Origin of the sequence: Acinetobacter sp. YH01004 (assembly GCF_013420455.1) — a bacterium.
Classification (GTDB): domain Bacteria; phylum Pseudomonadota; class Gammaproteobacteria; order Pseudomonadales; family Moraxellaceae; genus Acinetobacter; species Acinetobacter towneri.
The window spans coordinates 57,672-173,014 of the sequence record NZ_VOXZ01000004.1; the positions used below are offsets into that span (position 1 = coordinate 57,672).

Here is a 115,343-nt window from a genome sequence, read left to right on the forward strand (position 1 = left end):
TAAACGCCACGGCTTACGTCCTGCAAGTTGCAAACCTTCAAAGGCTTGTGGAGAAGTCACTTCATGCAATAAATGACGGTCGATATACAATAAAGCCGAGCCATCATCACGTTGAGTGACCAAGTGATCATCCCACAATTTGTCGTACAAAGTTTTTGCAGCTGGATTTTGTGCTTGTTGGTTTTCGCCTGCCATGTCAGATCTACTCCACTGGACTGGGTAATTTTTTCATTAATTTGATTATAACCGCGAATTTGTATAAATCTAATTTATCATTTTTATTAATTTAAAAACTTTTAGGAATTTCTAGCAAAATAATTTTTATTGATTCATCACGACCTGCCTATAAGCAAAAACAAATAGATGCTTAAAATTTTGACCTTATAATCTTTCTATTAAAATCTAATTTTCCAATCAAAATTACAAAATTATTCGTTTTTACAAATTAAATAAGAATGATTATCCTTTAGCTATCCACACAGAAAATGATCAAAGCAGCATAAGGAGTATTCACATGAGCCATATTCAAAAATTTGTCGCCAACAATCAACGCATGTTCAAAAAAACTTTAAGCTACTACATCATGCACATCACCGTGGCGATGGTGGTCGGTTATATAGTCACAGGCAATATTTGGATGGCCATTACCTTAAGTTTGGTCGAACCGACAGTACAAGCTGTTGCGTATTTCATTCACGAGCGGATTTGGGAAAAGAAAGCACAAACGCAAGATTCTAAAATTATCGCTTAATGGTTTTATAGATTCTGCTTGTGAATATTCCATTTCAGTTTGAGATCATCTTGGTTGCAGCCCACGATGATCTTTTTTTATCTCTGCTGTATCTCTACAAGATCATCCCGAATGCATAGTTTAAAAATAAGTAGAATTTGTTTTGATTAATTCTAATTTTTTCTAAATAATAAGCACAGTAATAAAAAATCTTTATGGATGGTGCAAATGAATCTTGCAGCCTTTGAAGCCTTTGTAAAAGTCATGGAAACAGGTTCTATTTCTTTGGCAGCAGATCAGTTATTTATTACCCAACCTGCGGTGACCAAACGTATTCACAGCCTAGAAGACTATTTTGGCGTGAAACTGTTTGAATCGGCAGGTCGTGGGGTGCAAGCCACGCATGCAGCACACTCACTATTGCCCAAAGTCAAAAATTGGCTGAATGAACTGGGCGATATTCACCACACTCTCAGCCATGAGCAGGGACAGGTTCAAGGCAAACTGAAAATTGGTACCAGTCATCATATTGGTTTGCACCATTTACCCAATCATTTGCGTGAATATGTGCAAGAATTTCCCAACGTCACGCTAGATGTGCATTTTGTCGATTCTGAACAGGCACATGAACAAGTTTTGGCAGGCGATTTAGAACTGGCTTTTCTGACCTTACCGCCCAAATTAGATGAACGTCTGTCTTATGTCACCATTTGGAATGATCCATTGGTGTTTGTGGTCGCATCTTTTCATCCGCTTGCACATCAGAAAAACCTGCAATTGACCGATTTACTCGCCTACCCTAGTTTGTTGCCTGCCGCGCAAACCTATACCAGTCAAATCACTTTGGCAGAGTTTGAAAAGCAAGGTGTTAAACCTAAAGTCACCATGAGCAACAATCCGTTAGAATCAATTCGGATGTTGGTGTCAATTGGTTTGGGATGGTCTGTTTTACCTAAAACGTTGGTCAATCAGGACTTACAACAGTTAGATATTGACTTAGAAATGAACCGTCAATTGGGCATGGTATGGCATCCGGGACGGACGCAATCACGCGCTGTTTTAGAATTGATTGAGATGATGAAACACTAAAAGATTAATGGTTTCTTTTGAATGAAAAACACCCTCAGACACGATTGTACTGAGGGTGTTTTTTTATTGGCTCAACTTGGACACAAGTGAAGTCTTAACGACTCACCGAATCTTCATGCAAAGATTCATTCAATTGGTCTACCACAATTGCCCATGAACCATCCGATTTCATTTTTTCGACGATAAACTGACGCTGTGCTTCCGTCCAAAATTCTGCCTCGGCAATTGTTGTTTCTGCATTCAATTGATGCGTTTCAATAAATTGCTGAATCGCAGCTTCACTGGCATCCAAACCCAGTTGTTCAAATAAATGTGTCATTCTTGGGCGTACACCACTCATTTTTTCACTCCTGATCATTTTTAATTCTTGTCTTACCTTAGCATGCCTATTCTAAAAATGAATGACATAATCCAACATTGCAGCAAATAAAAACAAAACAGAAACAAGCGACTAGTTACACCTGATACAGCAACAATTGCACTAATCTAAGCTTTAAATTGACCAGTCCTGCACATCCCACCCTTGCTCTTCCGCCAAAGCCTGTAAACGTGCATCTGGGTTTACCGCAATGGCATGATCCGCATATTCCAGCAAGAAACGGTCGTTAATGGAATCTGAATACGCCCAAGACTCAGTCACATCGCGGCCTTCTAGCCATTGCTCCAAACGCACTAATTTGCCTTTTTGGTAACATGCGGTGTTAATCACTTTGCCTGTATATTTACCATCGACTACTTCCGCATTGGTGGCAATAATTTCAGTAATGCCAAATTCACGAAAAATAGGTGCTGTAATAAAGTCAGAAGTTGCGGTGATGCCCACCAATTCATGTCCTAAAGCCTGATGACGCTGAATTGCTTTAAAACCTTCAGGACGCATTTGCGGACGAATCACCTTTTGCATAAATAATTCATGCAATTCGGTCAGGTATTGATTGTTGTGCTGAGTTAAAAATTCAAATACAAATTCGTTATATGCAATTGGGTCGAGCTGCCCTGCCTTATAGTCTTCATAAAACTTGTCGTTCATGGCGCGATGACGGACTGGATCGACCAAACCTTCATTTACCAAAAACTCACCCCAAGAATGATCTGAATCAGTATTTAACAAGGTGTGATCGAGATCAAATAGCGCCAATTTCATGAAAATACTCGTAAAAACTGAAATTTAAGAAAAAAATTGTAAATCTATCTCCGCTAGTCGATAGAAATTCGTTAAGATCATAGCAATTTTAACATTATTTACACTTTGCGTTTTCGAGTTGGAGAAAAGAAATCATTATCCCCGAGTGCAAAGTCATAAATTAAACAATATTTAGGTAGCCAAATGATCGACTCAGAAGGTTTCCGACCCAATGTCGGGATCATTTTGGCAAACGAGTTTGGACAAGTTCTATGGGCAAAACGCATTGGTCACAATGCATGGCAATTTCCACAAGGAGGTATCCAATATGGAGAAACCCCTGAACAGGCACTTTATCGTGAGCTGAGAGAAGAAGTTGGCTTACTGCCCGAACACGTCCAAGTTATCGCGCAAACTAAGGGTTGGCTGCGTTATCGTTTGCCACATCGGTATATACGCACGGATTCGGATCCCGTATGTATTGGTCAAAAACAGAAGTGGTTTTTATTGCAACTGACAGCGTCAGCGCATCATATTCGGCTGAATTTGTCAGACCCACCCGAATTTGATCAATGGCAATGGGTCAGTTACTGGTATCCGCTTGGTCAGGTCGTCAATTTTAAACGTGACGTCTACCGTAAAGCGATGGTGGAATTGTGCAATCAATTGCCCCTGAAAAAACCTTAAAATTTGCATGAAGATGTAGATTTTTTAGCTTATTGTTATAGGGTCATCTGTGGTGTAAAACTGACCTCAAATCATTGATTGGAATATGGAGTAGCGCGTATGTCGAACATGCAACTGGATACCCTTAGACGCATTGTACAAGAAATCAATGCGTCCACCAGTTTGCATGAATCACTCGATATTATGGTCAATCAGGTCGCAGAAGCCATGCATGTGGATGTCTGCTCTATTTACCTGTTAGATGAACGCAATCAACGCTACTTGCTCATGGCATCAAAGGGTTTAAATCCTGAGTCCGTGGGGCATGTGTCATTACATACCAGTGAAGGTTTGGTCGGTTTAGTCGGACAACGTGAAGAAATTGTCAACCTAAACGATGCGCCCAAACACGAACGCTTCATGTATTTACCCGAAACAGGCGAAGAAATTTATAATTCCTTCCTTGGCGTGCCTGTCATGTATCGTCGTAAAGTGATGGGCGTTCTTGTGGTGCAAAACAAGGATAAACAAGACTTTTCTGAAGCGGCAGAATCCTTTTTAGTGACGCTCTGCGCCCAGCTTTCTGGTGTCATTGCGCATGCGCATGCCGTGGGCAATATTGATGTATTCCGCAAACCCAACAACCTGCCTGCCTACAAAACCTTTCAGGGCGTATCGGGTTCAGGTGGGATTGCACTGGGTCGTGCGGTAATTCTGTATCCCCCTGCAGATTTGGCGGCTGTGCCTGATCGTGAAGCTGAAGACATTAGTGAAGAGTTAGAATTACTAGACAACGCACTAGATGCAGTGCGTCAAGAAATTCAGGCACTAGATGACAAAATGCAGGATGCCTTAATGGCAGAAGAACGCGCTTTATTCAGTGTGTTCCTACGCATGCTAGATGAAAATGCCCTGCCTGCAGAAATTAAAGAACTGATTCGTGAAGGTAACTGGGCGCAAGGTGCGGTGCGTATTGTGATTGACAATCACATTGCCCTATTTTCACAAATGGAAGATGACTATTTACGCGAACGTGTTTCTGACCTGAAAGATTTAGGGCGTCGTATTCTCGCCTCTTTACAAGAAGCCGATGCCAGTCACCGTGAACTGACCGATGAAAGTATTTTAATTGGCGAAGAAATTTCCACAGCAGCTTTGGTAGAACTGCCTGTCGATAAAATTGCAGCAATTGTCACCACCGAAGGCGCAATGAATTCTCACATGGTCATTGTGGCACGTGCTTTGGGTATTCCAACCGTAGTTGGCGTAACTGAGTTGCCGATCAACAGCCTAGACGATGTGGAAATGATTGTAGATGCGCACCAAGGTCGGGTGTTTATCAACCCGCCACGTCGCATGCGGACACGCTATAAAGAAATTCAAAAAGAAGAAGAACAGATTGCCAAAGACCTCAAGCAATATGAAACCAAAGATGCCATTACCCCTGACGGCGTAGCGGTAAAATTGTATGTCAATACAGGCTTGATGATTGACGTGGTGCGTGGCGTACAACGCGGTGCTAAAGGTGTTGGTTTATATCGTTCTGAAATTCCATTTATGCTACGTGACCGTTTCCCGGGCGAAGAAGAACAGCGTGCTATTTACCGCCAACAGCTCAGTCACTTTGCCAACAAACCTGTGGTGATGCGTACGCTAGATATTGGCGCAGACAAGGACTTGCCGTACTTTTCGATTGAAGAAGAAAACTCAGCCTTAGGTTGGCGCGGGATTCGCTTCACGCTAGATCATCCTGAAATTTTTTCTTCGCAAATTCGTGCCATGCTCAAAGCCAGTATTGGTTTGAATAATCTGCATATTTTGCTGCCAATGATCACCAGTGTCAGCGAGGTTGAAGAAGCCTTGTATTTGCTAGATCGTGACTTGCAAGCAGTGCAGGAAGAAGAACAGGTTAAAATCACCAAACCGAAAATTGGCATTATGGTAGAAGTACCGAGTGTGCTGCTGCAAATTGATGAATTTGCCCCGTTGGTGGATTTTTTCTCGGTAGGATCAAACGATTTAACCCAGTATTTATTGGCAGTGGATCGTAACAATCCGCGTGTGGCCAACGTCTATTCACACTTTCATCCTGCAGTACTGCGCGCCTTAACCCGCTTGGTGAAAGAATGTCATAAATATGACAAGCCTGTGAGCGTTTGTGGCGAAATGGCAGGAGATCCGCTGTCTGCGGTAATTCTGATGGCAATGGGCTTTAATACCCTGTCGATGAGTTCAAGTAATATCTTGCGGGTGCGTAAAGCAATTTGTCATGTACCGATGACCGATGCGCAACATTTATTAGATCAGGCGTTAAAAATGAATAATCCGCTGATGGTGAAAAGTCTGATGGAATATTATTTTAAAACCCATGGCTTGGGCGATATGGTGAAACTAGCGACACGTATCGTATCTCCATAAAACTTAGTTTAAGCCTCAAGCAACACACCATTCACTCCAAAAACAACAAGGGCGATAATCATCGGAATATCGCCCTTGTTTGTGTTTGCTATAGCCTCGTTTGGCATTTTTCTTACGGTCTACAAAAACCTGACTTTTGTTGACCTCGTGCATGTGCTTGGCCACAAAGTTATGCTGAATAAGCTCAGGCTGTTTTTTCTTTGCCATTACGCTGTTCCTTTCGGTTGATCATGGAAATGAGCAGTGTCGCTACTCTTTTAGATGGAGATGTTGAGGGAAAATTCAAGCCAATTGCTTCTGCATAACGTGACTATTCTCTCACCAATGTTCCATATTAAATTGGGAAGCCGATCATACGCTTTTTTGTACATTTTACAAGCGATTTTCACTCAATAGTGCTAAGATAAAAAGAAGGGGAAATAAATTATTGCCGCCACTTTATCAGATTTTTCTGACGGTTATTTTTGAAGGCTATTTTAAAGAACACTCAGCGGCTTTACCCATACAATTATAGCATAAAATTCTAAAAAATTTTATTACTTTTCAAATACTTATTAGTTATAAAATCCACTAGAAAAACTGCAATGATTGGCTAATATGAATATAGAAGATCAGTTTAACAAGACCATTAAAAACAGGAGTCAAATTCATGATTTATGAAGTTTCTGGAGATATTTTACTGAGCGAAGCACGTGCGATTGCTCACGGTGTTGCCCCTAACGATAACTTTGCAACAGGTTTGGCTTTAAGTCTGCGTGAGCACTGGCCTGCGCTATATAAAGACTTCCGCAACTATTGTCATATTTACCATCCTAAAGCGGGTGAGCAATGGACTTGGGTCAATGCCGAAGGTCAACGCATCGTCAACCTGATGACTCAGGAAGCGGCTTATGACAACGGTTCAAAACCAGGTAAAGCATCGACAGAATACGTCAACCGCACTTTGAAAAACTTAAAACAGTTGATTGAAGAAGAGAAAATTGAAAGCTTGGCGTTACCGCGTCTTGCAACAGGTGTAGGCGGTTTAGATTGGGAAGATGTACGTCCACTCATCTACAAACACTTAGAAGATTTGGATATTCCAATTTACATCTACACTCTATATCAAAAAGGTGTAAAAGCTGAAGAGCCTGCGAAATAAGTTTCGCTGAAGCAATCAGCTTTGCTACAAGCGAGCGTGATTGATCACGACTCGACTGCAATATACGGTTCAATTCACCCGTTTGGTTTTACCAAGCGGGTGAATTTTTTGTGCAGAATCAAGTAGCAAGGGATGCTATGCTGAAAATGCACGCTGCAAGATGGATGCAACATCGACCTGTTTAGGTTTAAGCATACCCACCACTTGCCCATGCAATGCACTATAACGCGACTGAATAAAACCTTCTGCCACAAAACTTGGCGCATAACGCAACAACAAAACCGCTTGTGCCAAAATCACCAAACGGCTCACCAAAGCACGTGCCATAAATTGTAAATCGTTGCTGTTCGTGGTCTGCAATAACTGCTGCAAACCATCTAATTCACTGCCCAAAATAGGATGAGTAACGGCGGTGCGAGCAAAATCCTGCAATAACACCTGAATCAGCTCAGGTTCTCGCTGCATAGCGCGTAGTACATCCAGACACATGACATTGCCTGAACCTTCCCAAATGGTATTTACAGGTGCTTCTTTGAAAATACGTGCCATGATGCTGTTATCGACATAACCATTGCCACCAAAAACTTCCATCATCTCACCTGTAAGTTCCACCGCGCGTTTGCAAATCCAGAACTTTGCAGCAGGGGTCATTAAACGCTTCCATGCCAAAGACACAGCATCATCGCTTTCATAACAATGTGCCAAATGAAAACTGAGCTGTACCGCAGCTTCAGTTTCCAAAGCCAAATCTGCCAAGACTGCCTGCATTAATGGCTGATTCGCCAAAGTCTGTCCAAATGCTTGACGTTGTCGAGTATAGGCAAGGCATTGCACCAAGGCTTGACGCAGCATGGCACTACTGCCCACAGCACAGGTTAAACGAGTGTAGTTCGCCATTTCAATAATGGTGGGAATACCGCGCCCTGCTTCGCCAATCATGATGCCCCACGCCTGCTGAAATTCGACTTCAGAACTGGAGTTACTCCGATTTCCCACTTTGTCTTTTAAACGCTGTACCTGAATATTATTTTTTCTGCCATCTTCTAACCAACGCGGTACAAAGAAACAAGCCAAACCATCTTGTTCGGTATTGGCGACCACCAAATGTGCATCACACATTGGTGCAGAGAAAAACCATTTATGACCTGTGAGCAAATAGGCTTGCCCACGCCCTGTTGCTGCGACTGGAATGGCAAGCGTTTGGTTGGCACGTACATCTGAACCACCCTGCTTTTCGGTCATACCCATGCCCAGCCAAATAGATTTCTTTTGTGAAATCGGCACATCACGCGGGTCATATTCATGCGATAACAGTTTCTCACCCATGCTTGCCCACAACTCAGGTTCACGCTGAATGAGCGGAATGCTGCCTAAAGTCATAGAATTTGGGCATAAATTACCGCACTCAACCTGTCCTGCCAAATAAAAACGACTGGCCCAATCGACCCATTTTGCCGTAGATTGCGGTTGCTTAAATGGATGTGCATGCGTGTCAAACTTACGATTCAGCGCCATCCAGTGATGCCACGCAGGATGAAACTCCACTACATCTTTACGACGTCCACGTGCATCGAAGGCATGTAAAATAGGCGTATGCCGATTGGCTAAATCGGCATAATGATAATATTCTGCCGATGCTGCAATGTGTCCCAATTCACTCAGTCGGGTCTGATCTTGACTGCCATAACGGGTTAAAATTTCTTGTAAAACCGTATCGGTTTCAAATAAGTTATAGTCTTGTAATTCATCAAACTGATTTTGAATTTGATGGGTCATCCATGTCTGCATTGTGTCACTCCTAGATAAACGCGGTGCTATCATTGCATTCAGTATAGAGAAAAATATGCGCTCAGGTGTTCGGCTTTATTTATGAAAAATTCTGAGGTTCAAGTGCGCCGTAAGCCGCGCCAATCAAGGGCTAAACTGACTCAAGAGGCTTTACAAGAAAGTTTTGTTCGGCTTTTGCATGAACGCTCGGCAGCTGAAATTACCATTCGCGAAATTACCGATTTGGCAGGTGTCGGTTTAGGCACTTTTATGAATACTTTGCCAAGAAAGAAGATTTACTGGCATTGACGATTCACCTGCAAGTCAAACAGCATGCAGAACGCTTAAAAAGTTATGCCCAACAGCAACTTGAGTTATCCACAGTTGTTGAAATAAACCGCTATATTGCAACCATCATTCAGTTTCAGCTTCAGCAAATTCAGGCACAACAATGGCTTTGGGCGCAGACTTTTTTACTGGAACGGCAGGTATCACACATTGAAACTTACCAAAAAAGTTACAGCATGATGCTACAGATGTGGCAACAGATTTTCGCACCTGTCATACACAATGCCGAACAACAACTGCGCCTTGCTTTGAATCTGCATCGCATCAGTTATGGTTTTATTTCGCAAAGTTTATTAATCAATCCACATTATCAAGATTGGGATGCCTTGCACACCGATATTTCATTGGCGATTCAACCGTTTTTAGCAGCAGTTTCAGACATTTAGTGCAGCAAAACTGATTATTTAGTTTACAAAGATCTATCGAATACACCAATCATAAACAATAAATTTATCTATTTGTAAAATTATAAAAATCGTTTTACATTAAAATGGTGAGATTTGAAAAGCTTTCATCTACAAAGCCCGATCTGCATGGTATTGTGGTGTTGTAGTTGATTTTTTAAACAAACAAAACGGTTCATGGCCGCTTGTTTTAGAAGCTAAATTTCTAATACAGCCCACCACATGATGATCACAATATGGAGAACAACGATGAGCCAAGAGATAAAAAAATGCCCTGTAACGCATTTAACCACCGATGCAGGCGCACCTGTTGTAGATAACCAAAATAGTATGACTGCGGGCGCACGTGGCCCACTCCTTACTCAAGATTTATGGCTCAATGAAAAGTTGGCAAACTTTGTACGTGAAGTAATTCCTGAGCGTCGTATGCATGCCAAAGGTTCAGGTGCGTTTGGTACGTTTACGGTCACGCACGACATCAGCCAATATACCCGTGCCAAAATTTTCTCTGAAGTTGGCAAAAAAACTGAAATGTTTGCTCGTTTCTCTACCGTTGCAGGTGAGCGTGGCGCTGCCGATGCAGAACGTGACATTCGTGGTTTTGCCTTAAAATTCTATACTGAAGAAGGCAACTGGGATTTAGTCGGCAACAACACACCAGTGTTCTTTTTCCGTGACCCGCGTCAATTCCCAGACCTGAATAAAGCTGTAAAACGTGACCCACGCACCAACCTGCGTGATGCAACCAATAACTGGGATTTCTGGACTTTGCTGCCAGAAGCACTGCACCAAGTCACCATTGTGATGTCGGATCGTGGTATTCCTGTCGGTTATCGTCACATGCATGGTTTTGGTAGCCATACTTACAGCTTTATTAATGCCAATAATGAGCGTTTTTGGGTGAAATTCCACTTCCGCACTCAACAAGGCATTCAAAACCTAACCGACGCAGAAGCAGCAGAATTGATTGGTCGTGACCGTGAAAGCAGCCAGACCGACCTTTACAATGCCATTGAACGCGGTGATTTCCCGAAATGGACGCTGTTCGTGCAAATCATGCCTGAACTGGATGCAGAAAAAGTCCCTTATCACCCATTTGACCTCACCAAAGTTTGGCCGAAAGGTGATTATCCACTGATTGAAGTGGGTGAATTTGAACTGAACCGTAACCCTGAAAACTACTTCCAAGATGTTGAACAGGCTGCCTTTGCACCAAGCAACCTTGTACCAGGAATTAGCTACTCGCCAGATCGCATGTTACAAGCGCGTTTGGTCAACTATGCCGATGCTGCACGTTACCGTGTTGGTGTGAACCATTCACAAATTCCAGTGAATGCTGCACGCTGCCCTGTGCACTCAAACCGTCGTGATGGTCAGGGTCGTATGGATGGCAACTATGGCAGCTTGCCACACTATGAGCCAAACAGCTTCCATCAATGGCAAGAGCAACCACAATACCGCGAACCACCGCTAAAAATTCGTGGCGATGCAGATTTCTGGGATTATCGTGAAGATGATAGCAACTATTTTAGCCAGCCGCGTGCCTTGTTCAATTTAATGAACCCTGAGCAAAAACAAGCACTGTTTGATAACACGGCACGTGCAATGGGTGATGCTTTAGACTTTATTAAGTATCGTCATATTCGTAACTGTTATGCATGTGACCCTGCTTATGGCGAAGGCGTTGCAGCGGCTTTAGGCATGACCGTTGCCGATGCGCAAGCAGCACGTGCCAGTGACCCTGCACTTGGTCAGCCTGGCGTACTGTAATCTTTGTAGTTAAAGATCAAGTCAGTCTGAACAGCAAGACTTTAAACACCAAAACAAAGCCCCTATTTCGATAGGGGCTTTGTGTTCTATATCTATCATTGCCACTTTTCAGTAGCGTGAAAAGTAGCGTGTCACTTTTATTTAAGGTCAAGTTTTTAAAAGATTAAACAATTAATTTCTTACCCTCACGAATACAATAAAACGGATTCATCAGTTTAGAAGAACGCTTCATGGCTTGATGCAAATCTGCCTCAGGCTGATCACGTCCTTCATCAGTCAATTCAAAGGTTCGATAGTGAATTGCCAATGAACATTTGGAATGTAAGTCTTTATGTGCCTGAAAAGCATCTTCAGGATTCATGTGCATATAACGCATTAAATTGCGGGGTTCATAAGCACCAATCGGCAAAAGTGCCACGCGCGGTGCGCCAATGCGGGTTTGGATTTCTTTAAAGTGTGGCGAGTAACCTGTATCGCCCGCAAAGAAGCAATGATCTTGCCCATGCAAAATAGAAAAACCGCCCCATAACGCCATGTTCTGATCACGTGCGCCACGCCCTGAACCATGTTGTGCAGGGGTGTAGACAATTTTCACTTCTTTAAATAAAGCCGATTGCCACCAGTCCATTTCAATCACATGCAAATCAGGCGGCAAATACCAAGCATTGCCCAAACCTGTATAAATAGGCATGGCAAATTGATGATTCAGCCATTTTAAGGTGGCTAAATCCATGTGGTCATAATGGTTATGGCTCAAGAAGACGGCATGAATGGTCGGTAAATCTTCCAGTGCAATCCCTGCAGGACAGGCACGTTTAGGCCCTCGCCCCTGTTTCGGACTGGCATGCTCTGCCCAGACTGGATCGGTTAAAAAGTTATACGGTCCAATTTGAATCAGCACCGTTGCATGCCCCACAAACCAAACTTGCCAATCATCCAAACTGGCGTGTGGACGTAATTGTGGCAAAGCACTTGGCGCTGTAAAAAATTGCTGTGCTTCTTGTTGCGGATTGACATTCCAACTGTTCGATTTGCGTTTTAGCAACCATTTCAATAAATCAGTTTGGCTGCGCCCCTCAGGACACGCAATCGGATTAAAAAACTGCGCTCCATCATAATGATTTGAAGGCAAAAACTGCAGCTTGGGTTTACGCCAAGTATGCGACCAACAGGCTTCCGTTGGCAGTTGAAAATGCTTTTGTTCCACGTTGTTCATGTAAGCCCAATAATATATAGCGCATCTACCATGATGCTTTTTATCCTGATCTGTTCAGAAAAAAACACAGCTTTGGTTCATGTGTTGACTCTATCACGCATAGTAGCGAAATCAAGCAGGCAATTTCCTTTATGTTTTTGTTGTTTTGAGAAAAAAGTCGTATCGACAGCGGGTTAATGATCGGAAATTTATACCTCAGATAAACGAGGCTTTAGAAAAACCTAAACACGGGTATAGCAATGCGGGCTTAGCGTTTAGCAAAATATTGTTCGCGCCATTCTTTCCAGAAATACATCACAATCCCGAACATCACCACGGCAATGCCAATAAACGCATTCATGCTGATGTGTTCATTATTTAAGGTCGCACCTAAAATTAACGCGATGATGGGAGTCATCACATTACTTAAAGATACGGTTGAGGCATTTAAACGACGAATCAGCCAGAAATAACACAGCATGGCGACAATAGACGACATGATCATGGTAAATACAAAACCAATCATGGCTTGGCTGCTTGGCATTTGAGTCGGGAAATGCGACCAAATAAAGGGAATTAATAACAATGACCCTGCCGATGATACCAATAAAGAACCTGTGGCTTGTGACATCGGCTTTAAAGGAGCATTGATTTGTTTGACCCAAAAAATTGAGCTGATATAGGACAGCATACTGATAAACATCAACACCACGCCCCATGGATTCACTTTGCTGTCGGCAGAGTCTGCAAAGACAAAGCTGAGTCCTGCAATCGCAATTGCCATCCCTGTCCACTGTAAGGCAATCAATTTTTGCGTGCGTAAAATCACATGACCAATCAAGCCTGCGATTAAAGGAGAAAAACCAAAAATCAGTGCCATTAAGCCTGAAGTTAAATAATTGGCGGCCAAGTAAATAAATAGCTGTGCACCAATTAAATTCAGACTACCCGCCAAATAGCTTTTCATTGAGGTGTGATCAAAAGGCAGTGGATCGCGCATGAGTTTAAGCACGCACAGCGCAATCACGGAAGCCCCAAAGTAGCGGATAATCAAAACCCACATTGGATGAATTTCCTGCACACTCCAGACAATCGCCAATGGCGTGGTCGCCCAGATGAGTACCAATAAGGCATAAATACTGGCGGTTACCACAACAGGAGATGTATTCGTATTCATCGCTTGCTCAACATAAAATGGACACTTTTCTTCGGCAGATAAAAAACAGACCCAAGTTGCCTCAGGTCTGTTTTTCATCAGTTCAAGCTTACTTCACCAATTTGCGAAGGTCTTGGCTCACATCTAAATATTTGTCTGCTTCAAAAGCAGCTTGTTTAGCAATCAGCTTTTTCAAGTGACGCATATCTTTGGCTGAGTTGACGGTAATTCCGCCGACAATCACGCCATCGGTCACACCAAACAATACGAATGAAGACTCACTGCGTTTGGAAGCATCCATCTCACCACGCACATGCCATTCTGCTGCTGACATATCTCCTACAAATTGGTAGTTAATGTCGAGTTGATCAGTCCAGAACCAAGCGGGATTGGCTACAGGATGTTCCACGCCCATCACATGACGCGCGAATATGCCTGCTTGCAGGTTGGCATTTTCCCAAGTTTCTACACGACGATGATTGCCACATTCACGCAGTTGTGATGCGACATCGCCCGCAGCATAAATGTCTGGGTTTGAGGTTTGACAGTTTTCATTCACATGCACGGCAAAGTCTGCATCTAAGCCTGCTTCAACTGCCAGTTGTGCGTTTGGAATAATCCCAATACCGTAAATCACCGCATCGGCACGTAGTTCTTCGCCACCTTCTAGGGTCACGACAATTTCTTCACCATCTAGCTTGCAATCTGCAATTTGCGTAGACAGACGTACATCAACTCCTGCCAATAACTGCTGTTGCAGTAAAAACTCACTCAAGATGAGTGGTGATGAACGTCCCATCACCATTGGTCCCATTTCAATGACAGTTACCTGACAGTCTTTAAAACGTGCTGAAGATGCCAACTCTAAACCAATCACACCACCACCAATTAAGATGATGCGACGACCCGCTTGCAATACAGGGACTAAGGCTTGCGAGTCTTCAAGATTACGCAACGTGTAAACGTGTTTACCTAAGGCATCAAAATTTGGCAAGCGACGTGCAGCACCGCCTGTGGCAAGTAACAACTTGTCGTAGGCAATAACCTCACCATTTTGCAATTCAACCGTATGTGCTTCGGCATTGATTTTGCTCACGCCATTGCCACGAATAGTGGTCACACCTAGTTCTGCCAATTTTTCTTCCGACAGAATCTCGATTTTGGTTTCTTCAGGACGCAAAATCACATCTTTAGACAACGGTGGACGCTCATAAGGCAAATGTATTTCATCGCCAATTAAGATGATGTTGCCTGCATATTGATTGCCGCGCAGCTCAAGAATGGCGCTCGCCCCTGCCTGACCTGCACCCACAATCACAATTGTTTCTACACTCATGGGCTTAACCTTTTAACTCGGCAGATACGATGCCAAAGCCCGCAATCCACTCACTAATATCTTCATAGCAATGCGTGGTCATTTCATACGCACCCAGTTCATCTAACGCAGCAAAAGCAGCCATCCACGAACGGACTTCCTGACCACCACGACCACCATCACGACGAATTTCAGCTTCGGTCATGGCTTCCATAGCCACAAAGTCTGCCTGTTTGAATTTTTCAAGCAAGGCAATATCCCACTCAGGGCTGAGCGGCACAGCCACAGAGGTATCACCTGCTGCAAGTTTTTGACCGACTGCAATCACTTTAGCCTGACGTGCATGACGTGCTTCAGGGCTCGGATTACGACCTGCAATTAAAAACTCTTCAACTTCAGGCGGTACTGAACCCATTTGCGGTGTTGGTGGATCGTGCGACAAACCACCTGTACCTAAAACAAGAACACGTTCATTTTCAAGATTCAACGACTTGATAAATTGACCCACAGCACGCCCCAAAGCAATGGTACGCTTGGTGGTTGGCATCGGCGCTGCAGCGCCATTAATAAATACGGGAATGGTTGGATAACGATCTAGCTGCCCCTCACACAAAAAGTGTAATGGCTGAGTCACCCCATGGTCGGCCTGCATACGATACGAATATGCAACATCTACACCTTCATCCAACACACGGCGCACCATCGCCAAGGCTTTGTCTTCAGGCACATCAATACGGTTGTTGTCTTTGCCGTAGTCCCAGTCACCCGCAGCCGTAGCACGAATACCGACACAGAAACTTGGCATCAAATCGTAAAAGAAACCGTTGAAATGGTCTGGACCAAAGGTAATGATCAGGGTTGGATCGTATGCTTTGACTTCGGCAGAAAGTTGCTCAAAGGCAGCACGAACTTTTTGTTCTTTAGATTGATCTTGCGGTGTTGCAAATTCCATTAAAGGACTGTGCGATGCACAAATGAGTTTAACGGCCATGAAAGACTCCTAAATAAGGAAGGCAGCCCAGAGAAAGGCTGCCGATTCGTCTATTGAATTTAGACTCAATTTTATTCGTCAAAAAAACCTGCACGTGGTTGACGCAAACCACGAATACCCAAACCACATTCTGCATTGATCAGAACGCCAGTCAGCGCACGGTTATTTTGACGCGATGCCAAGAGCACATACGAACCAGTCATGTCTTCTGGCTCAGGCAAGAAATTCAGCGGCATACCGCGTGCAATTTTTTCAGGATCACGTGCATCGAGTAAGCCTAGGTTTTCCTGACCTAAAGATGCTGCGCCCTTAATATTGACATTCATCGCTGAAGGCGCAACAGCATTGACACGTACTTTAGGTGCCAATTCATAAGCCAACTCTTTCATGATGCCAACACCTGCATGTTTAGATGCAGTGTAAACAGGACCACCGCCTGAAGAATACAGCGCAGAATTGGATAAGGTTAAGATGATAGAACCTTCAGATTTCACCAACTCATCCAGTGCTGCTTTTGCCCCCAAGATTAACGCCTTGGTATTGATGCCCATGATTTCATCAAAGGCTTTTTCAAGCTGCTCACCAGAAGTATTGACGATATCTGCGTAGTGATCCCAAATCCCTGCATTGCCAATAAAGCAATCCAGCTTTCCAAAACGCTCCACAGTGGCCTGCACAGCACGGACATTGTCTGCATAGTTGGCAACATCACCAGCGACTGCCACGATTTGATCACCAAAACGTTCTTTTAAGGCATCGACTTTAGATTGTGAGCGCTGTAACACGCCCACATGCGCACCTTCTTCAAGAAAGCGCTCGACCAAAGCCCAACCTAAACCAGAACCGCCACCTGTAATCAGTGCCACTTCGCCTTTTAGCCAACCCATGCTTACTCTCCTGCCATTTCTACATATAACGCGCCGTCTTCAACCACCACAGGGAAAGTTTGAATCGGGTCGGTGGCTGGCAAGCATAATGCTTGACCAGTCTTTAAACAGAAACGTGCAGAATGCAGTGGGCATTCAACTGTGCCATCATCTTCAAGATAACCTTCAGACATTGAGGCATTGCCGTGTGAACAACGGTCATTCATGGCAAAGAACTCACCACCGTTGTTGAATACTGCCAGTGCTTCAATACCGTTCACACCGCAATCCACTTTTAACGCTTCGCCTTCGTCTAATTCGTCAACTTGGCAAACAAAGATTTTATTCATTAGAAGAATACACTCAGGTTGTGTGAGTTATAGGTTACTTGGTCAAGTACAATCTTACGGTTGAAGATCTGGAAGCCTAAGCCACCTTCAACACGACGGATTTTGTCATGGCGCTTACCACAGTAAATAGTCACGTCTTTCTCTTTTTGAGTACGGTACAACAAGTAAGTTACGTGTACGTCGTATTCACCTTCGGCCTCTGTCGCTTCAACAATCACGTTGCTGACCATATGCGTGGTACGTGACGGAGGTTCTTCAGCCCATGCCATACCTGTTTCCAGACGTGCAACACGGCGCTCAAGCAAGTGTTTGTTGTCGTTGAACACCCAAGTTGTAGGTGGTTCAACTGAACGACGACGGTCACGGGTTTGCGCATTTGGTGTGGTACGCAAGGTATAAGAAATGTCTTCTGCCATGAGGTCTAACCACTCACGGAATTTCCAGTCGTCCAGCAATTTTGCTTCGCGATACAAGAATTGGCTCACTTCATGTTGAAGTTCTAAACTGATTTGACTCATTTCATTAGCTCCTTCTCGTATTCGTCAGCTGCTTTTTCAACGTCTTCCCATTTTTCATGGATCAGCAAGTCTGCCCAACGGCGGTACATACCACGTGCTGCAGTTTCAGAGAAAATGTAGTTGGTGATTCCTGGAATACCATCTTCACGTACTTTTTCGTTGCCTTTACCCATTTCGACAATGAGCTTGTTTTGACGTGCTTTATAGCCGCGCAATACTTTTTGAATTTCAATCCAGTTTTCAGAGTCATCTTGCTCTAAGAAACCTGCAGGACCGAAGGCACGTGTCGCAGAACGCTCAAATGCTTCTTTCACGTCTTGAGGTGCTTCAGCATCGGCAATACAGAATGCCCATACTTCAGTTTTGTTTGGACCACGTGGATGCCATACGCGCAGTGTTGCAGTACCGTTCAACCAAGACAGTGTTGGGAACATGGTGTTGTGACCTGCAAGACGTAAAGCACGTACTTCGCCTAAACGCTCTTTCACTTCTTCGTAAGTTTCGCGGAAGTAATTGGCAACTTCACCATCAACCCATACGTTTGCATCTGGTTTTTCTGTAAAGAAGAAACCTGAACCGTGACCACGTGAACCATACTGAATTGCATCTTTGGCAGTTTCCCAAACAGGACGAGCTGTTTGCGCTGCACCTAATTGTTTGGTGCTGTCATCATCTGGTTTTGCACCAAGTACCTGAATGGCAGAGGCGTGTGAGAACAAAGCGTGATATTGGTCAGAAGCAAACTGTTCTGCAGCAAATTTCCAGTTACAGTCAATTTCCCACTTGTGTACGCCACCAATAATTTCAGTACCACCCGGACGACGGTCAATCACGCCATCTAAGTACCAAGCGATGTCGCCCATATATTCTTCTAGGTCTGGAGTGGTTTCATCCCAGCAACCAAAGATCAAGCCTTTGTAAGACTTCACGCGGTTCACTTCCACCAAGCCCCATTGCTCTTTACAAGCACCTTGTGGATACGCACGTTCTTCTAAAGGAATATCTTTGAGTGAACCATCAATACCGTAAGACCAACCGTGATATGGGCAAGTAAATGCACGGGTATTACCACAGTCTGCAAAGCTCACACGCATAGAACGGTGACGGCACTGGTTTAAAAATGCTTTGATTGAACCGTCTTTTTGACGTGCCACAATAATTGGATCTTCACCCATGTAGGTGTTGAAGAAGTCGCCAGCTTTAGGAATTTGGCTTTCATGACACAGGAACAACCACGTACGGCCGAACACACGTTCAAGTTCTAATTCGTAGATATCTGGATCTGTATAAATAGATGGAGTGATACGTCCATTTTGTGCATCGACCAAAGCGTCGATTTCGCGCACATCAATTTTTCCACTCATGAAAAGCTCTCCTGTGACCAACAACGGCACAAAGTAAATAGACTCAACTTTTGATGGATAATGGTTTTTTAGGGACGTTTAGTGAAATATTTTTTTTGTTTCAATTAATAGTTTTTATAGATTAATCCAGCATTATATTTTGCATTTAAATCGTTGCATAATGATGAAACCCTATTTACTTCGTGAATGACACAATAATTCTCACCGAATAGTTGTTTATAGATCATTCTTTTATTAATCTATAATTAGACATATTTTGAATTAATCTTTGGAATGGTTGTATGGAATTACGTCACCTTCGCTACTTCATTACCGTTGCTGAAGAACTCAACTTCAGTAAAGCCGCACTTAAACTTTATACGGCTCAACCTTCGCTGAGTCAGCAAATTAAAGATTTAGAAGAAGATGTCGGCGTTAAGCTACTCAACCGTACCAAACGTAAAGTCGAGCTAACCGAAGAAGGTGCTGTATTTTTAGAACAGGCGCGTCTGACTTTGGCGCAAGCCGACAAAGCGGTTGCCATGGCACGTCAGGTGTCACAAGCCAAACAGAAAATGCTGCGTATTGGCTTTGTTCCTGTGGCAGAAATGAAAATTTTCCCTTTTGTACTGCCTAATTTACGGGTACAAAACCCAGAATTAAAAATTGAATTGCTAAGTTTGAACAACACTGAGCAAATGAAAATGATTAAAAAAGGTGAACTCGATATCACCTTTACCCGCCACAATATCAACAGTGATGAAATTGAGAGCCAGTTTGTACTGCGTGAACCGTTAATTTTTATTTTGCCCAAAGATCATCCGTTAGCAAAATACGAACGCATTCCTGTCAAAGCATTGAATGGTATTGATTTTATTATTCCTTCGGCAGAAGCTTCATATAATCTGCATCACCTGATTGTCGATTTTGCCAAACAGCACAACATTGAACTAAACATTGTGCAAAAAGCTGACAACATTTTATTTAATATCAACTCGATTGGTATGGGCTTGGGTTGCACCATTTTACCGGGCTATGTTGCTCCGCTAACCATGGAAAATACCGTCATCCGTCCACTTGATGTAGAACTTCCACATTTAGATTTATACGTCAGCTATGGCAAAAACAGCCATTCCGCTGCGGTACAGAAATTTATGGAACTGCTCACACGTGTGTTCTATTTGGACATCAACCGCGAACAATAATTCTAAAACCACTCGCGTTTTTCAACCTTTCAAAAGTGCTTGCTGCTTGATGTAGTAAGCACTTTTTTGTGCATCCTAAATGCTAAAACAAAGCTTTAGACTTAAGTCTAAACTTATTTTTTTAATCTTTTTCTGAACTACTGCTCATTCTTACACTCAAACATTCGCATTTTTGCAGTCTGCTTTTTCCTCGCTTCGCTACCACATTTCCTGCAAATTACAACTTAAGTCTAATAAGTTAAAATAGGCACCCCATCGCTATTTTCTAAAATTAAGCCGATGATAACAGGCAGTAACACCTTTAGATTGCACATCCAGAAAGGATCAAGAATGATAAAAACACCCTTCAGCAGAATGAAAACAGGGATTCAATATCGTCCTTATTTTTTTATCAGTTTTGTGATTACCATTGTGCTGTATGCTATTTTTCAGACCCTCACTGCATGGTCATGGTCAAGCTGTTTATTGATTAGCTGGAATATCGCGATTTCCTGCTATTTGGTTTTAACCATGCGCAGTTTGTGGCACAGCGATCATGCACATATTTTACAACGTGCCCAACAACAAGATGCCAGCAAATGGCTGATTTTATTCTTGGTATTTCTAACCTTAGTGATGTGCTTTATTGCGATCATTGTCGAGGTGAATTTATTTGCACAAAGTGAGTTTGTGCGCATGGGACATTTTATTTTATCCATTACCACTATTTTATGTGCTTGGTTTTTTATGCACACCATTTTTGCGATTCACTATGCGCATGACTATTATTTGGCACTGCAACAGCAGCAAGAAGGTGGTTTGGATTTTCCCAAGACGTCGCATCCAACCTATCCTGACTTTTTATATTTCAGCTATGTGATTGGTACATCTGCACAAACCGCCGATGTCTCGATTAGCTCACAACCCATGCGGGTACTGAACACGCTACATATTATTTTGGCTTATAGCTTTAATACCACTATTTTGGCAATTTGCATTAACTTGGTCGCGAGCTTTATTCAGCACTAAATTGGGTACATAAAACATCCATAAAAAAGGATGGCAAATTGCCATCCTTTTTTACCTCACTGCGCTTAATTTACGCCACGTGCAGTTAAGTAGTTTTTAATCACAGTGTTAAATTCTTCCGCTTTTTCAACCTGTGACCAGTGACCACATTGGCTGAAAATGTGTGCATCGGCATGTGGCACAATATTTAAAATATCCCATGTACGCGATACTGGAATCACCACATCTTGCGTACCGTGAATCAGCAATACAGGCACAGTGATGTCTTTCATTTTGTCAAAGTCGAGTGGGAACTCGAAACGGTCACGGTCACGCGCGCCCACAACATCCATTAAACGGTCTGAAGCATAGTCATTTTTTGCAGAAGCAAAACGGACTTTGACCAACTCATCTGTAATCAAGTCTTTATTTACCACGAACATTGAAAGCGTCTTTTTAATGCCTTCTTCAGTCAATACAGGATTTGCATGCGCTTTGAGGGCTGCAGTCTGTTTTGCACCGCCTGTACCCATTGAGATAATACCAAGAACACGCTCTGGGTAATCCAATGCCAACTGGAATGCCAACCAGCCACCCAACGAGTTACCCACCAACCAAGTTTTTTCAATGCCCAATGCATCTAAAGTACGTACAGCATGATCTACCCATGCACGGATGCCATATTGTGTGCCCGGTGCAACCACAGTTTGACCATAGCCGATGGTATCAATGGCGATACAACGTGCTTGCTCACCAATTTGTGGCAAGTTTAACCACCAGTTTGCAGCAGCCGATACGCCTGTACCTGAACCGTGTAAAAATAGAATAGGTGTACCTTCACCCACTTCATGATAATGCGTTAATTCGCCTTCTGCTGTTTCAATCCATTTATCTTCTAAGCCAAAGAATGGATCTGTTGTATAGTCAGGGATTTGAACAGTGCTCATATATACTCCTCGTACAGTCTTTAGCTTGCGTTTGGCTCTAGGTATAGAATTTGACGTCAAGTGGACTCATTCAACATTACTTTTACAGGCTTATATTACCTGTTCACACGGCATCAACTGATACAAATTTACGATCACAACCTACAAAAAAACGATTAAACAACTCTTTGAATTTTATAAATTTAACAAAATAAAAGTCTTAATTTATATAAGGTATTTATTCAGTAAATATTAAAAAAAGAGCGACTATAAAAAGCCGCTCTAATTTTTATCTAGCTTTAGAATTTATAAGTGTAAGTCGTGGCGATACGGTGTTCTTCTAAGTCATTCGCAAAGTTAAAATTGGTATCGATGAACATATAATTAAAGCCTAAACCTTTAAGCTTACCTTCTGGCACAACATAGTTCACAATGACGTTATTTTCGTTTTCTTTACCTTCTGGCTTGCCTGCGCCCAGATCGATATTGTCACCGCGGAAATGACGTACTGTCGCTGTTAAACCAGGAACACCCACATCAGCAAAATTATAGGTATAACCCAAACTCCAAGAACGCTCATCTTTACGAATGAAGCTCGCCACAGACCAGTTGTCTAAGTAAGGCTGCGGCACCCACCCGCCCAAGGTCGGGAACATTGGGGCTTTTGTACCGTGCTCACCAAACATTTGTTGATAACCTAACTGTACAGTGTGCATCCCATTGTTGATTTTTGCACCCGCAGACACGGCCTGGCTGTCAATATTGCCATACAGCTTGTCACCCGATTCGCTGTTGTCAAAATAGCGTACATGGGTATCCAGCTTAGTTTTTTCAGCCAAAGTCGTTTTATAGTTTGCAGCGACATAATGTTGTTGATAGATGTTGGTTACATCCGCATACCAATAACTTCCACCTACTTTAGGGGTAAATTGATGATCTACTCCCACAAGATACATGCCATCGTCTGTGCTTAATTTATTCGCTTCAGCAGCAGAAAAATTATTTTGAGGGAACAACGTAAAATCTTGGTATTGGTTATCATAACGTGCATTAATACCGTCTAAATAAGCCAAAGTTAATTTAGTATCTTTTAAATCCTTTGATTCTAACCATGCACCGCTATAAGTCGTTAACAATTGACGCGATGGGTCAAAAAACACCACAGGTGACATTGGTAATAAGTCACCTACTTTTAATTCAGTTTCAGAAAATTTAACTTTTAGAGTTGCACCAACCTTACCAAAATGATCTTTTGACTCTTTACCATCATGCGGCAAAACCCAGTCTGCATTTTTATCACGACCATTGAGTTTTACTGCGTGTTGAACCAGAAGATCAGCACCCACCTGAATTACGCCTAAATCGTGATAACCCGATTTAGCATCCAAGGTGACTGCTTGTGACCATGAACCAAAGTTCCCCGCAGGGTTGTCTTTAATTTGACGATCTAAATAAAAATTCTTAAATTTAAGTTGAACATTGCTGTCGTCAATAAAATCTGCCTGAGTTGCAGTTGTCCCTAAAGTTGCTGTCGCAGCAAAAAGTGCTATCCATAAATTGTGACGATGCATGCGTTTTTCCTATTCATCCAATAAGCGAATCTGGGCATCATGCAAAACTCTTGTCATGAAAAAAATCCGACCACAGTATTAAGCTTTTCTACAAATTCAGCACTTTCTGTATCGAGCAGCTTTTTTCCAAGTTTTTTAATTCTTTTTAACGATAAAAAATTAAGCTCAAAATCCTCACTAAATGAATTTTTATTTGAATTCACTGCTTAATTTAGGTGAAAAACGCTGTTATTTTTTGCATCATGTGAAGGATTAATCTTTTTTAACTTTAAACCCATGTGTTAGCGTTATTTTCTATAAACCTAACTTATAAGAAAAACATTTTAATTAGCACAAAATTCAGCACGTTTTACATCTTTCACAGCATAAAAAAAGCACCCCAAACGCATTTGGAGTGCTTAATTCAAGCCTGCTTTATATTAAAAACTTAGGCTTGCATTTCACGTGCTTTAGACATAGTCAATGCCAAGTCTTCAATCATATCTTCCTGACCGCCCACCGTACCGCGACGACCAAGCTCAAGTAGAATTTCACGCGCAGATACTCCATATTTTGCTTCGGCACGTTTTGCGAACAATAGGAACGATGAGTAAACACCTGCATAACCTAAAGTTGCTGCATCACGGTCTGCACGAATTTGATGCGTCATCATTGGAATGATCAAGTCTTCAGCAATATCCTGCACTTTAAACAAGTCCACACCTGTTTCCATTTGCATACGGTTTGCGACCGCTACAAACAATTCAAGTGGTGTATTACCTGCGCCTGCACCTAAACCAGCCGAAGCCAAGTCAACACGGGTTGCACCTGCGGTCACAGCCGATACAGAGTTCGCAACGCCCATGCCCAAGTTATGGTGACCATGGAAACCAATTTCGATGTCTGAGGCGAGGTTGGCACGTAAAATACCTACGCGATCAGTCACATCTTGAGGCAACATATAGCCTGCAGAATCTGTTACATAGATACAGTTTGCACCGTAAGACACCATTTTTTGTGCTTCTTCGAGCAATTTTTCAGGAGAAGCCATGTGCGCCATCATCAAGAAGCCCACAGTGTCCATACCCAGTTTACGTGCTGCAGTAATGTGCTGTTCAGAAACGTCTGCTTCAGTCGAATGTGTCGCCACACGAATGGTTGCCACGCCTACATCATGCGCCATTTTCAGATGATCAACTGTTCCAATACCTGGCAGTAATAGTGCAGAAACTTTTGCCTGTTTCAGGTTTGGAATCACTGCTTTCAGATATTCTTCATCAGTAGCGGCTGCAAAACCATAGTTCACAGAGTTACCACCTAAGCCATCACCGTGTGTGACTTCAATTAAAGGCACACCTGCATCATCCAAAGCAGTGGCAATCGCAACCATTTGCTCTGGCGTGGTTTGATGGCGCATTGGGTGCATACCATCACGTAAAGTCATATCATTAATAATAATCTTAGACATTTTGGTATTCCTTAAGCTTCAGCAGTTTTGAAAACGTGTTCTGCAAACATTTCTGCAGTACGTGCAGCCGCTGCAGTCATAATGTCTAGGTTACCTGCATATTTAGGCAAGTAATCACCCAAACCTTCAACTTCCAAGAAAATTGAAACACGGTTGCCATCAAAAACAGGGCCGTTTACAAGTTTGTAACCCGGTACATATTTTTGCACTTCTTTGATCATGGCATGCACAGATGCTGTAATCGCTGCCTGATCTGGCTCACCTTCCACCAAGCAGTGAACGGTATCACGCATCATTAATGGTGGCTCAGCTGGGTTAATGATGATGATGGCTTTACCTTGTTTTGCACCGCCAACTTCTTCAATCGCGCCTGCAGTTGTACGGGTAAATTCATCAATGTTTTTACGTGTACCCGGCCCCACAGATTTAGTTGATACCGTTGCAATAATTTCACCGTATTCCACAGGTTGAACACGAGAAACTGCAGCCACCATAGGAATTGTTGCCTGACCACCACAAGTCACCATGTTGACGTTTGGCACTTCGCCCGCTTGTAGCAACGCTTCAAGGTTCACTGGTGGTACGCAGAATGGGCCAATTGCTGCAGGCGTTAAGTCAATCATCAACACGCCAAGTTCATTCAGTTTGCGACTGTTTTCTGCATGCACATAAGCGGAAGTTGCATCAAAAGCAATTTTAATGTCATCTTCAAGTACGTGAGGAAGAAGACCATCTACACCGTCACTTGTGGTTTTTAAACCCATTTTTGCCGCACGAGCTAGACCTTCAGATGTTGGGTCAATTCCCACCATCCACACAGGCTCTAACCATTCACTGCGTTGTAATTTATAAAGCAAATCTGTACCAATATTACCTGGACCAATCATTGCACATTTAATCTTTTTCATGCATGTACTCTCTTAGAATCTCGATTTATTCCGCAGCAAACGCAGCTGTCACTGAACCAAAGCCTTCAATTTCGACTTTAAATTCTTCACCTGGCTGTGCAACAACCATAGGACCTAAAGCACCAGTTAAGATGATGTCGCCTTTTAACAATGGACGACCACGGCGCACCATTTCATCGGCTAACCACACGGCAGCGTTTAATGGATTTGCTAAACAAGCTTTACCCACGCCTTGAGAAACTACTTCTTCACCACGGGTCATCACCATTTTGCAGTTCACCAAATCCAGATTTTCTAGCTTAACTGGTTTTGAACCTAGAACGAATGCAGCAGAAGATGCGTTATCGGCCACGGTATCAATCAAACTAATTTTCCAGTTTTCAATACGGCTATCGACCACTTCAATGGCAGGCAAGGCATATTCAGTCGCGCTGATAATATCCGCATACGTGTGTTTTTCTTTGGTTAGATCTTGGTTAATCACCAATGCAATTTCTGCTTCTACTTTTGGCTGAATCAGCAAACCTGCAGGAATCGCTTCACCATCACCATAAGCCATATCGGCAAACAACATGCCAAAGTCAGGCTGATCTACACCCAGTTGTGCTTGAACCACTTTAGAGGTCAAACCAATTTTACGCCCCACCAAACGACGACCTTCTTTTAAGGCACGTTCGGTATTCACTTCTTGAACGGCATAGGCAATATCTACGTCAGCACTTTCACCACCAAGTTCTGGGCGGATTGGCGCAATCGCAGTTTGAGAGAGTTCGGCAGTACGTAATGCTTGCGCAACTGATTCAACAACAGCAGAATTCGACATCAATGTTTCCTTAAACTGCAAAAATTGGGCATATACCCCGAGATGTTGGAAAGGTAATAATAGAAAATAGGGATGATGACCCCGATCTTGTCCATTCTCAGGACAAGCTATCCAGCTCAGAGGTATGTAAACTGATTAAGAATCGGAAAAATGGCGGGTTTATGCCAATACTTATTTTCTTTTTTTCAATAGCTATTAGCTATTAATCTATTTTTATAAAAAGCAAGCAAAACAGTTGTCTGTAGGCTATGACATTATTTTCCGAGTCATTGACTCGGCAATTCGCAGCAATCTTAAAATGTCTTAATCCTAACTTTAGACTAAAAGCTAAGCCTTTTTATGACGCTCCCAAAAGTACATAAAAAAAGAGCAACCTGAAATTTTTCAAGTTACTCTAATTTCAAATTCATCTAAATTGTTTTACTGGGTTTAACTCGCCTGACGTAAACGATATTGCTGCACTAAAAAATCATGCAAACTCGGCACATCATCTGCAATGGTTAAAGGCTGATAACGCTGCAACACCTCTACACTATGCACGCCATAACTCACGCCTACACGCGGCATAGCAATATTTTGTGCCATTTCTAAATCGTAAGAAGTGTCACCCACCATAATCGCTTGCCCGACCTGCACATCGGTACTGCTCAAAATTTCCTGCAGCATTAAAGGATCAGGTTTAGATTTGGTTTCACTTGCAGCACGTGTCGCCACAAACAAATCCTGACTTTGGGTTTGCGCCAACACTCGGTCTAAACCTTTACGGCTTTTGCCTGTTGCCACTGCCAATTTCAGTCCCAAACCTGACAACTCATCGAGCATATCTGCCACACCCTCAAACCAAGCATCGGTTTTTGAGTGTTCGACATAGTGTTCTGAATAGCACTGCAAAATCGCTTGATGCAGCTCTGGCACTTCAGGAAATAAACGCTGTGCCACTTCAGGCAAACCCAAACCAATAATACTTTTAGCCGCAGCATCGGTCAGGGGTTGCTGAAATTGTTGTGCTGCGAACTGCAAACTCGCCACAATTTGACCGACGGAATTAAATAAGGTGCCATCCCAATCAAAAATGATGAGTTCTACAGGTTTGTTCATATTAGATTCCTAGATTTGATTCGGCTTTTAAATTCCCTCGCTTTACCTTAACTCAAAAGGATAAACGACCAAGAATCAGCACATATATCACAACAAATATTCGATACGCGAAGGGCGACATGGATGTCGCCGTTTCGCTGTGGCACAGAGATGTTCCATCAGCGAAACAAAAGTTTTTTGTTACTTTTCATCTTTGAAAAGTAAGGCATAGCCTATACACCAAAAATTTAAATTAAAAACTTTAAAATGTGGCAGTGAATTACCCCTGAAAACCTCATCTCCTTTTTGCGAAACAATGTTCCTCATCTTTAAAAAGAAGCAAGCTGCTATCGCACAACAGAGAGTTACAAAAATTAAAACTCAGGTGGCGCCGTCGGCTTATCCGCCTTTTGCGCTCTCAACTGCGCCACCAAACTCTGCATATCTTCAGGTAAAGGCGCTTCAATCACAGGATAGCCTGGAATTTCCAAACGCATGGCATGTAAGCACAAACGACGTGGCGCAGGACCCCGATATTCAGTTTGATGACCATATTTATCATCACCCACCAACGGATGCCCAATGCTTAAACCATGCACACGAATTTGATGGGTACGTCCTGACAACGGCGAAGCATATACCAAGCTTGCATGCATAAAACGCTCAGCCACATTCCACTGGGTTTTAGACTCTTTACCTTCTTTAGATACACGTACACGACGTTCGCCATTCGCCAATTCATAACGATGCAACGGCGCATCAATCAATTGTTGATCCAAACTCACCTGCCCTTTGACAATCGCAGCATAAGTTTTTTGGATTTTATGTTCGCGCAATAAATCTTGCAGGGTTTTTAAGGTACTGCGTTTTTTGGAAATCATCACCAAGCCTGAAGTATCACGGTCAATACGGTGAATCAATTCCAAATATTTTTTACCTGTCGCAGCACGTAAGCCTTCAATCAACCCGTAGGCAACGCCACTGCCGCCATGGACTGCAATGCCCGAAGGTTTATTCACCACCATCAAGCCTTCATCTTCATAAACCACACGGCTCAATAAACCCTGTGCCACCTTGTCTGAAATTGGAGCAGCACTGTCGTCTTTTTGTTCATAGCGAATCGGCGCCACACGAATTTGATCGCCAATATTCAGTTTGGTTTCTGCTTTAATGCGCTTTTTATTGACCCGCACCTGCCCTTCACGAATCAAACGATAGATGCGACTTTTAGGCACCCCTTTTAAACGACTAAACAAAAAATTATCGATGCGTTGACCCGCTTGATGCTCATCCACTTCAAACCAAGTGACACTTTGCCATTGTTGGGTAGAATTCATACAGTTAAGAGACCTAATAAAATACTAAAATTGATTAAAAACTGATCATTTAGGCTATGCTTTACACAAGAAACATAAGCTTAGCCCATAGGCAGATGATGCAAGGTTTGATATAGTCAGCGCACGGAAACCATCGTCAGTGGGTTCACGTTGAATCTTTTCAGGTTTTTCTGAAATAGAGCAATCAACCAACATCCCACTACATACGAGCAGGTCCCAAAAGAATTATGCCGACGCCGAAGGCTTATTATATCGGCAAAAAAGCAAACTGTTGCGTTTAATTGTACCTCAGGTACATAAATCAGTTTGCCTGAAAAAATATGTCGCCAACTCTAGTTGGTTTTTAAACGTAAACTGATACACATCAGATTAGTCGCACCCTGAAAACCACTTCAGGCTAAAGCGTTTGATGTATTGGATCTGCACAATTTGTAAAGATACGACGATAATTCCGTATCAAGACACTCTATCTATGAAAGAAGAGATGATCTTCGAGCAATGTGACAGTGAAAGTTACACACATCCAATACACCGCTCGTCCGCCAGTGAAGCGATCAGGTGACTTTATCCGTTTAAAGGTTAAAGCCGTATTGCCATCATCAATACGTGAATCATACACCGCAGCCCCACACAAAAAGGCCGGTAAAAAAAACTCAGACCACAATTGGTTTTTTTGAGATCTGAGCAGTTGATCCGTGATGCTTGATGTTCGCTACGTGTCTAGCGATTTTTTGCTGTGTATCACTATTAGGTGTTACACCCATGAAACGTATGTTGATTAATGCAACACATGCCGAAGAAATTCGCGTTGCACTTGTCACTGGTCAGCGTCTTTACGATTTCGATTTAGAAAATCGTACCCGTGAACAAAAAAAATCGAATATCTACAAAGGTCATGTGACCCGTGTAGAACCTTCTTTAGAAGCCGTATTTGTTGAATACGGTGCAGGTCGCCAAGGCTTCCTGTCGATGCGTGAAATCGCAAACTCTTATTACAAAGCCGACCCTCGCCAAACTTCTAATATTCGTGAACTGATCACTGAAGGCACTGAGCTTTTGGTACAGGTAGAAAAAGAAGAACGTGGCAACAAAGGTGCTGCGCTCTCTACCTTCATTTCTTTGGCTGGTCGTTATTTAGTGCTTATGCCAAATAACCCGAAAGGTGGCGGTATCAGTCGTCAAATTTCAGGTTCTGTGCGTGAAGAACTCAAAGAAATGTTGGCATCTTTAAACGTGCCACGCGGCATGAGCGTGATTGTACGTACTGCGGGCATTGGTCGTTCACAAGAAGAATTACAGCTTGATTTACAACACTTGCTTGACCTTTGGGCGCAAATTCAAAACACCGCAAGCTCTGGCCCATCGCCAATGTTGGTACACCAAGAAGCAGGTGTGGTGACACGTGCGATTCGTGACTACTTACGTGATGATGTTGCCGAAATTTTAATTGACTCAGAACAAGCTTATAACGAAGCCTATAACTTCGTAAAAGCCGTGATGCCACGTCAGTTAGACAAGCTAAAAACCTATACTTTAAATGAGCCGCTATTCGCGCATTTTGGTATCGAAAGCCAAATTCAAACAGCTTATGAGCGTGAAGTGAAATTGCCTTCAGGCGGCTCAATTGTCATTGACCAAACTGAAGCATTAGTTTCAATTGACATCAACTCGGCTAAGTCTACCCGTGGTCAAGATGTTGAAGATACTGCGCTTAATACCAACCTTGAAGCTGCCGAAGAAATTGCGCGTCAATTGCGTTTACGCGACATCGGTGGTTTGGTGGTCATCGACTTTATCGACATGACCAAAGACCGCAACCAACGTATGGTTGAAGCCAAACTTCGTGAAGCAACACAAAGTGACCGCGCACGTATTCAATTTGGTCAATTATCACGTTTTGGTTTAATGGAAATGAGCCGTCAGCGCTTACGTCCATCACTTGAAGAAGCGACTGGTTACGTTTGCCCACGCTGTCACGGTACAGGCATGGTACGTGACCTACGCTCTCTTTCACTTTCAATTATGCGTAAAGTGGAAGAAATTGCCCTGCGTGAACGTCATGGTGAAGTTCAAGTCGAAGTACCTGTTGAAATTGCAGCATTCTTACTGAATGAAAAACGTCACAGTCTGGTTTACCTTGAGCAAACTTCAAATGTGCGTGTGACTGTATTACCTCACCCACACTTAGAAACCCCGCATTACGAAATTTCGTATAATCCTGAAGGCTTTGCACCAACCAGCTATGAACGTACTGAAGCAACTCGTTCAAGCGAAAAAGAGTTGGGTTATGAATCTTCTGAATGGCATTTAGAAGAAGCCGATCAATCGCACAGCCACGCTGCTGCACCTGCGGCAGAAAAAACTTCTGCAAGAAAACCACAAGCAGCACAGCAAAATAAAGCATCTGCACAACAGCAGCTTGCACCTGCGGCAGCCACAACAGCTGCAAGCCCATGTGCATGGTTAGAAAACCTGTTTGTTCAAAAGCAAGCCAGCACCATTGATCAAGCACGTAGTGCCAACAATGCGGCAGCAGCCATTGAGCAAATGGTAAATAGCGGTGCCGTGAGCCGTGGTCAGTTTGGTCAAATTGCAACTGCATCTGCTGCCCCTGCTGCAAGCAGTCAAAATGTATACCTTACACCATCGACAGTGGCACAAAAAACTGAACGTGACTCTGCAGAGAAATCTGCTGAACGTGAAGACAAACCGGCTCCTCGTCACAACAACAAAAAGCCGCGTCATAGCAACAACAATAACAAGCACAAAGAGCAACGTGAGCCACAAACTCAGCACGACAATCAACAACATCAAGTGCATGAAGAAGTGGTTCAGATGTCGCGTCAGGAGCAACGTCAGGAAGCGCGTGAAAACAAACGCAATTCTCGTCGTCAGCACAGCAATGACCAAGCACCGCAGCAGCAAGAAGCTCAAAATAACAATGAGCAGCAAAATGCCGTGCCACGTCGTGACCGTCGTAACCAGCCTCGTCCAGAACGCCCAAATCGTCACCGCGACCCAAGCGTATTGAATGAGCAAGCACCTACCGCAGTGGCTTCTAATCAGCCGAAAGTGGACTTAATTGATGCACCGCGTCAAGAGTTCAACACGACGGCTTTGGTGGTGAATGTCGATCAGGCTCAAACTGAAATTGTGGCATTGAATGCTGCGCCATTAGCGGCTGAACCAGTCACAGCAGTAGAAGCAACTGTGCCTGAAACGGTTGCTGAACCAACTCAAGCTGTTGCTGCGGTAGAAGCTGCTCCAGTTGTTGCAGAAGAAACAGCTGCACCTGCGGAAGTACAAGCACAACCGACTGCGCCTGCAAAACGTGCCAGCAACGATCCGCGTCAGCGTCGTCGTCAGCAACGTGAAGCTCAAGCACAGCAAGCAGCTGCACCAAAGTTAACGCCTTCACAGGTGCCAACTTTAGCGCAATACAGCATTGGTAGTCTGATTCGCCACGTCTATGGTGAAGATTGCTCAGTCCTGATTGAACAGTTTGGTTTAATTCCAACGTTCAATCGTGCTTTGCAAAAGTTCACCGATGAATATGCGGCAACGCTTGCAACAGCTGCGCCTGTGGCAGAGAAAAAACCTGTCACACGTGATGTGGAAGTTGCCAAAGCTGCTCCTGAAGCAGAACCTGCACCTGTGTTAGATCTGACTCCACCAAAACCTGTGTCAGATAAGCGTGTTGCCAACGATCCGCGTGAGCGTCGTCGTTTAGCCAAACAAGCTGCTGAGCAAGCCTTGGAACAAGCCAAGCAAGCACAGGCAGTAGAAAAAGCTGAAGCAGAAAGCACACCTGCAGCAGAGCCAACGACTGACGTTGTGGCAACTACCGACGCATCTGTAGAAGCAAACTCTACTGCAGAAACGTCTGTAGCGCTAAGCACAGAAGTCGAAGCAACTACAGAAGTAAACCCTGAAGTAGAGGCTACAACTGAAGCTACTCAGCCAGAGTTGAACGCGCAAGACGACCTTGCACAAACTGTCACTGAAACTGCAGCAGCGCAAGAAGAAACTGCCGTTGAAGTGGTCGCACCTGTACAAGTGGAATTAGCAGTAGATGACCCAGTCGAAACTGCTGAATCTGAACAGGACAAAGCAGAAAAAGAGAAAACTGCACGTCCGCGTCGCCCACGTGGTCGTCCACCTAAAAAAGTAACTCCGCCAACTGAGTCTTAATTCTCACTTTTGCAGCGGAATAAAAAAATCCAGTCATTTTAATGACTGGATTTTTTTTGCTACTTTAGAGCAAATGCAGTGGTGACTTAAATTTAAGCAAGTTAATTTGGTGTTAGGTGTTTTTGATTTTTAACAGCTTTTATAAAAACATCAGTCAAAGCTAAAAATTAGGTTGATTGCACTAGGACTAAGGGATTACAAAACAATAAGACGCGATGCTTTGCAGATGCAACGGATGATGACAAAAACAGGATTCTTATGTACCAGATGACAAAAAGCGATTTAATTGGCTTAACGGATGTTGCGGCAAAAATTCCGCAGTTTATGACTAAAGTGCCCCACCTGATCACAGGGTTAAAGCAAGCCTATTTACGCACACCCAATACGCCTGCAGGCTTAGGTCTTGCGTTTGAAAAAGCCGTGCATCGTAACCCGCATGGTTGTGCCTTGATGTTTGAAGATCAGCAGTACAGCTATTTGCAGCTCAACGCATGGGCTAACCAAATTGCACATTACTATTTAAGCATTGGCGCACGCAAAGGTGATGTCATTGCGGTGATGTTGGAAAATCGCCCTGAATTAATTGCCAGTGTCATTGGCTTGGCAAAAATTGGCGTTATCACGGCTTTGGTCAATACCGCACAAGTCGCCAAAGTTTTGGCGCACAGCATCAATTTAGTCAAACCAATTGCCGTGATTGTGGGGGAAGAATGTCGCCAAGCCATTGCCGATATTCGCCAAGAACTTGAGCTTGCAGAAAATCGTCTGTATTGGTTTGCAGATCAAAATACCCGTACCGATGCCGGCACTGCGCCTGAAGGTTTTCAAAATTTAGCGCAATGCATTGCATCATTCCCAAGCTTTAATCCTGCCACCACACAGTCGGTACAGGGCAAAGATGGGCTGTTTTATATCTATACCTCAGGTACAACAGGCTTGCCTAAAGCGGTGATTTTCACCAATAGCCGTTGGACGTTGGCTTATGGTACCTATGGTCATGTCTTGGGTTTAAATCAGGATGATGTGATGTACTGCACTCTGCCGCTGTACCATGCCACAGGTATTGTGGTGTGCTGGTGTGGCGTAATTGCAGGCAGTGCCACCTTTGCCATCCGTAGAAAATACTCCACTTCATGCTTCTGGCAAGATGTACACAAATTCAATGCCTCTGCGATTGGCTATGTGGGCGAATTGTGCCGTTATTTAATGGATGCGCCTGCTTCTGATTTAGAGCGTGGGCATCGTGTGACCAAAATGATTGGCAATGGCATGCGTCCTAATATTTGGAGCAAATTCAAAACACGCTTTGGCGTTCAGGAAATTCTGGAACTGTATGCGTCTAGCGAAGGCAACGTCGGCTTTAGCAATGTGTTTAACTTTGACAACACGGTTGGTTTTTCACCGACACCTTATGCGGTCATTCAGTTTGATAAAGAAAAAAATGAACCCGTACGCGATGCCAAAGGCAAATGCATGAAAGTCAAAAAAGGCGAAGTCGGCTTATTGATTGGAAAAATCACCCGTCGCTCACCGTTTGATGGCTACACCGACCCTGAAAAAAACAAGGCGGTGATGATGCAAAACGTGTTTAAACAAGGCGATGCCTATTTTAACACGGGCGATTTAGTCCGCGACATTGGCTTCCGTCACGCCCAGTTTGTTGATCGTTTAGGTGATACCTTCCGCTGGAAAGGTGAGAACGTATCCACCACAGAAGTAGAAAACATTGTCAGTGACTATGAAAAAATTGCTGAAGCTGTCGTGTATGGCGTTGAAATCCCACATACCAATGGTCGTGCAGGTATGGCTGCGATTACCTTAAACGAAGGCTGCCAGTTAGATGAACAAGACTTGCGTCAAATGCTGGTGGAGTTTAAAAAAGCAATGCCCGCTTATGCAGTACCCGTTTTTTTACGCATTCAAAAGCAAATGCAAACTACAGGTACATTTAAATATCAGAAGAACACCCTGAAAACTCAAGGTTTTGATTTAAAACAGTGTGATGAAAAAATTCTGGTGTTATTGCCAAACCAATCTGCTTATTGCGAACTGACCCAAGAAATTTACGACAATATTCAACAGTATCAATATCGCTTCTAAGCCACCAGGTTGCCTATTTTTTGATTAGATACGACAAATTTGTTGCATTTATAATCAAACATAGGCAACTTTTTTATTTTTTACTTGCGCTCGCTTCATATCTTGCTACAATACGCTCCATCAAACGAAGTGGTGCTTAAAACCCTCTGGTTTTTCTTGCACTTCACAATCAAGCCTGCTTGATTGCTGGTTCAGGGTCGTTAGCTCAGTCGGTAGAGCAGCGGACTTTTAATCCGTTGGTCCCGCGTTCGAATCGCGGACGACCCACCATTTCCTTGATCAACCTTAGATGGGTCGTTAGCTCAGTCGGTAGAGCAGCGGACTTTTAATCCGTTGGTCCCGCGTTCGAATCGCGGACGACCCACCATCTTCTTCAAGGTTGATATTCTAAAAATGATCATCATCATTTTTACTCCTCTGGGTCGTTAGCTCAGTCGGTAGAGCAGCGGACTTTTAATCCGTTGGTCCCGCGTTCGAATCGCGGACGACCCACCATTCCTTCTAAAAAATCCTTTAAATTACCAGTCATCACAGCACTGTTCTGTGGATCATACTGTTTCATAATTTACTATCAAATTCCCGTATTCTGCCCTGTTTGAATCACAGCCTTTTATCCACTACACCTTGCTCAATTCAGTTGTAGAAGATGTACCATCATTGGCAAATCATGCTTTACACATCCCAAATAAAAACTTGAGGCAAAACAAAAGCCCAAAAGTTTTTCACTCATAGGCTAAGGATTGAATGAGCGAATAATTAACTTGCTCTGATTAAATGATAATTTTGCGAAGGTAAGGGATTGGTTTTAAAGTATTCACGATTATTTTCTGTCGCAATCGCAATTTTGTTTTTATCCATAATTAAATTATGGTCTTGATCAATATTATAGTAAAAGTTCACCCCAGAGGCGCGTGCCACCACAATTTGATGTGCGTCTTCATCATAGAACCATAAGTCTTTGCGGTATTTTTTTTCATTGTCATAACTGATTTGCCCCGCATTGACAAAAATACGATGCGCTGTCCCATCAGGTAATAAGGTCAGAATATAATCGACTGTTCCGCGTTCGCACATAACAAACTTATCTTCACAGCTAATCTGAATAGTATAGCGTCCCACATAAGTCAGATGATTTTCGGGAATATGATGTTCTGTTGCAGCCGTTTGCATGGGTGCGGTTGCCTGCCCTGCTACTTCAGTCAGTCTTTTGGTTTCTACCTGTTCTGTATATTTTTGCACTGCAGCTTGCTCAAGTTGTGAATCATCGCATCCAAGCAATGCCACTGCACTCCATATAGAAACTGCGCAAATATTTAATTTAGCCGACACACTATCCCTCATATAGAGTGACCAGACCGAGTATTCAGTCCTATTCAAACCACCGAATAGACAGCTAATGTAAGGCATGCTTTTCCTCAATCCTTTGTGGTCAAGCGCTTACTCTGCCCATCGCTTCTCTCTGATATTTTAGGTGGATGCTGGTTTAAGCAACACCAAAAGTTACATAACTTTACTAATTGCCTTGCTCACCGCCCTTTAAAAACCCAAGTGCATCACCATTTTTATTCTATATACAGATGATGTGCTGTGAAGCTAAACATCGGCATGTATTTATTTTGAATTTTAGATCTCTTAAGGAGAATTAGATGGCCAATGTTGGTTTATATCGCTCTAACCGCTCAAATATGATTGCTGGGGTCATGGGTGGTATTGCTGAACGTTTTGGTTGGAACGCAAATTTACTGCGCTTAATTTTTGTGATTGTTTCCGTGATGAGCGCTGCCTTTCCTGGCATTTTGGTGTATTTGGTGTTGTGGTTGGTGATCCCTAAACAAAACCAGTCGAATACAACAAACTATACTCAGGGCTACACAAGACCTGTGCGCACGGTCAATCCTGATCAAGACCGATAAACGGTATTGAAATTTGAAAGACTGACCATATTTAAAGATTCATAGGCTTGAATCGTTTACCGATTCACTCGTAGACACCACCCTATTCACACAACTTTCTTCTTTTTCGCTACGATTGCTCCCCCAAGCATCGTAGCTTTTTTTTGCCTTTCAACCTGCAATATATTTTAAAAGTCACAGCATTTCAGGATTGAGTCGTGTTGAATACGCATCGACAATACAAGTCAATCAATTGGTCTTTACAGCAAGCTGTTGATTTAAGACGGCAATCATATCGGCACGGCTAATAATCCCCACCAAACGCTGCTGCTCTACCACAGGAATGTAGTTAAAAGAACGCTCGACAAAGTACGGTACAAGGTCTTGAATACTTTGTTGCGGTTGCACCGTGACCACTTGGCGCAACATGATATGTTTTACTTGATGTTTCCAGCTATAAGGTAAATCTGTTGCGTGTTTAAACCATTCCACCACTTCATACAGCGCCAAAGTTCCCACCAAATGTTGTTCAGTATCAATGACTGGTAAACTCATTAAATTCATGTGTTTGAATTTTTCTAAAGCACTGTGAATATCCTCATCTTGCTGCAAACTAACCACATCTTTACTCATAATATCGGCACAAGTCAGTGCTTGAGTTTGTCGTTCACTGGCTTTGTGTTGCGCTTCTAAAATGATTTTTTGTAAGTCGTATTCACTAATATCTAGCAACTGGGTTTGTGCATCTAAAACATCTTGAATATCTTGCGGCTGAATAGTGGCTTTTTGAGTAGGCGTTGGGTCTTGGGTACGTTGATTCAACTGTGGCGTTTGAGGATAAGGCTTGCCAATCATGCGGTTAAATACGATTGCAATCATCATCAGCAAAACTGAATTAAGCAGCACAGGATAAAAAATAAAGTGATAACCCAGCTCACGCACGGCATCTCCGCCAAGCACTGCGGTAATGGCCACTGCTCCACTCGGTGGATGCAGCGAATCGGTGGTCATCATCAAGAAAATAGATAAAGCCACAGCCACACTAAAGGCTTCGGTTAAATTTGGAATATATAAAGCACAGCTCACGCCCATAATTGCTGCAATACTGTTCCCAACTACAATATTCCACGGCTGCGCCAAAGGACTGGCAGGCACAGCAAACAACAATACCGAAGATGCACCCATTGGCGCGATATACCATGCGTTAATATCGCCCAACACCCACCAACTGATCAGGGAAGATAATGCCAAACCCAATAATGCGCCCAAACCACAAAGTAGGCGTTCTTTTAACGGCAATACTTTAAAATTGGGTTTCAGCGTATTCAGCCAATCAAGTTGTGAATGAAACACGGGCAGGCAATCCAGTGGTGACAATTGGACAAGATTATAAGGCAATCATTCAGTAAGATGTATTTGTTTTATATCTTTCATTTATCAGTGAATTTGTAAAACCCCAAACAACCAACCGCTAGTTGTGCTTTAACCTTTGCCAGCACCCCGCAAAATCCTTATAATTGAGCACAATTTTTCTCTAATTTTAAGTGGATGACCATGAGTCGCGCCATATCGCATATTGATACCTTTCAAGGCTTAATTCTTGCCTTACAAAACTACTGGGCGGAGCAGGGCTGCGTCGTTTTACAACCTTACGATATGGAAATGGGTGCAGGGACATTCCACACTGCCACTTTCCTACGTGCTTTAGGTCCAGAAACATGGAACGCGGCGTATGTACAACCATCTCGTCGTCCTAAAGATGGTCGTTATGGCGAAAACCCGAACCGCTTACAACACTACTATCAATTTCAGGTGGTGCTGAAACCAAACCCAGACAACATTCAACAGTTGTATTTAGATTCTTTAAAAGCAATTGGAATTGACCCATTGGTGCATGACATTCGCTTTGTAGAAGATAACTGGGAATCTCCAACTCTTGGCGCTTGGGGCTTGGGTTGGGAAGTATGGCTAAACGGCATGGAAGTGACTCAGTTTACTTACTTCCAGCAAGTCGGTGGTGTTGAGTGCTACCCTGTAACAGGCGAAATCACCTACGGTCTTGAACGTCTGGCAATGTACTTGCAAGGTGTAGACTCAGTTTACGACTTGGTTTGGACTAAAGGACAGTTTGGTACTGTAACGTATGGCGATGTGTTCCATCAAAACGAAGTTGAACAATCGACCTATAACTTTGAATACGCACCTGTAGAAAAAATGTTTGAACTGTTTGACTTCTATGAAGTAGAAGCGAGCCGTTTAATTGCAGCAGAATTACCGCTACCTGCTTATGAGCAAGTGATTAAAGCATCTCACTGCTTTAACCTCTTGGATGCGCGCGGTGCAATTTCTGTGACTGAGCGTCAGCGTTATATTTTACGTGTCCGTACTTTGGCACGTTCTATTGCACAAAGTTATGTGGCTGCACGTGCAAAATTAGGCTTCCCAATGGCTGAACCACATTTACGTGATGAAGTCTTGGCACAATTAAAAGCACAGGTTGAAGCGGAAGCCAAAGCGCAAAATACTGAGGAAAGCAAATAATGTCTAAACATACAGTTTTATTTGAACTCGGTTGCGAAGAACTCCCACCGAAAAGCTTAAAAACCTTACGTGATGCACTACTTGCAGAAACTGAAAAAGGTTTAAAAGATGCAGGCTTGGCTTTTGATGCAATTGAAGCCTATGCAGCACCACGTCGCTTGGCACTTAAAATTGCTAATGTTGATGCCGCACAAGCAGACACACAAAAACGCTTTGACGGCCCTGCTGTTCAAGCTGCTTACGATGCCGAAGGCAAACCAACCAAAGCCCTTGAAGGCTTTATGCGCGGTCAAGGCATTACTGTAGATCAAGTATCTACATTCCAAGCAGGTAAAGTTGAAAAAGTGTGCTACTTAAAAGACGTGAAAGGTCAAAGCCTTGATGCGTTATTGCCACACATTTTACAAACAGCATTGGACAACCTGCCAATTGCAAAACGTATGCGTTCTGCTGCAAGCCGTACTGAATTTGTGCGCCCAGTAAAATGGGGCGTTTTACTTAAAGATCATCAAGTAATTGAAGCAACGATTCAAGACCATCAGGCAGGTAATGTCACTTATGGACATCGTTTCCATGCACCTGAAGCAATCACCCTTGCACATGCAGATGAATACCTTGAGAAGTTAAAAGCAGCGCACGTTGTCGCTTCTTTTGAAGAGCGTCAAGCGATCATTGATCAGCAAGTAAAAGCATTAGCGGATGAAGTGAATGCGATTGCAATTGTTCCTGCGGATCTACGTGACGAAGTCACTGCACTGGTTGAATGGCCGGTAGCTTTACGTGCCAGCTTTGAAGAACGCTTCCTTGCCGTTCCTCAAGAAGCCCTGATCACTACCATGCAGGATAATCAGAAGTATTTCTGTCTGGTGAATGCTGAAAACAAATTACAGCCTTACTTCATTACCGTTTCAAACATTGAGTCTAAAGACCCGACTCAAATTATTGAAGGTAATGAAAAAGTGGTGCGCCCACGTTTGTCTGATGCTGAATTCTTCTTCTTGCAAGACCAAAAACAACCACTTGCATCACGCAAAGAAAAATTGGCCAACATGGTTTTCCAAGCGCAATTGGGCACACTTTGGAACAAGTCTGAACGCATTGCCAAACTGGCTGTTGCTTTGGCGCCAATTACGGGTGCAAATCCGCAAGATGCAGAAAAAGCTGCTTTACTTGCAAAATGCGACTTAACCTCTGAATTGGTGGGTGAATTCCCAGAACTTCAAGGGATTGCGGGAACTTACTACGCACGTCTTGAAGGTGAAAATGACGAAGTTGCAGAAGCACTGGGTGAACAATACTTACCTAAATTTGCGGGTGATGTGCTTCCTAAAACCAAAACAGGCACGACGATTGCCCTTGCAGACCGTTTAGACACGCTCACAGGTATTTTTGGTATTGGTCAAGCACCGACAGGTTCTAAAGACCCATTTGCATTGCGTCGTTCTGCGATTGGTATTTTGCGCCTTGTAACAGAAAACGGTTTAGATGTTTCAATTGAAGACTTAATTAAACTAGCCTTGGCTGCTTATGGTGATGTCTTGAAAGACCACGACAAGACTTTGGCAGATGCAGTCGCATTCCTTGAAGGTCGTTACCGTGCGAAATACGAAGATCAAGGTGTTGCGGTAGATGTGATTCAAGCCGTTCAAGCTTTATCACCAAAATCTCCACTAGATTTTGATAAGCGTGTGAATGCAGTAAATCACTTCCGTGCCTTGCCTGAAGCGGCTGCATTGGCTGCTGCAAACAAGCGTGTTGCCAACATTTTAGCCAAAGAAACCGCGCCTGAAGGTACTGTCGTTGAAGTAAACTTGGTAGAAGATGCAGAAAAAGCATTATTCGCTGAACTTGCAAAAATCACACCTGTGGTTGAGCCATTATTGGCAGCAAAAGACTACACCACTGCACTTTCTCAATTGGCTGCATTACGTGCGCCTATTGATGCCTTCTTTGACAGTGTCATGGTGATGGCAGATGATGCTGAGTTGAAAGCCAACCGCTTACGTTTACTCGCGCAGTTACGTGATTTATTTACACGTGTTGCAGATGTAAGTGTGTTGCAGCACTAAAGTCTTAATTACTTGTAAATTAAAAGAAACCCCGCTATTTTGATAGTGGGGTTTTTACATATTGATGAAAATGAAATTATCACAAGCTCAAAAAGCATTAGAATTTTTAAAATCTAATCCTAATCAAAAATTTACAGCTAGATTTATTGCTGATAAATTAATTGCTACATATCCTCAAGATTATATCGAGAAAAGAAATAATATTAAATTTGAAAACAATGAGGGTGCTTTTAAACAACAAGTTATTCGAGAGTTATATAGTATTTTCCCAGACTTAATTCAAAATAATCCTTGTGTAAAATATCAAGAAAGACCACGTCCACGCCAATATTGGTATGACCCCCCTTCAAATCTTTCACCAACAACAGGAATTGACTTCCATAATTCATTAATTATTGATGCAGAAGACAATAATCCACCACCAATTCAAGAAAAAATATTTTCAGAGTACGACTTATACCCTATTCTCATCGAATATTTGTCTAAAGAGCTAAACCTCTATAGCCTGAGAATTGATGAAAAAAAGTCTTCAAATAATCGTGGTCAAAACGGCAATCAATGGTTACACCCCGATATTGTTGCGATGCAACCCATTGATAAAAAATGGCATGAATTAATAAGAACTTGTGTTAAACATGGTTCTGGACAAAATGTGCGTTTATGGTCATTTGAAGTAAAAAAAGAATTAACAGGCTCAAATATCCGAAGTAGCTTTTTCCAAGCAGTCAGTAATTCCAGTTGGGCAAATGAGGGCTACCTAGTAGCAACCTCTATTTCAACAAATGAAGTTGAAGAAGAACTGCGTATGCTTTCAGCTTTACATGGTATAGGTGTAATTTTACTCAACCCAGAAAATCCAACAGAAAGTGAAATCCTTTTGCCAGCTCGACGACGTTCAGAGGTGGATTGGCAATCAATAAATCGAATTTTGACTGAAAACTTGGATTTTAAAAACTTTATAGAGTTGGTTTCTATCTACTATCAAACTGGACGTATTCGTTCACAAGATTGGAATCATTAATCTATAGGCATTTCACTTCAGATTCCCTATACTCAACCTAACAACACTCAACAAGAAAACGAGCTTATGAAACTTAAAACACTCATTTTATCGGGTTTAACTTGCCTTTCTCTTAGTGCGTGTACTTCTGCACCTGTTATTCCGCAGCTTACTGCAGGTGTTTTACAAGAAGTGAAAAATATTGAAGTTTACCCAGACACTGTCAATAACAGCGCCAAACTCACAAAATTTATTGATAAATGCGTGATCGAATTTACAGGCACACTGCAAGCAGGTCGTTCTATTGAACAATGGGCATTTAAAGGCAATGCATTAATTTCAGCTGGTTCTGCAACATTTGCACAAGATGGGACTAGCATAGCAACTCACTTTGACTTGCATGATGCAACTGTGCAAAAGAACTTCATCACCTTACGCAACCATTTTCATAAAGATGCGCTTGCACAATGCAACTAAGCTAAAAACAGCTTTGAATGTATCTTGATGTAGCAAGATTGTTGGACTTTCAATATAAATACAGCATCGCTTGATATTTCAAACTAAGATGATAAAAGCAGTGTAGCCATTGCTGCCCTGCTTTAACAACTCTCCAGAGTAACAAGACCCACAATTTTATGTGGGTCTTCTTCTTTAAGCCTGAAATGCTGCCATAATTTCAAATATTTTAAAGTTTCAAACAATGTAAATTTCACCTAAAAATACATCATACTTGCGAAAAATAAACACTGCAGATCATCTAGGCTTTATACAATGCAGTACATTCTATTCAAAACCTTTCAACGACCAGTATTCGGCATCCTAAGAGGCGCAGCACAATGAAAAAGATCAATGTCAGCATTTGTATTGGACTATTACTCAGTAGTGCTTCGGTGTGGGCACAAAATAGTGATGCGCAAATTCAAAGCAATAAACCAATTCAGCCTTATGCAGACAATCCAAACCTTTTGCATGTTTGGGCATATAAAACTCAGGAAGGCGTGATTCAAGCTGCACAAAAAGTCGGTGAAGTAACCGAAAAAGGTATTGAAAAAATTCGCCCATCGGCACATCAAGCTTTAGACAACGCCAAACAATTGGGCAGTCAGGGTGCGGCTCAAGCCAAACATACTGGGCAGCAACTTGCCAACAATGTAAATACTAAAATTCAGGAAACCAAAGAAGTGATTACAGGACAAAGTGATCATGCCGTGCCTATCTATCAAGCACCATTAAGCGCGCCTTCGCAGAATATCGCCCCTGCAGCCACCATTGCCGCACCTACTCAAGAAGCACAGACTCAGACTCCACCAAGTACAGATACTGAAGAAGAAATTAAAGTGATTAAGCTATAATTTTTTTGATTTATTGGTTTGCTCAAAATTATAAAAACAACTCAGTGCAAATAAAAAAGCCTGCATTTAATCTGCAGGCTTATTCATGTGATAGCGTATCGATTTTTGAATTTGTCGGAATACATAAGCGCCTAATCCCAACAATACCAACAAACCTAAAGCAAAAAATAGATAAGCCTTCGGCTCAGGCGCATCTGCAAACAAAGTCGCAGATAAAATGAAACTGGACAGCAAAACAAGCACAGCAGGCATCAACAACTTGGTCATACATACTACCCTTGGAATGATCAACAAAACCATGTTTTAAGATCATCTTAGCCCAATGGCAAAACAATACAAGTGTCTAAAATTTAAACCTTCTAAATAATGGATCAAACTTTGCAGCTTACTGTTCCAGTTCTAGGGTAAATTTGGCAGTATCTGGCAAATCTTCCACAAAGTCGTTGCCGCCAAACTCATCACTGCTCAGGTTCAAATCTTTATAGCTCAACACAAAATAGTCGCTATATTTTTTCAATATTAATGGGTGCATACCTGCAGCAAGTGCATCTTGTTCTTTGCATAGTTTCATGACATGACGATCATTCATACTAATTAAATAGCGTTCATCATTCAGATAAATTTGCACCAAACCACTGCCCTTTGCATAAATCGGAATCAGGAATTTATGGTTTAAGGCAATTGCATGTGCGGCATAGCTCTCAATTTTTTGGCTGATGATGTTAAACACCAAACCATGACCAAAATGGTCGAGCAAGACATTACGATTTTCATACGGTAACTGAATTTGTAAGCCAAGTTTGTTTAAATCGTGCTGATCGACCTGTTTATTGCTAAGCAAGGAGCGAATCAGGTTTTGTTTCAACTTGGCATCAAAAAAGTTACTGTCTAGCTGTAAGTTATTGTATTTTAAAATACGACCTAAAGACCAGCGATGGTTCGGCAAGACATTTTCAATCACTTTACGATAGTAAAACTTGCTGTTTTTTTTCACCTTGCGAATTTTTTGGTAAAAGAACGGCGCATCAAAAGGATGGGTTAAAAAGTCATTCAGTAATTCAGAGTTGGCTAAAATCGCAATTGCATCATGCCCTGTAAATGGCAAATGTAAGGTATGTAAATGCGGAATTAAAGGCTGAATTTTTAAATAATGCCCACGATCTTCAGCATAATATTGGTCATAGACCACAATATATTCACGCTGTGCCGATACATCTTGCGCTTGAATGCGCATATTGGCATTTAAGTCTGCATGATAAAACATGTTATAGCGTGGGTCATGAATATCTTCAGGGTCAATTGAATATTGCGGCACCAAAGCCACAATGCGGTTTAAATCCAGCAAATTGGAATATTTAATTGCCGCATAGCCACCCATTGAGCCGCCATAGCCCACGCGAATTTTAAACGGAGCAATCAGGTCTTGAATGGCTGCCAACATGGCACGCATAGAAGCTTCAGGAAACCATGATTTTTCCTTAGGCATGACCCCAATCACATTAAAATGAAACTTTTCCAGTGATTTTTCGGCATTAATAGACGTTCCTTTGGCCCGTGTAATTAAATCGCCAAAAGAAAAAATCAGCTCCTGAGATGAGCCTTTCATGAAAATAGCGCGGATATGTCCGTCTTCAAAAATTATGTGTTTGTCCATTCCCACACCGGCGCCAAGGCGCTGAATTAAACCGTTACTTTAAACTTGAATACCCTGTACGCAAGTCCAAAAGTGAATATGTTATTTTATAGATGCACAGCAGATTAAAAATCGCAAAATATGACACAATCTCTACATCCTGCCGCACAACAAGGTTTTGCTTTAGGGGCAAACCTATATCAACAAGTTCGTCCCAGTTACCCGCAAGAAGTCGATGTTTTCCTGCAAGATCAGCTCCAAGTTCCACTTAATAGCAATATTGTAGACTTGGGTTCTGGCACAGGAAAGTTCCTGCCACATTTGCTCAAACTGACAACTCAGCTTATAGCGGTAGATCCGATTGCCAGCATGTTAGCCGAATTAGAACAACTTTACCCACAAGTTAAGACAATTCAAGCACGAAGTGAGCAATTACCACTGCACGATCAATGTGCAGATTTGGTGAGCTGTGCGCAATCTTTTCATTGGTTTGCCAATCTGCAAAGTTTAAAGGAAATTCACCGAATCTTAAAACCGCAAGGTCATTTGCTGTTAATTTGGAATCAACGTGATATTTCAGTCAATTGGGTCAATGCACTGGCAAAGATGATTTTGCCTTTTGAGGGCGATACACCGCGTTTTCACAATCAGGACTGGCGTCAGGTATTTGCCGATACAGATTTATTCCAACTTACTCACGAGCAGAAATTTCATCACACGCATGTTGGTACAGTTGAACAAGTCGTGTCTAAGCGTTTGCTTTCGACCAGTTTCATTGCTGCAATGCCAACTGAACAGCAACAACAACTCAAAACACAATTTGAACAATTAGTATTAGAATATACGAATAAGCATGTGCAAGATGAAATTGAATTTCCCTATTGCACACATTTGTATGTCTATCAAAAAGTTGAATGAGAGGGAGCAAATAAATGCAAATAACCTTTAAACACGCGATTGCTCCCTTAACAATTTTTTTGGCGTTCTCCCTCAGCGCTTGCGAGCGCAGCAAAGTAGAACATGCAGACAAACTCAGCCCTGAAGATCAAATCATGCAAACTCAGGTCGAGCAAGCCGCGATTCAGCCCTTTGAAATGACTGCGGATGACCCGCATGATATTCAATTGCTGATGGATTATGAACAACGCCATGACCAAATGAGCAATGATTTGGAAGATGAGTTAGAACGCTTGCATGAAAGCCAACAACTCGATGCTGCATTTGCACAAAATCGCCTGCAGGACAACATTCAATCTGCCTTGAGTATGCTCAAAGAACTGGATTTAAAGACACCGCAAGGGCGTTATATTCAAGGCCTAATGAGTCATTATTGGGAACAGCAAGCGCAATATCTAGCAACTCAAAATACAACTTCTGCACCTTATCCTGTCAGCAAACAACAACGTCAGCAAGGCTTAGCAGACTTGCTACAGGCGCAGCAACAACTAGAACATTGGCGTGGGCAATATCCACAACTTGATGAATAACGTGTTTTACGGACGCTGCTGTAAATACTGATGCACTCCTTCAGCGGCAGCGCGTCCTGTAGCAAAACAGGCTGTCAGCAAATAGCCGCCCGTTGGCGCATCCCAATCCAGCATTTCACCACAGAGAAAAACGTGTGGATTGGAATTTAACTGCAATTGTGCAGATAAAACCTCACGTTTGACTCCGCCCGCACAGCTAATTGCTTCTTCAATAGGACGAAAACCCTTTAAAGGCACCGTTAAATTTTTAATCTGCTGCGCCAATTGCATAGGTTGCTGCCAAAGGGCTTTATCCACCAACTCACGCACGACTGCAGACTTCACGGCATCCAAACCTGCCTTACGCCAAATATTGCTTACAGACTGTTTTTTGGAAGGTTGCAACTTTTGGTAGAGTTGCTCAACGGTTAAATCGGGTAGCAAATCGAGTTGTAACTGCAGCGGTTGTTGAGCGTGCTGCAACTGTCGCAATGCTCGCCCTTGCTTATAAATTAAGCCACTTTCCAAACCATAATGGCTAATCACAATATCGCCCATGCTCGCTTCAGCGCCTTTCACCCATGCTTGCACACGTTTTAAAGGTTGTCCAAAAACTGGCTGCATATAGTTAGACCAGTGACATTCCACCCCTGCATTACTGGCTTGAAAAGGCTGAATTTCATTGGCAGATAACCAACGCTGCCATGCACCTTCACTACCTAATTTTGACCACGACACTGCTCCACATGCCATCACAATAGCGGCAAACTGCTGTTGTTCAACTTGCGCTGTACTTAGATTTTGAATACTGAGTTGATTGTTCTTTAAATCACATACCTGATGCCGATAATGAAACTGCACGCCTGCATCAACCAAGCGTTTTAACCATGCGCGTAGCAAAGGTGCGGCTTTCATTTCTTGTGGAAAAATTCGCCCCGATGAACCTACATAAGACTGAATACCTAAACCCTGCATCCAGTTTTGAATCCAAGCCGCATCCCATTGTTGAATCCACGGCGCCAACCATTCCGCCCGATCATAACGCTGAATAAATTGTGCAATCGGTTCGGCATGTGAAATATTCAGCCCCGTTTTACCTGCCATCAAAAACTTACGTGCCGCTGAAGGTTTCTGCTCATAGACATGCACATCATAGGCATACTGACTCAGCACTTCGGCAGCCATTAGCCCTGCTGGCCCTGCTCCTATAATTGCAATGCGCTGTTTCATGCCTGTTTACTCAGTTGTTGCACTTGAGTCTGCAGAAACTTTCGCCTCAACTGCAGCAGGTGTTAAAGTCAGCTGCTGTCCTTGCAAAGGCTGAAAATCATCAAAACGGGTTGTATAAGCTACTGGTTTGGTGATCAACAGTTCCTGACAACGCTCGCCACGTGCTAAATATTTGATTTCAAAGTGAGTGCGTGCTGAATCTACTGGAACATCCTGCTGAATAAATGGCAACTTCCACACTTCAATCAGCTGTTGCTGTGCTTCTGCAATATATTCAGGAATATTACTCACCAAAGTAATGCTGCCACCTGCTTTTAAGCGTGACAATAAAAACTCAAAAAACGGCATATTCAACCAACGCTGGGTGGCATTATGCGGTTCTGGATTCGGATATAAAATAAAGAATTGCTCGACTTGAGCAGGAAATAAAGCATGCACAATCCATGGAATCGCATCGGCATGAACAATCTGTAAGTTCTGCTGACCTTCAAGCTGATGCTGTTTTTGCATCGCCAAAAATTTTTCACGGGTGCGCTCAATTGCAATCAACTTGTGCTCAGGATGCTGCCCGCTAAACAATAGGGCGTGTTTACCTTTTCCGGCCCCAATTTCCACACAAACCGATTCATTGGCAATGGCTTGAAAATCACGAGGGGCATGCATACGCTGTGCTTGAAATTGACGAATTGGCATAATCAGATCAAACTTACAAAATTCGGCACAAGTCTATCAAGTCAGGTGCTATTTGCCTAATCCAATCCTGCATTTTTCATTTGGAGTTGATCATGCCACGTACTTTCCCTTGCCCACGTTGTGGCGAAGCTACACAATGGGAAGACAATCCTTTTCGTCCATTTTGTTCTGAGCGTTGCAAGCTCATTGATTTAGGCGCATGGGCAAATGACGAGTATCGTTTACCCACCCAAGATGCTCCGCAAGCAGAAAACTCTGAGGAATAAGCAATAAATTTCCACGCCAAATATTGCCTAAAACTACACACAGTTTCATGGAATTTTTCACATTTTTAGAAAAATTATTCAAAATTTAGTTGTTCTATAATTGCTTTCAGCAGAATTAGCACAGGTTATACTTTGCACTATTCGTGACTCCGTCACTGCACATAACAATAAAGAAAGCAAAAAATAACCTAGGAACATTTCACCATGGAAATCATGTTAAAAGGAATTGTAATGCTGTGTATTTTACTCTCTACCAGCAGTTTAGGCTTTGGACTGTACGCGCATGATTTACTCATGCTGTGCATAGGCATCTTACTGACAATTTTCACAATGCTGTTTGCAATTGAAAGCAAACAAATGCTGAATAATCCCTTTCGCAAATAAAAAAGTCAGCGACTGCTGACTTTTTCTTAAAGCATAAATACACACTGCTTTTAACCTGCTTGCCCCGCCACAAAAGGGTTGTTCTGTTTTTCAAATCCAATGGTACTGATGGGACCATGCCCCGAAATAAACTGAGTGTCATCGGGCAAACTAAAACACTCGCGCTGAATTGAATCTAATAATTGTTGATGATTCCCACGTGGAAAATCGGTGCGTCCAATCGAGCCTTTAAATAGCACATCGCCTGTCCACAAGACGCCATATTTTGCATTATAAAACATCACATGGCCTGGGGTATGCCCTGGTGCATAACGCACTTCAAAGCTTTCTTGACCCAATTGCAGCACTTCACCACCCTCTAACCACTGTGTAACCGTGACTTGTTCAGGGATAGGAAAACCATAACGTGCAGACACTTCTTGCAGTTGATCTAACCAAAAAGCATCTTCTTTCTGTGGACCAATCACAGGAACATTCCAGTAATGTTGCAACGCACCAACAGCCCCCGCATGGTCTAAATGTCCATGAGTGAGCCACAAAGCTTTCACCGTTAAACCCAACGCTTCAACTTCGGCTTTCAGCTTTTCAGGCTCACCGCCTGCATCAATCAAAATTGCTTCTTTGCTTTCTGCATCCCACACAATCGAGCAGTTTTGCTGAAAAGCGGTGACGGGAACAATTTTGACTTGCAACATGGTGGCGAACCTCAAAAATTAATGGCTTAGGTTAAGCTTTACAGCATCAAGATTAGCTTGAAGTAAATGTTTGAGCAAATCCAAATGATCGGCACGGGTATTCAGTGCAGGAATATAGGCATATTCTTTGCCACCTGCTTGTAAAAACAATTCTGCGTTTTGAATTGCCAATTCTTCTAGCGTTTCCAAACAATCTGCAGAAAAAGCAGGACTCATAATTTGCACCGACTTCACGCCCTGCTGTCCCCATTCTTCAAGTAAGACATCGGTATAGGGTTTGACCCATTCTTGTTTGCCAAAACGTGACTGGAAGCTAATTGCCCACTGATCATCATTTAAATTTAAAGCATCGGCAAGCAATTTGGCCGTGATCCGACAACGCTCTGCATACGGATCACCCTTATCGGCATACGGCTGTGGAATGCCATGAAACGACATCAATAATTTTTCTGCCACACCATGCTCGGCTTGAAATTCACGCACACTTTGCGCCAACGCCTGAATGTATAAAGGATGCTGATAATAATCACGAATGATGGATAAGCCCGGCAAATTACGCTGCTGTGGCACCCATTTGGCAACGGCATCATATAAAGGTGCAGTCGAAGTTGCCGAATATTGTGGAAATAAAGGGAACAAAATCACGTGATCTTGAGGATTTTGACTCAAAGCTGCCAAAGCCTGTTGAATACCCGGATTGCCATAGGTCATTACCGGTAGAATATTCAATTCAAACTCAGGATATAGCGGCAATAACTGCTGTTTTAAAGCATCAACCTGTTGCAACAAAATTTCCCGCATCGGTGAATCTTGCTGCCAGACCATGGCATAAGCATGTGCAACACGCTTAGGACGAAATGGCAAAATGAATAAGTTCAAAATGATTTGCCAAATCGGTTTTGGAATTTCAATCACCCGTTGATCGGATAAAAACTGCTTTAAAAAACGGCGAACCGCTGCTGCAGTCGGTTCATCAGGCGTACCTAAATTGGCTAAAAGAACGGTTACTTTGGGTTTTGCTGTAGACAACATCCAGCCCTCGTGTCTGATGATTGAGCCCGACTACTTTAACAGTTTTTTCACTCTGTATTGAGAGATTAATACGGTGTTTTAAATGAATAAACCCGATCGGTATCTAGCAAATTGCTCTCTAAAAGTTTTTGCGCTTTTGCCGTGGTTTGCCACAACATCCGCTGACGATCATCACGCCCCGCCTGCACAATCCAGTCATTTTGACGCATTTGCATTTTAATCTGATGCAAGGCCCGAATATTGATTTGGGCACGTGCAACTGCATGCGCACGTGGCATGATCCGACGTGCATCCTCCAAACCAGTTTCATTCAAATATTCATTCATGCGTTTCGAAAAATATTCTTCAGGGGTTGGATGAATAAAAGTATTGCCTAAAATTGCCAACAACTGCGCCCAACTTAAACTTCGCTCAACTTTCAGCTCTCTAAAGTTACCATCCTGATAGGCATGCATGCGATATTCAAAACGATATGATTCATTCATCGACACTTTAGATACGCTTAGAAACGGGTCTGCTTCGCGCTGTCCCACATCGGTTTCCAGCTGACGTAACTTACTTTTTAAACGTTCAATTTCATCATGCAAAGCTTGTGTATTTTGCGGGCGCACCCAACCAGAAGTCGGATAACGCTCTAGCATTTGCGACATATTAAAGCGGACAGCAAGCTCTAAATCACGCAGAGTGCGGTAGCTAAACACCTGATCGACTTCTTGTTGTAATAATTTACGGAACTCTTTGAATTTTTCACGCAATTCAGGTTTTTCATCATGTAAAGATGAATCACGTGAATCTGGGTCTTCGTGCATAAATACAATGATCGGCTTTTGCTTGGTGACTGCATAAATATACTCTAAATGCATATACCCCACGCCCGACACCGATTGCTCACCGTACTGGCTGCCCAATAGAATCACCACATAATCACAATCATCAATTTGACGGCGTGCAAATGCAGTGCTGAGTGGGGTACGTTGTTCTAAACCCCACGAAAAAAAACCCATTCCCACCAATGTTTGTGCCAAGATCACTCGTTCTGGCTGCATATCTGCCCCAGACGTCGAGATAAAGACCTGATAGCGCTTATCGAGCATTGGTTTCCCCTCTCCTATTGCCATTACAAGTCGGTCACCGTCTACTTGTAATGCCTTTCCCCAATCATAAAAAAATTATCTTAAAGTCAGTCCACAGTACTCACATTTGCGATACTCCAAGAAATATTGCCTGGAATAAGATGCTGCAACACGGGCTTTAATTGTTCTGCATTGTTCCCGCTGACATAACACGCAATTTGTAAAGTATCTGCCAAACTTTGTTCAAATAATAACTCATTTTTAATTAAAATGCGGGAAGTTTGACGCGCAACGGCAATTCCTGAGTCAATTAATGTCAGTTTCTGACCAAAAATGGACTCAATCGCAGGTTTTAGGAAAGGATAATGGGTACAACCGAGCACCAAATAGTCCGCGCCCTGATCGACCACAGGTTGCAAACTCTGCTGTAAGGAACTTAAACATGCCTCACTCATTTGCGCCCCTTGCTCAACAAAAGGCACTAAATCTAGATTGGTGACATTCAAGACTTGCACTTGAGCAGGAATCGCAAAACGCTGCATCACATCTTTAATAAGTTGTCCGCGAAAAGTCGCAGGCGTCGCAAGTACAGCCACAGTTTTGCTTTGGCTATTTAATACGGCAGGCTTTAAAGCAGGCACTAAACCAATAATGGGAAAATCTTCGCCGTAATGATCGCGCAGATAATCTAGACTAAAAGCAGAAGCAGTATTACACGCCACGACCGCAACTTTACAACCTTGTCGATATAACCATTCGATTGCAGCTGCAGTGAGTTCTCGAATATTTTGATCATCACGTGGGCCATACGGCACATGTGCAGTATCGGCATAATAAAGGATGCGCTCATTGGGCAAATATTCTGCAATTTCAATGGCAACTGACAAGCCTCCTATGCCCGAATCAAAAATACCAATTGGCGCACTGGCTTGTGCTTTTGGCATGGCTTGATTTAAGGGAGAAACAGGATGAATGGCTGTCATAGCAAGAGATTCAGCAATACAAAATGGGATGAATAAAGCTTAAACCTCAGCTGCTTAAATGCAAGTGCAAATCACCACTTTTCAACGATAAAATCGTTTCGCCCTGCGCATTTTCACTCAGCTCGCCCAATTCCACCAAATGTAAAAAAGCCGCACGCTGAATCAGGGCATTAATACCAAAACGCACATGCACATAAGGACGCAGCTCACCTGCATATTCACGCATAAAAATAGGATGCTCGGCATCAACAATCACAATATCCTGATGTGTAGTGATAAGTTGAATATAATTTTGCTGTCCGATTTCGACCACATCAACCTGATTGATGAACAAAGGCTCATCTTCTACCTGGATTTCAATTTGTTCCACTGGGGTTTTTAAATAAAACTTGCCCTGCTCTTTCCATAACACACTAGAAAACAGATCAACCAATGCCTGACGTTTGATCAATTGACCTTCGTGCCACCATTCTCCATTGGCTTTGACCAGCAAATCCATTGCTCCACAATGCTTTGGATGCCATTGCTCCAAAGGAGGGATTGATCTTTTGTGACCTGACTGTCCAGTTTTTATATATTGTGCAATGTGCATTAAATTTTTATTATCAGCCGTAGCTACATTTTCTGTCGGTTTGATTGAATTATCGTCATGCTTCATGCTGCAGTACCTTACTGACGGAAAAATAATACGATTCAGCCAATTGGCTAAGACTCGGTTTAAAACTATACTAGCTCACAATACTTACCCATACTGTAAAAGACACGATTAAATTTGTGTCTGGCAACTAAAAATACTCATGGCAGCACCGTTGCTTGATGCGGTTGCCACCTTCAATTATATGAGGAGTCCTACATGGAACACATCGAACGTGAATCGATGGAGTTTGACGTAGTCATCGTAGGCGCAGGCCCTGCGGGTCTTTCTGCTGCGATCAAAATTCGTCAACTTGCAATTGAAAACAATTTAAATGATCTGTCCGTTTGTGTGGTCGAAAAAGGCTCTGAAGTTGGTGCGCATATCCTTTCGGGTGCAATTCTTGAGCCTCGCGCCATCAACGAGTTATTTCCTAACTGGAAAGAAGAAGGTGCGCCTTTAAATGTGCCTGTGACTGAAGATAAAACTTTCTTCTTGATGTCACCTGAAAAAGCTCAGCAAGCACCGCATTGGATGGTGCCTAAAACCATGCATAACGATGGTAACTACGTGATCTCGTTAGGCAACGTGGTGCGTTGGTTAGGTCAAAAAGCCGAAGAATTAGAAGTTTCTATTTTCCCTGGCTTTGCGGCATCTGAAATTCTTTACCATGCCGATGGTACGGTTAAAGGCATCCAAACTGGTGACATGGGCATTGGTAAAGATGGCGAGCCAACGCATAACTTCACACCGGGTTATGAACTACATGCCAAATACACCATTTTCGCAGAAGGCTGTCGTGGTCATTTAGGTAAGCGTTTAATCCAGCAATTCAATTTGGATAAAGATGCCGATCCGCAACACTACGGGATTGGTATTAAAGAACTTTGGGAAATTGACCCTGCAAAACACAAACCAGGTTTAGTCATGCACGGTGCAGGCTGGCCATTAAGTGAAACAGGTTCTTCAGGCGGTTGGTGGTTATACCACGCAGAAAACAACCAAGTGACTTTGGGTATGATTGTGGACTTGTCGTATACCAACCCACACATGTATCCATTTATGGAAATGCAGCGCTGGAAAACTCACCCTCTAATTAAACAGTATCTAGAAGGCGGCAAGCGTATTTCTTATGGTGCACGTGCTGTGACCAAAGGTGGCTTTAACTCATTGCCAAAATTCACCTTCCCAGGTGGTTCTTTAATTGGTGATGATGCAGGCTTCTTAAACTTTGCCAAAATCAAAGGCTCTCATACCGCCATGAAGTCTGGCATGCTTTGCGGTGAAGCAGTATTTGAAGCGATTGCTGCAGGTGTCGCAAAAGGCGGTGACTTGGCGATTGCTCGCGTAACTGAAGGCGAAGATTTCTTTGTGAAAGAGCTAACGGCTTACACTGAAAAATTCAACAACAGCTGGCTGAAAGAAGAACTTTATAGCGCACGTAACTTTGGCCCTGCAATGCATAAGTTTGGTCAATGGATGGGTGGTGCGTTTAACTTTATCGACCAGAACGTGTTTAAAGTACCATTTACTTTGCATGATTTAGTGCCTGATTTCAGCGCACTCAAAACTGTAGATGCAACCAGCTTTAAACCGAACTATCCAAAACCAGATGGCAAGCTGACTTTTGACCGTTTATCTTCAGTGTTCGTATCGAATACCGTACATGAAGAAAATCAGCCAGCACACTTAAAGTTGACAGATACCTCTATTCCAGTGAACGTAAACTTACCTAAATGGGATGAGCCTGCACAGCGCTACTGCCCTGCGGGTGTTTATGAAATCATGGAAAATGATGATGGTTCAAAACGCTTCCAGATTAACGCAGCCAACTGTGTTCACTGTAAGACTTGTGACATTAAAGACCCATCACAGAACATCACTTGGGTAACACCTGAAGGTGGCGGTGGTCCGAATTACCCGAATATGTAATTGCGAATCGCAATTGAGAAACCCAAAAGCAGTGCCTCGGCACTGCTTTTTTATACACAGTTTACAAAATTACCAAGGTCTCATAATCCCTTACATTTTTCAGGTATTTCTCTATTCAAAAGCAGGCGATTGAATAACTTTCCTTGTTATGCTGTTTTTGCTTATTTTTTATCTTTTCTATTTTTAGTTTTTTATTTCGTTTTTTTCAGACTTGAACAACCGAAAATGTTGTTTTGTCAGCTTTTATACAATGCTATTCGGCATTTTATGCAGCACTTAGCACGGTAGCAAAATGTTGTAGATGCTGACTAAAACTGACTTGAGTGGAGTATAAAGCAGTACTTTGAGTTTTATCTTGCTCAAGCATTTGGTTGTTCTTCTTATTTTCATTAGAAGAGGAATTCCAACATGCTTAATTTAACAGACACCCTCAACCAACTTAAAAATGTGCAGGCACAACCTGCAGTCAGCTTATTTCTACCCACACATCGTACCTTTCCAGACAATCAGCAAGATGTGATTGCTCTTAAAAACCAACTTAAACAACTCGAAGAACGCCTGTTGGCAGACTATGACAAACGTCTGGTGGCACAAATTTTAGAACAGATTCATCATCAAACCAAAGATTTGAATCCCAACTACCATTTAGACAGTCTGGCTATTTTTGCCACAGCCGACAGTGCACAAGTACTGCGTCTGCCATTCCCTACCCAAGAACGTATTGTGATTGATCAACAATTTTCAGTGCGTGATTTTATTCGTGAGCTATCTTATGCAGTGCAATACTATGTGGTAGTGATCAGTCGTGAAGTTGGACGTCTGATTAAGGCCTCCAATGATCGTGTAATCCATGAGTTTTCTGTAGATGACAGCGACTTGAATGAACGACTGCCACATGGTGCATTTCCTGTTCAAAATGATAACTTATATAGCACCAGCGGTGCAGAACGTGCCACAGCCGCCAATGAAGACCGTTTACTCAAAGAGTTTTTAAACCGTGTCGATAAAAATGTGCAAACTGTACGTGCCAGTGAGCCATTGGGCTTGGTCATTGTGGGTGATCGACGCAATATCAGTTTTTATGAATCTATTTGCGACCAACCCAATGCCATTATTTTCAGTGTAGATAACGTCACTCAGCTAGAACAAGGCAGCGCACAACACATTATTGACAGTATTCAGACCGAGCTAAAAAGCCATCAACAACAATTGCATCAGCAACATGCGCAGCAACTGGATGAACTCTATGCCAGTGACCGTGTTGTGACCGATCTGCAGCAAATTTATCAGGCAGTGTTGCAAAATAATGTCGATACTTTATATGTTCAACAAGGCTACATGCAGGCGGGTTGGGTCGATACCGACCAGCAACGAATTTATCTAGATCAAGCGCACGCACCTGACAGCGCACAAGCCACAGACGATGTGATCAACCATATTATTGATGCAGCACAGCAACACGCTGCCAATATCGTATTTATTCCTGCCGATTATTTACAGTCCAAAGCACCACTGACTTTAATGAGTCGCTATGCGGTCTAAAACTCAGTCCATTTGACTGTGATCTAAAAAACAGCCATGCAGATTTATCTACATGGCTGTTTCAATCAAGATTCAAACTTCTCATTCATACGCAAATCTACGCTTTTTCATGACTTTCTCATGAATAAAACGATCAATTAGAATCGAGTCGTTACCGCCAACTGTACCCGATGACTGTCGCTATGTGATCGCCCGCTATATTCATAATTCAAATTGATAAAACTATGTTGTCCAAAGTAAAGTTGTGAACCTAAGGCAGCATGATATTGACCTTGATCGGCATGCCATGCATCAAACTTCAGTTTCTCCGCTGTGCCTACATAATGGGTATCTAAATATGCTTTTTCCTGAATCGGTTGGCTGTAATACAAGCTGCCTTGCAATTGCCATGCTGGATTCAACTGGTAATTGGCTTGCAAACCTGCACCAAAATTCCAGCGCTGCATCACCAAATCATCTAAGCTGTTGACACCATCCTGCTGAGTTTGTTCGGCATGAACATAATGTTGGAACGAAGCGTCTAAATACGGTTGAATCTGCATTTTTTGACTGAGTGGATAGCTATAATCTAGACGCAAACCTGCGGCATACATTTGTCCATCAAACTGTATTTTTTGTGCTTGAGCATGACCACGCTGCGCGTCAACATCCACCTGCATGCCTTTTAACCATGCCGCGACACTTAAATCACGATTAAGCTGCTGTGCTGTCCCCATAGTTAGTGCATAGGCTTTGCTCTGACTGCTATTTTTTGAGCCTGTTTGTACGGCATCATCTAAGTTCAGTTGACTGAAATCGGCCTGCGCTGCCAAGGTCATCCCTGCCAGTTTTGTTGCCACACCAACACCTTGATGATGACTACGGCGCTCACTATTTAAGCCGACATAATCCATATCATAACTTTGGTAATCACCCGAAAACCAAAGCTGTTTGGGTTGTGCGGTTGCCAAACGCTGTGCAAACTGACGTTCTTGCTTGCTGCTTTCTTCTGCGACATTTAAAACGGTATTGGCATAAAAACTTGGATCAAGTTGATGAAACAGTTGATTCAATGCCTGCGTAGAAACTGTACTTTCAGCAGCATTGCTATAACGTATAGTTTGAGCAAAATTGTTAAATAAGCGATTGGCAAAAACTTTTTCAGCATCTTCCAGCGTTTCTAACTGTTGTTTCTGATCAAGACTTGCTAAAACTACATCTAAATTACGGGCAACCTGAGTACGTCCTTCAAGTTCAGCAGCAAGAGCCGCCACCGTTTCAGTCGATTTACGCTTTGCCGTAATCACCACATCGGTATTGATTGTATCTGCCGCACGTACAGGCTCGCCCGTTGCATTCAGTTCAGGACGATAACTAACTTGTGTCAACTCAAATAATGGATTGCTTGAGCGATAGGCATCGAACTCACGCTGTACGCCTTGTTGCGCACGTAACACTGTGGTTTGTGAACCTTGTGCAGTAATAAGTGGCTGATCAAGTGGCACTTCATCAAACAGGTTCAACGTCCCTGCCAAATTGGCAGTTCCCGTTACCGTCAGCAAATTGCCAAAACGTGCTTTAAAACCCGCATGTTGCTGCTGATCTGCAGCAATCTGCATCGAATAGTTGCCTGTGATGGTTAAATTGCCTTCCTTTCAAGAAATGCACTGCCTGTTTCGACTTCTAAAGTGTTTTGTGAGGGTTCAAGTTCTTGAATCGTACTACCCATCTCAACTTCAGATGTATCTTGTGGTACTTCAATATCTTGAATTGCACTATCGACCAAAACGGTGTCGGTTAAAGCAGGCTCTACTGCAGGTGGAGCTACCACATCGACAGGTTGCTCTGCTTCTGACGGAGGTGATTCAAGTGTAGGTATCGTATCAGGCTGATTGACATCATTATTTTCTAAAACGGTAGCATCATCGCTAGGTACAGCATCATTGCTGTCTAAAAGTGAATCTTCAGTTGGTGATGTATTGCCATGATCTGTACTGCCACCACTCAAACCACCACCATTGGATGATACATCGCCATGATCTAGCTCTAAATTCACAGGAGGTTGATCGGTAATGGGGGCAGATGGTGCGACAGGTTGCTCTACTCCGCTGCCAATGCCTTCATTTGTAGTCGGTTGATCTTCTTGGCTGACATTTTCTGCCCCCAACACATCAGTGACTTGAACCGTGCTTGACTGAGAGCCTGAACCCGATGAACAGCCTGAGATACTCATGGCCAATAAACACGCCACACTCAGTGGCTTTAAAGAAAAGTTTTGCTTTTTATCTAAAATCATACCGTACTCAATCAAAATGATGATAACGCAAGATTTATTGATGATTGATCACGTAAAAAATTAAGCAGATTTTGCTCAGTCTAAATGGCATATTTTTTTAAGATAAAGACAATCAGTTAAGCCCCCCAAAATTATTTTTCTTAACTTGACTACTTTAATGCGACAGCTTAATCAGCTTTTTCAGCCTTATAAAACATAAACACTGCCATATAACATTCAAACCAAGCAAAACCCCAAATCTGCTTAATTTTATCCCCAAATGTTCTGCAATCGAACTCAATAAACTGATCGCATTATAGGCTAATTTTTCCATATATTAAAAAATATTTAAAATAATTTTGTTAAAAATCAATAATTAAACAATAGACTAAACTCACACTCTAAAAATTATTTCTTATACAACACACAGAGCTTTGTTAGATTTTGCACAAGCACACAACTTGCCCTATAAATGCAGAAAAGTTGAAAAGTCCCTTAAAAAATGTGTAGCAGATAACGCAACTCGTGGATCGTTTCGCCATTTTTTAACTCAAACTGTGAAGCAGGTTGGATTGATGCAAAATTGATGAAAAATTAAAAATAAAGTTGAACGTCATGGCTAAAAACACAAAAGGCATATTTCAACTTGCATGAATTGCAAATGAAATATGCCTATATGGATCACATGACTATTTTATCGTGTTTAAATTATAGTGTTCTAAAAGTGCTGAGGCTAATTTTTGCCTATTAGCCTTTTTTCACCAAATAATGAAATTCTTTATTGCCTTGCTCATCTAAGCGTTCTTCTTGCAATAACAACTCATGCCCCAAATGCATGCAAAATTTTGGAATATCCCAAGACGTCGAATTGTCAGTTGCAAACACTTCAACCACATCGCCAGACTTAGATTTGCGAATGGCTTGATGCAGCATCATCACAGGTTCAGGGCAACGCAAACCGCGGGTATTCAGTTGAATACTAGGTGTGACAGGAAGTTCAGACATGCACAGACTCGATATTAAAACATCGGGCTAGTTTAGCATAAAGCGCAGCCTTGTTTTATGTGTTCCCGCTACGCACAGCAACACATCTCGTGACGTAATTGCCGTCATTTTCTCCCAAGATTAGCAATAGACAACTGTATTTTCTAAGGTATGATTAAGCTAAGTTTTTTAGATATAAAGAGTCTTTAGGAAAGATCATGCACGAGGAATCAGGCCCATCGTGGGGTATGCGTGGCCTAAGAAAATGGTTAGGCACTGCACCAGAAACCCGCGATGAATTGCTAAAATTAGTACAAGATTCACGTCGTTTTTTAGAACCCGATACGGTGGCAATGCTCGAAGGTGTTCTGGATTTACCTGCCACCAAAATCCGTGAAGTCATGACCCCACGTACCGCCATGATTAGCTTACAAGAAGATGATGAGCTACTCGACATTTTGCATGTACTGGTCGAATCGGCACATTCACGTTTTCCTGTGTTCTCATCTGACCAACCCGACAACGTGGTGGGGATTTTATTGGCAAAAGATTTATTGCCTTTACTGACCGAACAAAGAACCAAAGTCGATATTCGCGCCTTAATGCGTCAGCCGTTATTTGTGCCTGAAAGTGCTCGTTCAGACCAAGTATTGCGTATGCTCAAAAACACCCAAACCCATATTGCAGTGGTGATTGATGAGTATGGCACCACTTCGGGCTTGGTTACTTTAGAAGATATTTTAGAAGAAATTGTCGGTGAAATTGAAGATGAACACGACAATATTGACGAAGAAGCAGAATACATCATCCCCGATCACGACCCAAAAACGGCAAATACTTGGTTAGTACAAGCACTTACACCAATCGAACATTTTAATAATGTTTTAGATGCAGATTTTTCTGACGATGAAGTAGAAACTGTGGGCGGTTTATTGCTTCAGGAAATTGGTTTGGTGAGTGATTTGCAAGGACAAGTGATTGCGATTGGCAACTGGGAATTTACCATTCTTGAAGCAGATGCCCGCACTATTCATCTGATTCGAGCCGTACGTCAATGAGGACTTTTTTTTCCAAGCTGTCTAATCCTGCAGAACATCAACAACTGCCCTTAATTTATCCATTAATCATTGCCCTATTGGCAGGTGCAGTGTTTAGTTTGGCACTTGCTCCCTATCATTACTGGTGGATTGCCTTACTTTCACCTGCTTTGCTGTATGCGACTTTAAGCAAACGCACCCCGAAACAGGCCTTCTTGATTGGTTGGTCTTACGGGATTGGGTTGTGGTTTGTCGGAGCATTTTGGCTCTATACATCCATTCACGTCTATGGCGACACCAATGCCTTTTTAAGCGTGCTGATGATTGTCATTATGGCGCTGTTGATGGGTTTGTTTACTGCCGTACAAACGTGGTTATATCGTCGGTTTTTCCCTGAAACACCACTGACTTTTGCACCGCTATGGGTATTTTTTGAATGGGCGAAAACTTGGGTCTTTACAGGTTTTCCATGGCTGTTTGCAGGTTATGCCTTCACCGAACGCTTTTTGGATAGCTATGCACCGTTGTTTGGTATTTTCGGGGTGTCTTTTGTGGTCATCTTGCTGGCCTGTGCGTTGGTTGAAGTCCTTAAAAAGCGTATCTTCTGGCTGATTCCATCGGCAATTTTACTTTTGGGTGCATGGGGTGCAGCACAACTCAGTTTTGTAACTGCAAAATCTGAAAAGCCACTCTCGGTTTCTCTGATTCAAGGCAACATTCCTCAAGACTTAAAGTGGCTAACCGAATACCAAATTAAGACCTTGGAAATTTATACCCGCTTGACCCGAACTGAATGGGGACGCGACATTATTGTTTGGCCTGAATCATCCATTCCAATGTTCCAGACCGATATTGAACCGTTTTTGGATGCCATGAAAACACAGGCTGAAAAAACGGGCAGTTCGTGGGTGACAGGTATTCCGTATTGGGACTTGCCTGAATCACAAGTGCAGCAACATCCAATGTATTACAACAGCATTATGGCAACGGGAGATGCGGCTGAAGGCTTGTATAAAAAGCAGCGTCTGGTGCCTTTTGGTGAATATATTCCGCTTTCAGGCTTACTGAGTTGGGTACTACCTGCGATGCAAAATGACCCATCCATGAGTGGTTTTTCACGTGGAGCGTCTGAGCAAAAACCGCTTGCAATTAAACAGCATCATTTGGGGGCAGCCATTTGTTATGAGGTGGCTTATCCGAACCTGACCCGCCGCAATGCTAGCCAAAGTGACTTTTTGGTAACAGTATCCAATGATGCTTGGTTTACGGGTACTGCAGGGCCATTGCAACATTTACAAATGGTACAAATGCGCGCCAAAGAAAATGGACGCTGGTTTGTTCGTGCCACCAATACAGGTGTGACCGCATTTATTGACCATCATGGGCATATTGTCAAACAAGCGCCAATGGATCAGGAATTTGTGCTGCGTGGTGATCTGCCTGCCATGCAAGGTCAAACACTGTATACCCAACTCAGCGATTGGCCTGTGCTGATTTTCTCATTGCTGTTGTTAATTATGGGGTGGATTTATCGACCACGTCAGGTGGATGTGTCGTTTAAATCACGTCGTTAATAGTACTGTTCAATAGCGGCTAGAAATAACCATTCATAAAAAAACCGAGCATTAAGCGCTCGGTTTTTTTGGAGTTCACTGAATCAATATATAGACTCAACTCATCTTCTATTAAGGCTGATAATAAATGTCGGCATCGGTACCTTCACCACCCTGCTGACCATCTGCACCAAAAGAATATAAATCAAATGGACGACCTTCTGAACCCGGAATCACATATTGAATGTCATTATCCCAACTGTCTTTCGGATAGCCTCCTTTCACATAACCGCCTGGTAACCAGTTTTTAGCCGAAGCAGGCTGATTCACCAAGGCATCTAAACCACCATCTTGCATAGAGGGATATTTTTGATTATCAAGTTTGTATTGATCGAGTGCACCTGCCACACCTTTTAAGGTAATTACCGTGGTATCGACTTTGGCTTTTTCACCTCGTCCCATCACATTCGGTACGATTAAAGCCGCCAACACACCTAAAATTACAATCACCACCATGACTTCAATCAGGGTAAAACCTGACTGTTTGCTCGGTTGCTTCTGTTTCATTCAATCTCTCTCATTTATTGATATCAATTCGACATTTATTTTAGATTCTGTTTGAAGAACGATGCTTCAAAACGATTTAAATCATATTGTTCATATTCACAATTGGCAGCATGACCGCAATCACAATCACCAGTACAATACTCGCCATCAGTACCAACATCAACGGTTCCAATAGTGCCAAAAGGGTAGAAATAAGCGTAGTCACTTCACGGTCTTGCATGTCTGAAGCACGTGACAGCATACGGTCTAACTCGCCCGAAGCTTCACCACTTTTGATCATTTGTACCATCATCGGTGGAAAATAACCACTACGCTCCAATTGCGTCGCCAAGTTGCCACCTTCGGTGACTTTTTCTGCCGCCAAATTGACCGCATCTCGAATGACCCAGTTGTTACTGACCGCAGCACCAATTTTTAGCGCATCCACCAAAGGCACACCCGACTGAGTCAAAATAGACAAGGTACTGGCAAAACGCGCAGCATTAATCCCACGTGATAATTTTGCAAATAACGGCAACTTTAAGGTTAAACGGTCAAAGGCATAATGCCCTGCGGTGGTGCGTAAAAAACGCGCCAAAAACAATACTCCGACCACAGAAACCACCAGTAAAAACGGCCATGCAACACGAATAAAGTCACTGGCTTTCATTAATGCCACGGTGATCCACGGCAAGGCGTCTTTACTTTGATCAAAGGTTTTAACAATATCGGGTACGACATAGGTCATTAGGCCCATCACAATCGCAAAAGACATCAGCATTAAAATGATGGGATAAATCATCGCCCCTTGAATTTTTTTCTGCATGGCAAAGCGGTTTTCGGTGTAATCTGCCAATTGCTCCAAAATTAAATCCAAATGCCCCGAACGCTCGCCTGCGGCAATAGTGGCAATATATAAATCTGGAAAACGCCCCGATTGTTGTAAAGCATTGGCCAATGAATAACCTTCCAATACTTTGGAACGCACCGACATCAGCAAATTTTGCACATGGGCTTTTTCACTTTGTTTACCCACAGCACGAACGGCTTCTTCTAAAGGAATCGCAGCAGCCACCAAAACCGATAACTGACGGGTAAGCAAAGCCAAATCATAGGCTGTGATTTTTTTCTTAAACCACTGTTTACCACTGTGTTTATCTTTTTGTTCAACTGCATCGACACTGACAGGAATCCATTCTTTGTCGCGTAATTGCTGACGGATTTGTCGTGCAGAATCACCCTCTAAAACACCTTTTTGCTGCTTCCCTGAAGCGTCAATGGCCGTAAATTGATATGCTGGCATTGTAATGCTCTAATTTTCCAAAATTTCTTGCAACGCGGTTGCGTCTGACCACTAAAATCATTCATATTCTTAGATATAAATTCTGTGCTCACTCTAACACATGCCAAAGTCGAGCACGAAGCCATTTTCACAGGACGATACGACTTTTTCTATGCCAGATTCAACTTTAGACCCACAGCCTGTTTATCGTATTCGAGTGGCTGTGCCCGTATATCTTTACGACTGCTTCGATTATATGCTCAGTGCAGCACAATATCAGCAAGCAGAAGTGGGTGCGCGGGTCTTGGTTTCTTTTGGTCGGCAAAACTTGGTCGGGATTATTGTCGAAAAACTGGCACTCGATACTCCAATTGATCCACGCTTTAAACTCAAAGCCATTAGCGAACTGTTAGATGAGCAAGCGATTTTAGGCCCTAAAGTTTTAACTTTGTTGACATGGTCGGCACAATATTATCAATTCCCGATTGGTGAAGTGATGCAAAGCGCCTTGCCTAGTTTATTGCGCCAAGCCAAACCCTATAATTTATTGGCACGCACTTGGAAATTATTGGACGCACATGCCGAAACTAAAATTACACGCTCGGAAAAACAACAAGAAGCCTATAAAATTTTAAAGCTGCATCCTTCGGGAACTTCTGAAAATATTTTAAATTTGGCAGGCATTGAAACAGCAACCCTAAAAGCCTTGGCGAATAAAGAAATTTGCGCATGTGTTTTGGAAGCCCAAGATTTTAGCCCAATGCCAGTGACTTTGGCGCAAATGCCTTTAACCCCTAATCCAGATCAGAAAAAAGCCATCGACAGCGTACTTAAAGTACGGCAGCAATATAAGGCATTTTTACTGGATGGTTTAACGGGTAGCGGTAAAACTGAAGTGTACTTACACATCATGCATGAGGTACTAAAACAGGGCAAACAAGTGTTGGTGTTAGTACCTGAAATTGGTCTAACGCCACAAACCATTAGCCGTTTCCAATCGCGTTTTCACTGCCACATCGCCCTCTTACATTCAGGTTTAAATGATTCCAAGCGTTTGCAGGCGTGGCAAGCCGCACAAACGGGCAAAGCCTCGATTATTTTAGGTACACGTTCTGCGATTTATACCCCATTGCCAAATTTAGGCTTGATTATTTTAGATGAAGAACACGACCTGTCTTTTAAACAGCAGGAAGGTTTTCGCTACCATGCCCGTGATGTTGCGCTCTATCGTGCCCATCTGGAAAATTGCCCTGTTATTTTAGGTTCGGCAACTCCAAGCATTGACAGCTATGCACTAGTCGATCAAGGCAAAATGCAATGTCTGGAATTAAATCAACGCGCGGGCACGGCACTCATGCCCAAAATCCACCTGATTGATTTAAAAATTGCCAAAAAACAGCACGGTATTAGCCAACAATTGATTGATGAAATCAAAAAACGCTTGGCTAAAAAAGAACAAGTTTTGGTGTTTTTAAACCGACGCGGCTATGCACCCGTATTGATTTGTGAGAGCTGTGCATGGCAAGCCAAATGCCCGAATTGTGATGCCAACTTTACCTTGCATCATCAACCTTATACACATTTGCATTGCCACCACTGCGGTACGATTCATCGTAAACCTGAGCAATGCCCTGCCTGCAACCATGCAGAACTCAAACCAATTGGCATGGGCACTGCCAAAGTCGAAGACAGTTTAAACGAGCTGTTTCCCAATGTAGATGTGATTCGGGTAGATCGTGACTCAACCAGTCGTGTTGGCAGTTGGCAAAAAATTTATGACCGTATTCAACGCAGCGAACCACTGATTTTATTGGGCACGCAAATGCTGGCCAAAGGGCATCATTTTCCGTATGTGACATTGGTGGCAATTTTAGATATTGATTCAGGCTTACTTAGTGTGGATATTCGCGCACCTGAACGCACGGCTCAACTGATTGTGCAAGTGGCGGGACGTGCAGGGCGTGGTGAGCATAAAGGTGATGTTTATTTGCAAAGTGTGCGTCCTGATCATCCACTTCTCACCACATTGGTCGAGGGAGATTACCGCAAGTTCGCCAAACAAAGTTTAAAAGAACGCAAAGCTGCACAATTACCGCCTTATCGTTACAGTGCTTTGATTCGCTGTGAATCTAAAAGTCAGGAATTAAACCAGCAATTTTTACAACAACATGCACAATGGCTTAGAGAACATTCAGAACAATTAATTGAAATTTGGGGGCCGATTCCTGCGCCAATGGAACGTAAAGCAGGACGTTTCCATGCACACATGGTGTTGTTGTCTAAAGATCGGGCACGCTTACATTTTTATATCAGGAACTGGTGGCAAAATATGTTGCATGAAAAGCCATCCAGCATGAAACTAAGTTTAGATATAGATCCGCAAGAATTTAGCTAATACTGTAAATTGAAACTTAGCTGTATCAGCACTTATTTCAATAATCCACCGCTTTAAACTTTGGATGACCACATGTCCTTATTGTTACAAATAACCATTTTTCTAGGCGCTTCATTGGTTTTGGTTCCCTTACTAAAACGCTTTGGTATTGCGACCGTATTGGGCTATTTGTTTACAGGCATTTTGCTAGGGCCTAGCGTATTCAATATTGCCAGCGACCCCGATGATATTCAGGAACTGGCAGAATATGGTGTGGTGTTCCTGATGTTTATTATTGGCTTAGAACTGCGTCCACAACGGCTGTGGGAAATGCGCAAGCCCATTTTTGTTTTGGGTAGTTTACAGGTCGGCATCACGGGTATTCTACTTGCAATCTTGGCTTTTTTTGCCTTACAGCAAGGCATTGCCTCAAGTGTGGTGATAGGTTTTGCACTGGCACTTTCCTCTACAGCCTTTGTGCTACAAATGTTGCAAGAAAAGCAGCAACTCAACAGCAGTTATGGACAACAATCCTTTTCCATTCTGCTGTTTCAAGATATTGCCGCCATTCCTTTAATTGCCATCATTCCCATGTTAGCAGGTGCAGAATCGACTCATCATGGCATTGCTTATTTTGCTGCAATCATGGCGACCTTTAGCGGTTTGTTCTTATTTAGCCGTTATCTCATGCGTCCATTTTTTCGTTTTGTGGCTAAAAGTGGCGCACATGAACTGATCACTGCTGTCGGTTTATTCATTGTACTTGGCGTGGTCAGCATTATGGATGTGCTGGGCATTAGCACCACCTTAGGTGCATTTTTAACAGGCGTATTGTTGGCAGATTCCGAATTTAGACATGAGTTAGAAGCCAGTATTGCCCCATTCAAAGGCTTATTGCTAGGCTTATTTTTTATGACCGTCGGGATGAGCACCGAACTGGCAATCTTAATGAATACCCCTTGGCTGATTGTAGGCGGTGCATTGCTGCTCCTGCTCATCAAACTGATTAGCCTCACGGCCATTGCCCGTTATTTCCAATATTCTTGGCGCAATAGTTTGTTGTTGGCGACTTGCTTGGCACAAGGCGGTGAGTTTGCCTTTGTGGTGCTCAGTGTCGCACAAAGTGAAAGTGTGCTCAGCCAGGCCATGCTGCAACCACTGACCTTAATTGTGACTTTGTCGATGGTGTTGACCCCAATTTTATATTGGTTGATGAGCAGTCAAATTATTCCTCGCTTAGAACGTGAAAAATCGCCTGAATATGACGAAATTCCCGATACACATCACCCCATGATTATTGCGGGTTTTGGTCGTTTTGGACAAATTATTGCCCGTGTGGCGTACTTGCAGCATCTGCACTTTACTGCCATCGACAGCAATATGGATAAAATTGATTTTGTGCGGAATTACGGCGGTAAAGTCTATTATGGCGATGCCACTCAACCTGAAATTTTACGTGCCGCAGGCATCGAGCATGCCAAAATCTTTATTCTAGCCATTGATGATATTGAAGACTCAATGAACGTGGCACGGCATATTCGCCTGAATTATCCAGCGCTAAAATTACTGGTACGCGCTCGTGATCGTCATCATGTGCACTTATTGCGCGATTTAGGCGTTACCTATATTTGGCGTGAAACGTATTTATCCTCTTTAGGCATGGCCTATCAGGCTTTGCGCGATTTGGGCATTAATGAAAAAGATGCCTATAAAAGCATTGAGTTGTTCCGTGATTATGATGAACAACTCTTGGCACAACAGCAGCACATTTATACCGATGAACAAAAAGTATATGAAACCCATCGTAACGCTTTGGCAGAACTGGAACACCTGTTTGAAAGTGATGCACAAAACCGTGAAATGCCCTTGGGTGTCGATTTAAAACGCGGCTTGCATAGCAGTCATATTGATGTAACACGTGATGCAGCAAACTGACTTGTGTTTTACAATATTGCCACCATTAAAACAGGGTTATGGAGAATTTTATGTCTGATTTACGCCAACGCTTTTTTATTGAAGATAGCCCTGTTCGTGGTGAAGTAGTTCATCTCGAAGAAGCTTTGCAAACCATTTTGAAACAACGTGATTATGTGCCTGCGGTACAAGTGTTGTTGGGAGAAATGCTTTGCGCCACTGCCCTACTGGCCAGTACCCTAAAAATTAAAGGGCGTATTAGCTTACAAATTCAGGCATCTGGCACATTTAAATGGGCCATGGCGGAATGTAACCACTTGGGTGAAGTGCGTGCGTTGGCAGACTACGAACAAGACCCGCGCTTTTTAAGCGCTGAAGACAGCAGTACCGTCCTGAAAAGTTTGGTCAGTCCTGTACTGTTTATTAATATCGAGCCTGAATTTGGTGAGCGTTATCAAGGTATTGTGCCTTTGGACAAAGCCAATTTAGCTGAATGTTTAATGCAGTATTACGACTTATCGGCACAAATTCCAACTCGTATTGTGTTGGCAAGCAATGCCGAACGTGCGGGCGGTTTGCTGATTCAATTGTTGCCGCGTAACAGTGAAGAAGAACAACAACGGGTCGATGAAGATTTATGGCCGCGTGTGACCATGCTGACTGAAACCTTAAAAGCGGAAGAATTGACTGATTTAGACGTCAATGAAATTTTGTACCGTTTATACAATGAAGAACAAGTGCGTTTGCCTGAAGTGGAAGCCTTACGTTTTGGTTGCACTTGCTCCAAAGAGCGCTGTGCCAATGCCTTAATGCAAATTGGTGTTGCTGCGGTACGTGAAACTTTGGAACATCAGAACCCTATTACTATGGATTGTCAATTCTGCAGCACACAATATAGCTTTAGTGCCGAAGAAGCCTTAGGTTTATTTGGAGAACATCTCAGTTAAATGGCATGGTGAATACCATGATTAATATGTGATGTAATGCTGAAAATTCATCAAAAATGAGCAGTACATTCTGCTCATTTTTTATTTACGTGATGACCATCGTCAAAACCTATTATTTTATTACTTTTCATGTGATTAATTTCACAAAACTTTCATGCAATTACTAGAAAATACCGCGTAAATTGGGTATAAATAATCCCATATTTTTTTTATGCCTTTATATATTTTAGGCTGCTTCTTCTCTGGGATATTGATTTTATGAACACCCTGTTCTTTTCTCGTTTAGCATTCATCAGCGCGATTTGCTGTTCAAGTTTAGCTTATGCAGCCAATGCAGACCCACTTTTGGGCAAATGGAAAACATTAGACTACCGCACAGGTTTTTCATTGTCTGACGTAGTCATGAGTAAAGATAAACAAGGTGCGTATGCCGCTACGATTATAGAACTACGTGCGGTTCCTGGCGCACCGCGTTTGGAAAATTGCACACTCTGTACGGGTAAAAATAAAGATAAGCCACTGTTAGGTTTTGTGCCATTAAGTCACTTAAAAGCTACGCCAAGCAATCAAATTGAATTTTATGAAGGTGACTATTTAGACCCGCGCACAGGTAAACAATATAAAACTCGTGCACGTTTAAGCAGCAATGGCAAACATTTAACCCTTTATAATGTAGACCTTGCCACCAATGCCAGCCGCAAAATGACGTGGGTGAAATACTGATATTATTCCTCACCAATGCGATAAAAGCTGTGTTCTGCACACTTTTATCGGAATGATTAGATTTAAATTACCAACTCCATAACACTTATATCTTTTCCTGCCTGACATCTCACACTGCTCAATTTGCTTGTTTATTACATTCTTGCTATAAAACCCGAAATAGAATTTTTACTCTATTTTTTAAAATAACAATTTTGGGGATGCTGTTCATGAAAATAAATTTCAGAGGGATTTTTGCGGGTTTCGTTTTAACAACCCTCTCAAGTGTTGGCTTTGCAGAAAGCGATCTACTGGTCGGTAAATGGAAAACCATTGATGACCGCACAGGTTATTCACGTGCCGATGTCGAAATTCGCAAAAAGCCAGATGGCACTTATGAAGGCATTATCGTGGAAACCCGTAATATTCCGGGTGCAGAAAAAATGGTGATTTGTAGCAATTGTCCAGGTAACTTAAAGAATAAACCTTTTATTGGCTTGCCATTTATTTGGGGCTTTAAACAAGATGCTAAAAACCCACGTGAATTTAACCAAGGTCATGTTTTAGACCCAATTGGCGGTAAAGTTTATAAAGGCAAAGCTCGTTTAAGCGCTAACGGTAAGCGCCTCACCTTACGTGGCTATGTAGGTGTTTCAGTGATTGGTCGCAGCGTGACTTGGGTAAAATACTAATTCCAAAAACTAAGATATTGATTTACAGGGTTCTTTTTAAAGAGCCCTTTTTATTACCAAATTTTGAAACAATCCTTTTAAACACCGTACGACCGTTCAATCCAAAATATTGAAATAAAGGATGGCATTGAATAAAAAATAGACTAATATCTATAAGACATCTATACGCACAAGCCAAATTGACACATCAATATAACAGGCGTGAGCACAGCAAAGGGTTGGCTGAATTTCACCAAAGGAATACAAATAAAAGATTCTATTACAGCGTACACAGGCTAAATTAAAGAGAATCACTTATTGGATATCCACCAATTATTGATGTAAAGCAATCCCTCATTTCAGGCGAGCCAACTCGTTTGAATTCGATCAGAAGGAGTATGCCATGACCACTATTTTATATCGTGAAATCACTTCAGACGGACAGCACACAGAAATTATTGAAGAATTTACCCAGTTAGATTTAAAAAAATTTGCCGAAGCGTGTGGGCAAAGCCCTGAATGGGTCTTACAACTTTTAGAATATGACATCCTGCCTTCCCGCCCTGCCGAACGTATCCACCAATTTTTTGGTGAAGATATCAACCGTGCACGCCAAGCCTATCGGCTGCAACGTGATTTTGATGCCAGTTTTTCAGCTGTCGCCATGATGCTTGACCTGATTGATGAAGTGCAAAAATTACGTAAAGAAGTTAAACATCTGAATTTTCAACATAGTTAATCCTCACGCTCTAGTTGTGTGATTCATCACCTTGCTAGAGCGTTTTTCTTTCTATGCCCGTAAATTTTTTTGATGAGAATGATCTACACAATGAAAACTAAAGACTGCAACAAGAAGATTAAAAATATGTTTCCTGAGTTTCGTGATTTAATTCAGGGATTACGCGACAGCAATCCACATTTTTCAAAAATTTTTGAAGATCACGAACAGCTAGACCGTGAAATTAGCCAGTTAGAGCTTGATCCTGTGCATCAGATTAATGATGACATTGAAGCGCTGAAACGCAAAAAATTAAGACTGAAAGATGAAATGTATCACTTGCTGCTTAAAGCGCAAAATGATCAATTAGCTTAAAAGCTCATACAAGTCTAAACCGTACATCTAAATGCAATGATATGCAGGACACAGCAAGAAAAGGCAAAAAGCAAAAAAGATGGCATATTCAAATCTGAAGCTAGTGTTCAAAAATCTGCCATCTTGAGCTAAATGTCTGACTATCCTGCTCAATCTGTGGATAAGCTTATCAGTCCTATGGATAACTTTTGAGGTCTGTGGACAACTTTTAAATCAATACATTATCTTGTGACATATATTGGATGTGGAACTCAATTTATCACCACATCTGCAAGTCTATCTTCTGGATTATTTAATTTTAGTCAGTTTTTCGACTTCTTTAATGGTGCCTTTCACGGTTTGCTTAATGGGTTCATAGTCTAAAAACCAAAATAAATTCATGGGTTGGTCATTATGTTGCTGTGCCAACATATCAATCACACTTTTTTCACCCAGACCGACAAGGTGCCTACGATAAAAATAATACAGCAACAACAAAGTAGTCATCACCATTACCCCAAGCATGATCCAAAAGGCCTGTGCGTGTTTCAGCCCCGGCATAAACTCAAAGTTCATACCATACACCCCTGTAAATAAAGTCAAAGGTGCAAAAACTGCGGTAATGATGGCTAAAATCCGCATGTTTTCATTGGTCTGGTTGGCAATAGCAGAAAAATGCAGATCAATTGCGGTTTGCACTGCAGAGCGTAAGCGAATGGTATGCTTTTGAATTCGTTCAATGTGACTGGTCAAATCATCCAAACGTACCAAAATAATATCCTGCCGTTCACTACGTTTTTTGCCACGTAAATGTGGGTAGTTATCGACAATTTCATCACGCAATTCCTGCAAGGCTTCTATTTGCTCTTCACATAAATTTTCAACTTGCTGAAACGCCATATTTTCTTGCAGCAATTGATGCCAACGGGTAAAACGACGATGTCCCTGCAACAACTCTTGTTGCCAATATTCCACACGGCGGGTTAGCGGCATGCGAATATCCAAGTAATCATCCGCTACCAAATTCAGTAAACGCAACGTTAAATCTAATGGTGTTGCTGCCAGTTTGCGTGCTTTATTCTGTTCTTCAATCGGGCGTTGTACCGCTGCTTCCACACGTGACAAATAGCTTTCCATGACTTTATTGCCCTGTTCCCGCACACTAATCAAAATCTGCGGTGTCATAATAAAGCTCATCGGCGTAGTGGCCAGTCCAAAAATCCGTTCATGTTTCTCCCCGACTTGTTGCCCTGTTGCAATACGGTCTTCGGGTGTGATCAGTTTACGGAAAATCAATAAGTCATAATCATCTAAAGTATCAAACGCACATGGATGCTCTATATTTAAAATATCGCGCACATGATATTCATTGAGCGATAATTGACTGTACTGAAAAATCTCTTGTTGCCACTGTTCTGCACGGTTAAGCACATCATCACGGGTGCAATCAATCCAGATAAATTCAGGCTCAAGCCCTTCAATTGCCTGTTTTTGCACATAAATATTGGTTTTATGATTGGTATGCAGATAAAAATAATAACTTTGCATAGAACGGGCACTCTATTTCAGTTTTTTTGTACGGTTTTTTGAGATTTTAAGATGTACTCAGTTTAAGCATGGATCAGGCTTCTTTTCAAATACATGCTGTAATTTATGCCGCTTTTCATACAACAAAGATGGTTTGTACGATGCAACAAAATTTTTAGCATAAAAAAACCCGCATTCAGATTGAATACGGGTTTTTTGACCATTTCAGATCATCAACACAGCATTACGCTTGTTCGATATCTTTCATAGTTAATTTGATACGACCACGGTTGTCTACATCAGCAACCTGTACTTTCACTTCCTGACCTTCTTTCAACACGTCTGCAACGTTGGCAATACGCTCATTTGAAATTTGAGAAATGTGAAGTAAACCGTCAGTACCCGGAAGGATATTTACGAACGCACCGAATTCAACAATACGGATTACTTTACCTGTGTAAATTGTACCCGGCTCGATTTCAGCAGTTAAAGCCTGAATTTTTGCAACAGCAGCTTGTGCAGCAGCTTTGGTTTCACCAAATACGCGCACTGTACCGTTGTCTTCAATATCAATTGCCGCTTTAGTTTCTTCAGTAATTTGACGGATGGTTGCACCACCTTTACCAATTACATCACGAATTTTGTCTGGGTTGATGTTAATCACTTGGAAAGTTGGCGCATGCATTGAAATTTCTGGACGCGCACGTGAAATCACTTGGTTCATTGCATTTAAGATATGCATACGACCCGCATAAGCTTGGTTTAATGCAACTTCCATAATTTCTTCGGTGATGCCTTCAATCTTGATGTCCATTTGCAGTGCAGTAATACCGTTGGCAGAACCTGCAACTTTAAAGTCCATGTCGCCAAGGTGGTCTTCATCACCCAAAATGTCAGAAAGTACCGCGAAACGCTCGCCTTCTTTCACTAAGCCCATTGCGATACCCGCAACTGGTGCTTTCAATGGAACACCTGCATCCATAAGTGATAACGATGCACCACAAACAGACGCCATAGAAGATGAACCGTTTGATTCAGTAATGTCAGATACGATACGAATTACATACGGGAAGCGATCTGCTGCAGGAAGAACAGCTTGCACACCACGACGTGCCAAACGACCATGGCCAATTTCACGACGTTTAGGGCCAGACTCACGACCTGTTTCACCTACAGAGTATGCAGGGAAGTTGTAGTGCAACATGAAGTTGTCAGTTTTAGTACCCGATAAGGTATCAACCATTAAGGCATCACGTGTATTACCTAAAGTGGTGGTAACCAAAGCCTGAGTTTCACCACGGGTAAACAATGCAGAACCGTGCGCACGGTCTAGAACGCCAACCTGTACGTCAAGCGCACGAACGGTTTTGGTGTCACGACCATCAATACGTGGTTTACCAGACAAGATGTTGTCACGTACGGTACGGTATTTAAGATCTTCAAAGAGTTCGTTCAAGTCATCTGCAATGCCAGTTTCGTCATTTTCAGGAACGAATTGCGCAACGGCTTCTGCTTGAAGTGCATCTAATGCCGCATAACGGTCTTGTTTGATGGCAATGGTATAAGCTTCAGAAATTTTTGCTTCAAACGCTTCTTTTAATTTTGCACGAAGGTCTTCGTTTTTCTCAGGAGCAGTCCAAGTTGACTCAGTTGCACCAGCAGCTGCAGCAAATTCTTTGATCGCTTGAATCGCGATTTGCATTTCGTCATGACCGTAAAGCACTGCGCCTAACATTTGGTCTTCTGAAAGTTCTTTCGCTTCAGATTCAACCATCAATACAGCAGATTCTGTACCTGCAACCACAAGGTCAAGGTCAGATTGCGCCATTTGTTCAAAGTTCGGGTTCAGTACATATTCGCCGTTAATTAAACCCACACGCGCCGCACCAATTGGGCCACGGAATGGTGTACCTGCAATTGCAAGTGCAGCAGAGGTACCTAACATTGCAGCAATGTCAGCTTCCATTGTTTTGTCAGAAGATACAACAGTCGCAGTGACTTGAATTTCGTTGTAGTAACCTTCTGGGAACAACGGACGAATTGGACGGTCAATTAAACGTGAAATTAAAGTTTCTGCTTCAGAAGCACGGCCTTCACGCTTACCATAACCACCTGGGATACGACCTGCAGCATATTGTTTTTCTTGATAGTTAACAGTCAGTGGGAAGAAATCTTGACCCGCTTTTGCTGTTGGTTGAGCAACCACTGCAACCAATACAGTCACGCCACCCATAGTAATCATTACCGTGTTGGCTTGACGCGCTACACGACCAGTTTCAAGTACAACTTGGTGCTGACCAAATTGGAATTCTTTACGAATAATATTAAACATCGACATGTTTTATTTTTTCCTAGTTCTTGTGAACAATTATTCTCGTGGAGACCCCTAAGGTTTGGCATTCACAATACAATTGTTTAGGTAAATGACAAAGCTTAGAAGCCGACCTCACTCGAATGAAACACGATTTTTAAACACAAAGAAGGAGCGAATCATTCGCCCCTTCCACTGATCTAGCCAAGGCTAGATATACTTTAGTTTTCAGTAATACAGCATTCAACATGCAATAGTCCGAAAATAAAAGCTTAAATCGAATTAACGACGTAAACCTAAAGCAGCAATCAATGCGCTGTAACGAGTCACATCTTTGCCTTTAAGGTAGTCAAGTAACTTACGACGTTGGTTAACCATACGGATTAGACCGCGACGGCTATGGTGGTCGTGTTTGTGCTCTTTGAAGTGACCTTGTAAGTCATTGATTTGAGCAGTTAAAAGTGCTACTTGAACTTCTGGTGAACCAGTGTCGTTTTCAGCACGAGCAAATTTAGCAATGATCTCTGCGCGATCTGCGTTTGTTAAAGCCATTCGATTTCTCCGAGATGCTTAATAAAAAGATTTGATACCGATCAATTGATTACTCAATTGACTGCCGTGCATCACTACAGCAAGGGCATTATTTTAAGGCAAAAACGTGCCGATTGCAAAACAGAACGACAAACAAGCGCTTTTAATTTTGAGATGTCCCAATAAAAGTATGATTTATGCTGAGGGTGTACACATCATGTTAGGTATAAAGTACCTACGGAAAATAAATATACAATTGTATATGATTGATAATATGTAATATTTTGCCAACCACTTTTCATCTACTGGAATATTTTGCCGTTAAAATAAAACAGCCCGAGCATAGCTCGGGCTGTTTTTGCGCTGTAGTTTCTTGTCTTATTATTCTTATTGTTTTGTTTATTGTGGTTATTTGCGCGTTTTCGCGTCTTATTCTCTGAACATTCCTGTTCTTGCTTTCACGTCCTTGTGTGGTAGATTTTGCCACAATACCAAAGTGAAAGAAGTCGTATTTCTCGTATCTGTTTGTAAGCTTTTTCTTACAACAGGTAAGCATTGTCAGCATTTTGCAAATCACCCAAACTTACAGGCATAAAAAAGCCCTGTAGTCTCTCCCAAAACTACAAGGCTTAGCGGCTGTAAGTTTCCTCTTCTCACTCACGTCCTGTCAGTTCGCTGTCTTTCGACATTTATCGTTATTATTCTGCGATTATGCTCAACTATCCCTATTGAGCTTTTTATGTGAAGTCATCTTCTCAAAAAGATCTTGAAATCTCTATGCGCAAATTTCTCGAATCAATGTAAGCCATTTCGTACAAAACCATCTCTTATTCAGTTTTACTTAACAATCCAAAGCGTCATTAATTCTGGCTAATAAACCACTGCTGCGACGGGTACGAATCATCAAAGCTTGCTGCAAAGCTTGCGCATCAACCAACAAACTTACGACTTTTTTAGCACGGGTAATGGCAGTGTAGATCAGCTCCTTACTCAGCAAGTTTTTTGCCGCAGCATCCAACACCACAGCTGTATGAGTAAATTCAGAACCTTGCGATTTATGAATAGTAAGTACAAATGCGGTTTCAATATTTTTAGGTAAGCGTGTTGCAGGCACCCACTTATTTAAACTTGGAAAATATACTTCAAACTGGCGCTGATCATTCTGCTCTCGCATAAAACAGATGCCAATATCACCATTCGACAACCCCAGTTGATAATCGTTATAGGTCATCATGACGGGGCGTCCTGCATACCAATCGCCATGTTTGGTTTGTTTTAACTGTTGCAACAAGCGTTTTTCAATCTGCAAATTCAGTTGTTGTAAACCCAAATGACCATGACGAATTGCGGTTAAAATACGGTAATCATCAAATACATTCACCACATTCTCAACATGCGCTTGAAATGCTGTACTTGATTGTTCCAAGCCCAAAGTATGTGCTTTTAATACCGCTACATAAGCCTGATAACCATACATCAGCTGATCATAATAATGCGCTAAATTTTCCGCTGAAATTTGCCCATTTTGCTGAGGTAAATATTGCAGTTGTAGGGCATCTATTTCGACTTGCTTAAATTGAATTGGCTTTAATTCACCTGCTGCCACGACTTGCTGTTCAAACTCAGCCAAAACCTGTGCAGGAGAATGTTCTTGCTGAATAAACTTCGCCATTGCGCCAATTTTTGCACCTTCAGCAAAACGACGTGTGGTCACTAAATTGACACGGTTATTTGCGAGTTCAGGCACTTGCTGTAAATCGGCCAATACTGTACCGACATCGACTGAAGCCAATTGATTGGCATCGCCCAACAGAATTAAACGTGCCTGCGCAGGAATGGCAGCCAATAACATCTGTGACAGGCTTAAATCCAGCATCGACGCTTCATCGACCACAATCACGTCATAAGGTAGAGGTTGTTTAGCGTGAAAACGTGGCTTGCCTGTATTGCCTAAGCCCAATAAACGATGCAAAGTCACGGGTCGTAATTGACGTAAAGCATCGACATTAAACATTTGTAAAGCTTGACTATTCAAGGCATTTTGCAAAGCTTCATCCATCCGCTGTGCCGCTTTGCCTGTTGGTGCAGCCATCGCAATCCGAATATTTGGCAAAGCTTGATTAAGCACCGCAACAATATGCGCCAAAGTATAGGTTTTTCCTGTACCTGGCCCACCAGTGATAATACTTAAACTTTGAGTTGCCGCAGTCTGTAACGCTTTTTGCTGCTGTGGATCTTGCAATAAATTAAGCTGTTCGGCTTGTAATTCAAAGGACAAAGGCGGCTGCGCCTGAATCCGTAAAATATCGCTAGCAACCTGATGTTCCAGTTTCCAGTAGCGATACAAATACAAACGCTGCCCATCAAATACAAACGGTGCAATTTGTGGATCAGGATTTAAAGCGCTACGCTGCAAGTTCATGTGCAAATGTTGCAATGCCGCCACTTGTTCTGCGGTTGCAGGAATACAGCTATCCCCTTGCTGAATAGCATCGAGTACCTGTTGCATCAAAATTTGCGCTGAAGCATCAAAAGTGACATTGCTAAATGGCGGCTGACATAGGTAATCCATCCACGCCTGCATTGGCGTTTGAGCTGAATTTAAGTGAATATGCTTGTTTTCCACACAGTTATCCTCAAAGTTATCCACAGGATAAGCAATTGTTTTATTAAGTCGATAAGCTGACTTAGCGTTATTTTTTAAGTTCAAAGTAACCCAATATTTGATCTAGTTGCAGAATAAATTCCGCATCTGGCCGCCAATGACAAACCCCTTGCCCTGCTTGCCCCTGCATACCACGCAAATACAAATAACTGGCTCCACCCAAATGTTGCCGAATATCATAATCTTGCAAACGACTGCCCAAATAACGGTGCAACGCCACCAAATACAAGGCCGCTTGTAACCAATAACTCGATTGGGTCATGTTGTGTTCAAGGTTGGTTTTTTCATAATCGCGCTGATCGGCACCCAAATAATTACTCTTATAGTCGGCAATGTGATAACACTGCCCATCAAAATAAACCAAGTCAATTGAGCCTGTCAGATAACGCGCAGTAGCGGCTTCATTTAAATCTTGAATAGGATGTCCCGCATCTTCAAACAATTGCTGAATTGCTTGAATAAATAAGCGCTGATCTGCCAACGCCAAATAGAATGGAAACTCTGATAAATAATGTGCAGTAGATAAGGCGGAAAGCTGGAAAGTATCGTGCAAAGGAGTATTCAACACATCCTTCAGCCACTCGGTCATGTGCGCAAAAATATCTGCTTCCTGCACAGTCGCGCTGCCTTTGGCAGTGTCGAGTTTTGCAATCAAATCTACCAATAACACATCTGAATTAAACTCTTTGTCGTTATGAAAACGGCGTTTGACTTCTTCAAAAATGTCATCATGACTGGCTTGAAAGTCGATATATTCAAAGAGTTTATGTAAAAAACTCCCCGCTTGAGTACCACGCTGAAAATTAGCTTTGATCCATGCAATCGGTTGAGCCACCTGTACGATTTCCTGTTCCGTTTCGACAGGTTCCTGATTGATTTCGTCGGCAGCAGCAGCCTGCTCCTCGCTTGCCAATGCCAAAGTATCGCTACGCATGGCGGCAGGTAAATGTTGTGCCAAGCCACTAAAACTGGTTTTGGTTCGTGGATAAAAGCGACGCTGCGGAAAATCTGCAGCTTCAATCTTAATTTCTTGCACTTGTTCAAGTTGTAATGCTGCCGCCAATTGTGTCAGAGGTGCTTCATCACAGCTCCATGCTGCTGCAATTTCTGCTGAACTTGGCGCTTGTAAACGCCAGACATTTAAACCAGCAGATTTTGGTGCAGCCTCTTTTTTACCTTCTTTTGCAGGCGTAGGCTGTTTTAGCATCGCATAGACCCGATAACTGGCACGGGTGAGTGCCACATACCAAAGCCGATTCAACTCTGCCAAACGGCGCTCACTGTGCTGCTGCATTGCTGTGGCATCTATGTCTTTATGTTTAATGGCAATGATACGTTGCTCAATGCCTTGCTCTTCCTGCGTTGCAAACACCAAAGCAGACTTGTCAGATTTGGGCGGCTGATCTGCCGACATCAAAAAGACCACTTTAAACTCCAAGCCTTTGGACTGGTGAATGGTCATCAATTTCACGCCTGCCGCATTAGAAAGTTTTCGTTCAATTTCCCAATCGCGTTTGGCAGGTGATTCAACTTGCTGTAAATACCAGTAATACAGCATGTAAGCCCCTTGATGGCGTTCACTTTGACGACTCAGCAATTCGGTTAAATGGCGTAAATTCACCACATGCCGTTCATTGTCAAAACTGCGTTTTGCCACCAAATTTTCCCAAATTTTAAATAAGTTCAGGCAGTAATTCCATGCGGTTAAAAAGCCTTTATTGACCCACATTTCCCGAATGCAGTCGAAGTCATAAATAAACTGACCTAACCCCTGTTGCTCAAGTTCAATCAACTGTTGCAGGTTATAACCCAATAAACGTGTCAGTAAGGCACGCTTGACCTTGGCTTCATCATAAGGATGTAAAATTGCAGTTAAAATTGCCGCCACATCTTTGGCTAAAAAGCCTGTAAAAACACTGCGCTGGCTACTTCTATTGACCTGAATTCCAATCCGCTCAAGCTCGTATTGGGCTTGATCTAGCTTTTGATGACTGGTCGATAAAATGGCAATATCATCAGCTTGCAAAGCAACTTTGCCTTCAGAATGATCAAAATATAAATCGCCTGCGATACCTTGATTTAATAACGCGCGAATTTTCCATGCAATTTGAATGGATTCATCCTGATCATGTTCCACCGTCACCCAACGCAGCGGTGCAGGATTGACCTGTTGCCGATCCATTAAAGCAGGATGAGGACGTGAACCTGCAATGACAGGTTCATAAATCACTTTTTCACCAAAAGCGGGTTGGCGTTGAAATAGCTCGTCCACCACACAGACCAACTCTTTCACTGAACGATGATTTTGTCTGAGTGAATAAATGCGACCTTGCTTTTTCAGCACGTCATCACGGGCATTGTTATAGGTCAGCATATCGCCACCGCGAAAACCATAAATCGCCTGCTTAGGATCGCCCACCATAATCATGCAACCGCGCGCATACCACTTCGGATTACGCCAAATTTGCGCCAGCATGTCGTCTTGATCTTGGTTAGTATCCTGAAACTCATCCACCAAAATCAGTGGATAACGGGTATGCACAAACTGCGCAAAACGCTGCCCACGTTCGCCCTGCAACGCTTCGGCTAAGCTGCGAATTTGTTGGGCAAAAGTGGTTTCCCCTTTTTGCTGTAAAAGTTGCGGTAAACGCTGCTTGACGTGTTGTACCAAATAGAATTTTAAATTGGTATCCACCAATTCAATTTGACGCTCAAAATTAAGTTTGGCATCCACAACTGCTTTAATTTTTCGGATTACAGGATGATCAAAAAAAGCATCTTGCACCTCTTGCGTACATGGCGCTTTCGCTTTGTTAAAAATTGATTTTCTGAGCTTACCGTCTTGGTTCAAATATAGTGCAAAGACCGCATTAAACAATGCGGCAAGATGTGAATTAAAATAATGTTCTAAAGGGCTGTGCTTAATTTTTTCAATCAGTTTTGGCAAAGTCACTGTAAATAGTGGCTGCAACCCCTTCTTATCACTCCCCGCGACATAATGGGAAAAATTAAAGCTATATTCACCATCATAATATTCTTTTAATTCTTCAATTTGCGTCATGGTGATACTGGCTAAATTCTGCAACGCCTCTGCTAAATCCTGAACCTCCAACTGTGCCTGATCTATGCCTTGAATCTCTGCCGATGCAAAATTTAAACTGGTATTGACCAAACCCTCATAATTGGCTGCCGATTTCAACCGCCCACATAACAGCATATAGTCCACAACATGCTGAGGCTGTGCCTGAATCCATTCACGCAGCACATCATGCACCAATTGTTCGGTATAGACCGATGCTTGGTCAGTAATATTGGCGCGCTCAATTTTGCCACTTTCAAAGGAAAATTCACGCAATAATTTTTGGCTAAAGCTATCTAATGTTCCTACAAATAGCTCATCCAGTTGCGCACTCACCAACTTCAAACGTGAACTGGCATAGTCCAGTTTTAAGCGATATTCCTGCAGAACATTTTTGAGTAAAGGGTCTTGTAGTTGTGTAATTTTTTCTGCAAGGGCACGCTGATCTAAAGACTGGTTTAAACACTGATCGATATATTGTTGGGTTTCAAGCAAACGTGCACGAATACGACTTTTTAGCTCGGCTGCTGCGGCACGGGTAAATGTGGTCGCAATCACCTGATTAGGCAAATAATCTTTCAGGAAAATCCGCACCATCAAACTAGATAAAGTATAGGTTTTTCCTGTACCTGCCGATGCTTCAATCCAATGCAAGCCTTTGAATTGCATCTCTTGAATTGGGTCATAACAAATTGGGAATGGGCTAGATGAGTTCACGCAGATTCCCCTTGTTTTTGAAGATTTTTCGCAGATTCATAATTTTCAATGATGGGCTGATACAGTCGATGGCTATATTGCTGAAATGCCTCAATCAACAACGGTTCAGTTTCACTGTCTTGAAAAATAAATGACCAGTCTGGGTGATTTTTCTCACTTTCATCAATAAAGCTCCTCCTAGCACCGTCATGCCAATGTTTTACGAAGCTTTCCATATTCAAAACTTGATCGGACTGAGCTTCATCCCACTGAATTTCAAATTCTTTTTTATCTTTCATTTTTAAAACCAAAGCCGCAGGCAATAACACAGGATATTGCTGTGCGTGTTTCCAGAACTCAAACCACTGGGCTAAATACTCGTGTGCTTGCTGTGCATGGATATTGGCAAAATGAATCACCGCATCTTTACACACCACAATCCGCTCTAAATCTTGATGTTCTGTGTTCTGATAGGCCACCCAAAACAAATATTCCAACCACACTTCGGCATATTTTCTTGGTCTGGCACTCGCTGCCACCACGCTACACCAAAGCTTTGTCGGCTGTTCAGGCACTTGAATACGGATATGCAAATGCGGATTCATTTTCCAAAGCTGTTGCGTTGTTGTGGTTGCCTCGTCTGCAAATTGCTGGAGTGTGTCACGTAAATATTGCTGTTCTTGCAGTCCCGTTTGAAACGTGGCATTTAAGGTTTTACCCACAGGCAAGGTATCTTGCAACAAGCTTTCTGCATCTTGCTCGCCATGTTGCAGTAAAAAATCACGCACACTATATTTTTCCAAGCCATTTAAAATCAGCGGCTCGTGGTTCATTGCAGCAGTGTCGGATTGTAAATTTTCGACCCCAATCGCTTTTAAATAGGCACGCGCAGGGAAACACACATCTCGAATCCATTGCATACTGTCGAGTACCACCACGTCTTGTGGCAATAATGGATATTCACCAAACCATGCTTCGCGTGGTGTGGTTTCTTGCTGCATTTGTTTGGCAACCCGATACCATTGATCTTTAAAGCGAACTTCACGGCTTTCGGCAAAACGCAGTTGATCAAAAGGTTGCAAACTATGCAGGTAATAAAGAGATTTCAATTGCGCAGGAATCTCGACACCGTTCAAGTTTAAGCGTGAATCGCTAGCCCTATCGGGATGTTTCACAATCAATTCCAAATGCTGCACAAATTCCTGCACCAGCACGGATGGATCACGTACCTCACCATCGCTGACATCAAAACCGTTATAAAATAACCAAACACTGTCTTGCGCCAACAATAAACTGTCTAAAAACGCCCCCTGATCATCCTCAATGCGTGAACGATCTCCCAGTTGTGGTTTTAATAGTTGCATCAAATCAAAAGCCAATTGCTGATCACGACTTGGGAACACGCCATTGTCCAAATTCAACATCACAATCAACTTATATGGCAGCGGACGAATTGCACCAATTTGGCTAAAGGTAATGGCGCCCGATGGACTGGCTTGTTCGAGTTGGGTTTCGAGCTGGGCTGAAATTTCTTGCAGAATATAATCCAGCGGTAAGCTTAAATGACGCAAATCTTGACCCGACTGCACATCAAAATAACTGGCTAAGGTCAGCATACGGTCATGTTTTTGCACCAAACTAAACACCGATGCCAACACATCTACCCCTGCATCCTGAAACTCACTCAGGTCTTGCATCAGTTGTTTAAGCCAATATTCCACCGTTTTGGCTTGCCCCAATTCATGCTGAATTAGCCAATCACGGCGCTGTGCAAAATCCTGATAAATTTGAACCAGTTTAAAAATCAATTCAAAATCGCTACTTTGCACATCGGCATAACTTAAAGTGTGCTGAACCACGCAATGCTCTGGCACTGCAACGCCCAAAGCCAAACGATCTAAAGCAAACTTTAAGCTGAACCGATAATCTTGATCATCTGCACTCAGGCTGCGTTTTAAATGCTCGGCATCTAAACCACGTTTAAAACCTGCATTGGCCAACAACTCATTCATGCGCTCAATGTTGTTTAAATTCAAGGCATAACGCTGTTGTGTGGCAGCCAAACTCAACCAGTCGCCAAACTCCTCAAAGCTAAAACGTCCTTGTACTAGCGCTATACGCCCAACCACCGCACGCCAAGCATTATGAATGTCTAAAGAGCTGATGCCTGCAATTTGAATAGGCAAATACACACTATCTTGACTGAGTTGATGCCCTAAAGTAGCTTGATTCTGCTGTGCTTTTTGTTGTCCTTTCTGATAGAGATCACGCTCACTTGGCGGTGCAGCAAATACGCTGCGAATTAAAGACTCTTGTTCTTTGAGTTTCGGACTCAATACCAAAATATCACTGGCTTGGCGGCTGTCATCTTGTCCTAGCCATGCAATTAAACGATCTTTGAGTACCTCAAGCTGACGTAAACTTGAATGACACACATGAATTTGCAATGACTCATCGGCAGGATCTAAGTCATACGCCTGCGCGACTGGCTCAACCAAATTCAATACATCCGATTGAATTTTACCCAGTAAATGCTGCGGCTCTTCTTCAGGGAAAAGATCATACCACTCGCCTTCATCACCACTTGACAACGCCGCCAATAAAGAAAAGTGATCACGTGCCTGTTTACCAAAGCGTGTCAGCAAAGGATGATGTGACTCGCGCATATCGGCATTAAATTCGCCATTATATTTTTTGATATATGCAGCAATATCATCATCACTTACGGTTTTATTTTGACTTTCCATCTCACGAATAAAACGACTTTTGATTCGCGCATCCATGTTTAATTTCCACTTAGGATCGACCATGTCTGCCCAATATTCTTGCGATGGGTTGTAATGCAGAATAAAAATATCCATATACTGCGCCAAACGGCGGATAAACAGCAACTGACTTGGCGGCAAATCCAATAAGGTAAAAATCACCAACTGTTTGGGTAATTTGTTAATACACGAATTTGGATTTTCAGGCTCGCCCAAAGCTTGCCAAAATTGCAGATCAATCTCCTGCATTTTTTCAAAATCTGCATGAAAAATATGCAACCACAACCAACTTTGCCATTGCTCTAATTCTTCGGCTTGCTCTTGAGTAAATGCGGCTATTTCCAATGCCGCTTGTTTTTCTTCTTCGCTCTCAAAGTTTTTAGGGATATAAATTTGCTGCTTTAAGTTCAGGCGTTTCTGCTGTCCCCAAACCGCTAACCAATTGCTTTGACATTGGCAGACACCCTCGCAGCCTTTTTGGCAAAAACCACGATAAACCATGTAATTGCTAAATAAACGTGAAACTTTATCTGCCACCCAATACAGCATGTTTTGCTTTTTGAGCTGCTTTTCTAAACCCTGTGACAATTGCTCTGCGCTGTCATAAATTCGCTGAATCAAACGATGTAAAGCATGCTCGGCAGGAAGTGGGTTTTGTTCGTGTTGTATCCACGGTTGTAAGTCATAAAACACACGCCATTGCATCACAATACGCGGAATATTTGCCTGACGCACCCGATCTTTATCGTCTAAAACTGCCTGATAAGCGGCCCATTGAAAGGCACGAATACGATGATGAAATTCAGTATTGGCACTAATGCCTTTTTGCTCGGCTATTTTTTCCGTCAGCCACTTTTCTACTGCCACTGAAGGCACAATAAAATGCTGGGTTTGTAGCACCTGAAGCGGATTCGATGTCGGTTGACGTATGGTTTTCAGCATTTCATTGACTAAAACTTCTATACGTTGGCTTTGTATGACATGAATCGCCATAAGGTATCCTTTAATTTATTTTGAATAAGAATGTATTAAATGTACTAGAAGGCCGTTGATCTATCATTTGCCTCAAGCACAACAAAAGAATAAAGATTATTGGCTATACACTTACAACGGTGTATGACACTTTACAAGCATACTTTTATTGCCTACTTTATTCAAAAAGTGCTTTGAATAAAGTGGTTTAATTTACCAAACAGCATACGATTATCCGCCATTTTAAGGTTGTACTTATGATAAAAAGAGAGACAATTCCAGACAGTATTGATCCAAGCCTAGACTTGGAAATGATTCGTGCAGAATGCCTAGAACTGGTCAAAAAACGTGCCTATTTTTCTGCAGGTGCAGCCATCATTCCTGTGCCGTTCTTAGACGTTGTCATTGATGTGGGCATCTTGTCGCAACTGATTCCAGAAATTAATGCACGTTTTGGCTTATCTCCTGAGCAAGTCAGCGTGTATGATCCTGAAACCCGAAAAGTCCACTGGAGCGAATTGCGTAAACGCGGTGTGGAATTTTCAGGCTTAGTCGTGGCGCGTACTGCAGTAAAAAAATCCCTGAATAATGTCGCAGCCAAGTACATCACCAAACAAGTCACCAAGTTTATTCCATTGGGTGGACAAATGGTGGCAGCAGGTTTGGGTTATTTTATTATGAAAAAAATTGCCGAAACGCATGTTGAAGAAAGCTATAAACTGGCAAAAAGCATTCAGCTTAAACAAGCCAAAGTTGTGAATGCTTAATTTTTAAACTAAACAGGCTCAAATTCAGCTAACTTAACACGCAGTCTTTGCATCCTCGAGGCAGATTATTCTGCCTTGAGTTGTTTCAAGATGGTTCTTAAAATTTCCAAACGTGCTGCATTTTTGTCATTACTCGGAATGATGTGCCACGGTGCATATTCGGTACTGGTACGTTGCAGCATATCTGCCGCTGCCACCAAATAATCATCCCAACGGCTACGGTTGCGCCAGTCTTCATCTGTAATTTTAAAACGCTTATGTGCGGTTTCCTGACGTGCTTTAAAACGCAGCTCCTGCTCATCTTTACTAATGGCTAACCAAAATTTGATGACGACAGTTTGATGATCATTTAAGTCTTTTTCAAAACGGTTGATTTCGTCATAAGAACGCTGCCATTCCAGTGGGCTAATCAAACCTTCTACACGTTCTACCAATACCCGCCCATACCAAGAACGGTCAAAAATATTGATTTTTTCTTCAGGCAGAATTTTCGTCCAAAAACGCCACAAATAAGGACGACTGATTTCAAAGGCTTCTGGCGCACTAATGGTGTAAATTTCGTATTCACGCGGATCCAGTTTTTTTACAATCCGTTTAATCGCGCCGCCTTTGCCTGCTGCGTCCATTCCTTCAAAAACAATGCTGACATTACGGTTATCTAAACGCAGTGCATCTGCCACTTTTTTCGTGAGTTTCTTTAACTCTGCTTTATAGTCATCCTCATTGACCGATTCAGATACAGGATTAAGCAAAACTTCTGGAATTTCTGCAGCTTGCCAAGTGATGCCCGAACTGGTCGGATGCACAGGACAATGCTCTAAAGCACGTAAAATATGCTGTGCAAATTGTTGATCGCGGATGGTTTCATCTTCGCAATCAATCATAATCCAGTCATCGGTAAAGCGTTGGCGCAGCTTTTGCAAGCTGTCATATTGCTTTTTATTGCGCCAATCCAAGCCGTGCAATTTATGCCAATGCACTTCGCTCGGTTCCATATCATCTAGTCGTTTTTGTAGTGATTTCCACGATAAATCGAACCAGATTTTAATGACATCCACATGGTTATTTTTTAAGTCTTCTTCATAGGCACGCATTTTTTCGACATAGTTATCAAACATGGTGTCATCAATTTTTTTAGACACATGCATGGCTGTGCTTAATAAGTCACTATACCAATTGCCAAACATCACCATAATTTGACCTTCGGCAGGAATAAAACGTGCATAAGGCTGCCAAAGTGTCTGTTTGGGATTAAACGGGTGTGGCGCATCGGCTTTTACCCTTAAATAACGCGGATCGACCCATTCCCTAAGTTGTTTGACCGACTCTCCTTTCCCCGCCAATTCAATGCCGCTCACTAAAATCAGCAAACTTTTGGCATTTTTTTCACCTTTGGTATTTTTTAAAGCATATTGGGCTTCAATTAGCTCGACTGAAAGTTGTTCTTCTTCCATGAGTTTAAATTCAGTATGTGCTTGTGACATCATCTACCCTATTGTTGTGTTATTTAAGCTCTGCTGATCATTCGTCTATATTTACGATATTAGAATGAGCGACAGACTTTGATCAGTATACGAATATCGACCCATTTTTTAACAACTTTTCGCGTATTTTTGTAGATTAATCTCACACACTGACCTTTGCCGTTTGGAATTCTGTGTAATTTGTCATAGCGACGAGATCAAACTCACATTAAGATTTGCCCATTCAACTCAATAATGAGACACCCTATGTCTAAACTTGCTGCTTTAGATGAGCTGTTAGAACTGTATTATCAATTTAAATATCATAAAAATCCTATGCTTTTTCAACGCTTACAAGATGTTCAAGCATGGCAAAAACAGCGTATGCAACGCACCCATGCCACACAGTTTGCCGAAAAGCACAATGTCTTGATGGCTGAATATTTTTTAAACCGCTTATATGGCGGTCCAGATTTTGACGCTTTGGCAGGTCAAATTGCTCGCCTACTGAAATATGCACACAAAGCTGAAAAAATCATCCCTGAAAATGCAATAAAAACAGGGACTTCTGGGGTAAGTCTGGCGATTTTGGCAGTGCAGTTAGATGAACAAGTCGCGATACAATTGCTACAGGACTATCCTGAAAATATGCCTTTAAATGATGAGATGATGCGTCTGACTTATTTAAAGCTCGATCAGGGCGAAGCACGCTTAAAACAATTAAATATGTTGGATGAACTGGGTAAAAACCTAGATAAATATATGCGCTCTTTTGTGGTCTATACCGCTTTTAAAATGTGTAAAGGCGCGGCGCAAAAATACAGTTTTCAAATTATGTATGAGTTTATGCAAGATGGCTTTTTAGCCATGAAACCATTAAAGTCCGCAGAGAAATTTGTGAAGCAATTTACTACCACAGAACGGGAAATTATTGCCAAAGTCCATGCAGGTGATTTACATCCATTTTCATAATCCCAATGTGTGAAATAACCAACACTTATTCAGCACACTTACGCTATCTTTGGTTTTTTCTGTATATTATTCATAACAATTGCATGATGATTACTGTACAAGTGCTTAGAATCTGTCATCATGCATACACTGCAGCCTTAAGCCTTTTTATCCTGAGGAGTGACTCCAATGTCGAATGAAAATCAAACGCCTACCGCTACTCCCGAGTCGGCACAACCAACAGACAAAGTGAGTCCATTCTTAACCGAACCTCTACCGCAAGGCGCTCCACAAGGTCAGCAACAATCTTTAGAACAAAAATTAACGGATACACCTGTTACGGGTTCAGTGCCAAAATATAATTTGCCGCGCGGTGCCAACACAGGCAATGTCGGTGCAACCACACACTTCGGCTACCAAACCGTCAGCAGTGAAGATAAAGCCCAGAAAGTCGCAGAAGTCTTCCACTCGGTTGCAAGCAAATACGACATTATGAACGACTTAATGTCATTTGGTATTCACCGCTTATGGAAACGCTTTGCGATTAATATGTCAGGTGTACGTCGTGGTCAGCGCGTACTGGACATTGCAGGCGGTACGGGTGACTTAGCCAAAGTCTTTAGCCGTGAAGTTGGCCCTACAGGTCATGTGGTACTCTCAGATATTAACGAATCTATGCTGAATGTTGGCCGTGACCGTCTAATTGATGCAGGCTGTACCAATGTCGATTTCGTGTTGGCGAATGCCGAAACTTTAGAACCATTTGAAGACAACAGCTTTGACTTACTGACTATTTCATTTGGTTTACGTAACGTGACCGATAAAGATGCAGCTTTGGCAGCGATGTACCGCGTACTCAAGCCGGGTGGTCGTTTATTGATTTTAGAATTTTCAAAACCAGTATTTGAACCGTTCTCAAAACTCTACGATTTATATTCATTCACAGCATTGCCAATCATGGGTAAAATTGTCGCAAACGACTCAGAAAGCTACAAATACTTGGCTGAATCTATTCGTATGCACCCAGATCAACGCACCTTAAAAGGTATGATGGAACAGGCAGGCTTCCAAAACTGTGATTACCACAACCTGACTGGTGGTATTGTTGCCGTTCACCGTGGTTTTAAACTCTAAGGCGTACCGCAATGTGGTCAATTCTCGCCCTTGGTGCAGTTGAGAAACTGATTCATCATGTTATTGATTTGGATGCGATTACTCGCATCCAGCTCAACCAACTACACGGCAAAATGTTGCGTGTGGTGCTCGATTCGCCACAGCTTTCTGTAGATGTCTTTTTTGATGACAACAAAGTTCGTTTAGAACCTACTGCAACAGGTCACAGCGAGCAGCCTTCTATTTTTGAGCAACGCCCGTTTGATCAAGCGCAAAATATCAGCCCCGCAACGGCCACTTTGCATGTTAAAAATGTGGTGCAATTGCTCAAACTGTTGCTATCCGATGAAGTGGGCAATATTCCCCTACAAGGTGACTATCATCTTTTACAAGATATTCAGCGCATTATGCAGCAGGCTGAACTAGACTTGGCCGCACATTTAAGCCCTTGGATTGGTCCTGCTTTGGCTCATGAAGTTGGCAAAATTCAGCTTGCACCCAAGCATTTAAAACGCAGTCTACACAGCCATTTGTTCTTTGCTGAAGATGCCCTAAAAGAAGACAGTGGTCTATTTGCCCCACGCTGGCAAATGGATGACTTACAACAAGACACGCGCATTTTTCAACAAAATTTAGACCGCGCCGAAGCCAAAATTCAACAGCTACAAGCGCAGCTTGATGCACAGCCAGATACCGCTTCTGACACCTTAAACTCCACTCAACCCTAGGGAATAAGTCTTTATGATTCCGCACGTTTCACGTTTACTCGAACTTTGGCGCATTGCCGCGCACTATAGACTCGACACGTTGTTTCCTGCGGAAGAACTACCAGAAAAGGCACGTCATGCGCTCAGTTTTATTCGCATGCACCCTGCGGCTTGGTCAAGTAAAGAACGTAAAAACCCGCTGAAGCTCAAAGAAGCTTTAGAAGAAATGGGACCATTGGCAATTAAACTTGGGCAATTGCTGTCTACGCGTCGTGACCTGATTCCGCCTGAAGTTTTACAGCAATTGGTATTGCTACAAGACCGTGTCAAACCGTTCGGTTCTGACGTGGCACAAATGCGAATTCAGCAATCCCTTAAGGCAGACATCAACACCCTGTTTGCCCGTTTTGATGAGCAACCTTTAGCAGCAGCCTCTATTGCGCAAGTCCATACCGCTGCCTTGCATGATGGTCGTGAAGTCGTGGTTAAAGTCACCCGCCCCGATATTCGCCAGCAAATTCTACAAGATTTTGAAATTTTGGAATGGCTCGGCGCAGCACTGGAAAAACGTCTGGAAGCGGCACGTGCTCTACATTTATCTGAAATTATTCAGGACTATCGTCAAATTATTCTCAACGAACTGGATTTGACCTTAGAAGCGGATAACACCCGCCGCATGCGTCACTACTTTACAGGCTCAAGCATGATGTATGTGCCTGAAGTCTATATGGACAGTAAAGATGTAATGGTGGCAGAGCGCATTACAGGCGTGCCAATTTCCGACACAGCAACCTTTGATCGTTTGGGTATGGATCGTGCCGATTTGGCAGAAAAAGGCCTCACAATTTTCTTTACCCAAGTGTTCCGTGACAACTTTTTCCATGCCGATATGCACCCTGGCAACGTCTTCGTGGAAACCATCAATCCGAATAATCCGCGTTTTATTGCGCTAGATTGTGCGATTATGGGCGAGCTGTCCAAGCATGACCAAATGACCGTAGCGCGTATGTTGCTAGCAGTGATGAACAGCAACTTTATGCAGCTGATTCAAGTCGTACATCAAGCTGGCTGGATTCCACCAGGCACAGATCAAGATGCCTTAGCCCGCGAAATGCGTCGTACTGTCGGGCCAATGGTGTCTAAACCGATGCACGAATTGGACTTTGCAGGCATTCTGATTCAGGTCATGGATATTGCACGTCGTTTCCATTTGGAAATTCCACCGCAATTGATGCTACTCCTGAAAACATTGGTGCATGTTGAAGGCTTGGGCACAGACTTATATCCAGAACTGGATATCTGGAAACTGGCAAAACCAATTTTAACGGATTGGATTAAAGCCAATATGAATCCAGTCAAAAATGTCAAAGAAATTGGGCAGCAAATTCCCGACCTGTTACTGGGTGCGCAAGACTTACCAAGTTTAATGATTGACAGTTTAAATGGTTTAAAAAACCAATCGGCTTGGCATTCCAAACAATTGCATGAATTACAAAGCATGCGTCTACAAATGGAACATCAGCAAAAACGCAGCTGGATTTTTGGCAGCATTATGGCCATTTTCCTCTCCATTGCGATTATTGCACCGTGGTATGTCTCTATTGTTTTAATCGCGTTGGCAAGTTTCTTGGCGATTTGGCGTATAGCTAAATAAAGCCACATTGCTTGATAACAAACTGATTAGACGATAAAAAAATTAGAAAGCCTGTTTTAAAGCAGGCTTTTTTATCACGCTGATTTTCTCTAACTCATCCTAAAAACTACCGCATGACTCATCAGTCACCAAATGATGCCTCTCGCCATTGTTGCAAAAATCACCACGCCTACAATTAATGCACATTTGTAGCGTTATAGATCAAGCATGACTCAGCTTTTGCATAAACGTGCCCCTGCACTCAGTATTCGCGCAGGACATCTGGCACGCCAACTGATTGAACAAGAAGGCTTACATGCCCAACACGTCGATATTATTCCAGGTGCAGCAGGCGGCCCCAAAGGTATTGGCATTCAAGGCTTAGACCAAGCTATTTTTGGCGAGTTTTTTGCCCAAGCCCCAAAGCGTCGTACTGTGGTCGGTTCTTCAATTGGCAGTTGGCGCTTTGCCAGTATTTTGGCGTGGGGCGCAAAACAAGGCACTGAACGCCTGTCCGATTTATATACCAACTTGTATTTTCATAAAAAAATGTCGCGCCAAGAAGTCGCTGAGATTTGTCAAAATATGCTGTTTGAACTGATTCAGGGACAGCAACAACAACTGATTCAGCATCCTGACTATCACCTCACGGTCATTTCCGTCAAAGCTCAACATATTTTCCAAAGTGACCAAGCCTTGCCTTTGCTAGCATCTGTGGCTGGAATTATTGGTAGCAATGCCATTGCGCGCAAACATAACCGCTTATTTATGCAACGCGTCATCAGCCAACCTGCGCAAGGTCAGCAGTTTATGGTAGAGGATGATTTTGTCACCCATTACCAAGCCCTGAATGAGCAGAATGTCGCACCGTGGCTGCTCGCCTCAGCGTCTATTCCCGGGGTGATGTCTGCTATTCGTGACATTCCTGATGCGCCCGTGGGCAGTTATCGGGATGGTGGCTTAATTGACTACCATCTAGATTTACCTTACCAAAGTCAGGGCATTGTGCTGTACCCACACTTTACCGACAGCATTACCCCTGGCTGGTTTGATAAAATGTTGAAGCATCGTAAAGCCAATCCTGAAAATCAGGCCCGGACACTCTTGCTATCACCTTCGGCAGAATATTTAAGCAGCTTGCCTTTAGGCCGTTTGCCCGATCGTAAAGACTTCACCTTAAAAGGTTTAGATCAGGCACAGCGCATTCGCTTATGGAAACAATCGGTGGCAGAAAGTCAGCGTTTGGGCGATGAATTTCTGGAAATGGTGGAAAAACAAAACTTCCCTCAATTTATGCAAACGCTTTGACAGTACAAATCTGGCAAGATAATTTAGGTAAATTGTCTTGAATCACGTACACTATAGGGACGATGCAAAATCGTGCGCTCAGAAAATAGCGTCCATACAATTTAAATTAATTTTGGTGAACAACTCATGAATAACTTGCAATGGCTCGATGAAGTAAAATTTAACGAACAAGGATTAGTGCCTGCCATTGCACAGCATCATCAAACAGGACGTGTGTTGATGGTGGCGTGGATGAACCGTGAAGCCTTGGCACTGACTGCCGAAAAAAATCAGGCGGTGTATTTTTCACGTTCACGCAATAAATTGTGGCACAAGGGTGAAGAATCTGGACACTTTCAAACTGTGCACGAGATTCGTCTGGACTGCGATGCCGATGTGATTATCCTGCAAATTGAACAACATGGTGGAATTGCTTGCCACACAGGGCGTGAATCTTGTTTCTATCGCAAACTCACCGCCAATGGTTGGGAAATTGTAGATGCACAGCTGAAAGACCCGAATCAAATTTATGGTGAACAAGCCGCCAATGCTCACACCTTAGCCATGAGCCAATCAAAGGCACAAGCTGAACAGGTTGAAGTTTTGGCTTATTTAGGGCAAATGATGAGCGAGCGCAAAACCGCTAATCCTGACTCATCTTATGTAGCCAAGCTATACCATAAAGGCTTGAATAAAATTTTGGAAAAAGTCGGTGAAGAAACCGTGGAAGCAATTATTGCCGCCAAAGATTTCAACACCGAAGCCAATGCCAACAACAAAAATGACCTGATTTATGAAGTGGCCGATTTATGGTTCCACAGCATTGTCATGTTGGGTTATTTCGATATTGAACCGCAAGTGGTACTGAATGAATTGGCTCGTCGTCAAGGTTTATCAGGCTTGGTTGAAAAAGCCAACCGTAGCCATTAACGCGAAAAGCCAACCCTGATCTGTGTCTGTAATCACCAAGCCTCGCCCGACCTATGAGCAAGCCACTGCTATAGATAATGCACGTCTGGGCAAATCTTTTAAAGTGATTGCCTATGCAGGTACAGGTAAAACCACGACCTTACAAATGATCAGTGATGCCATGCCAGAACGGCGTGGCATGTACTTGGCATTTAACAAAGCCATTGCCGCAGAAGCACAAAGTAAATTTCATCGTCAGGTCGATTGTCGTACATTTCACTCGCTTGCATATCGCAGCGTTCCACGTGGAGTCACCGACAAATTACGCCTACCCCGTTTAAGTCCAAGTTTTATTGCCAAAGAGTATCGTTTAGAACCGATTACCCTTAGACGTATGATGGGCGGACGCTATGAAAAATATGTGTTGATGCCAAGTCGTTTAGCCAGTTTGGTGGCCAATGCCGTGAGTCATTTCTGCTCGACCAGTTCGCAATACCCTGCCCCACGACATTTACAAGCACCCAGTTGGTTGCATCCAGATGACATCGACACCTTACAAAAGCATCTTTATCCTGCGGTAGAACGACGCTGGTTGGAGTCAATTGACCCGAATCATCAGGCAGGCATTGGACACGATATTTATCTGAAACTTTGGGCCTTGTCTGAACCCAACATTCCTGCCGATTATGTGCTGTTTGACGAAGCTCAAGATGCCGACCCGCTCATGCTGGGCATTTTACTCAAGCAACGTAATACTCAAGTGATTTATGTGGGCGATGCGCATCAGCAAATCTATGCTTGGCGTGGTGCAATCAATGCCATGCAGCAATTACCTTTGCCTGAATCACGACTGACCACATCGTTCCGTTTTGGTGAAGAAATTGCCCTGACCGCCAATGCCATTTTAGGTGGGCTGAATGAAACCGTGCCACTCTTGGGCAATCCAGAATTACATTCCAAAGTGGTCAACAAACCGCATACCAAAATGCGTGATGCGATTTTATGCCGTACCAACGCCCGTGCCATGGAACTGCTACTGGCAGGTTTAGTGCATGGCGATAAAGTCAGTCTGCAAGCCGACCATGTGCGCTTAAACCGTTTTGTGGATGCTGCCGCGATGCTCAAACAAGGCAAACGTGTGACCGACGTTCCAGAACTGGCATGGTTTAACTCTTGGCATGATGTACATGAATATTGTGAAACCAACGATGGCAGCGACATTAAACCTTTGGTCAAACTGGTGGATGATCATGGTACTAATCCACTCAAACGGGCGTTGGCAAAAATCACCCCAATTGACCAAGCCGACTATATTATTTCGACAGCGCATAAAGCCAAAGGTTTAGAATGGAATCGGGTACATATTGAAGACGACTACCAATTTAAACTGAACGACAAAGAGCATAAAATTAGCGATGAAGAATTAAGATTACTGTACGTGGCATGCACACGTGCTAAAGTCAGTTTAAATATTCATCATATTTACGATTTGGTACAACAACTGAAAATAAAAATGCCGACATCGTTACGCAAAGCGGTGGGGTAATTGCAGCAGGTGCGCTATGAAAATTACATCGGTTCATTTCAGACACATCACCCATTTTGCAGACCTAAAACTCGAACTCAATTATCACGACCTGCCCATTACGCTTATTTTGGCAGACCAAAGCGCGGGTAAAACCTCGCTGTTACGATTTAGTTATCAAGCACTGACTTGGTTTGCCGCTCGCTATAAAGACTTACGCACTGCGGGTTTGGTGATGCAAGATCAAGATATTTTGTTCAACCGCTTGCAAGCTAAAATTGATGTTTGTGTGGAAATTCCAGCAGAAATAGGCAGTTTGGCAGAATCAAGCAACACGCAAATTGAAAGCACCCAACATTGTGACTGGCAATTATATAAAACCCTGAATAGTAGCGGCGTAGGAGTAAGCAAAGCAGAAACCGCCAAGCTTGAAAAAATGGTGCAGCTCTATCAACACGCCATTAAACATGACCCGATGCAAGGTCTACCGCTGATTGCCTACTACCCTGCAGAACGCTTCGTGAATGAAGTTAATTTACTCAATAAAAATAATCCGCTGATTTTACAACCTGGACATGCCTACGAAATTGCTGCGATTCCATTCACGACATTTACTCGTTTTTTTGAATGGTTGCGGGAAATTTCCGATATTGAAAATGCCCAAAGTGCGCAGCTTTTACACAAGCTATATCAGCAACAACAAAGCGAACTCGCACAAACCCTGAATCAGTCCTTATTGCATGCCTATACCCAAATGCATGCACCGAGTTTACAAGCACTGAAAGATGCCTTACAAATCGTGCTGCCTGAAATTGAAGACCTATATCTACAACATCTGCCTAAATTACAACTCATGGTGCGCTGTCAGGGCAAAGATATGCTGTATCAGCAATTGTCGAACAGTCAGCGCAACTGGATTGCTCTGGTAGGCGATATTGTACGTCGCCTCTGTTTGCTAAACCCAAACAGTTTGTATCCGTGTCGCGAGGGAGATGGTATTTTGTTGATTGACCAGATTGATCATCAGCTCGATCAACAACAGGCCGCACAAATACTGACCCGTTTACATCAAGCTTTTCCGCGCTTACAAATTATTGCCACAGGCAACCGCAGCGAACTTTTGGAACAAGCGGAACGCTTTCAATGTTTAAAACTGGAACATCAACAGCTGCATCCCATCGCATGGCAAAGTTTACAACCGCAGTTTGCAGAAATTTATGCTGATGTGCTAGAAACCACTCACACGACAGAAGACGTCAGCCTACAAGAACAAAACCCAACACAATTAGGCACGGCTGAAATTTTGCAGCAGATTCAAAACCATTTAACTGCCGAACAAAAACAGGAATTGCTGCAACGCTTACAGCAATTGGATAGTGAGCCAACACCTGATCAATTGCCTGAATCTTAATTGCCGAAGTCTTTCAAGGCATACTTGGCCAAAAAGCAAGGAAATACTTTATCCCGCATATAACAGACGGTATATAATGACTTTGCTGTATGCAAAAAAATTGATGTTGTTTTATTCATGTAATAAAATCAGATTAATTTTGAACTTTTATAGTAAAATCCGATTTTGCTGTAGTTTTTAAAGTTGCGCAATACAACTTTTTTTATACCTTGAATAGTGTCTATTGACCTTTCAAACACGGTGAATGCTGTAAAAATGCAGCAGATGCAGATCAACTTCATCCATAGTTCAACTAGGTTGTAGATTGACGCATCTAAATATTTTTAACACAGCTTTAACCAAACCAAGCACAACCTTATTCGCTGCATCGTCAGCGAAAGATCAGCATATTTTTTGCTGCTTGAGCCGCCTAGCCATGTAAAATTATTTTTGCATGATCTTGTTTTGAGTTTAAGTTGCGACAATACGCTCATCAAAACAATAGACTACGTGTTTACTGACACGACTGATTGGCTTTCAAGATTGAATCTTTTGGATGGTGTGTTGCTGTCCTGTAATCCTTGGAAGATAAGATTCATCCTTTAGGTTTTCAACCTATTCACGACAATGGATATGAGTGTGCTACCGATTATTATATTGTTACCGTTAGTACTGGGCACAACCCTTGTCTCGTGGCTGAAACAATTTTCACGCGGGGTAACGGCTTTAGGGGCGATTGGCGTCAGTCTGAGCAGTCTTATTCTGCTCCTGACTCAAGCAAAAGCAGTCTTTAATGGCGAAACGATCATTCAAACATGGTCTTGGCTGCCACAGTTGGGGATTGATTTAAGCTTTCGTCTAGATGCGCTTGGTTTATTATTCTCCTTGCTGATCACGGGGATCGGCACACTCATTTTTATTTATGCCTATTATTATTTAAGTCCACAAAACTCGCTCAGTAAACTCTATGCTCTCCTCATGCTGTTTATGGCTGCCATGTTGGGAATTTCGCTCTCCAATAACCTGATTTTGTTGCTGACTTTTTGGGAACTGACCAGTATTTCCTCTTTCTTATTGGTGGGTTATTGGAGCAATTACGAGGCAGCACAACGCGGCTCACGTATGGCACTGACCATTACAGGCATGGGCGGACTCGCCATGCTCGGTGGTTTTGTGTTATTGGCGCAAATCACAGGCACCTATCAAATTGACCAAATCTTAATGATGACTGAACAAATTCAAAGTCATCATTTATTTGTACCAACTTTATTGATGATTTTATTGGGTGCATTTACCAAAAGTGCGCAATTTCCGTTTCACTTCTGGCTACCCAATGCCATGGCTGCACCCACGCCTGTTTCTGCCTATCTACATTCGGCAACGATGGTCAAAGCAGGGATTTTCTTGCTGGCGCGCTTATTGCCAATTTTTGCAGGCGCAGCGTTATATCACAACCTAGTCACCTTTATTGGTCTATTTACCCTGTGTATGGCAGCATTCTTTGCCATTTTCAAAGAAGATTTAAAAGGCTTATTGGCGTATTCCACCATCAGTCATTTAGGTCTGATCATGTGCTTACTCGGCATTGGTTCACCGTTAGCAGTAGCTGCTGCAATTTTCCACATCATCAACCACGCTACCTTTAAAGCGGCCCTGTTTATGATTGCAGGAATTATCGACCACGAATCAGGCACACGTGATTTACGTAAACTTAGTGGCTTATGGCAACTATTACCCTTTACCGCCACCCTCACTATGATTACCGCGGCCTCTATGGCTGGCGTACCGTTGACCAACGGCTTTTTGTCCAAAGAAATGTTCTTCACTGAACTGGTAGCAAACTTATCTGGCCCTGTACTGTTGGTTTCTGCAATTGTTGCGACACTGGCGGGTATTTTTGCAGTGGCCTATTCAATACGTTTGGTACACGGCGTTTTCTTTGATGGTCCAATTGGTAAAGATGTCCCAAACAAAGAAGCTCACGAACCTCCGTTTGGCATGCGTGCACCCGCAACTTTATTGGCTGTTTTATGTATTTTAGTCGGCTTGATGCCTGCCTTATTGGTCGAGCATATTGTCAATAGCACGACTCGTGCCAGTACCCAACTGTCGCAGTTTGAAGGCACACATCTGGCAATTTGGCATGGCTTTAATCTTCCCCTGCTGATGAGTGTTATTGCACTGCTTGGCGGGATCATTTTCTATTTCTCGCTCGCCAAAGGTGGAAAAATCCGTGAAATTGACCTCGACCCACATTTAGGTCAATTCCAAGGCAAACTGCTGTTTGAATTATTCTTAAAACATTTGCTACAAGTTTCACGCAAAATCAAACGTAAAACCGAAAATGGTTCACTGCAAAGCTATTTGGTGTGGATCATTGCTTTTACGGTATTCATGGTCGCGCTACCATTATTCAATCAGGGATTAACAACTGGCACACGTGAACTCACACATGCGCCTATGATTGCCATTGTTTTATGGTTATTGCTGTTCTCTGCCTGCTGGATGATGCTGTGGTTCCACCATGAGCGCATCAAAGCTGTCTTAATCAGCGGTGCAGTTGGCTTGGTCGTCACCATGATGTTTGTCGGACTGTCTGCTCCCGACTTGGCACAAACTCAAATCACGGTTGATGTCGTCACCACTGTTTTATTGCTGATGAGTCTATCGCTGCTCCCACAATTGACCCCGTATGAATCTAGCCGTTCACGTCGTTGGCGAGATGCCTTCATTGCGATTGGTGGCGGCATTGGTATCGGCTGGATTGCGTGGCTGGTTATGACTCGCAACCACAATTCAATTTCATGGTTCTTTAATCAGCAATCCATTCCACTCGGTGGCGGAACCAACGTGGTCAACGTCATTTTGGTGGACTTCCGTGGTTTCGATACCTTTGGCGAAATTACCGTCTTGGGCATTGCCGCGATTGGTACGCTGTGTTTAATGGATGGTATGCGTGCTCACGGCACCATCATGACGCAGGGTTTAACTTATCGTTTTAATCCTTCACCGTTGATGTTACGTATTACCGCCTCATGGATTTTACCTATCGCCCTTGTGGTCAGTCTGTATATTTTCTTGCGCGGTCATAACTTACCAGGTGGTGGCTTTATTGCAGGCTTAATTACCGCAATGGCGCTGATTATCCAATACATTGCGCTTGGTCAAGATCAGACCGAACAAATGCTCAAAGCCAAATCTGGACGTTTATACGAAATTTGGATTGGTATGGGTTTAAGTATTGCAGGTCTGACAGGACTTGCCGCATGGTTCTGGGGACGTCCATTCCTCACCAGTGCACATATTTATGTCAATCCTCCGATTATTGGTGAAATGCACCTCGCTTCGGCTGCCTTATTTGATGTAGGCGTGTATGTCACAGTGGTTGGCGCAGTAATGTTGATGATTTCTGTCTTGGGCGACTCACGTCACTCAGGCATGTCTGGCCCACTTCCAAAGGAGTAATGCAATGATTAGTATTGAGTTTTTAATTGCGTCTGCCATTGGAATGTTAGTCGCGACAGGGATTTATTTAATTTTACGTGCCCGTACCTTTCCTGTGGTTTTAGGTTTGGCGATGATTGGTTATGCCGTCAATATTTTCTTATTCAGCATGGGGCGTATTCAGCTCAATGCACCTGCAATTTTGACTGAAGCTTCAAAAGTCACCGACCCATTACCACAAGCCTTGGTGTTAACCGCAATTGTGATTGGCTTTGCCACCACTGCATTTATTGTGCAATTGGCGCTGCGTAGCCGTTATGAAACAGGGACAGACCACGTCGATGCCAAAGAAGAACATCCACTGCTTGACCCACGTGAGGATGAGCCATAATGACTGATTTCCTCCAATTTTGGCTACAGCATTCACCTATTTTTAGCATCCTGATTCCCACCTTTACCGCATTTATTTTGGTGCTATTAGGCAATCCGGGCTTTGGTTCACTCTCGCATGACTGGCGTCAGCCATGGCGTCGTGGCATTAGTTATCTTTCTGCCACGCTCGGTTTAATCACGGCGATCAGCTATTTAATTCAGGTCAGCAGTGGGCAAATTATTATTTATAATTTGAGCGAATGGGCCGCCCCGTTTGGCATTATTTTAGTGCTAGATCAACTGTCTGCCCTCATGTTGGTACTGACTTATTCACTTGCCTTGCCATTACTGTGGTTTTCCAGCAAAAAATGGGATGAACGTGGTCGCTATTTTCATACCATGGTGCATTTCCTACTCATGGGACTTTGCGGTGCATTCCTCACAGGCGACTTATTTAACCTGTTCGTATTCTTTGAAATCTTGTTGCTGGCCTCGTATGTGTTGTTATTGCACGGTCAGGGCAAAGCACGTTTTCAACTCGGGATTCATTACGTCACCATCAACCTGTTAGCCTCTGCCCTGTTCCTAATTGGTTTGGGGATGATTTACGGCAGTGTCGGCAGTTTAAATATGACCGATGTGGCGCGTCTGATTCCGCTACTCGATGCTGATGCACATAAAATTGCGGTGGCAGGTGGCTTACTGTTATTTGTGGTGTTTGGTATTAAAGCCGCCATGCTTCCTGTCGGTTTCTGGCTACCTAAAACCTATGCCGTGGCGACAACCCCTGTGGCAGCCTTATTCACTATCATGACCAAAGTGGGTGTGTATGCCATTTTGCGGGTCAATGGAACCGTATTTGATGATGCGCTGAGCCATAAAATCCTACAAGACTGGTTGCTGCCGATTGGTCTAATTACCTCACTGTATGGGGTCATTGGCGCAATTGGTGCAGAGCGCTTACGTCGTTTTGTCGGTTTTATGGTGCTGTCTTCGATTGGTACGATCCTGATCGCCATTTCGATGCTGAACACACAGGCATGGTCAGCCGCACTGTATTACTTAGTACACAGTACCTTAATTGCAGCGGCTTTCTATTTGCTGTGTGGCTGGATTACCTCACAACGTGGCGCATTTAAAGATCACTTCAATATTGCCCCGCAAATGAAGCAACACAAAGTACTGGCAATCACATACTTCATGATTGCCTTAATGATGGCAGGTTTGCCACCGTTTAGTGGCTTTTTGGGCAAGGTCTTTATTTTGCAAGCCACCGCCAATATGGCACATCAAGGCTGGATTATTGGCATTATTCTCTTGGTCAGCTTGCTGAGTATTATTGCATTCACCCGTGTCGGCTTTATTTTATTTTGGCGCGCGACCAAACCTGAAGATGATGCGCAAACTGAAGCCTATTATGAATATCAGGCACTACCTGCGATTGCACCGCCCCGTAATGACCGTGTCATTTATTTTCTCCTAACGGGTTTAGTGCTGTACGTGGTATTTGCCAATCCAATTCAACAATATATGCTGAATACTGCACAGCAGATTCAACATAATGCGGCCTATGAAGCACTGATTCTGAAAAAAGACCGTGCTGCAAATGTGATTAGCGTACAACCTTATGATCCATTGTACTTACCTGAAACCAAGTACGGTGGCGAAGCAATTGACACCAATGCACATTTAATTCCCTATGTGATTGATCCAAACACCTTGGAAGGCGAGCATATTTCTGACTATAAACAACGTCAGATTCAACAGCAAAATCGTGAGGAAGCACAGCAACCTAGCGATACTCAACTCAAACCTGCGGAGCCCTAAACATGCAAAAAACGAGACCAAAAACTTCGTTTTGGGATAACCTGCTGCCACACCCGTTTGTATCTGTCTTGGTGGCACTGAGTTGGCTGATGTTGGCGCATAGTGTTTCTGCAGGGAATCTGTTGATGGCACTGGTCTTGGCGCTCTTGATTCCCAAACTGATCCAGCCCTTTATTGCGCGTACACCAGACATCAACTGGACTGCAGCCATTCGCTTATTCTTCGTGGTGGTCTGGGATATTATGATTTGTAATATTCGTGTCGCAAAACTGGTACTTGGCCCAACAGACCGTATGCAGCCAAAATGGTTCCGTGTCCCTCTCGAAACACAACACGAACAGGTCAACAGTATTTTGGCGATGATCATTACCACCACACCAGGCACGGTTACAGCAGGTATTGACCAAGACCGTGGCGATATTTTGGTGCATGCCTTAAACACTGCAGATGAAAGTGTAGATATTCAAGACATCAAAAATCGTTATGAAAAACCGCTGATTGAAATTTTTGGTGCACAGTCAGGAGAAAAGCAATGATGATTCTGCCTTATGCACTTGGAATCTGCATGGTTGCGATTACGCTGTCCATGTTTATGTGCCTATATCGCCTGATTATTGGCCCTTCAATTGTAGACCGCCTGTTGGCCTTGGATACCTTGTTTTTAAATGCGACCTGCTTGGTGGTGGTTCTGGGTATCTATTGGACCAGTACCTCATTATTTGAAGGTGCGTTATTGGTGGCGATGCTAGGCTTTGTGTCTACTGCAGCACTGGCGCGTTACTTCACCAGTGGTCATGTGATTGATTAAGGAGAATGAACATGCAATTACTCATGGAAATTTTAGTGTCATTCTTTTTAATTATTGGCGCATTTTTCATGTTGGTGGGCGGCATTGGCATGGTTCGCCTACCCGACTTATTTATGCGACTGCATGCCCCTACAAAATCCAGCACTTTAGGACTAGGCAGTTTCTTAATTGCAGCCATTATTTATGCGGCATTTGAAGGACGATTTGGCTTTGCAGAAGTATTAATCACCCTATTTGCGTTTATTACCGCGCCTGTTTCTGCCAATTTAATGGCACAGGCAGCACTGCATTTACGTTTACGTTCGATGAGTGGCAATGTGCCTGAAACCTTAGACCGTCCATTACCGTGGCAACGCCAACGTCGTAATTTACGTCGTTATGAAAAAAAGTCCCATGATGATTTGGTCTAGAATATTAGTCAGGCATTAAAAAAAGCATCGTATCCGATATAACCTTGCTTACATTGCAAAAGCTCAAACATGATAGACAAAAAAATGCCACCCGAAGGTGGCATTTTTTATCATCACTGATTTATTCTTCATCTTGCTTAGGTGCTGCAGGAGGTAAATCTTTTACCGCTTCTGCAATCAAACCAAACATATAGTTACCATAGGCATTGGTTTTATCGTAGTGAAAACGCAAACGCGGGGTAATACGTGTCTTAATACGACGGCTTAACTCATGGCGCAAGAAGCCTGATGCTTTATTCAACACATCCAAGGTTTCTTTATTTGCCGTTTCGCTTTGCTCATCGCCTAATTCACGTCCCATGACGGTCACGTACACTTCCGCATATCCTAAGTCTGGGCTCACCTTCACTGCAGAGATGGTCACAAGACCACCTAAGCGTGGATCTTTCAGCTCTTGGCGAATCAGTTCTGACAGCTCACGCTGTACTGTATCCGCCATACGCTTCAGACGTTGACTACCCGCCATTAAAGACTCCGTTTAATCAATTGAACATCGTACACTTCAATCTTATCAAGTGGTTTGATGTCTTTATAGCCTTTTACTGCAAGACCACATTCCATACCTGCGCGAACTTCTTCCACCACGTCTTTATAACGACGAAGTGACTCAAGCTCACCTTGGAATACCACCACATCATCACGTAATACGCGAATTGGTTTGTTACGGTGAAGTACGCCTTCAAGTACCATACAACCTGCAGCTGCACCGAACTTACTTGAGTGGAACACTTCACGCACTTCTGCAACACCCAAAATAGTTTCACGGTGTTCAGGTGCAAGCTTACCGCTCATCGCATCTTTCACATCATCAATTAATTGATAGATGATGCTGTAGTAACGAATGTCAATACCATCGGCATCGGCTTTTTGACGCGCAGTATTGTCAGCACGTACGTTAAAGCCCAGTAATACAGCTTCTGAAGATTCTGCAAGCGTAACGTCAGACTCAGTGATCGCACCTACGCCTGAACCAATCACACGTACACGTACTTCATCGGTAGACAACTCGCCCAATGCAACAATCAAGGCTTCCAAAGTACCTCGTACATCGGTCTTCAATACCACATTGACAAATGGAACGTCTTTTTTGCCCATTGATGCCATGATGTTTTCAAGACGCATTGCGCTTTGACGCTCAAGACGTTTTTGACGCTCACGATCCATACGCGCATCGGCAACTTCACGTGCTTTCTTCTCGTCATTTACAACAAGAACTTCGTCACCTGCCATTGGCGCTTCAGGTAAACCTAAAATTTCAACTGGAATTGAAGGACCTGCAGATTTAATACGCTTACCGTTTTCATCAGTCATGGCACGTACGCGACCATAAGATGAACCTGCAAGTACCAAGTCACCTACATTCAAAGTACCGTTTTGTACCAGAATTGACGTCACTGCACCGCGACCTTTATCTACACGCGCTTCAATCACCACACCTTGCGCTGCACCTTCTTCAGATGCTTTCAATTCCATCATTTCTGCTTGAATTGAAATTAAGTCAAGAAGTTCATCAATACCTTGACCTGAATGCGCCGAAACCATTGCAACAGGTACGTCACCGCCCCATTGTTCAGGTACGATTTCTTTGGTGGTCAATTCATTCAATACGCGGTCTGGATCAGCCGATTCTTTGTCCATTTTGTTAATGGCAACAATAATTGGCGTACCCGCTGCACGCGCATGGTCAATGGCTTCTGCAGTTTGTGGCATCACACCATCATCTGCCGCAACGACCAATACCACGATATCTGTCGCTTTCGCACCACGTGAACGCATTGCAGTAAACGCTGCGTGTCCCGGTGTATCTAAGAAGGTGATAATGCCTTTATCGGTTTGTACGTGGTATGCACCAATGTGCTGGGTAATACCACCCGCTTCGCCTGCAGCCACTTTGGCACGACGAATACGGTCAAGTAATGATGTCTTACCATGGTCAACGTGACCCATGATGGTCACCACTGGTGGACGTGTCGTTTGAACACCACGTGCCTCTTCAGCAGCTTCAAGTAAGTTATCTTCAGCTTGCGTATCAGATACTAGAACTGGGTTGTGGCCCATTTCCTCAACTACAAGTGCTGCAACTTCTTGCTCAATCGCTTGGTTTTGCGTAACTAACTCACCCATTTTCATGAGTGATTTAATAACTTCGCGTACTTTAACTGCCATTTTTGCAGCCAAGTCCGCAACCACAATCGTTGCACCAATTTCAACATCATAAACTTGTTTTTTAACTGGTTTTTCAAAGCCGTGCTTGTTGGCTTGGCTCGTTTTCAAACCGCGTTTATGTGAGTTTTGGCTGAAAGACTGTTCTTCCTGACCACGACGACCACCTTTTTTCGGTGAACGTGTATTGGTGGTGCTGGTACCACGCTTGATTTCACGGTCTTCTTTGGCAAATGAATCTTCATAAGCCTGACCCACAAGACCAGCCGCCAATGGAGAATCATCTACCACACGAATGGTAGCGGTTGCATCTTCATTTGAGTATTTAGATGCCATCTGACGCATTTGCTCAAGCGTACGTTGCTGCGCTTCTTCAGCAGCTTTACGACGTGCTGCTTCTTCAGTCGCTTTCAACTGAGCTGCTTGCGCTTCACGCGCTTTCTTTTGCTCAGGTGTTTCAGTGACTTTCACTGCTTGCTTCACAATTGGCTTGTTGGTTGACTTACGTTTCACCACAACCGCAGCTTTTGCAACTTCTTGCTTGGCTGTTTCTTGCTTGGCTGCTGCACGCATTGCATCTAAAGCTTGTTTCGCTTTTGCGGCACCTGCTTGAGGCGCGTCTGCTTTCGCTTTGCTCTTTTCTGCCACGTCACGTGCTTGCTGTTCTGCTTGCGCTTTTTCAGCTGCTTCCGCCTGTGCTTTTGCCAGTGCTTCCGCTTTAATCTGTTCAGGATCTGGCTTTACAAATGTATGCTTCTTGCGAACTTCTACATTAATCGTTTTCGCTTTGCCCGAAGTACTTGCCACTTTAGCGGTACTGGTGGTTTTACGTTTCAACGTGATTTGTCCTGCTTTACCCTCTTGACCGTGAACCTTTTTTAAATGGTTCACTAGGGTACTTTGTTGTTCCGTGGAAATAATATCGTCAGCGTTACGCTGTGGTAAACCTGCGTCACGAACCTGTTCCAGGAGTTTCTCAACTGGACGACCTACACTGAGCGCTAACTCTTTAATCGACTTGTCCGTCATATATTACCTCCTAGTTAAACCATGATTCGCGCGCTTTCATAATCAATTGACCCGCTTTATCTGTACCTAGACCTTCAATATCTTCGATATCGTCAGTCGCTTGGTCAGCTAAATCATCAACTGTGATGACACCACGAGCGGCAAGCGCATAAGCGATCTCTTGTGTCATGCCTTCCATTGCTAGAAGTTCTGCACTCGGATCTTGGATATTTTCTTGCTGTTGCAATGCGTCTGCCAATGCCACTTCTTTGGCACGACCTTGTAACATTTCAACAATTTCTTCATCTAAATCAATTTCGTCAAATGTTTCCGCAGGAACATACGCAATTTCTTCTAATGAAGTGAAGCCCATTTCTACCAATGCCATCGCCAAATCTTCAGCAATGTCTAGACGTGAAACAAACAAGTCTAAGTATTGTTGCGCTTCATTTTGCTGACGTGCGTGATACTCTTCTTCAAGCATCATGTTCAGCTTATAACCTGTGAGTTCAGAGGCTAAACGTACGTTTTGACCTTGTGAACCAATTGCACGTGCCAACTGATCGCTGGTTGCGAAAATAATGTCGGCAGTACGTTCTTCTTCATCAATCACAATACCCGATACATCGGCTGGCTCTAAAGCACTAGCGATATATTGTGCTGGATCATCAGACCACACCACAACATCAATACGCTCACCATTTAACTCTTGCTGTACCGCTTGGATACGTGTACCACGCATACCAATACATGCACCTACAGGGTCAATACGATGGTCGTTGGTTTTTACTGCAATTTTTGCACGTACACCTGGCTGACGCGCTGCTGCTTTAATTTCGATGATTTCTTCAGAAATTTCTGGAATTTCTTTTTTCATCAATGCAATCAGCATTTCAGGCTTGGCACGTGACAACAACAATTGTGCACCACGACCTTCACGGTTCACGCTGTACAAAATTGCATTCACACGCTGCTTAGGACGCAAAATTTCTTTGGCGATCATTTCTTCACGCGCCAAATATGCTTCTGCATTGTCGCCCAAATCAATAATAAAGCCATCTTTGGTTTGCTTTTTCACTTCACCGTAAATCAGCTCGCCTACTTTGGCTTCATAAGCATCTGCAACCAATGCGCGTTCTGCTTCACGAATTTTTTGCACAATCACTTGCTTGGCAATTTGCGCAGCAATACGACCGAAGTCAATTGACTCAACTTCAAGTTCGCGAATATCGCCAATTGACCACTTTGCAGGGTCTACATCAGAAATTGCATCTTGGCATGCAGGCATTTCATGATCTTCATCTGCCACCACTTCCCACTGACGGAAAGTGCTGTAGTCACCTGTTTTACGATCAATTTCCACACGTAAACGTGCTTCTTCTGAGTTTGTGCCTTCGTAGAATTTCTTTTTCGTCGCAGCAACAAGAGCCTGTTCAAGCGCCTCAAAAATTGCCTCACGACTTACACCTTTTTCGTTACTAACCGTTTCAACGACGGTAAGAATTTCACGTGCCATAAGTCACCTATTCGTTCAGATTCTTATTAATTTGATTAATCTTGGTAAATCAGGTTTGCTTTATCAATATTGTGACTGTCAATCTCCAATACCTGCTGTTTTTCCACTTCGACCTGAATGGTTTCATTTTCCAGATCTACAGCAACCAATTTCGCTTGAAATTTACGACGGTTTTCTACAGCACTGATTAAACGTAACGCAATGGTTTGCCCAATATATGCAGGCAATTGCTCTAATTGGAAAAATGGACGATCCCAACCCGGAGAGGATACTTCAAGTGCATATTCACCTGAAATTGGATCATGCACATCAAGCATTGCACCAACTTGCTGGGTTACACGTACACAATCTTGCACACCAATACCACGACCTTGCTCTAATTCGCCATCTTCATTTAAGACAGGTTCTGCATTTTCATCGACAGCTTTGTCGATATAAATACGTAACAAAGAACGCTTACCTTGTGGAATAAACTCGATTCCCCAAAGATCCACATCACATGCTTGCACTGCTGGCGCAATTAAGTCCTGAAGTGCTTGAGTTTTATTTGATAGCTTCATTTACTCTCGTCATTCTGCTGCGGTTCAATGGTCTTATTTGACCACTACACATTCATACAAACTATAGTAGTAGTGAAACATGACACTTTGACTTTAGGCCGCGCACGGCTTGTATCGACACTACACGATAGCCAATAAAAAAGGGCGTAATCGCCCCTATTCTTGCACAGTAAAACCAATATCCACTGTGCAAAAAGGCCCACCTAGTTGTGAGCCTCTTTAGAAACTTGGTTGCGGGGATTAGACTAAATCTAACCATCTTTGCTAGTTTATTATGCTGAATTCAATCAACTAAAACTAACGTACCACACCATTAGAAACTTGGTAGCGGGAGCTGGATTTGAACCAACGACCTTCGGGTTATGAGCCCGACGAGCTACCAGACTGCTCCATCCCGCATCAACGTGCAAAAATTATATACAAATATGAATAAGTTTTCAATCAAACTTAGCATTTTTGCCTGACTTAAGTTGCACCTTAGTCAGTATAAAGCGTAAAACTCATATTAGAGCATAATCACACTTTTAAAATATTGGTAGCGGGAGCTGGATTTGAACCAACGACCTTCGGGTTATGAGCCCGACGAGCTACCAGACTGCTCCATCCCGCAACAACATGTAAATACTTATCTCAACCTAAAATAATTTAAGTTGCCTACGCTTAATTCACGATAAGCTTAGGATTGATTGGTAGCGGGAGCTGGATTTGAACCAACGACCTTCGGGTTATGAGCCCGACGAGCTACCAGACTGCTCCATCCCGCATCAACAGATTTGCTGCTTAACACCAACTTATGTTTTCTGGATTATAAGTTGGTGCGGAAGGGGGGACTTGAACCCCCACGCCCGAAAGCACTACCACCTCAAGGTAGCGTGTCTACCAATTCCACCACCACCGCAGCTGTGACGCATTCTAGTCGCATCATGCGAAAAAAGAAAGTGCTAAATAAAATTATTCAGCGCTTTTAGGCGCAGTTGGTGAAGTTTCAGGCGATACTGGCTGTGCAGGTGCAGTCGTTTGTACAGTCTGCAAACTATATGCACCTGTGGTTTGTTTCTTGGCAAACACCGCTAAAGTTAAACTGGTTGCAAAAAACAATGCTGTTAAAATTGCCGTTAAACGGGTTAAAAAGTTACCTGAGCCTGACGCACCAAATACGGTTGCCGCACCACCGCCACCAAAAGAAGCGCCTGCATCTGCACCTTTACCATGCTGAACCAAAATTAGTCCAATCATTAAAATGGCTAAGATAATATGTACTACCAGCACAAATGTTTGCATGCTGAACTCCTCATTATTGTGTATTTGCAAAGGCTTGCGCAATTTGATGGAACGATGCCGCATTTAAGGATGCACCACCGACCAAAGCACCATTAATGTCTGGGCAGGCTGCTAACTCTACGGCATTTTCTGGTTTTACACTACCACCATATAAAATAGGTAGAGTCACCGCATAAGCGGTGATTTGGCTTAAACCTTCACGGATTTTTGCATGCATGGTTTGCGCATCTTCAGGTGATGCGGTCTTGCCTGTACCAATTGCCCAAATAGGTTCATACGCAATCACTATCTGTTGCCATTGCTCAGCGTCAACCACAGCAGCAATATCACAAATTTGTTGCAAAACAACTTGCTCTGCCTGACCGCTTTCACGTTGTTGCAGACTTTCACCCACACAATAAATAACTGTCAAACCTGCCTGCAAGGCATTTTTAACTTTTTCATTCAAAATGCTTGGTGTGTCTGCAAAAAGTTCACGACGTTCTGAATGCCCAACCAATACATAATCAATTTGACTGTCTTTTAGCAATTCTGCACTGACTTCGCCTGTATATGCACCCAAACCCGCAATACGGGAAAGGTCTTGTGCAACGGTATAGACAGGACGTACTGCTTCGCTCAATGCAGCTTGAATTTGAGTTAAAGCCAAAGTGACAGGTGCAATCCCCAAATGACACTTTTCAGCCTCTACAGGGCTGTCTTGTAATAATGTTTTAAATTCAGAAATAAGTTGCTGAGCATCGGCATGTATCGGATTCATCTTCCAATTGCCAACCACCCAAGGCTTAATCGTCGTAGCCGACATAGAATAACCTGCAAAAACAATTCATTTAATCGCGCACATTCTACACGCAAATCACATTTCTGCTGAGTTTTTTGTACAAGCTTTGCATCAAACTGCTGCATGAAGTATCTTTTCATGGCAGGACTTACAATTTTTTTAGCAGATTAATGTAACTGGTTCATGCTTTTAGGCGATACTTAGGTGGTGACAGCACTTTCAGATATGGTATTTTTGTGCAACAAAAGTATAATTTTAAGATACCAATTATAAACAATCTTGATTTTGAGGACGTTGGGGAATGTCAGTACAACAAGCTACACCTAGATTTACAGGTTTTATTCGACGTTTGGTCGAAGATGGGCTCGTTTCTGCTGAAAATATGCAAACTGCCATTAAAGCCGCACAAAAAGATAATGTTGATATTGTTCCCTATCTCATTCAAAACCTAAATATCGCGCCTTTAATCATTGCTGAAAAAATTTCTAATGAGTTTGGCGAACCTATTTTTGATTTAAGCGTGTATGACTCTGCGCTCATCGTGCGTGAAGGCATTGATGAAAAGCTTTTCAGCAAATATAACCTTTTACCTATTTTTAAGCGCAATCACCTGCTTTACGTTGCGACCAGTAACCCGACCAATATCGAAGCAATGGATGCCATTCGTTTCAACAGTAAAATGAATATTGAAGCCATTGTGGTCGAACACGATAAATTGGTAAAACTGATTGAACAAAACTTTGCGAGTGAGTCTGCTTTTGAATTTGAAGATGATGACTTCGATCTCAACTTTGAAGATGGTAACAGCGAACCAGAACAAGCTGCAGAAGATGAACCGCAGGGTGATGAATCCCCAATTGTTAAATACATCAACAAATTACTGATTGATGCAATTCGCATGGGTGCTTCGGACTTACACTTTGAACCGTATGAAAAAACCTATCGAGTGCGTTACCGTGTCGATGGTGTATTACGTCAAATTGCCACCCCACCCTTACAGTTAGCTAACCGCTTGGCATCACGTTTAAAAGTGATGTCCCAAATGGACATTTCTGAAAAGCGTGTCCCGCAAGATGGTCGTATTAAATTAAAACTATCTAAAAACAAGTCCATCGACTTCCGTGTGAACTCGTTGCCAACATTGTTCGGTGAAAAAATCGTACTGCGTATTCTTGACCCATCTAGCGCGATGCTTGGGATTGACGCTTTGGGCTATGAACCAGAACAAAAAGAATTGTTCATGGAAGCCTTAGAAAAACCGCAAGGCATGTTACTGATTACAGGCCCAACGGGTTCGGGTAAAACGG

At 42.8% G+C, this 115,343-nt stretch carries 96 protein-coding genes, 7 tRNA genes and 1 pseudogene (2 of these 104 cut by a window edge); 51 read left to right on the forward strand and 53 right to left on the reverse strand.

All coding sequences use genetic code 11. From position 1 onward, the window contains the following. A protein-coding gene (leuC, locus tag FTT71_RS04145; protein ID WP_004976092.1) for a 3-isopropylmalate dehydratase large subunit crosses the window boundary here: on the reverse strand, positions 1–195 show its 5' portion. 1,254 nt of this gene lie to the left of the window's left edge; the window shows 195 of its 1,449 coding nt (coding positions 1–195); the start codon lies at positions 193–195; the stop codon falls past the left edge of the window. 319 nt (positions 196–514) lie between these two features. On the opposite strand from leuC, the gene FTT71_RS04150 reads away from it, so the two are divergent. Beyond that, positions 515–751, forward strand: a complete 237-nt coding sequence (locus tag FTT71_RS04150; RefSeq protein ID WP_004976091.1) for a DUF2061 domain-containing protein — start codon at positions 515–517, stop codon at positions 749–751. 207 nt (positions 752–958) lie between these two features. Then, a complete protein-coding gene (locus FTT71_RS04155) occupies positions 959–1,819 on the forward strand; it encodes a LysR family transcriptional regulator (RefSeq protein WP_004976089.1) in 861 nt (286 codons plus the stop codon). A gap of 94 nt (positions 1,820–1,913) precedes the next feature. On the opposite strand, the gene FTT71_RS04160 is transcribed toward FTT71_RS04155, so the two are convergent. Together FTT71_RS04160 and FTT71_RS04165 are read right to left on the reverse strand one after the other, a co-directional pair. Then, positions 1,914–2,159 carry a DUF2789 family protein gene (locus FTT71_RS04160; RefSeq protein WP_004976087.1) on the reverse strand — a complete coding sequence of 82 codons (246 nt, stop codon included), beginning with the start codon at positions 2,157–2,159 and terminating at the stop codon, positions 1,914–1,916. A gap of 153 nt (positions 2,160–2,312) precedes the next feature. After that, positions 2,313–2,963 (reverse strand): HAD family phosphatase, encoded by a 651-nt coding sequence (locus tag FTT71_RS04165; protein ID WP_179993533.1) that lies wholly within the window; start codon positions 2,961–2,963, stop codon positions 2,313–2,315. Positions 2,964–3,146: 183 nt separating this feature from the next. Here FTT71_RS04165 and FTT71_RS04170 point away from each other — a divergent pair, with 183 nt between their 5' ends. Together FTT71_RS04170 and ptsP are read left to right on the forward strand one after the other, a co-directional pair. Beyond that, complete coding sequence (locus FTT71_RS04170; RefSeq protein ID WP_004976084.1) at positions 3,147–3,629, forward strand: RNA pyrophosphohydrolase; 483 nt, start codon at positions 3,147–3,149, stop codon at positions 3,627–3,629. A gap of 99 nt (positions 3,630–3,728) precedes the next feature. Beyond that, the gene (gene ptsP / locus FTT71_RS04175) at positions 3,729–6,026 is read left to right on the forward strand and encodes a phosphoenolpyruvate--protein phosphotransferase (protein ID WP_004976082.1); all 2,298 of its coding nucleotides are present in this window, start codon (positions 3,729–3,731) and stop codon (positions 6,024–6,026) included. A gap of 15 nt (positions 6,027–6,041) precedes the next feature. On the opposite strand, the gene FTT71_RS04180 is transcribed toward ptsP, so the two are convergent. Then, the gene (locus tag FTT71_RS04180) at positions 6,042–6,233 is read right to left on the reverse strand and encodes a hypothetical protein (RefSeq protein ID WP_004976081.1); all 192 of its coding nucleotides are present in this window, start codon (positions 6,231–6,233) and stop codon (positions 6,042–6,044) included. Positions 6,234–6,675: 442 nt separating this feature from the next. On the opposite strand from FTT71_RS04180, the gene FTT71_RS04185 reads away from it, so the two are divergent. Next, a complete protein-coding gene (locus FTT71_RS04185) occupies positions 6,676–7,167 on the forward strand; it encodes a macro domain-containing protein (protein ID WP_004976080.1) in 492 nt (163 codons plus the stop codon). 135 nt (positions 7,168–7,302) lie between these two features. On the opposite strand, the gene FTT71_RS04190 is transcribed toward FTT71_RS04185, so the two are convergent. After that, positions 7,303–8,955, reverse strand: a complete 1,653-nt coding sequence (locus FTT71_RS04190) for an acyl-CoA dehydrogenase family protein (RefSeq protein WP_131261059.1) — start codon at positions 8,953–8,955, stop codon at positions 7,303–7,305. A gap of 81 nt (positions 8,956–9,036) precedes the next feature. On the opposite strand from FTT71_RS04190, the pseudogene FTT71_RS04195 reads away from it, so the two are divergent. Both FTT71_RS04195 and FTT71_RS04200 read left to right on the forward strand, forming a co-directional pair. Continuing rightward, positions 9,037–9,668 (forward strand): annotated as a pseudogene (locus FTT71_RS04195) (TetR/AcrR family transcriptional regulator). A gap of 267 nt (positions 9,669–9,935) precedes the next feature. Then, entirely contained in the window at positions 9,936–11,456 is a 1,521-nt protein-coding gene (locus FTT71_RS04200; RefSeq protein ID WP_154321077.1) for a catalase, read from the forward strand. A 163-nt stretch (positions 11,457–11,619) separates the two neighbouring features. Here FTT71_RS04200 and FTT71_RS04205 read toward each other — a convergent pair whose 3' ends face one another. From FTT71_RS04205 to hcaE, 8 genes are all read right to left on the reverse strand, one after another. Next, positions 11,620–12,672, reverse strand: a complete 1,053-nt coding sequence (locus FTT71_RS04205) for an MBL fold metallo-hydrolase (protein WP_180158783.1) — start codon at positions 12,670–12,672, stop codon at positions 11,620–11,622. Positions 12,673–12,919: 247 nt separating this feature from the next. Continuing rightward, positions 12,920–13,828 (reverse strand): DMT family transporter, encoded by a 909-nt coding sequence (locus tag FTT71_RS04210; protein ID WP_096902690.1) that lies wholly within the window; start codon positions 13,826–13,828, stop codon positions 12,920–12,922. Between the two features lie 88 nt (positions 13,829–13,916). Then, positions 13,917–15,143 carry a 3-phenylpropionate/cinnamic acid dioxygenase ferredoxin--NAD(+) reductase subunit gene (hcaD, locus tag FTT71_RS04215; RefSeq protein WP_167845748.1) on the reverse strand — a complete coding sequence of 409 codons (1,227 nt, stop codon included), beginning with the start codon at positions 15,141–15,143 and terminating at the stop codon, positions 13,917–13,919. 4 nt (positions 15,144–15,147) lie between these two features. Then, a complete protein-coding gene (locus FTT71_RS04220; protein WP_167845747.1) occupies positions 15,148–16,113 on the reverse strand; it encodes a 3-carboxyethylcatechol 2,3-dioxygenase in 966 nt (321 codons plus the stop codon). Between the two features lie 71 nt (positions 16,114–16,184). Further along, a complete protein-coding gene (gene hcaB, locus FTT71_RS04225) occupies positions 16,185–17,000 on the reverse strand; it encodes a 3-phenylpropionate-dihydrodiol/cinnamic acid-dihydrodiol dehydrogenase (protein ID WP_004976058.1) in 816 nt (271 codons plus the stop codon). Between the two features lie 2 nt (positions 17,001–17,002). Further along, positions 17,003–17,329 carry a 3-phenylpropionate/cinnamic acid dioxygenase ferredoxin subunit gene (hcaC, locus tag FTT71_RS04230; RefSeq protein ID WP_004976057.1) on the reverse strand — a complete coding sequence of 109 codons (327 nt, stop codon included), beginning with the start codon at positions 17,327–17,329 and terminating at the stop codon, positions 17,003–17,005. After that, positions 17,329–17,847, reverse strand: coding sequence for a 3-phenylpropionate/cinnamic acid dioxygenase subunit beta (gene hcaF, locus FTT71_RS04235; RefSeq protein ID WP_180160722.1), 519 nt, complete (start codon positions 17,845–17,847; stop codon positions 17,329–17,331). Before hcaF ends, hcaC begins: the two co-directional genes overlap by 1 nt. Further along, positions 17,844–19,211: a 3-phenylpropionate/cinnamic acid dioxygenase subunit alpha gene (hcaE, locus tag FTT71_RS04240; protein ID WP_167845746.1), complete on the reverse strand. Its 1,368-nt coding sequence runs from the start codon at positions 19,209–19,211 to the stop codon at positions 17,844–17,846. Before hcaE ends, hcaF begins: the two co-directional genes overlap by 4 nt. A gap of 281 nt (positions 19,212–19,492) precedes the next feature. On the opposite strand from hcaE, the gene hcaR reads away from it, so the two are divergent. Both hcaR and FTT71_RS04250 read left to right on the forward strand, forming a co-directional pair. Further along, entirely contained in the window at positions 19,493–20,395 is a 903-nt protein-coding gene (hcaR, locus tag FTT71_RS04245) for a DNA-binding transcriptional regulator HcaR (protein WP_004976051.1), read from the forward strand. Between the two features lie 330 nt (positions 20,396–20,725). Next, positions 20,726–21,403, forward strand: a complete 678-nt coding sequence (locus FTT71_RS04250) for a DUF1345 domain-containing protein (RefSeq protein WP_096901303.1) — start codon at positions 20,726–20,728, stop codon at positions 21,401–21,403. A gap of 65 nt (positions 21,404–21,468) precedes the next feature. On the opposite strand, the gene FTT71_RS04255 is transcribed toward FTT71_RS04250, so the two are convergent. The 7 genes from FTT71_RS04255 to FTT71_RS04285 all read right to left on the reverse strand — a co-directional run bounded on the left by FTT71_RS04255 (position 21,469) and on the right by FTT71_RS04285 (position 29,471). Then, positions 21,469–22,329 (reverse strand): alpha/beta fold hydrolase, encoded by an 861-nt coding sequence (locus FTT71_RS04255; protein WP_004976044.1) that lies wholly within the window; start codon positions 22,327–22,329, stop codon positions 21,469–21,471. A gap of 278 nt (positions 22,330–22,607) precedes the next feature. Continuing rightward, positions 22,608–23,879, reverse strand: a complete 1,272-nt coding sequence (locus FTT71_RS04260; protein ID WP_154321082.1) for an OprD family outer membrane porin — start codon at positions 23,877–23,879, stop codon at positions 22,608–22,610. A gap of 427 nt (positions 23,880–24,306) precedes the next feature. Then, the gene (gene dmpG / locus FTT71_RS04265) at positions 24,307–25,326 is read right to left on the reverse strand and encodes a 4-hydroxy-2-oxovalerate aldolase (RefSeq protein ID WP_096901305.1); all 1,020 of its coding nucleotides are present in this window, start codon (positions 25,324–25,326) and stop codon (positions 24,307–24,309) included. A gap of 11 nt (positions 25,327–25,337) precedes the next feature. Continuing rightward, positions 25,338–26,234 carry an acetaldehyde dehydrogenase (acetylating) gene (locus FTT71_RS04270; protein ID WP_096901306.1) on the reverse strand — a complete coding sequence of 299 codons (897 nt, stop codon included), beginning with the start codon at positions 26,232–26,234 and terminating at the stop codon, positions 25,338–25,340. A 25-nt stretch (positions 26,235–26,259) separates the two neighbouring features. Beyond that, positions 26,260–27,057, reverse strand: a complete 798-nt coding sequence (locus tag FTT71_RS04275; RefSeq protein ID WP_004976036.1) for a 2-keto-4-pentenoate hydratase — start codon at positions 27,055–27,057, stop codon at positions 26,260–26,262. 429 nt (positions 27,058–27,486) lie between these two features. After that, positions 27,487–28,155: an HAD-IA family hydrolase gene (locus FTT71_RS04280; RefSeq protein ID WP_154321084.1), complete on the reverse strand. Its 669-nt coding sequence runs from the start codon at positions 28,153–28,155 to the stop codon at positions 27,487–27,489. 353 nt (positions 28,156–28,508) lie between these two features. Further along, entirely contained in the window at positions 28,509–29,471 is a 963-nt protein-coding gene (locus FTT71_RS04285) for an RluA family pseudouridine synthase (RefSeq protein WP_154321085.1), read from the reverse strand. A 762-nt stretch (positions 29,472–30,233) separates the two neighbouring features. On the opposite strand from FTT71_RS04285, the gene FTT71_RS04290 reads away from it, so the two are divergent. From FTT71_RS04290 to FTT71_RS04310, 5 genes are all read left to right on the forward strand, one after another. Next, positions 30,234–33,662 carry an Rne/Rng family ribonuclease gene (locus tag FTT71_RS04290; RefSeq protein WP_180160723.1) on the forward strand — a complete coding sequence of 1,143 codons (3,429 nt, stop codon included), beginning with the start codon at positions 30,234–30,236 and terminating at the stop codon, positions 33,660–33,662. A gap of 258 nt (positions 33,663–33,920) precedes the next feature. Further along, complete coding sequence (locus FTT71_RS04295) at positions 33,921–35,762, forward strand: long-chain-acyl-CoA synthetase (RefSeq protein WP_180160724.1); 1,842 nt, start codon at positions 33,921–33,923, stop codon at positions 35,760–35,762. A gap of 194 nt (positions 35,763–35,956) precedes the next feature. Next, positions 35,957–36,032, forward strand: a tRNA-Lys gene (locus tag FTT71_RS04300). 21 nt (positions 36,033–36,053) lie between these two features. Beyond that, positions 36,054–36,129: transfer RNA gene (locus FTT71_RS04305), tRNA-Lys, on the forward strand. A 52-nt stretch (positions 36,130–36,181) separates the two neighbouring features. Continuing rightward, positions 36,182–36,257, forward strand: a tRNA-Lys gene (locus FTT71_RS04310). A 261-nt stretch (positions 36,258–36,518) separates the two neighbouring features. On the opposite strand, the gene FTT71_RS04315 is transcribed toward FTT71_RS04310, so the two are convergent. Next, a complete protein-coding gene (locus FTT71_RS04315) occupies positions 36,519–37,091 on the reverse strand; it encodes a hypothetical protein (RefSeq protein ID WP_179988476.1) in 573 nt (190 codons plus the stop codon). A 317-nt stretch (positions 37,092–37,408) separates the two neighbouring features. Here FTT71_RS04315 and FTT71_RS04320 point away from each other — a divergent pair, with 317 nt between their 5' ends. After that, a complete protein-coding gene (locus FTT71_RS04320) occupies positions 37,409–37,675 on the forward strand; it encodes a PspC domain-containing protein (RefSeq protein ID WP_131261073.1) in 267 nt (88 codons plus the stop codon). A gap of 228 nt (positions 37,676–37,903) precedes the next feature. On the opposite strand, the gene FTT71_RS04325 is transcribed toward FTT71_RS04320, so the two are convergent. Continuing rightward, positions 37,904–39,007: an HPP family protein gene (locus FTT71_RS04325; RefSeq protein WP_096901312.1), complete on the reverse strand. Its 1,104-nt coding sequence runs from the start codon at positions 39,005–39,007 to the stop codon at positions 37,904–37,906. 201 nt (positions 39,008–39,208) lie between these two features. Here FTT71_RS04325 and glyQ point away from each other — a divergent pair, with 201 nt between their 5' ends. The 5 genes from glyQ to FTT71_RS04350 all read left to right on the forward strand — a co-directional run bounded on the left by glyQ (position 39,209) and on the right by FTT71_RS04350 (position 44,616). Continuing rightward, the gene (gene glyQ / locus FTT71_RS04330; protein WP_004976017.1) at positions 39,209–40,195 is read left to right on the forward strand and encodes a glycine--tRNA ligase subunit alpha; all 987 of its coding nucleotides are present in this window, start codon (positions 39,209–39,211) and stop codon (positions 40,193–40,195) included. Then, the gene (gene glyS, locus FTT71_RS04335; RefSeq protein ID WP_180160725.1) at positions 40,195–42,264 is read left to right on the forward strand and encodes a glycine--tRNA ligase subunit beta; all 2,070 of its coding nucleotides are present in this window, start codon (positions 40,195–40,197) and stop codon (positions 42,262–42,264) included. The genes glyQ and glyS overlap by 1 nt, the downstream gene beginning before the upstream one ends. Positions 42,265–42,334: 70 nt before the next feature. Then, positions 42,335–43,285 (forward strand): COG2958 family protein, encoded by a 951-nt coding sequence (locus FTT71_RS04340; RefSeq protein WP_179996343.1) that lies wholly within the window; start codon positions 42,335–42,337, stop codon positions 43,283–43,285. A gap of 66 nt (positions 43,286–43,351) precedes the next feature. Next, a complete protein-coding gene (locus tag FTT71_RS04345; protein ID WP_004976007.1) occupies positions 43,352–43,741 on the forward strand; it encodes a hypothetical protein in 390 nt (129 codons plus the stop codon). A gap of 359 nt (positions 43,742–44,100) precedes the next feature. Further along, positions 44,101–44,616, forward strand: coding sequence for a hypothetical protein (locus tag FTT71_RS04350; protein ID WP_180160726.1), 516 nt, complete (start codon positions 44,101–44,103; stop codon positions 44,614–44,616). Positions 44,617–44,682: 66 nt separating this feature from the next. Here FTT71_RS04350 and FTT71_RS04355 read toward each other — a convergent pair whose 3' ends face one another. Together FTT71_RS04355 and FTT71_RS04360 are read right to left on the reverse strand one after the other, a co-directional pair. Beyond that, entirely contained in the window at positions 44,683–44,883 is a 201-nt protein-coding gene (locus tag FTT71_RS04355) for a hypothetical protein (RefSeq protein ID WP_131261079.1), read from the reverse strand. A 118-nt stretch (positions 44,884–45,001) separates the two neighbouring features. Continuing rightward, positions 45,002–46,270: a hypothetical protein gene (locus FTT71_RS04360; protein WP_131261080.1), complete on the reverse strand. Its 1,269-nt coding sequence runs from the start codon at positions 46,268–46,270 to the stop codon at positions 45,002–45,004. A 120-nt stretch (positions 46,271–46,390) separates the two neighbouring features. Here FTT71_RS04360 and FTT71_RS04365 point away from each other — a divergent pair, with 120 nt between their 5' ends. Together FTT71_RS04365 and FTT71_RS04370 are read left to right on the forward strand one after the other, a co-directional pair. Further along, positions 46,391–47,167 carry a class I SAM-dependent methyltransferase gene (locus tag FTT71_RS04365; protein ID WP_167845740.1) on the forward strand — a complete coding sequence of 259 codons (777 nt, stop codon included), beginning with the start codon at positions 46,391–46,393 and terminating at the stop codon, positions 47,165–47,167. Positions 47,168–47,181: 14 nt separating this feature from the next. After that, positions 47,182–47,736, forward strand: coding sequence for a hypothetical protein (locus FTT71_RS04370; RefSeq protein ID WP_154321094.1), 555 nt, complete (start codon positions 47,182–47,184; stop codon positions 47,734–47,736). Between the two features lie 6 nt (positions 47,737–47,742). Here the strand turns inward: FTT71_RS04370 and FTT71_RS04375 are convergent, their stop codons facing one another. After that, positions 47,743–48,945, reverse strand: coding sequence for a TIGR03862 family flavoprotein (locus FTT71_RS04375; protein WP_180160727.1), 1,203 nt, complete (start codon positions 48,943–48,945; stop codon positions 47,743–47,745). 6 nt (positions 48,946–48,951) lie between these two features. Beyond that, the gene (locus tag FTT71_RS04380; RefSeq protein WP_225543524.1) at positions 48,952–49,644 is read right to left on the reverse strand and encodes a tRNA (guanine-N(7)-)-methyltransferase; all 693 of its coding nucleotides are present in this window, start codon (positions 49,642–49,644) and stop codon (positions 48,952–48,954) included. Between the two features lie 86 nt (positions 49,645–49,730). Between FTT71_RS04380 and FTT71_RS04385 the strand changes: the two genes are divergently transcribed. Both FTT71_RS04385 and FTT71_RS04390 read left to right on the forward strand, forming a co-directional pair. Further along, on the forward strand, positions 49,731–49,904 hold the full coding sequence (locus FTT71_RS04385) for a DNA gyrase inhibitor YacG (RefSeq protein WP_154321096.1): 174 nt from the start codon (positions 49,731–49,733) through the stop codon (positions 49,902–49,904). Between the two features lie 204 nt (positions 49,905–50,108). After that, positions 50,109–50,288, forward strand: a complete 180-nt coding sequence (locus tag FTT71_RS04390; RefSeq protein WP_004975984.1) for a hypothetical protein — start codon at positions 50,109–50,111, stop codon at positions 50,286–50,288. 50 nt (positions 50,289–50,338) lie between these two features. On the opposite strand, the gene FTT71_RS04395 is transcribed toward FTT71_RS04390, so the two are convergent. The 5 genes from FTT71_RS04395 to FTT71_RS04415 all read right to left on the reverse strand — a co-directional run bounded on the left by FTT71_RS04395 (position 50,339) and on the right by FTT71_RS04415 (position 54,729). Continuing rightward, positions 50,339–50,983: an MBL fold metallo-hydrolase gene (locus FTT71_RS04395; RefSeq protein WP_131261085.1), complete on the reverse strand. Its 645-nt coding sequence runs from the start codon at positions 50,981–50,983 to the stop codon at positions 50,339–50,341. Between the two features lie 18 nt (positions 50,984–51,001). After that, a complete protein-coding gene (gene hemH / locus FTT71_RS04400) occupies positions 51,002–52,015 on the reverse strand; it encodes a ferrochelatase (protein WP_104852985.1) in 1,014 nt (337 codons plus the stop codon). 65 nt (positions 52,016–52,080) lie between these two features. Then, entirely contained in the window at positions 52,081–53,109 is a 1,029-nt protein-coding gene (locus tag FTT71_RS04405; protein ID WP_096901324.1) for a DUF4062 domain-containing protein, read from the reverse strand. A gap of 86 nt (positions 53,110–53,195) precedes the next feature. Beyond that, positions 53,196–54,071 (reverse strand): glutamate racemase, encoded by an 876-nt coding sequence (murI, locus tag FTT71_RS04410; protein WP_004975969.1) that lies wholly within the window; start codon positions 54,069–54,071, stop codon positions 53,196–53,198. 46 nt (positions 54,072–54,117) lie between these two features. Next, positions 54,118–54,729 carry a DUF1285 domain-containing protein gene (locus tag FTT71_RS04415; RefSeq protein ID WP_004975967.1) on the reverse strand — a complete coding sequence of 204 codons (612 nt, stop codon included), beginning with the start codon at positions 54,727–54,729 and terminating at the stop codon, positions 54,118–54,120. A gap of 195 nt (positions 54,730–54,924) precedes the next feature. On the opposite strand from FTT71_RS04415, the gene FTT71_RS04420 reads away from it, so the two are divergent. Together FTT71_RS04420 and FTT71_RS04425 are read left to right on the forward strand one after the other, a co-directional pair. Further along, positions 54,925–56,637, forward strand: coding sequence for an electron transfer flavoprotein-ubiquinone oxidoreductase (locus FTT71_RS04420; RefSeq protein WP_004975965.1), 1,713 nt, complete (start codon positions 54,925–54,927; stop codon positions 56,635–56,637). A gap of 408 nt (positions 56,638–57,045) precedes the next feature. Next, positions 57,046–58,179 carry a hypothetical protein gene (locus FTT71_RS04425; protein WP_179988487.1) on the forward strand — a complete coding sequence of 378 codons (1,134 nt, stop codon included), beginning with the start codon at positions 57,046–57,048 and terminating at the stop codon, positions 58,177–58,179. Positions 58,180–58,316: 137 nt separating this feature from the next. On the opposite strand, the gene FTT71_RS04430 is transcribed toward FTT71_RS04425, so the two are convergent. From FTT71_RS04430 to tusA, 3 genes are all read right to left on the reverse strand, one after another. Beyond that, positions 58,317–59,777, reverse strand: a complete 1,461-nt coding sequence (locus FTT71_RS04430; RefSeq protein ID WP_180160728.1) for an autotransporter outer membrane beta-barrel domain-containing protein — start codon at positions 59,775–59,777, stop codon at positions 58,317–58,319. Positions 59,778–59,797: 20 nt separating this feature from the next. Then, complete coding sequence (locus FTT71_RS04435) at positions 59,798–60,454, reverse strand: hypothetical protein (protein ID WP_154321099.1); 657 nt, start codon at positions 60,452–60,454, stop codon at positions 59,798–59,800. A 726-nt stretch (positions 60,455–61,180) separates the two neighbouring features. Continuing rightward, the gene (gene tusA, locus FTT71_RS04440; protein ID WP_004975955.1) at positions 61,181–61,438 is read right to left on the reverse strand and encodes a sulfurtransferase TusA; all 258 of its coding nucleotides are present in this window, start codon (positions 61,436–61,438) and stop codon (positions 61,181–61,183) included. Positions 61,439–61,635: 197 nt separating this feature from the next. On the opposite strand from tusA, the gene FTT71_RS04445 reads away from it, so the two are divergent. Together FTT71_RS04445 and lnt are read left to right on the forward strand one after the other, a co-directional pair. Beyond that, positions 61,636–62,475, forward strand: coding sequence for a CBS domain-containing protein (locus FTT71_RS04445; RefSeq protein ID WP_154321100.1), 840 nt, complete (start codon positions 61,636–61,638; stop codon positions 62,473–62,475). After that, on the forward strand, positions 62,472–64,028 hold the full coding sequence (gene lnt, locus FTT71_RS04450; RefSeq protein WP_004975952.1) for an apolipoprotein N-acyltransferase: 1,557 nt from the start codon (positions 62,472–62,474) through the stop codon (positions 64,026–64,028). The genes FTT71_RS04445 and lnt overlap by 4 nt, the downstream gene beginning before the upstream one ends. A 111-nt stretch (positions 64,029–64,139) precedes the next feature. Here lnt and gspG read toward each other — a convergent pair whose 3' ends face one another. Next, positions 64,140–64,574: a type II secretion system major pseudopilin GspG gene (gene gspG, locus FTT71_RS04455; protein ID WP_004975950.1), complete on the reverse strand. Its 435-nt coding sequence runs from the start codon at positions 64,572–64,574 to the stop codon at positions 64,140–64,142. Between the two features lie 76 nt (positions 64,575–64,650). Continuing rightward, on the reverse strand, positions 64,651–65,856 hold the full coding sequence (gene gspF, locus FTT71_RS04460; protein WP_180160729.1) for a type II secretion system inner membrane protein GspF: 1,206 nt from the start codon (positions 65,854–65,856) through the stop codon (positions 64,651–64,653). Positions 65,857–66,007: 151 nt separating this feature from the next. On the opposite strand from gspF, the gene FTT71_RS04465 reads away from it, so the two are divergent. From FTT71_RS04465 to FTT71_RS04495, 7 genes are all read left to right on the forward strand, one after another. Next, the gene (locus FTT71_RS04465; RefSeq protein ID WP_180160730.1) at positions 66,008–68,230 is read left to right on the forward strand and encodes a primosomal protein N'; all 2,223 of its coding nucleotides are present in this window, start codon (positions 66,008–66,010) and stop codon (positions 68,228–68,230) included. A gap of 72 nt (positions 68,231–68,302) precedes the next feature. Beyond that, positions 68,303–70,144 (forward strand): monovalent cation:proton antiporter-2 (CPA2) family protein, encoded by a 1,842-nt coding sequence (locus FTT71_RS04470; protein WP_154321101.1) that lies wholly within the window; start codon positions 68,303–68,305, stop codon positions 70,142–70,144. A 50-nt stretch (positions 70,145–70,194) separates the two neighbouring features. Beyond that, positions 70,195–71,070, forward strand: coding sequence for an Hsp33 family molecular chaperone HslO (gene hslO / locus FTT71_RS04475; protein ID WP_004975941.1), 876 nt, complete (start codon positions 70,195–70,197; stop codon positions 71,068–71,070). Between the two features lie 258 nt (positions 71,071–71,328). Then, a complete protein-coding gene (locus FTT71_RS04480) occupies positions 71,329–71,793 on the forward strand; it encodes a DUF2147 domain-containing protein (protein WP_004975938.1) in 465 nt (154 codons plus the stop codon). 209 nt (positions 71,794–72,002) lie between these two features. After that, positions 72,003–72,464 (forward strand): DUF2147 domain-containing protein, encoded by a 462-nt coding sequence (locus FTT71_RS04485; protein WP_004975935.1) that lies wholly within the window; start codon positions 72,003–72,005, stop codon positions 72,462–72,464. Positions 72,465–72,846: 382 nt separating this feature from the next. Beyond that, positions 72,847–73,182 (forward strand): chaperone modulator CbpM, encoded by a 336-nt coding sequence (locus tag FTT71_RS04490; protein WP_096901332.1) that lies wholly within the window; start codon positions 72,847–72,849, stop codon positions 73,180–73,182. 90 nt (positions 73,183–73,272) lie between these two features. Next, entirely contained in the window at positions 73,273–73,536 is a 264-nt protein-coding gene (locus FTT71_RS04495) for a YdcH family protein (RefSeq protein ID WP_131261090.1), read from the forward strand. A gap of 288 nt (positions 73,537–73,824) precedes the next feature. Here the strand turns inward: FTT71_RS04495 and FTT71_RS04500 are convergent, their stop codons facing one another. The 6 genes from FTT71_RS04500 to FTT71_RS04525 all read right to left on the reverse strand — a co-directional run bounded on the left by FTT71_RS04500 (position 73,825) and on the right by FTT71_RS04525 (position 88,082). Next, a complete protein-coding gene (locus FTT71_RS04500) occupies positions 73,825–75,063 on the reverse strand; it encodes a magnesium transporter CorA family protein (protein ID WP_179996333.1) in 1,239 nt (412 codons plus the stop codon). 223 nt (positions 75,064–75,286) lie between these two features. Beyond that, a complete protein-coding gene (pnp, locus tag FTT71_RS04505; protein ID WP_171257431.1) occupies positions 75,287–77,374 on the reverse strand; it encodes a polyribonucleotide nucleotidyltransferase in 2,088 nt (695 codons plus the stop codon). A gap of 261 nt (positions 77,375–77,635) precedes the next feature. After that, complete coding sequence (gene rpsO / locus FTT71_RS04510) at positions 77,636–77,905, reverse strand: 30S ribosomal protein S15 (protein WP_004975922.1); 270 nt, start codon at positions 77,903–77,905, stop codon at positions 77,636–77,638. Between the two features lie 820 nt (positions 77,906–78,725). Beyond that, positions 78,726–80,468 (reverse strand): exodeoxyribonuclease V subunit alpha, encoded by a 1,743-nt coding sequence (gene recD / locus FTT71_RS04515; protein WP_218945015.1) that lies wholly within the window; start codon positions 80,466–80,468, stop codon positions 78,726–78,728. Positions 80,469–80,577: 109 nt separating this feature from the next. After that, complete coding sequence (locus FTT71_RS04520) at positions 80,578–84,297, reverse strand: UvrD-helicase domain-containing protein (protein ID WP_180158804.1); 3,720 nt, start codon at positions 84,295–84,297, stop codon at positions 80,578–80,580. Between the two features lie 44 nt (positions 84,298–84,341). Next, on the reverse strand, positions 84,342–88,082 hold the full coding sequence (locus FTT71_RS04525; protein ID WP_180079868.1) for an exodeoxyribonuclease V subunit gamma: 3,741 nt from the start codon (positions 88,080–88,082) through the stop codon (positions 84,342–84,344). 236 nt (positions 88,083–88,318) lie between these two features. Here FTT71_RS04525 and FTT71_RS04530 point away from each other — a divergent pair, with 236 nt between their 5' ends. Next, positions 88,319–88,828, forward strand: coding sequence for a hypothetical protein (locus FTT71_RS04530; protein ID WP_218944916.1), 510 nt, complete (start codon positions 88,319–88,321; stop codon positions 88,826–88,828). A gap of 65 nt (positions 88,829–88,893) precedes the next feature. Here the strand turns inward: FTT71_RS04530 and FTT71_RS04535 are convergent, their stop codons facing one another. Further along, complete coding sequence (locus FTT71_RS04535; protein ID WP_131261094.1) at positions 88,894–90,312, reverse strand: phosphate--AMP phosphotransferase; 1,419 nt, start codon at positions 90,310–90,312, stop codon at positions 88,894–88,896. Positions 90,313–90,558: 246 nt separating this feature from the next. Between FTT71_RS04535 and FTT71_RS04540 the strand changes: the two genes are divergently transcribed. From FTT71_RS04540 to FTT71_RS04605, 14 genes are all read left to right on the forward strand, one after another. Next, the gene (locus FTT71_RS04540) at positions 90,559–91,263 is read left to right on the forward strand and encodes a hypothetical protein (protein WP_004975910.1); all 705 of its coding nucleotides are present in this window, start codon (positions 90,559–90,561) and stop codon (positions 91,261–91,263) included. Positions 91,264–91,431: 168 nt separating this feature from the next. Further along, positions 91,432–92,376 carry a bifunctional demethylmenaquinone methyltransferase/2-methoxy-6-polyprenyl-1,4-benzoquinol methylase UbiE gene (ubiE, locus tag FTT71_RS04545; protein ID WP_180160731.1) on the forward strand — a complete coding sequence of 315 codons (945 nt, stop codon included), beginning with the start codon at positions 91,432–91,434 and terminating at the stop codon, positions 92,374–92,376. A gap of 11 nt (positions 92,377–92,387) precedes the next feature. Further along, on the forward strand, positions 92,388–93,083 hold the full coding sequence (locus FTT71_RS04550) for an SCP2 domain-containing protein (protein ID WP_180060885.1): 696 nt from the start codon (positions 92,388–92,390) through the stop codon (positions 93,081–93,083). A 13-nt stretch (positions 93,084–93,096) separates the two neighbouring features. Beyond that, positions 93,097–94,716, forward strand: a complete 1,620-nt coding sequence (locus tag FTT71_RS04555; protein WP_179988492.1) for an AarF/ABC1/UbiB kinase family protein — start codon at positions 93,097–93,099, stop codon at positions 94,714–94,716. A 207-nt stretch (positions 94,717–94,923) separates the two neighbouring features. Beyond that, positions 94,924–96,003, forward strand: coding sequence for a patatin-like phospholipase family protein (locus FTT71_RS04560; RefSeq protein ID WP_131261096.1), 1,080 nt, complete (start codon positions 94,924–94,926; stop codon positions 96,001–96,003). Between the two features lie 126 nt (positions 96,004–96,129). After that, entirely contained in the window at positions 96,130–96,912 is a 783-nt protein-coding gene (gene hisIE / locus FTT71_RS04565) for a bifunctional phosphoribosyl-AMP cyclohydrolase/phosphoribosyl-ATP diphosphatase HisIE (protein WP_004975893.1), read from the forward strand. Between the two features lie 22 nt (positions 96,913–96,934). Continuing rightward, positions 96,935–98,437 (forward strand): UvrD-helicase domain-containing protein, encoded by a 1,503-nt coding sequence (locus tag FTT71_RS04570; RefSeq protein ID WP_004975892.1) that lies wholly within the window; start codon positions 96,935–96,937, stop codon positions 98,435–98,437. A gap of 16 nt (positions 98,438–98,453) precedes the next feature. Next, complete coding sequence (locus FTT71_RS04575) at positions 98,454–99,827, forward strand: AAA family ATPase (protein ID WP_154321107.1); 1,374 nt, start codon at positions 98,454–98,456, stop codon at positions 99,825–99,827. 606 nt (positions 99,828–100,433) lie between these two features. Further along, complete coding sequence (locus tag FTT71_RS04580; RefSeq protein ID WP_180160732.1) at positions 100,434–103,271, forward strand: monovalent cation/H+ antiporter subunit A; 2,838 nt, start codon at positions 100,434–100,436, stop codon at positions 103,269–103,271. A gap of 4 nt (positions 103,272–103,275) precedes the next feature. Beyond that, complete coding sequence (locus tag FTT71_RS04585; protein WP_004975886.1) at positions 103,276–103,641, forward strand: Na+/H+ antiporter subunit C; 366 nt, start codon at positions 103,276–103,278, stop codon at positions 103,639–103,641. Next, entirely contained in the window at positions 103,641–105,449 is a 1,809-nt protein-coding gene (locus FTT71_RS04590) for a monovalent cation/H+ antiporter subunit D (RefSeq protein ID WP_180160733.1), read from the forward strand. Before FTT71_RS04585 ends, FTT71_RS04590 begins: the two co-directional genes overlap by 1 nt. Before the next feature lie 2 nt (positions 105,450–105,451). Further along, the gene (locus FTT71_RS04595) at positions 105,452–105,985 is read left to right on the forward strand and encodes a Na+/H+ antiporter subunit E (protein WP_004975882.1); all 534 of its coding nucleotides are present in this window, start codon (positions 105,452–105,454) and stop codon (positions 105,983–105,985) included. Continuing rightward, positions 105,982–106,257: a monovalent cation/H+ antiporter subunit F gene (locus FTT71_RS04600; protein ID WP_004975880.1), complete on the forward strand. Its 276-nt coding sequence runs from the start codon at positions 105,982–105,984 to the stop codon at positions 106,255–106,257. Before FTT71_RS04595 ends, FTT71_RS04600 begins: the two co-directional genes overlap by 4 nt. 11 nt (positions 106,258–106,268) lie before the next feature. Beyond that, positions 106,269–106,667 (forward strand): Na+/H+ antiporter subunit G, encoded by a 399-nt coding sequence (locus FTT71_RS04605; RefSeq protein ID WP_004975877.1) that lies wholly within the window; start codon positions 106,269–106,271, stop codon positions 106,665–106,667. Between the two features lie 121 nt (positions 106,668–106,788). Here the strand turns inward: FTT71_RS04605 and FTT71_RS04610 are convergent, their stop codons facing one another. From FTT71_RS04610 to tpiA, 10 genes are all read right to left on the reverse strand, one after another. After that, positions 106,789–107,193 (reverse strand): ribosome-binding factor A, encoded by a 405-nt coding sequence (locus FTT71_RS04610; protein ID WP_004975876.1) that lies wholly within the window; start codon positions 107,191–107,193, stop codon positions 106,789–106,791. Beyond that, entirely contained in the window at positions 107,193–109,919 is a 2,727-nt protein-coding gene (infB, locus tag FTT71_RS04615) for a translation initiation factor IF-2 (RefSeq protein WP_178866000.1), read from the reverse strand. Before infB ends, FTT71_RS04610 begins: the two co-directional genes overlap by 1 nt. Positions 109,920–109,929: 10 nt before the next feature. Further along, positions 109,930–111,414, reverse strand: a complete 1,485-nt coding sequence (gene nusA / locus FTT71_RS04620; RefSeq protein WP_131261098.1) for a transcription termination factor NusA — start codon at positions 111,412–111,414, stop codon at positions 109,930–109,932. Between the two features lie 35 nt (positions 111,415–111,449). Continuing rightward, positions 111,450–111,974 (reverse strand): ribosome maturation factor RimP, encoded by a 525-nt coding sequence (gene rimP / locus FTT71_RS04625; RefSeq protein WP_004975871.1) that lies wholly within the window; start codon positions 111,972–111,974, stop codon positions 111,450–111,452. 322 nt (positions 111,975–112,296) lie between these two features. Beyond that, positions 112,297–112,373: transfer RNA gene (locus tag FTT71_RS04630), tRNA-Met, on the reverse strand. A gap of 134 nt (positions 112,374–112,507) precedes the next feature. Further along, positions 112,508–112,584, reverse strand: a tRNA-Met gene (locus FTT71_RS04635). Positions 112,585–112,661: 77 nt separating this feature from the next. Further along, a tRNA-Met gene (locus FTT71_RS04640) sits at positions 112,662–112,738 on the reverse strand. 49 nt (positions 112,739–112,787) lie between these two features. After that, a tRNA-Leu gene (locus tag FTT71_RS04645) sits at positions 112,788–112,872 on the reverse strand. 53 nt (positions 112,873–112,925) lie between these two features. After that, positions 112,926–113,255 (reverse strand): preprotein translocase subunit SecG, encoded by a 330-nt coding sequence (gene secG / locus FTT71_RS04650; RefSeq protein ID WP_004975868.1) that lies wholly within the window; start codon positions 113,253–113,255, stop codon positions 112,926–112,928. A gap of 13 nt (positions 113,256–113,268) precedes the next feature. Then, positions 113,269–114,060, reverse strand: a complete 792-nt coding sequence (tpiA, locus tag FTT71_RS04655; protein WP_019836081.1) for a triose-phosphate isomerase — start codon at positions 114,058–114,060, stop codon at positions 113,269–113,271. 277 nt (positions 114,061–114,337) lie between these two features. Between tpiA and pilB the strand changes: the two genes are divergently transcribed. Continuing rightward, a protein-coding gene (gene pilB / locus FTT71_RS04660) for a type IV-A pilus assembly ATPase PilB (protein ID WP_179996326.1) crosses the window boundary here: on the forward strand, positions 114,338–115,343 show its 5' portion. It continues 707 nt past the right edge of the window; 1,006 of the gene's 1,713 nt are visible here — the first part of the coding sequence; its start codon is at positions 114,338–114,340; the stop codon falls past the right edge of the window.

Coding starts and splice junctions, on each gene's coding strand:
- FTT71_RS04150 (WP_004976091.1), top strand. CDS start 515: ATGAGCCATATTCAAAAATTTGTCGCCAACAATCAACGCATGTTCAAA.
- FTT71_RS04155 (WP_004976089.1), top strand. CDS start 959: ATGAATCTTGCAGCCTTTGAAGCCTTTGTAAAAGTCATGGAAACAGGT.
- FTT71_RS04160 (WP_004976087.1), bottom strand. CDS start 2,159: ATGAGTGGTGTACGCCCAAGAATGACACATTTATTTGAACAACTGGGT.
- FTT71_RS04165 (WP_179993533.1), bottom strand. CDS start 2,963: ATGAAATTGGCGCTATTTGATCTCGATCACACCTTGTTAAATACTGAT.
- FTT71_RS04170 (WP_004976084.1), top strand. CDS start 3,147: ATGATCGACTCAGAAGGTTTCCGACCCAATGTCGGGATCATTTTGGCA.
- ptsP (WP_004976082.1), top strand. CDS start 3,729: ATGTCGAACATGCAACTGGATACCCTTAGACGCATTGTACAAGAAATC.
- FTT71_RS04180 (WP_004976081.1), bottom strand. CDS start 6,233: ATGGCAAAGAAAAAACAGCCTGAGCTTATTCAGCATAACTTTGTGGCC.
- FTT71_RS04185 (WP_004976080.1), top strand. CDS start 6,676: ATGATTTATGAAGTTTCTGGAGATATTTTACTGAGCGAAGCACGTGCG.
- FTT71_RS04190 (WP_131261059.1), bottom strand. CDS start 8,955: ATGCAGACATGGATGACCCATCAAATTCAAAATCAGTTTGATGAATTA.
- FTT71_RS04200 (WP_154321077.1), top strand. CDS start 9,936: ATGAGCCAAGAGATAAAAAAATGCCCTGTAACGCATTTAACCACCGAT.
- FTT71_RS04205 (WP_180158783.1), bottom strand. CDS start 12,672: ATGAACAACGTGGAACAAAAGCATTTTCAACTGCCAACGGAAGCCTGT.
- FTT71_RS04210 (WP_096902690.1), bottom strand. CDS start 13,828: ATGAATACGAATACATCTCCTGTTGTGGTAACCGCCAGTATTTATGCC.
- hcaD (WP_167845748.1), bottom strand. CDS start 15,143: ATGAGTGTAGAAACAATTGTGATTGTGGGTGCAGGTCAGGCAGGGGCG.
- FTT71_RS04220 (WP_167845747.1), bottom strand. CDS start 16,113: ATGGCCGTTAAACTCATTTGTGCATCGCACAGTCCTTTAATGGAATTT.
- hcaB (WP_004976058.1), bottom strand. CDS start 17,000: ATGGGTTGGCTAAAAGGCGAAGTGGCACTGATTACAGGTGGCGGTTCT.
- hcaC (WP_004976057.1), bottom strand. CDS start 17,329: ATGAATAAAATCTTTGTTTGCCAAGTTGACGAATTAGACGAAGGCGAA.
- hcaF (WP_180160722.1), bottom strand. CDS start 17,847: ATGAGTCAAATCAGTTTAGAACTTCAACATGAAGTGAGCCAATTCTTG.
- hcaE (WP_167845746.1), bottom strand. CDS start 19,211: ATGAGTGGAAAAATTGATGTGCGCGAAATCGACGCTTTGGTCGATGCA.
- hcaR (WP_004976051.1), top strand. CDS start 19,493: ATGGAATTACGTCACCTTCGCTACTTCATTACCGTTGCTGAAGAACTC.
- FTT71_RS04250 (WP_096901303.1), top strand. CDS start 20,726: ATGATAAAAACACCCTTCAGCAGAATGAAAACAGGGATTCAATATCGT.
- FTT71_RS04255 (WP_004976044.1), bottom strand. CDS start 22,329: ATGAGCACTGTTCAAATCCCTGACTATACAACAGATCCATTCTTTGGC.
- FTT71_RS04260 (WP_154321082.1), bottom strand. CDS start 23,879: ATGCATCGTCACAATTTATGGATAGCACTTTTTGCTGCGACAGCAACT.
- dmpG (WP_096901305.1), bottom strand. CDS start 25,326: ATGTCTAAGATTATTATTAATGATATGACTTTACGTGATGGTATGCAC.
- FTT71_RS04270 (WP_096901306.1), bottom strand. CDS start 26,234: ATGAAAAAGATTAAATGTGCAATGATTGGTCCAGGTAATATTGGTACA.
- FTT71_RS04275 (WP_004976036.1), bottom strand. CDS start 27,057: ATGTCGAATTCTGCTGTTGTTGAATCAGTTGCGCAAGCATTACGTACT.
- FTT71_RS04280 (WP_154321084.1), bottom strand. CDS start 28,155: ATGAACAAACCTGTAGAACTCATCATTTTTGATTGGGATGGCACCTTA.
- FTT71_RS04285 (WP_154321085.1), bottom strand. CDS start 29,471: ATGAATTCTACCCAACAATGGCAAAGTGTCACTTGGTTTGAAGTGGAT.
- FTT71_RS04290 (WP_180160723.1), top strand. CDS start 30,234: ATGAAACGTATGTTGATTAATGCAACACATGCCGAAGAAATTCGCGTT.
- FTT71_RS04295 (WP_180160724.1), top strand. CDS start 33,921: ATGTACCAGATGACAAAAAGCGATTTAATTGGCTTAACGGATGTTGCG.
- FTT71_RS04320 (WP_131261073.1), top strand. CDS start 37,409: ATGGCCAATGTTGGTTTATATCGCTCTAACCGCTCAAATATGATTGCT.
- glyQ (WP_004976017.1), top strand. CDS start 39,209: ATGAGTCGCGCCATATCGCATATTGATACCTTTCAAGGCTTAATTCTT.
- glyS (WP_180160725.1), top strand. CDS start 40,195: ATGTCTAAACATACAGTTTTATTTGAACTCGGTTGCGAAGAACTCCCA.
- FTT71_RS04340 (WP_179996343.1), top strand. CDS start 42,335: ATGAAATTATCACAAGCTCAAAAAGCATTAGAATTTTTAAAATCTAAT.
- FTT71_RS04345 (WP_004976007.1), top strand. CDS start 43,352: ATGAAACTTAAAACACTCATTTTATCGGGTTTAACTTGCCTTTCTCTT.
- FTT71_RS04350 (WP_180160726.1), top strand. CDS start 44,101: ATGAAAAAGATCAATGTCAGCATTTGTATTGGACTATTACTCAGTAGT.
- FTT71_RS04355 (WP_131261079.1), bottom strand. CDS start 44,883: ATGACCAAGTTGTTGATGCCTGCTGTGCTTGTTTTGCTGTCCAGTTTC.
- FTT71_RS04360 (WP_131261080.1), bottom strand. CDS start 46,270: ATGGACAAACACATAATTTTTGAAGACGGACATATCCGCGCTATTTTC.
- FTT71_RS04365 (WP_167845740.1), top strand. CDS start 46,391: ATGACACAATCTCTACATCCTGCCGCACAACAAGGTTTTGCTTTAGGG.
- FTT71_RS04370 (WP_154321094.1), top strand. CDS start 47,182: ATGCAAATAACCTTTAAACACGCGATTGCTCCCTTAACAATTTTTTTG.
- FTT71_RS04375 (WP_180160727.1), bottom strand. CDS start 48,945: ATGAAACAGCGCATTGCAATTATAGGAGCAGGGCCAGCAGGGCTAATG.
- FTT71_RS04385 (WP_154321096.1), top strand. CDS start 49,731: ATGCCACGTACTTTCCCTTGCCCACGTTGTGGCGAAGCTACACAATGG.
- FTT71_RS04390 (WP_004975984.1), top strand. CDS start 50,109: ATGGAAATCATGTTAAAAGGAATTGTAATGCTGTGTATTTTACTCTCT.
- FTT71_RS04395 (WP_131261085.1), bottom strand. CDS start 50,983: ATGTTGCAAGTCAAAATTGTTCCCGTCACCGCTTTTCAGCAAAACTGC.
- hemH (WP_104852985.1), bottom strand. CDS start 52,015: ATGTTGTCTACAGCAAAACCCAAAGTAACCGTTCTTTTAGCCAATTTA.
- FTT71_RS04405 (WP_096901324.1), bottom strand. CDS start 53,109: ATGCTCGATAAGCGCTATCAGGTCTTTATCTCGACGTCTGGGGCAGAT.
- murI (WP_004975969.1), bottom strand. CDS start 54,071: ATGACAGCCATTCATCCTGTTTCTCCCTTAAATCAAGCCATGCCAAAA.
- FTT71_RS04415 (WP_004975967.1), bottom strand. CDS start 54,729: ATGAAGCATGACGATAATTCAATCAAACCGACAGAAAATGTAGCTACG.
- FTT71_RS04420 (WP_004975965.1), top strand. CDS start 54,925: ATGGAACACATCGAACGTGAATCGATGGAGTTTGACGTAGTCATCGTA.
- FTT71_RS04425 (WP_179988487.1), top strand. CDS start 57,046: ATGCTTAATTTAACAGACACCCTCAACCAACTTAAAAATGTGCAGGCA.
- FTT71_RS04430 (WP_180160728.1), bottom strand. CDS start 59,777: ATGCAGATTGCTGCAGATCAGCAGCAACATGCGGGTTTTAAAGCACGT.
- FTT71_RS04435 (WP_154321099.1), bottom strand. CDS start 60,454: ATGATTTTAGATAAAAAGCAAAACTTTTCTTTAAAGCCACTGAGTGTG.
- tusA (WP_004975955.1), bottom strand. CDS start 61,438: ATGTCTGAACTTCCTGTCACACCTAGTATTCAACTGAATACCCGCGGT.
- FTT71_RS04445 (WP_154321100.1), top strand. CDS start 61,636: ATGCACGAGGAATCAGGCCCATCGTGGGGTATGCGTGGCCTAAGAAAA.
- lnt (WP_004975952.1), top strand. CDS start 62,472: ATGAGGACTTTTTTTTCCAAGCTGTCTAATCCTGCAGAACATCAACAA.
- gspG (WP_004975950.1), bottom strand. CDS start 64,574: ATGAAACAGAAGCAACCGAGCAAACAGTCAGGTTTTACCCTGATTGAA.
- gspF (WP_180160729.1), bottom strand. CDS start 65,856: ATGCCAGCATATCAATTTACGGCCATTGACGCTTCAGGGAAGCAGCAA.
- FTT71_RS04465 (WP_180160730.1), top strand. CDS start 66,008: ATGCCAGATTCAACTTTAGACCCACAGCCTGTTTATCGTATTCGAGTG.
- FTT71_RS04470 (WP_154321101.1), top strand. CDS start 68,303: ATGTCCTTATTGTTACAAATAACCATTTTTCTAGGCGCTTCATTGGTT.
- hslO (WP_004975941.1), top strand. CDS start 70,195: ATGTCTGATTTACGCCAACGCTTTTTTATTGAAGATAGCCCTGTTCGT.
- FTT71_RS04480 (WP_004975938.1), top strand. CDS start 71,329: ATGAACACCCTGTTCTTTTCTCGTTTAGCATTCATCAGCGCGATTTGC.
- FTT71_RS04485 (WP_004975935.1), top strand. CDS start 72,003: ATGAAAATAAATTTCAGAGGGATTTTTGCGGGTTTCGTTTTAACAACC.
- FTT71_RS04490 (WP_096901332.1), top strand. CDS start 72,847: ATGACCACTATTTTATATCGTGAAATCACTTCAGACGGACAGCACACA.
- FTT71_RS04495 (WP_131261090.1), top strand. CDS start 73,273: ATGAAAACTAAAGACTGCAACAAGAAGATTAAAAATATGTTTCCTGAG.
- FTT71_RS04500 (WP_179996333.1), bottom strand. CDS start 75,063: ATGCAAAGTTATTATTTTTATCTGCATACCAATCATAAAACCAATATT.
- pnp (WP_171257431.1), bottom strand. CDS start 77,374: ATGTTTAATATTATTCGTAAAGAATTCCAATTTGGTCAGCACCAAGTT.
- rpsO (WP_004975922.1), bottom strand. CDS start 77,905: ATGGCTTTAACAAACGCAGATCGCGCAGAGATCATTGCTAAATTTGCT.
- recD (WP_218945015.1), bottom strand. CDS start 80,468: ATGCAGGCGTGGATGGATTACCTATGTCAGCCGCCATTTAGCAATGTC.
- FTT71_RS04520 (WP_180158804.1), bottom strand. CDS start 84,297: ATGCAATTCAAAGGCTTGCATTGGATTGAAGCATCGGCAGGTACAGGA.
- FTT71_RS04525 (WP_180079868.1), bottom strand. CDS start 88,082: ATGGCGATTCATGTCATACAAAGCCAACGTATAGAAGTTTTAGTCAAT.
- FTT71_RS04530 (WP_218944916.1), top strand. CDS start 88,319: ATGATAAAAAGAGAGACAATTCCAGACAGTATTGATCCAAGCCTAGAC.
- FTT71_RS04535 (WP_131261094.1), bottom strand. CDS start 90,312: ATGTCACAAGCACATACTGAATTTAAACTCATGGAAGAAGAACAACTT.
- FTT71_RS04540 (WP_004975910.1), top strand. CDS start 90,559: ATGTCTAAACTTGCTGCTTTAGATGAGCTGTTAGAACTGTATTATCAA.
- ubiE (WP_180160731.1), top strand. CDS start 91,432: ATGTCGAATGAAAATCAAACGCCTACCGCTACTCCCGAGTCGGCACAA.
- FTT71_RS04550 (WP_180060885.1), top strand. CDS start 92,388: ATGTGGTCAATTCTCGCCCTTGGTGCAGTTGAGAAACTGATTCATCAT.
- FTT71_RS04555 (WP_179988492.1), top strand. CDS start 93,097: ATGATTCCGCACGTTTCACGTTTACTCGAACTTTGGCGCATTGCCGCG.
- FTT71_RS04560 (WP_131261096.1), top strand. CDS start 94,924: ATGACTCAGCTTTTGCATAAACGTGCCCCTGCACTCAGTATTCGCGCA.
- hisIE (WP_004975893.1), top strand. CDS start 96,130: ATGAATAACTTGCAATGGCTCGATGAAGTAAAATTTAACGAACAAGGA.
- FTT71_RS04575 (WP_154321107.1), top strand. CDS start 98,454: ATGAAAATTACATCGGTTCATTTCAGACACATCACCCATTTTGCAGAC.
- FTT71_RS04580 (WP_180160732.1), top strand. CDS start 100,434: ATGGATATGAGTGTGCTACCGATTATTATATTGTTACCGTTAGTACTG.
- FTT71_RS04585 (WP_004975886.1), top strand. CDS start 103,276: ATGATTAGTATTGAGTTTTTAATTGCGTCTGCCATTGGAATGTTAGTC.
- FTT71_RS04590 (WP_180160733.1), top strand. CDS start 103,641: ATGACTGATTTCCTCCAATTTTGGCTACAGCATTCACCTATTTTTAGC.
- FTT71_RS04595 (WP_004975882.1), top strand. CDS start 105,452: ATGCAAAAAACGAGACCAAAAACTTCGTTTTGGGATAACCTGCTGCCA.
- FTT71_RS04600 (WP_004975880.1), top strand. CDS start 105,982: ATGATGATTCTGCCTTATGCACTTGGAATCTGCATGGTTGCGATTACG.
- FTT71_RS04605 (WP_004975877.1), top strand. CDS start 106,269: ATGCAATTACTCATGGAAATTTTAGTGTCATTCTTTTTAATTATTGGC.
- FTT71_RS04610 (WP_004975876.1), bottom strand. CDS start 107,193: ATGGCGGGTAGTCAACGTCTGAAGCGTATGGCGGATACAGTACAGCGT.
- infB (WP_178866000.1), bottom strand. CDS start 109,919: ATGACGGACAAGTCGATTAAAGAGTTAGCGCTCAGTGTAGGTCGTCCA.
- nusA (WP_131261098.1), bottom strand. CDS start 111,414: ATGGCACGTGAAATTCTTACCGTCGTTGAAACGGTTAGTAACGAAAAA.
- rimP (WP_004975871.1), bottom strand. CDS start 111,974: ATGAAGCTATCAAATAAAACTCAAGCACTTCAGGACTTAATTGCGCCA.
- secG (WP_004975868.1), bottom strand. CDS start 113,255: ATGCAAACATTTGTGCTGGTAGTACATATTATCTTAGCCATTTTAATG.
- tpiA (WP_019836081.1), bottom strand. CDS start 114,060: ATGTCGGCTACGACGATTAAGCCTTGGGTGGTTGGCAATTGGAAGATG.